This is a genomic window from Luteibacter pinisoli (assembly GCF_006385595.1).
Classification (GTDB): Bacteria; Pseudomonadota; Gammaproteobacteria; order Xanthomonadales; family Rhodanobacteraceae; genus Luteibacter; species Luteibacter pinisoli.
Genome location: NZ_CP041046.1, coordinates 973,723 through 1,088,636, shown reverse-complemented (window position 1 = coordinate 1,088,636; position 114,914 = coordinate 973,723). Strand labels below are relative to the sequence as shown.

Annotated in this window: 100 protein-coding genes (2 of these 100 only partly in view); 55 read left to right on the top strand and 45 right to left on the bottom strand. The window is 66.4% G+C overall.

The features are described from left to right. Together lolB and FIV34_RS04890 are read right to left on the bottom strand one after the other, a co-directional pair. Positions 1-416 carry the 5' portion of a lipoprotein insertase outer membrane protein LolB gene (gene lolB, locus FIV34_RS04895; RefSeq protein ID WP_281286828.1) on the bottom strand. 211 nt of this gene lie to the left of the window's left edge, so the window shows 416 of its 627 coding nt (coding positions 1-416); the start codon lies at positions 414-416; its stop codon lies off the left edge, out of view. Continuing rightward, a complete protein-coding gene (locus tag FIV34_RS04890; RefSeq protein ID WP_211352712.1) occupies positions 413-2,158 on the bottom strand; it encodes a tetratricopeptide repeat protein in 1,746 nt (581 codons plus the stop codon). The genes lolB and FIV34_RS04890 overlap by 4 nt, the downstream gene beginning before the upstream one ends. 117 nt (positions 2,159-2,275) lie before the next feature. On the opposite strand from FIV34_RS04890, the gene hemA reads away from it, so the two are divergent. The 3 genes from hemA to ppk2 all read left to right on the top strand — a co-directional run bounded on the left by hemA (position 2,276) and on the right by ppk2 (position 5,495). Beyond that, positions 2,276-3,547 carry a glutamyl-tRNA reductase gene (gene hemA, locus FIV34_RS04885; protein ID WP_139980243.1) on the top strand — a complete coding sequence of 424 codons (1,272 nt, stop codon included), beginning with the start codon at positions 2,276-2,278 and terminating at the stop codon, positions 3,545-3,547. Positions 3,548-3,579: 32 nt separating this feature from the next. Further along, positions 3,580-4,653 carry a peptide chain release factor 1 gene (prfA, locus tag FIV34_RS04880; protein ID WP_139980241.1) on the top strand — a complete coding sequence of 358 codons (1,074 nt, stop codon included), beginning with the start codon at positions 3,580-3,582 and terminating at the stop codon, positions 4,651-4,653. A 65-nt stretch (positions 4,654-4,718) separates the two neighbouring features. Further along, positions 4,719-5,495 carry a polyphosphate kinase 2 gene (gene ppk2, locus FIV34_RS04875; protein ID WP_139980239.1) on the top strand — a complete coding sequence of 259 codons (777 nt, stop codon included), beginning with the start codon at positions 4,719-4,721 and terminating at the stop codon, positions 5,493-5,495. On the opposite strand, the gene FIV34_RS04870 is transcribed toward ppk2, so the two are convergent. The 7 genes from FIV34_RS04870 to FIV34_RS04840 form a co-directional block, all read right to left on the bottom strand. After that, positions 5,458-6,333, bottom strand: a complete 876-nt coding sequence (locus FIV34_RS04870) for a cytochrome c oxidase assembly protein (RefSeq protein ID WP_139980237.1) — start codon at positions 6,331-6,333, stop codon at positions 5,458-5,460. The genes ppk2 and FIV34_RS04870 overlap by 38 nt on opposite strands. 5 nt (positions 6,334-6,338) lie before the next feature. Beyond that, entirely contained in the window at positions 6,339-8,201 is a 1,863-nt protein-coding gene (locus FIV34_RS04865) for a GldG family protein (RefSeq protein WP_139980235.1), read from the bottom strand. Beyond that, positions 8,201-8,935, bottom strand: a complete 735-nt coding sequence (locus FIV34_RS04860) for an ABC transporter permease subunit (RefSeq protein ID WP_139980233.1) — start codon at positions 8,933-8,935, stop codon at positions 8,201-8,203. The genes FIV34_RS04865 and FIV34_RS04860 overlap by 1 nt, the downstream gene beginning before the upstream one ends. Beyond that, positions 8,932-9,867: an ABC transporter ATP-binding protein gene (locus FIV34_RS04855; RefSeq protein WP_139980231.1), complete on the bottom strand. Its 936-nt coding sequence runs from the start codon at positions 9,865-9,867 to the stop codon at positions 8,932-8,934. Before FIV34_RS04855 ends, FIV34_RS04860 begins: the two co-directional genes overlap by 4 nt. An 840-nt stretch (positions 9,868-10,707) precedes the next feature. Further along, positions 10,708-12,081: an SRPBCC family protein gene (locus FIV34_RS04850; protein ID WP_139980229.1), complete on the bottom strand. Its 1,374-nt coding sequence runs from the start codon at positions 12,079-12,081 to the stop codon at positions 10,708-10,710. Between the two features lie 217 nt (positions 12,082-12,298). Further along, positions 12,299-12,940 carry a response regulator gene (locus FIV34_RS04845; RefSeq protein WP_139980227.1) on the bottom strand — a complete coding sequence of 214 codons (642 nt, stop codon included), beginning with the start codon at positions 12,938-12,940 and terminating at the stop codon, positions 12,299-12,301. Further along, the gene (locus FIV34_RS04840) at positions 12,937-14,199 is read right to left on the bottom strand and encodes a sensor histidine kinase (protein ID WP_139980225.1); all 1,263 of its coding nucleotides are present in this window, start codon (positions 14,197-14,199) and stop codon (positions 12,937-12,939) included. The genes FIV34_RS04845 and FIV34_RS04840 overlap by 4 nt, the downstream gene beginning before the upstream one ends. Before the next feature lie 194 nt (positions 14,200-14,393). On the opposite strand from FIV34_RS04840, the gene FIV34_RS04835 reads away from it, so the two are divergent. From FIV34_RS04835 to FIV34_RS04815, 5 genes are read left to right on the top strand one after another with little or no spacing between them, the layout of a single operon-like run. Continuing rightward, entirely contained in the window at positions 14,394-14,990 is a 597-nt protein-coding gene (locus FIV34_RS04835) for a GNAT family N-acetyltransferase (protein WP_139980223.1), read from the top strand. Further along, entirely contained in the window at positions 14,987-15,754 is a 768-nt protein-coding gene (gene minC, locus FIV34_RS04830) for a septum site-determining protein MinC (RefSeq protein WP_139980221.1), read from the top strand. The genes FIV34_RS04835 and minC overlap by 4 nt, the downstream gene beginning before the upstream one ends. A 34-nt stretch (positions 15,755-15,788) precedes the next feature. Beyond that, positions 15,789-16,601, top strand: coding sequence for a septum site-determining protein MinD (minD, locus tag FIV34_RS04825; RefSeq protein ID WP_139980219.1), 813 nt, complete (start codon positions 15,789-15,791; stop codon positions 16,599-16,601). Positions 16,602-16,603: 2 nt separating this feature from the next. Further along, positions 16,604-16,870, top strand: coding sequence for a cell division topological specificity factor MinE (minE, locus tag FIV34_RS04820; RefSeq protein ID WP_139980217.1), 267 nt, complete (start codon positions 16,604-16,606; stop codon positions 16,868-16,870). After that, a complete protein-coding gene (locus FIV34_RS04815; RefSeq protein WP_139980215.1) occupies positions 16,867-17,346 on the top strand; it encodes a hypothetical protein in 480 nt (159 codons plus the stop codon). The genes minE and FIV34_RS04815 overlap by 4 nt, the downstream gene beginning before the upstream one ends. Positions 17,347-18,031: 685 nt before the next feature. Here FIV34_RS04815 and FIV34_RS04810 read toward each other — a convergent pair. Beyond that, positions 18,032-19,300, bottom strand: coding sequence for a multidrug effflux MFS transporter (locus tag FIV34_RS04810; protein ID WP_139980213.1), 1,269 nt, complete (start codon positions 19,298-19,300; stop codon positions 18,032-18,034). 144 nt (positions 19,301-19,444) lie between these two features. Between FIV34_RS04810 and cfa the strand changes: the two genes are divergently transcribed. After that, on the top strand, positions 19,445-20,569 hold the full coding sequence (gene cfa / locus FIV34_RS04805) for a cyclopropane fatty acyl phospholipid synthase (protein ID WP_139980211.1): 1,125 nt from the start codon (positions 19,445-19,447) through the stop codon (positions 20,567-20,569). Positions 20,570-20,605: 36 nt separating this feature from the next. After that, a complete protein-coding gene (locus FIV34_RS04800; protein WP_139980209.1) occupies positions 20,606-22,033 on the top strand; it encodes an MFS transporter in 1,428 nt (475 codons plus the stop codon). A 28-nt stretch (positions 22,034-22,061) separates the two neighbouring features. Here FIV34_RS04800 and FIV34_RS04795 read toward each other — a convergent pair whose 3' ends face one another. Continuing rightward, entirely contained in the window at positions 22,062-23,285 is a 1,224-nt protein-coding gene (locus tag FIV34_RS04795; RefSeq protein WP_139980207.1) for a carboxylate--amine ligase, read from the bottom strand. A gap of 131 nt (positions 23,286-23,416) precedes the next feature. After that, positions 23,417-24,355 (bottom strand): PAS domain-containing protein, encoded by a 939-nt coding sequence (locus FIV34_RS04790; RefSeq protein WP_139980205.1) that lies wholly within the window; start codon positions 24,353-24,355, stop codon positions 23,417-23,419. Positions 24,356-24,479: 124 nt separating this feature from the next. Between FIV34_RS04790 and FIV34_RS04785 the strand changes: the two genes are divergently transcribed. Beyond that, complete coding sequence (locus FIV34_RS04785) at positions 24,480-24,689, top strand: hypothetical protein (protein ID WP_139980203.1); 210 nt, start codon at positions 24,480-24,482, stop codon at positions 24,687-24,689. Here FIV34_RS04785 and FIV34_RS04780 read toward each other — a convergent pair. From FIV34_RS04780 to FIV34_RS04760, 5 genes are all read right to left on the bottom strand, one after another. Beyond that, positions 24,673-25,098 carry a hypothetical protein gene (locus tag FIV34_RS04780; protein ID WP_139980201.1) on the bottom strand — a complete coding sequence of 142 codons (426 nt, stop codon included), beginning with the start codon at positions 25,096-25,098 and terminating at the stop codon, positions 24,673-24,675. The genes FIV34_RS04785 and FIV34_RS04780 overlap by 17 nt on opposite strands. Before the next feature lie 86 nt (positions 25,099-25,184). Then, complete coding sequence (locus FIV34_RS04775) at positions 25,185-27,620, bottom strand: GH92 family glycosyl hydrolase (RefSeq protein ID WP_139980199.1); 2,436 nt, start codon at positions 27,618-27,620, stop codon at positions 25,185-25,187. A gap of 26 nt (positions 27,621-27,646) precedes the next feature. Then, the gene (locus FIV34_RS04770) at positions 27,647-29,050 is read right to left on the bottom strand and encodes a glycoside hydrolase family 125 protein (RefSeq protein WP_139985695.1); all 1,404 of its coding nucleotides are present in this window, start codon (positions 29,048-29,050) and stop codon (positions 27,647-27,649) included. Between the two features lie 33 nt (positions 29,051-29,083). Then, positions 29,084-31,711: a beta-mannosidase gene (locus FIV34_RS04765; protein ID WP_139980197.1), complete on the bottom strand. Its 2,628-nt coding sequence runs from the start codon at positions 31,709-31,711 to the stop codon at positions 29,084-29,086. Continuing rightward, on the bottom strand, positions 31,711-34,356 hold the full coding sequence (locus tag FIV34_RS04760; RefSeq protein WP_139980195.1) for a TonB-dependent receptor: 2,646 nt from the start codon (positions 34,354-34,356) through the stop codon (positions 31,711-31,713). The genes FIV34_RS04765 and FIV34_RS04760 overlap by 1 nt, the downstream gene beginning before the upstream one ends. A 562-nt stretch (positions 34,357-34,918) precedes the next feature. On the opposite strand from FIV34_RS04760, the gene FIV34_RS04755 reads away from it, so the two are divergent. Further along, complete coding sequence (locus FIV34_RS04755; protein ID WP_139980193.1) at positions 34,919-36,700, top strand: DUF3300 domain-containing protein; 1,782 nt, start codon at positions 34,919-34,921, stop codon at positions 36,698-36,700. A gap of 24 nt (positions 36,701-36,724) precedes the next feature. Here FIV34_RS04755 and FIV34_RS04750 read toward each other — a convergent pair whose 3' ends face one another. Further along, a complete protein-coding gene (locus FIV34_RS04750) occupies positions 36,725-37,555 on the bottom strand; it encodes an oxidoreductase (protein WP_139980191.1) in 831 nt (276 codons plus the stop codon). A 145-nt stretch (positions 37,556-37,700) separates the two neighbouring features. On the opposite strand from FIV34_RS04750, the gene FIV34_RS04745 reads away from it, so the two are divergent. Continuing rightward, on the top strand, positions 37,701-38,600 hold the full coding sequence (locus FIV34_RS04745; protein ID WP_246058748.1) for an AraC family transcriptional regulator: 900 nt from the start codon (positions 37,701-37,703) through the stop codon (positions 38,598-38,600). Positions 38,601-38,709: 109 nt separating this feature from the next. On the opposite strand, the gene zwf is transcribed toward FIV34_RS04745, so the two are convergent. From zwf to recQ, 4 genes are all read right to left on the bottom strand, one after another. Further along, positions 38,710-40,548 (bottom strand): glucose-6-phosphate dehydrogenase, encoded by a 1,839-nt coding sequence (gene zwf / locus FIV34_RS04740; protein WP_139980187.1) that lies wholly within the window; start codon positions 40,546-40,548, stop codon positions 38,710-38,712. Next, positions 40,545-42,371: a glycoside hydrolase family 15 protein gene (locus FIV34_RS04735; protein ID WP_139980186.1), complete on the bottom strand. Its 1,827-nt coding sequence runs from the start codon at positions 42,369-42,371 to the stop codon at positions 40,545-40,547. Before FIV34_RS04735 ends, zwf begins: the two co-directional genes overlap by 4 nt. Before the next feature lie 139 nt (positions 42,372-42,510). Beyond that, positions 42,511-44,163 carry a YbaL family putative K(+) efflux transporter gene (ybaL, locus tag FIV34_RS04730; protein ID WP_139980184.1) on the bottom strand — a complete coding sequence of 551 codons (1,653 nt, stop codon included), beginning with the start codon at positions 44,161-44,163 and terminating at the stop codon, positions 42,511-42,513. A gap of 121 nt (positions 44,164-44,284) precedes the next feature. Next, positions 44,285-46,096 carry a DNA helicase RecQ gene (gene recQ, locus FIV34_RS04725; RefSeq protein ID WP_139980183.1) on the bottom strand — a complete coding sequence of 604 codons (1,812 nt, stop codon included), beginning with the start codon at positions 46,094-46,096 and terminating at the stop codon, positions 44,285-44,287. 159 nt (positions 46,097-46,255) lie between these two features. Between recQ and FIV34_RS04720 the strand changes: the two genes are divergently transcribed. Next, the gene (locus tag FIV34_RS04720) at positions 46,256-46,522 is read left to right on the top strand and encodes a hypothetical protein (RefSeq protein WP_139980181.1); all 267 of its coding nucleotides are present in this window, start codon (positions 46,256-46,258) and stop codon (positions 46,520-46,522) included. Here the strand turns inward: FIV34_RS04720 and FIV34_RS04715 are convergent. Beyond that, entirely contained in the window at positions 46,519-46,890 is a 372-nt protein-coding gene (locus FIV34_RS04715) for an MGMT family protein (protein ID WP_139980179.1), read from the bottom strand. The two genes, FIV34_RS04720 and FIV34_RS04715, sit on opposite strands and share 4 nt — an antisense overlap. A 75-nt stretch (positions 46,891-46,965) precedes the next feature. On the opposite strand from FIV34_RS04715, the gene FIV34_RS04710 reads away from it, so the two are divergent. Further along, the gene (locus FIV34_RS04710) at positions 46,966-47,370 is read left to right on the top strand and encodes a hypothetical protein (protein WP_139980177.1); all 405 of its coding nucleotides are present in this window, start codon (positions 46,966-46,968) and stop codon (positions 47,368-47,370) included. Positions 47,371-47,377: 7 nt separating this feature from the next. On the opposite strand, the gene FIV34_RS04705 is transcribed toward FIV34_RS04710, so the two are convergent. Both FIV34_RS04705 and FIV34_RS04700 read right to left on the bottom strand, forming a co-directional pair. Further along, positions 47,378-48,502 carry an inorganic phosphate transporter gene (locus tag FIV34_RS04705; protein WP_139980175.1) on the bottom strand — a complete coding sequence of 375 codons (1,125 nt, stop codon included), beginning with the start codon at positions 48,500-48,502 and terminating at the stop codon, positions 47,378-47,380. 13 nt (positions 48,503-48,515) lie between these two features. Beyond that, entirely contained in the window at positions 48,516-49,145 is a 630-nt protein-coding gene (locus FIV34_RS04700) for a DUF47 domain-containing protein (RefSeq protein WP_139980173.1), read from the bottom strand. Between the two features lie 115 nt (positions 49,146-49,260). Between FIV34_RS04700 and FIV34_RS04695 the strand changes: the two genes are divergently transcribed. Both FIV34_RS04695 and FIV34_RS04690 read left to right on the top strand, forming a co-directional pair. Then, positions 49,261-50,577, top strand: coding sequence for a hemolysin family protein (locus FIV34_RS04695; protein ID WP_139980171.1), 1,317 nt, complete (start codon positions 49,261-49,263; stop codon positions 50,575-50,577). Positions 50,578-50,622: 45 nt separating this feature from the next. Continuing rightward, entirely contained in the window at positions 50,623-51,231 is a 609-nt protein-coding gene (locus tag FIV34_RS04690; RefSeq protein ID WP_139980169.1) for an exopolysaccharide biosynthesis protein, read from the top strand. Between the two features lie 3 nt (positions 51,232-51,234). Here FIV34_RS04690 and FIV34_RS04685 read toward each other — a convergent pair whose 3' ends face one another. Continuing rightward, positions 51,235-51,999: an RNA methyltransferase gene (locus FIV34_RS04685; protein WP_139980167.1), complete on the bottom strand. Its 765-nt coding sequence runs from the start codon at positions 51,997-51,999 to the stop codon at positions 51,235-51,237. A gap of 134 nt (positions 52,000-52,133) precedes the next feature. Between FIV34_RS04685 and FIV34_RS04680 the strand changes: the two genes are divergently transcribed. Next, positions 52,134-52,943, top strand: coding sequence for an inositol monophosphatase family protein (locus tag FIV34_RS04680; protein ID WP_139980165.1), 810 nt, complete (start codon positions 52,134-52,136; stop codon positions 52,941-52,943). Here FIV34_RS04680 and hda read toward each other — a convergent pair. The 3 genes from hda to FIV34_RS04665 are packed head-to-tail and all read right to left on the bottom strand — an operon-like array spanning position 52,940 to position 55,791. After that, positions 52,940-53,638: a DnaA regulatory inactivator Hda gene (gene hda, locus FIV34_RS04675; RefSeq protein ID WP_139980163.1), complete on the bottom strand. Its 699-nt coding sequence runs from the start codon at positions 53,636-53,638 to the stop codon at positions 52,940-52,942. The genes FIV34_RS04680 and hda overlap by 4 nt on opposite strands. Next, positions 53,635-54,795 (bottom strand): AI-2E family transporter, encoded by a 1,161-nt coding sequence (locus FIV34_RS04670; RefSeq protein WP_139980161.1) that lies wholly within the window; start codon positions 54,793-54,795, stop codon positions 53,635-53,637. Before FIV34_RS04670 ends, hda begins: the two co-directional genes overlap by 4 nt. Positions 54,796-54,798: 3 nt before the next feature. Then, positions 54,799-55,791 (bottom strand): DUF2066 domain-containing protein, encoded by a 993-nt coding sequence (locus FIV34_RS04665; RefSeq protein ID WP_170207515.1) that lies wholly within the window; start codon positions 55,789-55,791, stop codon positions 54,799-54,801. A 132-nt stretch (positions 55,792-55,923) separates the two neighbouring features. On the opposite strand from FIV34_RS04665, the gene purM reads away from it, so the two are divergent. Genes purM through FIV34_RS04650 form a run of 3 tightly spaced genes read left to right on the top strand, consistent with a single transcriptional unit; the run spans position 55,924 to position 58,367 of the window. Further along, positions 55,924-56,961 (top strand): phosphoribosylformylglycinamidine cyclo-ligase, encoded by a 1,038-nt coding sequence (gene purM / locus FIV34_RS04660; RefSeq protein ID WP_139980157.1) that lies wholly within the window; start codon positions 55,924-55,926, stop codon positions 56,959-56,961. An 11-nt stretch (positions 56,962-56,972) separates the two neighbouring features. Further along, a complete protein-coding gene (gene purN, locus FIV34_RS04655; protein WP_139980155.1) occupies positions 56,973-57,608 on the top strand; it encodes a phosphoribosylglycinamide formyltransferase in 636 nt (211 codons plus the stop codon). Between the two features lie 60 nt (positions 57,609-57,668). Further along, positions 57,669-58,367 (top strand): DUF3108 domain-containing protein, encoded by a 699-nt coding sequence (locus tag FIV34_RS04650; RefSeq protein WP_139980153.1) that lies wholly within the window; start codon positions 57,669-57,671, stop codon positions 58,365-58,367. Between the two features lie 51 nt (positions 58,368-58,418). Here the strand turns inward: FIV34_RS04650 and murA are convergent, their stop codons facing one another. Further along, positions 58,419-59,678, bottom strand: a complete 1,260-nt coding sequence (gene murA / locus FIV34_RS04645) for a UDP-N-acetylglucosamine 1-carboxyvinyltransferase (RefSeq protein WP_139980151.1) — start codon at positions 59,676-59,678, stop codon at positions 58,419-58,421. 46 nt (positions 59,679-59,724) lie between these two features. Beyond that, positions 59,725-59,964 carry a BolA family protein gene (locus FIV34_RS04640; protein ID WP_139980149.1) on the bottom strand — a complete coding sequence of 80 codons (240 nt, stop codon included), beginning with the start codon at positions 59,962-59,964 and terminating at the stop codon, positions 59,725-59,727. A 178-nt stretch (positions 59,965-60,142) separates the two neighbouring features. Between FIV34_RS04640 and FIV34_RS04635 the strand changes: the two genes are divergently transcribed. The 12 genes from FIV34_RS04635 to ptsP all read left to right on the top strand — a co-directional run bounded on the left by FIV34_RS04635 (position 60,143) and on the right by ptsP (position 70,080). Next, positions 60,143-61,156 (top strand): KpsF/GutQ family sugar-phosphate isomerase, encoded by a 1,014-nt coding sequence (locus tag FIV34_RS04635; protein ID WP_139980146.1) that lies wholly within the window; start codon positions 60,143-60,145, stop codon positions 61,154-61,156. A 13-nt stretch (positions 61,157-61,169) separates the two neighbouring features. Further along, positions 61,170-61,718: a KdsC family phosphatase gene (locus tag FIV34_RS04630; protein ID WP_139980144.1), complete on the top strand. Its 549-nt coding sequence runs from the start codon at positions 61,170-61,172 to the stop codon at positions 61,716-61,718. Beyond that, complete coding sequence (gene lptC, locus FIV34_RS04625) at positions 61,715-62,314, top strand: LPS export ABC transporter periplasmic protein LptC (RefSeq protein WP_246058747.1); 600 nt, start codon at positions 61,715-61,717, stop codon at positions 62,312-62,314. Before FIV34_RS04630 ends, lptC begins: the two co-directional genes overlap by 4 nt. Further along, positions 62,277-62,876 (top strand): lipopolysaccharide transport periplasmic protein LptA, encoded by a 600-nt coding sequence (lptA, locus tag FIV34_RS04620; RefSeq protein ID WP_139980142.1) that lies wholly within the window; start codon positions 62,277-62,279, stop codon positions 62,874-62,876. The genes lptC and lptA overlap by 38 nt, the downstream gene beginning before the upstream one ends. A gap of 4 nt (positions 62,877-62,880) precedes the next feature. Further along, on the top strand, positions 62,881-63,600 hold the full coding sequence (lptB, locus tag FIV34_RS04615) for an LPS export ABC transporter ATP-binding protein (protein WP_139980140.1): 720 nt from the start codon (positions 62,881-62,883) through the stop codon (positions 63,598-63,600). Positions 63,601-63,712: 112 nt separating this feature from the next. Continuing rightward, a complete protein-coding gene (locus tag FIV34_RS04610) occupies positions 63,713-65,197 on the top strand; it encodes an RNA polymerase factor sigma-54 (RefSeq protein WP_139980138.1) in 1,485 nt (494 codons plus the stop codon). Positions 65,198-65,317: 120 nt separating this feature from the next. Continuing rightward, positions 65,318-65,665, top strand: coding sequence for a ribosome hibernation-promoting factor, HPF/YfiA family (gene hpf / locus FIV34_RS04605; RefSeq protein WP_139980136.1), 348 nt, complete (start codon positions 65,318-65,320; stop codon positions 65,663-65,665). A 129-nt stretch (positions 65,666-65,794) separates the two neighbouring features. Next, on the top strand, positions 65,795-66,697 hold the full coding sequence (gene hprK, locus FIV34_RS04600; protein ID WP_246058802.1) for an HPr(Ser) kinase/phosphatase: 903 nt from the start codon (positions 65,795-65,797) through the stop codon (positions 66,695-66,697). A 23-nt stretch (positions 66,698-66,720) separates the two neighbouring features. Then, on the top strand, positions 66,721-67,602 hold the full coding sequence (gene rapZ / locus FIV34_RS04595; protein ID WP_211352711.1) for an RNase adapter RapZ: 882 nt from the start codon (positions 66,721-66,723) through the stop codon (positions 67,600-67,602). Positions 67,603-67,639: 37 nt separating this feature from the next. Continuing rightward, a complete protein-coding gene (locus FIV34_RS04590; RefSeq protein ID WP_139980129.1) occupies positions 67,640-68,032 on the top strand; it encodes a PTS sugar transporter subunit IIA in 393 nt (130 codons plus the stop codon). Then, entirely contained in the window at positions 68,025-68,294 is a 270-nt protein-coding gene (locus FIV34_RS04585) for an HPr family phosphocarrier protein (protein ID WP_139980127.1), read from the top strand. The genes FIV34_RS04590 and FIV34_RS04585 overlap by 8 nt, the downstream gene beginning before the upstream one ends. Before the next feature lie 28 nt (positions 68,295-68,322). Then, the gene (gene ptsP, locus FIV34_RS04580; protein WP_139980125.1) at positions 68,323-70,080 is read left to right on the top strand and encodes a phosphoenolpyruvate--protein phosphotransferase; all 1,758 of its coding nucleotides are present in this window, start codon (positions 68,323-68,325) and stop codon (positions 70,078-70,080) included. A 108-nt stretch (positions 70,081-70,188) separates the two neighbouring features. Here the strand turns inward: ptsP and FIV34_RS04575 are convergent, their stop codons facing one another. From FIV34_RS04575 to FIV34_RS04555, 5 genes are all read right to left on the bottom strand, one after another. After that, a complete protein-coding gene (locus FIV34_RS04575; protein WP_139980122.1) occupies positions 70,189-71,721 on the bottom strand; it encodes an N-acetylmuramoyl-L-alanine amidase family protein in 1,533 nt (510 codons plus the stop codon). Between the two features lie 237 nt (positions 71,722-71,958). After that, a complete protein-coding gene (locus FIV34_RS04570; protein ID WP_139980120.1) occupies positions 71,959-72,357 on the bottom strand; it encodes a hypothetical protein in 399 nt (132 codons plus the stop codon). 148 nt (positions 72,358-72,505) lie between these two features. Continuing rightward, a complete protein-coding gene (locus tag FIV34_RS04565; protein ID WP_139980118.1) occupies positions 72,506-72,775 on the bottom strand; it encodes a hypothetical protein in 270 nt (89 codons plus the stop codon). Positions 72,776-73,145: 370 nt separating this feature from the next. Next, positions 73,146-75,617, bottom strand: a complete 2,472-nt coding sequence (locus FIV34_RS04560) for an acyl-CoA dehydrogenase (protein ID WP_139980115.1) — start codon at positions 75,615-75,617, stop codon at positions 73,146-73,148. Between the two features lie 41 nt (positions 75,618-75,658). After that, positions 75,659-76,534, bottom strand: a complete 876-nt coding sequence (locus tag FIV34_RS04555; protein ID WP_139980113.1) for an alpha/beta fold hydrolase — start codon at positions 76,532-76,534, stop codon at positions 75,659-75,661. 140 nt (positions 76,535-76,674) lie between these two features. Here FIV34_RS04555 and FIV34_RS04550 point away from each other — a divergent pair, with 140 nt between their 5' ends. From FIV34_RS04550 to FIV34_RS04530, 5 genes are all read left to right on the top strand, one after another. Next, complete coding sequence (locus FIV34_RS04550) at positions 76,675-77,265, top strand: TetR/AcrR family transcriptional regulator (protein WP_139980111.1); 591 nt, start codon at positions 76,675-76,677, stop codon at positions 77,263-77,265. Positions 77,266-77,360: 95 nt separating this feature from the next. Continuing rightward, a complete protein-coding gene (locus tag FIV34_RS04545; protein ID WP_139980108.1) occupies positions 77,361-79,151 on the top strand; it encodes a phosphoenolpyruvate carboxykinase (GTP) in 1,791 nt (596 codons plus the stop codon). 133 nt (positions 79,152-79,284) lie between these two features. Further along, positions 79,285-79,839 carry an RNA polymerase sigma factor gene (locus FIV34_RS04540; protein WP_139985691.1) on the top strand — a complete coding sequence of 185 codons (555 nt, stop codon included), beginning with the start codon at positions 79,285-79,287 and terminating at the stop codon, positions 79,837-79,839. After that, complete coding sequence (locus FIV34_RS04535) at positions 79,836-80,255, top strand: hypothetical protein (RefSeq protein WP_139980106.1); 420 nt, start codon at positions 79,836-79,838, stop codon at positions 80,253-80,255. Before FIV34_RS04540 ends, FIV34_RS04535 begins: the two co-directional genes overlap by 4 nt. A 29-nt stretch (positions 80,256-80,284) precedes the next feature. Next, the gene (locus tag FIV34_RS04530; RefSeq protein ID WP_139980104.1) at positions 80,285-81,196 is read left to right on the top strand and encodes a DUF4097 family beta strand repeat-containing protein; all 912 of its coding nucleotides are present in this window, start codon (positions 80,285-80,287) and stop codon (positions 81,194-81,196) included. A 48-nt stretch (positions 81,197-81,244) separates the two neighbouring features. On the opposite strand, the gene FIV34_RS04525 is transcribed toward FIV34_RS04530, so the two are convergent. Then, positions 81,245-82,204, bottom strand: a complete 960-nt coding sequence (locus FIV34_RS04525) for a hypothetical protein (RefSeq protein WP_139980102.1) — start codon at positions 82,202-82,204, stop codon at positions 81,245-81,247. Positions 82,205-82,466: 262 nt separating this feature from the next. Between FIV34_RS04525 and FIV34_RS04520 the strand changes: the two genes are divergently transcribed. Further along, complete coding sequence (locus FIV34_RS04520; RefSeq protein ID WP_139980100.1) at positions 82,467-85,361, top strand: bifunctional diguanylate cyclase/phosphodiesterase; 2,895 nt, start codon at positions 82,467-82,469, stop codon at positions 85,359-85,361. A gap of 1 nt (position 85,362) precedes the next feature. Here FIV34_RS04520 and hslO read toward each other — a convergent pair whose 3' ends face one another. Then, the gene (gene hslO / locus FIV34_RS04515) at positions 85,363-86,229 is read right to left on the bottom strand and encodes an Hsp33 family molecular chaperone HslO (protein WP_139985689.1); all 867 of its coding nucleotides are present in this window, start codon (positions 86,227-86,229) and stop codon (positions 85,363-85,365) included. Positions 86,230-86,387: 158 nt separating this feature from the next. Between hslO and mtgA the strand changes: the two genes are divergently transcribed. From mtgA to FIV34_RS04500, 3 genes are all read left to right on the top strand, one after another. Next, positions 86,388-87,128, top strand: coding sequence for a monofunctional biosynthetic peptidoglycan transglycosylase (gene mtgA / locus FIV34_RS04510; protein ID WP_139980098.1), 741 nt, complete (start codon positions 86,388-86,390; stop codon positions 87,126-87,128). Beyond that, positions 87,125-88,096: a glycosyltransferase family 2 protein gene (locus FIV34_RS04505; RefSeq protein ID WP_281286827.1), complete on the top strand. Its 972-nt coding sequence runs from the start codon at positions 87,125-87,127 to the stop codon at positions 88,094-88,096. The genes mtgA and FIV34_RS04505 overlap by 4 nt, the downstream gene beginning before the upstream one ends. Before the next feature lie 74 nt (positions 88,097-88,170). Continuing rightward, positions 88,171-88,599 carry a CBS domain-containing protein gene (locus tag FIV34_RS04500; RefSeq protein WP_139980096.1) on the top strand — a complete coding sequence of 143 codons (429 nt, stop codon included), beginning with the start codon at positions 88,171-88,173 and terminating at the stop codon, positions 88,597-88,599. On the opposite strand, the gene FIV34_RS04495 is transcribed toward FIV34_RS04500, so the two are convergent. After that, the gene (locus tag FIV34_RS04495; RefSeq protein ID WP_342777380.1) at positions 88,596-89,870 is read right to left on the bottom strand and encodes an NTP/NDP exchange transporter; all 1,275 of its coding nucleotides are present in this window, start codon (positions 89,868-89,870) and stop codon (positions 88,596-88,598) included. The genes FIV34_RS04500 and FIV34_RS04495 overlap by 4 nt on opposite strands. Positions 89,871-90,032: 162 nt before the next feature. Between FIV34_RS04495 and FIV34_RS04490 the strand changes: the two genes are divergently transcribed. Beyond that, positions 90,033-91,364 (top strand): serine hydrolase domain-containing protein, encoded by a 1,332-nt coding sequence (locus FIV34_RS04490; protein ID WP_139980094.1) that lies wholly within the window; start codon positions 90,033-90,035, stop codon positions 91,362-91,364. Positions 91,365-91,416: 52 nt separating this feature from the next. Here the strand turns inward: FIV34_RS04490 and FIV34_RS04485 are convergent, their stop codons facing one another. The 4 genes from FIV34_RS04485 to gcvT all read right to left on the bottom strand — a co-directional run bounded on the left by FIV34_RS04485 (position 91,417) and on the right by gcvT (position 95,445). After that, positions 91,417-92,427 (bottom strand): energy transducer TonB, encoded by a 1,011-nt coding sequence (locus FIV34_RS04485; protein ID WP_246058746.1) that lies wholly within the window; start codon positions 92,425-92,427, stop codon positions 91,417-91,419. A gap of 299 nt (positions 92,428-92,726) precedes the next feature. Continuing rightward, on the bottom strand, positions 92,727-93,389 hold the full coding sequence (gene metJ, locus FIV34_RS21395; protein WP_139980089.1) for a met regulon transcriptional regulator MetJ: 663 nt from the start codon (positions 93,387-93,389) through the stop codon (positions 92,727-92,729). Positions 93,390-93,823: 434 nt separating this feature from the next. After that, entirely contained in the window at positions 93,824-94,225 is a 402-nt protein-coding gene (gene gcvH / locus FIV34_RS04475; protein WP_139980087.1) for a glycine cleavage system protein GcvH, read from the bottom strand. A 113-nt stretch (positions 94,226-94,338) separates the two neighbouring features. Further along, positions 94,339-95,445, bottom strand: coding sequence for a glycine cleavage system aminomethyltransferase GcvT (gene gcvT, locus FIV34_RS04470; protein ID WP_139980085.1), 1,107 nt, complete (start codon positions 95,443-95,445; stop codon positions 94,339-94,341). A gap of 106 nt (positions 95,446-95,551) precedes the next feature. On the opposite strand from gcvT, the gene FIV34_RS04465 reads away from it, so the two are divergent. Genes FIV34_RS04465 through FIV34_RS04450 form a run of 4 tightly spaced genes read left to right on the top strand, consistent with a single transcriptional unit; the run spans position 95,552 to position 99,011 of the window. Beyond that, positions 95,552-96,694 (top strand): MlaE family ABC transporter permease, encoded by a 1,143-nt coding sequence (locus tag FIV34_RS04465; RefSeq protein WP_139980083.1) that lies wholly within the window; start codon positions 95,552-95,554, stop codon positions 96,692-96,694. Beyond that, positions 96,691-97,473, top strand: coding sequence for an ABC transporter ATP-binding protein (locus FIV34_RS04460; protein WP_139980081.1), 783 nt, complete (start codon positions 96,691-96,693; stop codon positions 97,471-97,473). Before FIV34_RS04465 ends, FIV34_RS04460 begins: the two co-directional genes overlap by 4 nt. A gap of 3 nt (positions 97,474-97,476) precedes the next feature. Further along, positions 97,477-98,415, top strand: a complete 939-nt coding sequence (locus tag FIV34_RS04455) for an MlaD family protein (protein WP_139980079.1) — start codon at positions 97,477-97,479, stop codon at positions 98,413-98,415. Further along, positions 98,412-99,011: an ABC-type transport auxiliary lipoprotein family protein gene (locus tag FIV34_RS04450; protein WP_139980076.1), complete on the top strand. Its 600-nt coding sequence runs from the start codon at positions 98,412-98,414 to the stop codon at positions 99,009-99,011. Before FIV34_RS04455 ends, FIV34_RS04450 begins: the two co-directional genes overlap by 4 nt. On the opposite strand, the gene FIV34_RS04445 is transcribed toward FIV34_RS04450, so the two are convergent. Next, positions 99,012-100,415 (bottom strand): amidase, encoded by a 1,404-nt coding sequence (locus FIV34_RS04445; RefSeq protein ID WP_139980074.1) that lies wholly within the window; start codon positions 100,413-100,415, stop codon positions 99,012-99,014. It abuts the gene before it with no gap. A 148-nt stretch (positions 100,416-100,563) separates the two neighbouring features. Here FIV34_RS04445 and FIV34_RS04440 point away from each other — a divergent pair, with 148 nt between their 5' ends. From FIV34_RS04440 to FIV34_RS04405, 8 genes are all read left to right on the top strand, one after another. Continuing rightward, on the top strand, positions 100,564-102,171 hold the full coding sequence (locus tag FIV34_RS04440) for an electron transfer flavoprotein-ubiquinone oxidoreductase (RefSeq protein ID WP_139980072.1): 1,608 nt from the start codon (positions 100,564-100,566) through the stop codon (positions 102,169-102,171). 8 nt (positions 102,172-102,179) lie between these two features. Next, entirely contained in the window at positions 102,180-104,261 is a 2,082-nt protein-coding gene (locus tag FIV34_RS04435) for a glycosyltransferase (RefSeq protein WP_246058745.1), read from the top strand. A gap of 3 nt (positions 104,262-104,264) precedes the next feature. Continuing rightward, positions 104,265-106,295 (top strand): glycoside hydrolase family 99-like domain-containing protein, encoded by a 2,031-nt coding sequence (locus tag FIV34_RS04430; protein WP_139980070.1) that lies wholly within the window; start codon positions 104,265-104,267, stop codon positions 106,293-106,295. 103 nt (positions 106,296-106,398) lie between these two features. Next, complete coding sequence (locus FIV34_RS04425) at positions 106,399-107,145, top strand: electron transfer flavoprotein subunit beta/FixA family protein (protein WP_139980068.1); 747 nt, start codon at positions 106,399-106,401, stop codon at positions 107,143-107,145. 24 nt (positions 107,146-107,169) lie between these two features. Next, entirely contained in the window at positions 107,170-108,111 is a 942-nt protein-coding gene (locus FIV34_RS04420; protein ID WP_139980066.1) for an electron transfer flavoprotein subunit alpha/FixB family protein, read from the top strand. Between the two features lie 149 nt (positions 108,112-108,260). Further along, positions 108,261-109,247, top strand: coding sequence for a glycosyltransferase family 2 protein (locus FIV34_RS04415; RefSeq protein ID WP_139980064.1), 987 nt, complete (start codon positions 108,261-108,263; stop codon positions 109,245-109,247). Further along, positions 109,244-109,585: an EamA family transporter gene (locus FIV34_RS04410; RefSeq protein WP_139980062.1), complete on the top strand. Its 342-nt coding sequence runs from the start codon at positions 109,244-109,246 to the stop codon at positions 109,583-109,585. The genes FIV34_RS04415 and FIV34_RS04410 overlap by 4 nt, the downstream gene beginning before the upstream one ends. Then, positions 109,582-111,387 carry a DUF2142 domain-containing protein gene (locus FIV34_RS04405; protein WP_139980060.1) on the top strand — a complete coding sequence of 602 codons (1,806 nt, stop codon included), beginning with the start codon at positions 109,582-109,584 and terminating at the stop codon, positions 111,385-111,387. The genes FIV34_RS04410 and FIV34_RS04405 overlap by 4 nt, the downstream gene beginning before the upstream one ends. An 18-nt stretch (positions 111,388-111,405) precedes the next feature. Here FIV34_RS04405 and FIV34_RS04400 read toward each other — a convergent pair whose 3' ends face one another. Beyond that, on the bottom strand, positions 111,406-114,914 hold the 3' portion of the coding sequence (locus tag FIV34_RS04400) for a glycosyltransferase (RefSeq protein WP_139980057.1). Its footprint extends 100 nt past the window's final position; only the last 3,509 of its 3,609 coding nucleotides appear in the window; the start codon falls outside the window, past its right edge; its stop codon occupies positions 111,406-111,408.

Genomic DNA, 114,914 nt, shown 5'->3' with positions numbered 1-114,914 from the left:
CGCTTCAACTCGGCCATGGGAATCTGCCAGCCCACTGCCTGGGCCATGAGCGTTTCGGCGTCCGGGCCATGCCGGGTACCGCCGTCGAGGCCTTCCAGGTCAGCCCCGCCAGGGCCGCCGGTGAGGCGGAAGCTGCGGCCGGTCACCGGCGCGCGCACGGTGAAGTCGTAGCGCTCGCCATCCTGGTGCCAGGTCAGCGCGCCCGAACCGGACTGGTTGCCGTCGGAGACGGAGAGCTTGCCCTGCAGGGTCCAGTGGCTGGTGTCGCCAAGCTGGCGTTCGCGTCCTTCCTGCTGCCCCATGGTGACGGCATCACCGGGGTGATAGGCGGCGGGACGGGTGGTGGCGCAGGCGGCCAACAGGAGCGGCAGCAGGGTCGCGAGGACCCTGCGCAGGGACAGGGGGGTTCGGATCACGGGGTGAACTTCTTTTCGGTTTTCTGCAGAGAGGCGTTTTTCGGGTCGATGCGGCGTACTTCGTTGAGTACCTTGCGGGCTTCGTCGCGCTCGCCGCGCTGCCAGAGCACCTCGGCCAGGTGCACGCCGATGTCGCCATCCTTCTGCTTCGCCCACGCGCCGCGCAGGGTGGATTCGGCCTGGTCGAGCTGGCCCTGGCGGAACTTCAGCCAACCCCAGGAATCGGCCACGGACGGGTCGTCCGGGCGAGCGGAGCGTGCCGCCTGCAACAGCGACTGCGCCTCGGACAGGTCGCGGTCGTTGTCGGCCAGGGTGTAACCGAGCGCATTGCTGGCCTCGATGTCGCCCGGCTTCAGCTCCAGCACGCGGCGGAAATCAGCCACGGCCTGGTCGACGCGCCCCGCCTCGGCGTAGGCCAGGCCGCGGGCGTACATCATGTCGGTGTCGTCGGGCTTCACCCGCAGCGCCTTGTCGTACGACTGGACCGCGGCGTCGAAGTGCCGCGCGTCCATGTACAGCTCGGCATCCACGGCGAACGCCTTCACCAGCAGGTCGGGGCGGTCGGCGTAGGAGGTCTGCAGGTCGGCCACCACCTGGTGCGCGTCATCGTCATTGCCCTGCAGGTGCAGGATCACCGCGCTGCGCACGGAGGCATCGAACACGCGCGGGTCGTCATCGCCCACCGCGGCGTACCAGTCGAGGGCGTCTTCCTTCTTGTCGAGCAGCTCGGCCAGCTGGCCGAGGGTGAAGGCGTTGTCCTGCTGCACGTCATCCGACTGGCGGCGGATCTCGTCGTAAAGGCGGCGCAGCGCCCCCTTGTCGGCGGCGCGCGCGGCCAGGGTCATGCGCATGCTGTAGGTGTCGACGTCCTGCTTGCCCTGGGCCAGCGTAGCCGCAGCCCCTTTTTCGTCGCCCCCCTGGGCCAGCACCGTGGCGTAGGCCAGGCGCAGGCGCGGGTTCTTCGGATCCGCGGCGACGGCCTTGGCGAACAGCTTCTTCGCGCCGTCCTTGTCGCCCGCCCGGAATTTTTGCTGGGCTGCCCACGCGTAGGTGGCGCCATCGTGGAAACGCTTCTGCGCCTCGCTGCCGATGCGCTGCGCGTAATCGTGGCGGCCGAGGTTCTCGCCGAGTTCGGCCATGGCCAGCCAGGCCGTGGAATCCTTAGGCAGGCGCTCGGGCGTAGCGATGCGCTCCAGCAGCACGCCGGCCTGGGCGGCGTCGCGGGCCTGGACCAGGGTCCGGCCAAACGCGCGCCAACCCTCCGCCCCGCCCGAGGTGACAAGGATCTCCAGCTGGCGCTGGGCTTCCGCGGTGTCACCACTGTCCAGCGCGATACGGGCCCGGCCCTCGGCCAGGTCGACCGGCGTGGCGCCCAGCACGGCCCAACGGGCCAGGGCACGGCGTGCGGCGTCCTGGTCGTGGATCGCCAGGGCCAGCTCGGCGGCGCGGCTGGCGACCTTGGGGTCGTTGCTGAGGGTGGCGGCGCGGCCGTAGGCGTCCGAGGCCTTGGTGAGATCGTTGGCGGCAATCGCGAAGTCGCCCGCCATCACCTGCGCCTCCAGGTCGTTCTCCGGCGGCACGATGGCCACGTGCAGGCGGTCCAGCGGCTGGACCCCTGTACGAACCTGCTTCGGCTGCTGCCCGGTGGACGGCGTGGTGGCACAACCGGCAACGGCCGCAACGACACCTACGAGGACCACAAAATGCCGCACTTGCTTGAACTTGGGCCAACCGGTCAGCACACTACTCTCCGTTGTTTTTCCGCTACGGACAGGCCCGTGCAAGCGCCCGAGGCCTTGTCAGCGCACAATGCGCCCTTAGCTTAGCCGACGCCACCCCTGCCGAGTGCAGCCGCCGACATGCCATTGATCGCCCTCGGGCTTAACCACCTTACCGCGCCGGTCAGCCTGCGCGAGCAGGTGGCGTTCGACGATCTGGTGGCCGGCGAGGCGCTGGGCGACCTCACCCGCCAGCCCGGCGTGGAAGAGGCGATGATCCTCTCCACCTGCAACCGCACCGAGCTCTACGTGAGCGTCGCGGACGGCTTCCAGGCGGTGCCGGGCCAATGGCTTTCCCGGCAACACCGATTGACCCCGCAGCGGTTGGATGAGTTCCTCTATCGCCACGAGGAGCACGAAGCCGTGCGCCACATGTTCCGCGTGGCGACGGGGCTGGACTCCATGGTGCTGGGCGAGCCGCAGATCCTTGGCCAGGTGAAGGACGCCTACCAGCAGGCGCGCAGTGCCAACGCGCTGAAGGCACCGATGGAGCGCCTGCTCCAGCACACGTTTGCCGTGGCCAAGCGCGTGCGCACCGATACCCGGATCGGCGCCCACACCGTTTCCGTGGCCTACACCGCCGTGCGCCTCGCCGAGCAGGTGTTCACCGACCTGCGCCAGGCCTGCGTGCTGCTGATCGGCGCCGGCGAGACCATTGAGCTGGCCGCCCGCCACCTTGCCGACAAGCAGGTGCGCCGCCTCATCGTCGCCAACCGCACGCTGGAAAACGCCCAGGAGCTGGCCGGCCGTTACAGCGGCTACGCCATCGCCCTGGCCGACCTGCCCCGGCACCTGGCGGAAGCCGACATCGTGATCAGCTCCACCGCCTCGCGCCTGCCCGTGGTAACCAAAGCGATGGTGGCCGATGCGATCGCCCAGCGCCGCCGCCGGCCGATGTTCATGGTGGACATCGCCGTCCCGCGTGACATCGAGGCGGACGTGGCCCAGCTGGACGACGTGTACCTGTACGGCATTGACGACCTGAAGCAGGTGATCGACGAGAACCGCCGCTCCCGCGAACTGGCGGCCCGCGAGGCCGATGCCATCATCGACCTGCAGGTGGAGCGCTACATGTCGTGGCGCCGCGCCCTGAACCTGCGCAACCCGGCCGTGGATATCCGCGTGGCGGCGGAGGCCCAGCGCGATGAGGTGCTGGCCAAGGCCCAGGCCATGCTGGCCAGGGGCCGCAGCGCCGACGAAGCCCTGGCCTTCCTGGCCAATACGCTGACCAACAAGCTGCTCCACGCGCCCAGCGCCCGCCTCCGCGATGCCGCCCTTTCGGGCGACCTGGACCTGCTCCACGCCGCCGGCCGGCTGTATGGACTGGACCCGGACGACGACGTTTCCGCATGATGTACGGCTCCAAGTCGTTCTTCGTGCCCTAGATGACCCCCTCGATCCGCCGCAAACTCGAAGCCCTCGCCGAGCGCCACGAAGAGGTCGGCCTGCTGCTGGCCCAGCCCGACGTGCTCGCCGACAGCAACCGCTTCCGCGAGCTCTCGCGCGAATACGCCCAGCTGGAGCCCGTGGCCGCCTCGCTGAAGGAGCACGACGACGCCGAGCGCGAGCTCGCCGACACGAAGGCCATGCTCGACGACCCGGACATGCGGGAGATGGCCGCCGACGATATCGAGAGGATTGAGCAGCGCCTCCTTTCCCTGGACGGCGAGCTTCAGATCCTCCTGCTGCCCAAGGATCCACGCGACGAGGGCAACCTGTTCCTCGAAGTGCGCGCCGGCACCGGTGGCGACGAAGCGGCGATCTTCGCCGGCGACCTGTTCCGCATGTACGCCCGCTACGCCGAACGCCAGCGCTGGCATGTGGAAATCCTCAATGCCAACGAAGGCGAGCACGGCGGCTACAAGGAAATCGTGGCGCGCGTGGAGGGACGCGGCGCCTATTCGCGGCTGAAGTTCGAGTCGGGCACGCATCGCGTGCAGCGCGTGCCGGACACGGAATCGCAGGGCCGCATCCACACCTCGGCTGCCACCGTGGCGATCCTTCCCGAACAGGACGAAGTCGGCGAGATCGAGATCCGCGATGGCGACCTGAAGGTGGACACGTTCCGTGCGTCGGGTGCCGGCGGCCAGCACGTGAACAAGACCGACTCGGCCATCCGCATCACCCACTTGCCCACCGGCACGGTGGTGGAATGCCAGGACGAGCGCAGCCAGCACAAGAACCGCGCGCGCGCCATGAGCCTGCTCAAGGCCCGCCTGCTCGACGCCGAGCGCAGCAAGCAAAGCGCGGCCCAGGCGGAATCGCGACGCCTGCAGGTGGGCTCCGGCGACCGCAGCCAGCGCATCCGCACCTACAACTTCCCGCAGGGCCGGATCACCGACCACCGCATCAACCTCACCCTCTACCGGCTTCCCGAGGTGATGCAGGGCGACCTGGACGAACTGGTCGACACCCTCACCCGCGAAAACCAGGCCGACGAGCTGCAAAGCCTCGCCTGAGTGCCAACGGCACCGTGACGCCGGCTGGGGCATGATGGCCTCCCTGTTCCCAAGGAAGCCGTGGCATGGGCAAGAAGAAGAACAAGAAGTACGAAGACGCGCTCGAAGAACTTCAGATCGAACTGGTCGGCCTCACCCGCTGGCTGCGCCGCACCGGCAAGCGCCTCGTGGTGATCCTCGAAGGCCGCGACGCCGCCGGCAAGGGCGGCACCATCAAGGCCATCACCGACAAGCTCGACACCCGCGCCGCGCGCGTCGTGGCGATGGGCAAGCCGGATTCGCGCGAAGAAACCCAGTGGTACTTCCAGCGTTACGTACCGCAGTTGCCCGCCGCCGGTGAACTCGTCCTGTTCGACCGCAGCTGGTACAACCGCGCCGTGGTCGAACCGGCCATGGGCTTCTGCACCCAGGCCCAGTACGACGCCTTCATGAAGGCCTGCCCGGCGTTCGAGAAGTTGCTCACCGACGACGGCATCATCCTGCTCAAGTACTGGCTGGCGGTGGACCAGGAAGAACAGGAGAAGCGCTTCGCCGAACGCGCGGAAGATCCGCTCAAGCGCTGGAAGCTCTCGCCGGTGGACCTGAAGGGCCGGCAGAAATACGAAGAGATGGGCGACCTGCGCGACGTCATGATCCAGCACACGGATACCGACGACGCGCCCTGGTTCGTGGCTGACTTCAACGACCAGAAGACCGGCCGCCTCGACCTGATCCGCCACCTGCTGGACCAGATCCCCGACAAGCTCTGCCCGGACGAAGAGTTCGACCTGCCCAAACTCAAGGGCAAGCCGCAGAAGGAACGGGTTACCGGGAAGGCGAAGAAGGTGCCGAAGGTCTACTGACCCGGCGCACGGACGGCGGCCGCTTGGGCAGCCGCCCGCTTCGCGACAGGCGCAGCCACTGGCGCATGGCCAGCAAGCCGCCCATCGATTCGATGATCGCCGCCGGCACCCACATGATCACGCCGCCGATGAGCTGGCCGGTGAGGACGTTCATCGTGAAGGCACGGCCGCAGATCTCGAAGATCGGATAAAGGTCCGCCTTCGAGAAGGTCACGATGGCGCCCGCCACGATCTGCGGCGTCATGGTCAACGCAGGCGACAGCACGCGGATGCCGGGCGTCATGCGTCCCGGCGGCTTCGGCCGGTGGTCGAGCACGAGCCACCAGTAGGCCAGCCCCGACAACATCATCGACCAGTTCATGAAGCGGTAGATGCGCCAGTCCAGCATCGCCAGCGTCTGCATGTCCGGAATCAGCCAGACCAGGATCAGGGCGATAAACGCGAGGGTGACGAGCGCCGGGTTGAGCAGCACCGCACTGGCGATGCGCCACGCGAGGCTGTGGCTGGCCCGGCGAAGGCGCACGCGCCAGGCCAACGGCAGGCCCGCGCGCAGCACGGTGCCCGGATACGCCGCGATCAGGAACAGCGGCGCCAGGTGGTGCAGCAGGATCTGCTGGATGCGATGCATGAAGAACTCATGCTCGAAGAAGTAATCCAGGTACGTGTGCAGCGACACGTACACGATGACCATGCCGGTCCAGAATGCGGCCTGGCGCCCCGCGGGCACGCTCAGGCGCCGCGACCCGGCGACATACAGCCATGCCGTGGCCACGAACAGCACGAGGAAGCTCCACGAGAACTCCCACGGCACGATCCACTTCAGCAGCTCCCCCAGCACGACGCCTACATCTCCCGGCGAACGCGATGCGTCCGGCGCCAGCCGAAGATCAGGCCGAGGATGGCGACCAGCGCCGGAACCAGGATGATGTTGATGAACTTCAGGCGCAGGCCCAGCGCATCGATCTCGGCATTGAGCTGGTGCTGCACGTCGCGCAGCTCCTTGCCGATGGCCAGCTTGCGTTGCAGGTACTGCTCCACTTCCCGGCGCTGCTGCGCCGACAGGGTCGTCGGCGTCGAGGCGCCCTTGGTCGGCTGCAGTTCGGCGAGGCGGCGCTGGGCGTCGTAGAGCTCGTTTTCCAGCTCGCCCTTCTTCACCAGGAACTTCCGGTCCGCCGCGGCCTGCAGGGCACGCACGCGGGTGAAGGGACGCTGCAGGTTGGCGCGGCCGCGGATCGAGAGCAGCGCCGTGGAACCGCCGAGGTTATCGACGATGTTGGCGATGAGGTCGCCATTGTTCGCAAACGGCGTGAGCTGCTGCTGGCCAAGCAAGGGCTGCACATCGATCCACAGGCGGTCCGTGAGCAGGTCGGTATCGGCGACGACAATCACCTCGCCGGGCGCAGCCGCCACGCCAAGGTGGCCGGCGTCCTTGCGCTCCGGGAACGCGCTATGGAACGTGTCGCGAACCCGCGCGGCCAGCACGAAACGATCGTGGCTGGGCTCGTAGCTCGCCAGCAGCGTGGAGGGATCGCCCGCGGCGTCACGCACGCCCTGGGCCGGCACCACCATGGCCTCGTCCGAGGTCTGCACCAGGGGCAACATGCGCGCCTTCGTCTCCGGCGCCAGCTCGAAGAAGCCGGCGGTGGAGACGTTGATCCGCTGCAGGCTCGCCGTCACCACGTCGTCGTGGTTCAGGTCCTGCGCGGAGAGGCCAAGCATGGCCGGGTGCGGCACGGTGTTGCCGTTGAGGTCGATGGTGAGCGCCTGCGAACGGTCCAGCACCACCTTGGTCGGGTCGTAAACGATGCCCCAGGCCTCGAACAACCGGCGGATGTCGGAATCGTGGTCGTCCACCGTGCCGTTGGAATCGATCAGCGGCGACGTATCCATCTCCGCGTCCGGATCCACGAACACGACAAGATGGCCGCCATGCAGCACGTACTGGTCAATCGCGTACTGCGCGTCCTCGGGGAGCTTCTTCGGGTGGATCAGCAGCAGCGCGTTCATCGACGGATCGATGTGCGTGAGGCCTTCCGGCGCCAGGTTGGTCACGTCGGCCAGCTGTTCCAGCTGGCGCATCACCGTCCACGGCTGCTCGCCGATCACCATGTTGCCGGTGACCGGCAGCGAGCTCAGCACGCCCACCTTCGGCTTGCGCGGCGCAGCGAGTTCATAAAGCAGCTTGGCGATGTCGTATTCCACGAAGGCTTCGCGGGCCGGATCAAAGAACGGGATCGACTGGGAAACCGGCGTATCGGGCGCGCCCGTCGTGCCGACCAGGCCAAAGAACACGCGCTCGCCATTGCTGCCACCGGCCGCCGGGGTCAGGCCGTAGCTTTCGGCCGCGTCTTCGTCGTCGGAGTACGGCACCGGGTCGATCACGCGGAAGCGGATGCGCCCATGCGCACGCACCGCGATCTCGCGGAGCATTTCCTGCACGCGCTGCTCATAGCTGCGCAGCTGCGGCAGCTCGCGCGTGGCGTGGTCGGAGAAATACAGGGTGAGCGTCAGCGGCCGGCCCAGGCCATCCACGATGCTCTGCGTGCCGGGGGTCAGCGTGTAGATGCGGTCTTCGGTGAGATCCACGCGTGCCGTACGCAACGACATCGAGCTGAGACCGATCACGGCCAGGAACAGCACGGCGATGGCGACCACGCCCAGGCGCAGCACATTGGCGCGCGACAACGAGAAAGAGGGCCGCTTCATCAGCGCGTCCTCTTCAGGTCGAGCACCAGCACGGCCGCACCCAGCCAGGCCACGATCATCGCGCCGAAGTAGATGAGGTCACGCAGGTCGAGCACGCCGCGCGCAATCGCGTTGGCATGGCGCACGATGGACAGCTGGCCCATCGCGCCAATGAGCTTGGGCGGCAGCGAGTCCTGGAAGAAATCCAGCACCTGCGGCTGTCCGATCAGGATCAGCACGAAGCACAGCGACGAGGTCAGGACGAAGGCAATCACCTGGCTGCGCGTCGCCGTGGACATGCACGCGCCGATGGCGAGGAACGCACCGGCCATCAGCCAGCTACCGATGTACCCCGCCATCACCACGCCGTTATCCGGCTCGCCCAGGTAGTTCACCGTGATCCACAGCGGGAACGTCAGCATCAGGCAGATGCCGATGAATCCCCACGCCGCGAGGAACTTGCCCAACACCGCCTGCGAGATGGACACCGGCAGCGAGAACAGCAGCTCCAGCGTGCCCGACGATCGCTCCTCCGCCCACATCGACATGGTCACCGCCGGCACGAGTACCAGGTAGAGCCACGGATGCATGTCAAAGAACGGCTGCAGGTCGGCCAGGCCGCGGTCGTAGAAATCGCCCGTGTAGAACGTGAGCACCCCGGCCATCACCAGGAAGATAACCATGAACACATAGGCCACGGGGGTGACGAAGTACGCGCGCAGCTCGCGCCGTGCGATGGCGGACACGGCGCTCATGCGTTACCCCCGCGCGGCGTCGTGGTGATCTGCCGGAACACTTCGTCCAGGCGGCCCTGTTCCAGCTGGATCTCGTTGATCCGCAGGTTCTGCTCACGCAGCAGCGCCTGCACCTCATCAAGGATGGGCTGGCCCGGTTTCGGAAACACGGTGACACGGCCGTCGAGCGGATCGACCTCCACCATGGAGACGCCCGGGATGCGCGCCAGCATCTCACGCGACACACCACTGCCCTGCGCACTGAACGACACGGCGCCGTGGTAGCGCGACCGCGCCTCCAGCTCCGCCGGCGTGGCATCGGCCAGCAGCTTGCCGTTGGCGATGATCGCCACGCGATTGCACAGCGCGTGCACTTCTTCGAGCAGGTGGGTGGAAATCAGGATCGTCCGTTCGCGTGCCATGGCATCGATGAGCATGCGCACGGAGTGCTTCTGGTTGGGGTCGAGGCCGTCCGTGGGCTCATCGAGCATGAGCACGGGCGGGTCATGGAGAATGGCCTGGGCCAGGCCCACGCGGCGGCGCAGGCCTTTGGACAGCGTGCCGATGGGTACGTCGAGCACTTCCTCGAGTTCGAGGCGGCTGATGACCTCGTCAAACCGGCGCAGGGCGATGTCCCGGTCGAGCTCGCGCACCCGGGCCATGAACGTGAGGAACTCGCGCACGGTCATCTCGGCGTAGCTGGGCGCACCTTCGGGCAGGTAGCCCAGGGCGCGCTTGGCGGCGAGGGGTTCCCGGCGGATGTCATGGCCACAGACGCGGGCGGTGCCGGAGGTGGGCGTGAGGAATCCGGCGATCATGCGCATGGCGGTGGATTTGCCGGCGCCGTTGGGGCCGAGCAGCCCGAGTACCTGGCCGGGCTCGGCGCGGAGGCTGAGGGAGTCGACCGCGATCAGCGGGCCGTAGCAGCGGGTGAGTCGGTCGGTTTCGATCATTGCCCTAATTAACGCACGGGGGGCGTAGCGGCATCCACCCCGGTGGGATTTCGATAGCGCTCACCTTGGGTGGGCTCGCCTTCGGCATCGCTTTAGCGCTCTGACGTGGTCGGAAAGGAGCCCTGGGTGCCCACCCTCGCTGCTCAGACAACGCTCTGCGTTCGAAAAGGAGAGCCGCTACGCGGCTGGGTTATCTATTGGCCTACGGCCGCGAACCGGTGGCTGGGCGGGGGTTTTCGACACGACATTCCCTGTCGTGGCGAAAACGGCGGGCCATCCATGGCCCACCCCCTTCGGGCCTGATCCTTCCAGCCCCCTCGCGACACTAAACTCGCCTCGAGGGTGGGCACCCAGGACTCCTTCCAGCGCTGACGTTTCGTCCCGGAAGGCAACCGCCTGCGGGTTGCGGGCCATCGCGCTAATGCGCAACGTTCACTCGGACGCTGCTGGTGTTGGCTCTCCGTCACGCAACCGCACCGATGAAAAGAGCCCTCGGTGCCCACCCTCGAGGCGAGTTCGCGGAGGCGAGGGGGTTGGAAGGATCAGGCCCGCAGGGGGACGGTCATGGATGACCGGCCGTTTTCGTCACGGCAGGACGCCGTGTCGAAAACCCCCGCCCAGCACCCGGTTCGCGGCCGTAGGCCCATAGGAAAACCGGCCGCGTAGCGGCCCTCCTTTTCGAACGCTGGAGTCGATGTCTGAGCAGCGAGGGTGGGCGCCGAGGGCTCTACTGCGACCACGTCCGAGCGCCAACGCGATGCCGAAGGCGAGCCCTTTCGCAGAACAAAAAAAACCCCGCCGTTGCCGGCGGGGTTTCTTGTGTCGCGATAAGCGTGACGCTTACTGGGCAGCGGCAGCCGTGCTGGCCGGGGCCGGGGCGGTGCCCGCGGCGGCCGGGGCCGACGAGGACGAGCTGGCCGGAGCCGAATCTTCCAGGCCCGGCTGCTTCATGCCGGCTTCCTGCTCCGGGGTCTGGTCCGGGAGGTTGTCGCCCTGCAGCGGCAGGTAGATCTCGAACTTCTGCTCGTCATAACCCTCGATGGTGCCGTGGTTATTCACCGGCGCCTTCGTCTGGATGTCATAGGCGCGGAAGCTCACGTCATCGAACTTGTAGCCATGGGTCTGCGAGTACGCCTCAAGCATCTGGCGGGTCTGCGGCAGGCCGGCACCGGTGCCGTTCCACTCGGCCTTGAGGGCCTTGCCACCGAAGGCGAGCACGGCCTTCACGTCGCCATCGACGATCACGCGGCCGAACTTGTCCTTGCTGCCCGGGGTCGTCGCGTCAGCCGGAGCGGCCGGAGCGGCGGCGGTCGAGGCGTCAGCCGGCGCGGCGGCGTCGAGCGCCGGGCGCTGGGCAGCCGTCAGTTCGACGTCCTGGCCATTGATCTTCAGCGTGGCGGAATCGATCTCGGCAGCCACGTCGAACGTGTAGTTCTGGTCACCCCAGTTGGTGGTGAACGTGATGCGCGGGCTGACGATGTTCACGCCCAGCTTCTTCGCTGCCGCCTGGATCTCGGCCATGGCCTTGTCCGACGCGGTGTCGACGTCGTCGAGGGTGCGCGGAGCCGTGGTGGAGACAAGCAGGATCGGCTTCACCGGCTGGTCGACGATCGACGGAACCATCTTGCTGTAGTCGATGTTGGGGATCGACGCCATCAGGTTCTGCAGGTTCGACAGGCTGAACTGGATCAGCGCGTCCGGATCGCCGTGGATGTAGAGGTTCGAGAAGCGATCGACCAGGTTGAAGCCGTAGCTCACGTCGTAAGCCCAGTTCACCTTCACGAGCTTCTGGCTGCGGCCAGTGCGCTCAAGGTTGATCGTGAACTTCTTGTCGTGACCACGCCAGCTGTTGGCGATGTTCCAGACCACGGTGCCCTTGCCGGCATCGCCGACCTGGGCGAAGCCCGGATCGATCGAGGCGATTTCCAGCGAGCCGTCACCGACCTTCGGATCCGACGCCTTCCAGGAGATCTTCGCGCCCGGCCCGTAAGCCTTGCCCGAAAGTTCGAACTGGATCTTCGAGTCGTAGGTGCGCAGGACGGTGTAGTCCTGGAAACGACGGAAGTTACTGAAAACGTCGTAAACCTGGCGCAGATCCTTACTGATCAGCATTTCGCGCTCGACGTGGCCCGTCGAGGGCATGGCCACGCCAACCACGACGCCGAGGACGGCGACGATGACGATAGCGACAATCAATTCTAACAGACGCGTCATTCCACGGTTCTCCGAACGTCTTTGAACAGGCAGGCCCCCGGCTGTGGAGTCCGCGCGGCCGCCCCAGAAGAATCGGCCCGTGACAAGGGTATGCCAGCGCCGAAAGAACCGATGGTAGCCGGTCATGGCGCCGAGCGCCATTGGGTCCCCTGCCCTTTTTCGCAAGCTGGCACAACCCGAAAAAGTCGGGGTGCAGGCCGCCTGCGGCGGCCCCGGCTCAGACGATGCCCAGCTCCAGGGCCTTCAGGACGGCCCGGGTGCGATCACGGACGCCCAGCTTGGAGAGGATGTTGGAAACGTGGTTCTTCACCGTCCCCTCGGCCACGCGCAGCGAATTGGCGATTTCCTTGTTGCTGTAGCCGCCCGAGAGCAGGCGGAGGATCTCGGTTTCGCGCTCGGTGAGCGGATCGGGCTGCTCCAGGCTGGAAAACTGGTTCTGGATGCGGCCCACGCCCGCCAGCAGGCGCTGGGTGACCATCGGGGCCACCAGCGAGCCGCCGGCCGAGACCGTGCGCACGGCCTCCACCAGCTGGTCGAGGGAGACGTCCTTGAGCAGGTAGCCCCGGGCGCCGGCCTTCAGGCCCGACAGGACCAGCTGGTCGTCGTCGAAGGTGGTCAGGATGATGGTCGGCGGCAGTTCATTGCGGCCGCCCAGGGCCTGGAGCACCTCCAGCCCGCTCATGTTGGGCATGCGCAGGTCCAGCAGCACCACGTCCGGGCGGACCTGCGGGATGGTCTGCACGGCCTGGGCGCCATCGGCGCACTCGGCCACCACACGGATATCGCCGGCGAGGTCAAGCAGGGAGCGGATGCCCTGGCGAACCAGGTTCTGATCGTCAACGAGGCAGACGGAGATCATGAAGGATCCTCGGAAGGAACGGCGATGGTGGCATGGGGAGGCGGCAGCGGGCTATCGGCCAGCAGCGGACGTTGGGGGGCATGGGCGAGCGCGGGCTCCTCGCCGAGCGGAAGACGGGCGGTCAGGGCGAAGCCGCCGCCGGGGGCATCCTGGAAGGCCACGCTGCCGCCGAACTCGGCCAGGCGCTCACGCATGCCGTTGAGGCCGTTGCCCAGGCGCAGCGCGCTGGACTCGCCGAGGCCACGGCCGTCGTCGCGGGCGTCGAGGCACAGCTCGTCGGGCCCGGTATGGCGGAAGGTCAGCCACAGGTTGCGGGCGTTGGCGTGGCGCACGGTATTGGTCAGGATTTCCTGCACGCAGCGCAGCAGCATCTGGGCCCGGCGCGGGTCTTCCACGCCGAAACGCGGCGGGATGGCCAGGTGCACCGACAGGCCAGGGACGCCCTCGGTCAGGCTGCGCAGGGCCTGGGTCAGGTCGATGGCATCGTCCTGGCGCAGCTCGCTGACCACCTCGCGGACATCGGACAGCAGCTGCTTGGCCGTGCTCTGGGCCTTCAGCACGTGCTCGCGCGCCGTGTCGTTGGTGAGGTGGCTGGCCACTTCGAGGTTGAGGCTGAGCGCGGTGAGATGGTGGCCCACGAGGTCGTGCAGGTCGCGGGCGATGCGCATGCGCTCGGCGATGCGGGTGGATTCGGCGAGCAGGGCCCGGGTGGCGCGCAGTTCGGAGTTGAGCTGGCGCAGTTCCTCGCGCTCGTCGGCCTGCTGGCTGGCCACCATCGAGGTGATGAACATCAGCGCCGAGAAGCCGAAGTACAGGCAGGCCTGCATGATCGAGTAAATCAGCCCGAAGGCGGGCAGCTGCATCAGCACCGGGATAAGGGCCAGGTGCGCCACCACCATCCAGACCATGCCCACCGGCAGGCTGACCAGCCAGGGCACCACCGCGGCCACGATGACCAGCAGCAGGGCCGAGAGGCCGCTCTTGCTCAGCACGCCGATGGCCAGCGCCGTCCCGGTGAGGATCACCAGCACCGCGACCCGGGTGGGGCCGTCGACGCGGGAGCCCAGGCTGCGGGTGAGCAGCCAGTAGACGAGGCCGAAGATGAGGTAGCAGCCGGTCCAGGCCAGCAGCGCCATGTCCGGGATCTGGCCATGCTGGGAGCCGGCACGCTGCAGTGACAGCGGCAGGCCCACGCACAGGAACACGAAGTACGTGGCGTACCTGAGGAGGCGGACGTGGTTGAACTGGACCTTGGACATGCCCGCATCATAGGCCTTCGCGGCCCGCGCACCACCTGACTGAAGTCATGCGAGGGCTCGCGGAAAGCGCAGGCTTTACAACGGTTTTACATCCATGCATCGCGCCCCGGAGGCGGCCCGGCCGTGCCATAATGCCGCGCATCGGGCGGCCCGGGGGTTGCCCATGGTTGAACACTTTTTTAGCGGAGCAACGAATGGCCCTTGCCATCCGCGACGTGCGCGAGCACGACCTGGATGCCGTGCTGGCGCTTAACAACGAAGCGGGCACCGGCATCCTCGCCACCGATCGCGCCCGACTGCGCCATCTGTACGAGATCGCCCACTACTTCCGCGTCGCCGAACAGGAAGGCCGCATCGTCGGCTTCCTCATCGCCATGCGGCAGGAAGCCGATTACAACAGCCCGAACTTCCGCTGGTTCCAGGCCCATTACGAATCGTTCGTGTACATCGATCGCATCGTGATCGAACAGACGATGCGTGGCCACGGCCTGGGCCGGATTTTCTATTGTGATGTGCAAAGTTATGCCGAGGTACGCGTGCCGCTCCTGACCTGCGAAGTCTTTCTTGAACCCCGTAACGACCAGACGGTGCTGTTCCACGGCACCATGGGTTTCCAGGAAGTGGGCCAGCAGACCATGGGCCAGGACGGCCCGAAGGTGAGCCTGCTCGCCCGCGAGCTGCCCAGCTTCCCCTTCGTGCGCGAACGCTATCTCGAGCAGGACGGCCTCCCCGACGTCGCCTGGCTGGCCGAACGCCAGCGCCCGGCCGACCTGCGCGGGGTGTCCGCATGAGCGCCCGCGCCGAATCCCTCGAAGCCGCCTGCGACCTGCGCTTCGGCCAGGTAGGCATCGCCTGCGTGCGCGTGCGCCGCGTCGATGCCGCCGCCCTTGCCGAAGAACTGGAGCGCCGCGTCCGCTCCGCCCCGCAGATGTTCACCCGGGCCGCCGTCGTGCTCGACCTCTCCCATCTTTCGGTCCTGCCGGACGATGGCATGGTCGACGCCCTGCTCGAAGCCATCCGCAGCGCCGGCATGCTGCCGGTCGGCCTGGCCTACGGCACCAGCGAGACCGAGGCCCTGGCCGAGCGCATGTGCCTGCCGCTGATCGCCAAGTTCCGCGCGCAGTACGAGCCCGGCCACGGCGACACCGCCGCGGCACCGACGCCGGCCCCGGCCGCGCTTCGCGCCGAATCCGCCCCGGCCGCATCCGTGGAAACCGGCAGCACGATCACCGCCCAGCACCACACGGGCAGCGCCGTGCGCTCCGGCCAGCAGGTGTACGCCCGCGAGCGCGACCTCGTCGTCGCCGCGGCCGTGGCCAATGGCGCGGAAGTGATCGCCGACGGCTCCATCCATGTGTACGGAAGCCTGCGCGGCCGTGCCATGGCTGGCGCACAGGGCGATGAGACCGCCCGCATTTTCTGCTCCGACTTCCGCGCCGAACTGGTCGCGATCGCCGGGCACTATCGCGTGTTCGAGGACATGCCCAAGGAATTCGAAGGCCAGGCCGTGCAATGCTGGCTGGATAATGGAAAACTCATGATCGCGCGCCTCTGACGCCGGTCCTAACCGTTTTACGCGGAGACATCTCTTGACTGAAATCATCGTCGTCACCTCCGGCAAGGGCGGAGTCGGCAAAACCACGTCCAGCGCCTCGCTCGCGACTGGCCTCGCCATCGTTGGCAAGAAGGTCGCTGTCATCGACTTCGACGTCGGCCTGCGCAACCTCGACCTGATCATGGGCTGTGAGCGCCGCGTGGTGTACGACTTCGTCAATGTCGTGCACGGCGAGGCGACGCTGAAGCAGGCCCTGATCAAGGACAAGCGCCACGACAGCCTGTACGTGCTGGCCGCCTCGCAGACCCGTGACAAGGACGCGCTCACCCAGGAAGGCGTCGAAAAGGTGCTCGAAGAGCTGACGAAGGAAGGCTTTGACTTCGTCGTCTGCGATTCGCCCGCCGGTATCGAAAAGGGTGCGCACCTGGCCATGTACTTCGCCGACCACGCCGTCGTCGTCGTCAACCCGGAGGTTTCCTCCGTGCGCGACTCCGACCGCATCCTCGGCCTGCTCGCCAGCAAGACGCGCCGCGCTGAAAAGGGCGAAGCCCCGATCAAGCAGCACCTCCTGCTCACCCGCTACAACCCGAATCGCGTTGAAGCCGGCGAAATGCTCAGCGTGAAGGACGTCGAGGACATCCTCGGCATCTCCGTCGTGGGCGTCATCCCGGAATCGGAAAACGTCCTCGCGGCGTCCAACGCCGGCGTCCCCGTCATCCTCGACGAGAACTCCAACGCAGGCCACGCCTACAAGGACACCGTCGCCCGCATCCTGGGTGAAGAGCGTCCGCTGCGTTTCATCGAGCCGGTGAAGAAGGGCTTCCTCAAGCGCGTGTTCGGAGGCTGAGCATGGGTATCCTCGATTTCCTGAAGCGTAAGCCCGAGCCGAGCGCTGGCGTTGCCAGGGAGCGCCTGCGCATCATCGTCGCCCAGGAGCGCTCCACGCGCGGCGGCCCCGACTACCTGCCGCTGCTGCGCAACGAGCTGCTGGAAGTCATCCGCAAGTACGTGAACGTCGACGTCGAGGCCGTGAACATCAACCTCGAGCGTGACAGCGGCCACGAAGTGCTCGAACTCTCCGTGGCCCTGCCAGACGGCAAGCCCGCCTCGGCATGAGCACACCCGATCCCGCCGACGCGGTGCTCCGCATCGGCGACATCGGCTTCGACGAACCCCGCACCCTGCTCGCCCAGCACGGCCTGGCCCTGGTCGCCGTGGCTGAAGGCGAAGCGATCCCCGGCAGTTTCTGGGGCGACACCGAGGCGGGCATCATCGGCACGACGGTCTACGCCCGCGCGGACACGCCGGTGCATTCGCTCCTCCACGAAGCCTGCCACCTTCTGGTTCTGCCGGAAGACAAGCGCGCGCTCGTGCATACGGATGCGACGGATTCGATCGAAGAGGAAGACGCGACCTGCTACCTGCAGATCGTCCTCGCCGGCCACCTGCCTTCGGTGGGTTCGATCCGCCTGATGGAGGACATGGACCGGTGGGGTTACACGTACCGGCTGGGTTCGACGCGGGCGTGGTTTGAGCAGGATGCGCCTGAGGCGAAGGCGTTTCTTGTGGAGCGCGGGCTTCCTGTCGGCTGACACGAGATACCCCGCGGCGCGCTCTTTCATCGGTTCATTCGCTGTCGCGAATGCATGTGATTAGCGGCTGACGCCGCCTCGCTCTTGTGGGCTTGGCGAGAGCGTGGACGGCAAGGCCCCTGGTGCCGCCGGACGCAGTCCTTGCGGAGCGGGCCGTAGCTTCGCCTCCACAAAACCCGGTTGGCTCGCGGCCCTCTGCTTACGTCGCCCCCAGGAGCCTTCCCGCCCCCGCAACCACCCATCCGGTTCAGTGCCGCACAAGCCTCACCGCCGCTTTGTAGGAGCGCGCTTGCGCGCGGCATCTTTCGCACAAACGCAACAGGGCCTGAGCTCTTGCGGTGGCTTTCCGTCACGACCCCTCAGTGCTGGAGAGAGCCCTCGGCGCCCACCCTCGAGGCGAGTTTAGTGGAGCGAGGGGGCTGGAAGGATTAGGCCCGCAGGGGCGCGGCCATGGAGGGCCGCGCGTTTTCGTCACGGCAGGACGCCGTGTCGAATACCCCCGCCCAGCCACCGGTTCGCGGCCGTAGGCCAATAGACAAACCAGCCGCGTAGCGGCTCTCCCTTTCGAACGCAGAGCGTTGTCTGAGCAGCGAGGGTGGGCGCCGAGGGCTCTCGCTCGATACGCCACAGGAGCTGAGCGGCGTCAGCCGCAAAAAACATGCATTCGCTTCCGCGAATGAACCGCTTAACCTGGCTCGTTGCGTTCGAGCTGGGAGACGACCTCTGACGCCGCACCCGCCGTCGCCCTCGCAAGGCGGCGACGCTCCATCGCGCCATACCACAGCCACGCCAGCAGGCCGGTCCCGCACAGCGTCGTCGCGCCCAGTGCCAGGTACAACATATTCGACGACAGCAGCGGCGACAGCACGCCCGCCACGAACGCCGTGGTGATCAGGCTGCCGAACGCCTGCACCGACGACACACCGCCACGCTGGTTCGGGAAGCGATCCAGCAACAGGATCGTGATCGTCGGGAACGCCATCTGCACGCCGCAGCCATACAGCGCCAGCGGCACCGTCGACCACGGCACGCGCGGCGTATCCAGCGCCAGCGCGAAAAACAGGCTCAGCGCGCAGCTCGACAGCATCGCCGCATAACCCCAGCCCACCGTCTTCGCCGCACTCACCCGCCCCGCCACGCGCCCGGAAATGAAGGCGCCCGTGACCATGCCGGTCACCGTTGGCACGAACAGCCAGGGGAAGCCGTCCGCGCCCAGGTGCAGCACGTCGCGGATCAGGTGCGGGGCCGAGGCGATGTAAAGAAACAGGCCGGAGAAGTTCACCGAGCTGGCGATGGCCAGCGGCCAGAACGGCAGGTCACGCGCAATCGCCAGGTAGCCACGCAGCAGGGGCCGCGGCCGGAACACCGTGCGCTTTTCCACCGGATGGGACTCAACGAGGAACCGGGTGATGCCGAGCACCAGCAACACGGTGAACGCCGTGAGCGCCCAGAAGATGCCGCGCCAGCCGTCGATGCCCAGCAGCCACGCGCCCACGATAGGGGCGATGGCCGGGGCGATGCCGAAGATCATCATCACCTTCGACATCATCCGCTGGGCTTCTTCCCCATGCATGGTGTCGCGGACGATCGCCCGGCCGACCACGATGCCCGCGCCGCCACACAGGCCCTGGACGATGCGGCAGCCCAGCAGGAAGCCGAAGCCCGGGGCCAGCGCCGCGGCGGCGGAGGCCAGCGCGTAAATGCCCATGGCCACCACGATCACCGGCTTGCGGCCGTACGCATCCGAGATGGCACCGTGGAACAGGCTCATCACCGCGTAGGCCAGCAGGTACACGCTGAGCAGCTGCTGCAGGGCGACCTCGCCCACGCCGAAGGTGTGGCCGATGTCCGGGAAGCCCGGGAAGATCGCATCGATCGAGAACGGCCCGATCATGCTGAGCGCCGCAAGCAGCAACGGGAGGTGGCCCCGCGGGTCGCGGGTCGCGGAGGTCATGGACCTTCAATCTGTACCGGGGGAAGACTTCCAGTATAGCTGTAAGTCGTGCTTGCCCTTGGCCCACGGCTGGTGCCAATAATCGTGCCGTGGAGGCAGCGCCACGCCGCGCGGGGCGGCGAGTGGGATACCCGGAACCCCTTGATGAGCCACGACACAGCTTCGTTGAAAGCACGCGCCCAGGGCCTGCTTGAACAGGCCGGCATTTCGATCAACGGCCAGCGCCCGACGGACCTCACCGTCCACGATGAACGCACGTACGCGCGGGTGTTCGCCCATGGCTCGCTCGGCCTCGGCGAGGCCTACATGGACGGCTGGTGGGACTGTCCCGACCTGCCCGGCTTCATGGCCCGGGTGCTCAGCTCCCACGTCGACGAATCCCTGCGCACGCTGGACACCTTGCTCGCCCATCTCAAGGCGCGCTTCATCAACCTGCAGCGCGGCGACCACGCATGGGACGTCGGCCGCCAGCATTACGACCTGGGCAACGACCTGTTCGAAGCCATGCTCGGCAAGCGCCTGGTGTACTCCTGTGGCTACTGGGCCGAGGCCTGGAACCTGGACGACGCCCAGGAGGCCAAGCTCGACCTCATCTGTCGCAAGCTCCAGCTGCAGCCCGGCCAGCGGATCCTGGATATCGGTTGCGGATGGGGCGAGGCGCTGAAGTTCGCCGCCGAGCGCTACGGCGTCAGCGGCGTCGGCATCACCATCTCGAAGGAACAGGCCGAGTACGCCCGTGAGCTGTGCCGGGGCCTGCCCATCGAGATCCGCCTGCAGGACTACCACGAGCTGGACGAGCGCTTCGACGCCATCCTCTCGGTAGGCATGTTCGAGCACGTGGGCGGGAAGAACTACCGCCCCTGGTTCGAGGTCGCTCGCCGATGCCTGCGCCCCGATGGCCTGGTGCTCCTGCATTGCATCGGCAGCAACGGCGCGCCAGGCCGGCCGGATCCGTGGATCGAAAAATACATCTTCCCGAACTCGATGATCCCGTCGATGGCGCAGATGGCCAGCGCCCTGGAGAACCTGTTCGTGGTCGAGGACTGGCACAACTTCGGCACCGACTACGACCGCACCCTGGTGGCATGGCTGGCGAATTTCGAAGCGGCGTGGCCACAACTCGCCGGGCGCTACGACGAACGCTTCCGGCGGATGTGGCACTACTACATCGGCTGCTCGGCCGGGGTCTTCCGCAGCCGGCGCGACCAGCTCTGGCAGCTCACGCTGTCGCCGCATGGCGTGCCGGGCGGCCTGCGCGTGCCCCGGTAGACAAAACGACGACTTCCCGACCCGTAGGGTCCGGGGATGACTGGCTCCCGCGACGCCCTCGTCGAGACCGATGTCCCCGCCCGCCTCGACCGCCTCACGTGGGGACGCTTCCACACCCTGGTGGTCGTCGCGCTGGGCATCACATGGGTGCTCGATGGGCTCGAGGTCACCATCACGGGTTCGGTCGCCGGTGCGTTGAAATCGAGCCCGGTGCTGCACCTCACCGACATGCAGGTGGGCCTGGCCGGCAGCATCTACCTGGTCGGCGCCGTCTCCGGCGCGCTGTTCTTCGGCTGGCTCACCGACAGGCTGGGCCGGAAGAAACTTTTCACGCTGACACTCGGCCTTTACCTGGCGGCCACCGCGGCCACGGCGCTATCGCCCAGCTTCGCGGTCTTCGCGCTGTTCCGCCTGCTGACAGGTGCGGGCATCGGAGGCGAGTACGCCGCCATCAACTCGGCGATCCAGGAGCTGATCCCCGCGCGCTACCGCGGCCATACCGACCTCGTCATCAACGGCAGCTTCTGGCTGGGTGCCGCGCTGGGTGCACTGGGCGCCGTCGGCCTGCTCGACAGTGGGCTGTTTTCGCCTGAACTCGGCTGGCGGCTGAGTTTCGGGATCGGCGCGATCCTTGGCCTGGGCATCCTTCTGCTGCGCCGGTGGATTCCGGAGAGCCCACGCTGGCTCATGTTGCACGGGCGCATCACGGAAGCCGAGATGATCGTCGCGAGCATCGAACAGCGGCTGGGCGCCGGCGCGCCCACGCATCCGCTCCCCCGCCTTCGCCTGCGCCCGCATGCACCAACCCTCGCCGACGTGGGGCGTACGCTGTTCCGCGACTATCCGCGACGCACCCTGCTTGGACTTGTGCTGATGGCGACGCAGGCCTTCTTCTACAACGCCATTTTCTTCACGTATGCGCTGGTGCTGGGCCGCTTCTACGGCGTAGCCGATGCCGATGTCGGGCTGTACCTGCTGCCGTTTGCCGCAGGCAACTTCCTTGGCCCCCTGCTGCTCGGCCGCCTGTTCGACACCGTGGGCCGGCGCCCGATGATCGCCATCACGTATGCGATGTCTGGCCTGCTGTTATTCGCCACGGCGTGGCTGTTCGTCCGCGGCGTGCTCGATGCGCGCACCCAGACCATGGCGTGGAGCGTGGTGTTCTTTTTCGCCTCGGCGGCCGCGAGTTCCGCCTACCTTACGGTGAGCGAGAGTTTCCCGCTGGAATTACGCGCCCTGGCCATCGCGCTGTTCTACGCGTTTGGCACGGCGCTTGGGGGCGTGGCGGGCCCATGGTTGTTCGGCACGCTGATCGGCACCGGCGGGCGCGGGCCGATCGGCTGGGGCTATGGCCTGGGGGCGACGCTGATGCTGGGCGGCGCGGCGGCGGCATGGTGGCTTGGCATCGCCGCCGAGCGGCGCTCGCTCGAGGACATCGCCACGCCACTGGGCCGCGTGGACTGATCAGCGCGTTCCCGCGGAAGGCAAGGCCCTAGGATTTGGACGCCTGGCCCGTCGTCACCGGCAAGTCCACGGGGCGGCCGAAACGCTTGCGGACGAGGCAGCGGATCGCGTGAAGGGCGGGCCTCGGATCATCCAGGCGGAACACATGCAGGTCGGCGCGCAGCCACTGCGCGATGATCGCGGCGAGCGACTCGCGACGGCGGCCGCGCGTGAGCCGCACGTTGGAAATGTCGTGGTAGAGATCCACGCATAGCTGGCCCGTCGGGTACTCGCGCGGCGCGCGCGGCACCGGCAAACCTTGCGCATCGAGCCAGGCCATCTCGCAGGTATTCACGCCGCGTCGCGAGGCGAACTCCACGTAGGTCCATGCCCGTGTGTTTACCTCGATGATGCGGTATTCGCCATCGCGCGGGTCGCGCTTGAATTCGGCGCTGAAGATGCCGCGGTAGTCGACGCCGTCGAGCACGCGGCGCACGTACGCGACGGCTTCCGGCACGGCATGCAGCGGGATGGCGCAGGAGCACGAGCTGTTACCGAAATCCGGTGGCGACATGCGCATGCGCCGGCGCGCAAAGATGCCGGCATAGGCACCGTCCGCACTGCGGAAGCCGTCGATGAAGAAGTGTTCGGTCGCCGGCCCCGGCACGTATTCCTGGGCCATCACCGAGAAGCCCTGCGCGTGGAAGCGCGCCCACGCATCACGCAGCGCCTCGCGCGAATCCACCCACACGCCCTTGGCACCGACCACGTCGCTGAAGCGCTGGGAGTTCACCGGTTTGATAAAGACGCGATCCAGCGCGTCCATGGGCACCTCGGCGACATCGGCCAGCGTGGCCAGCCGAAAGGTGCGCGGGTGCGGTACCCGTGCCGCCGCCACGTAGCCGGCGAAGACGGATTTGTCCTGCAACAGGGCCTGGGTGGCGAGCGTGGAGGTACAGGTAAGGAAGCGCTCGCCCAGGTCGGTCGCCGGCAGGTCGGCCAGCCACATCGCGGCATCGTCCGCGCCAGCGATGATCACGGCCCGCTCCAGCGGCATGGCACGGAGGGCATCCAGTGCCTGGGGGCCGGGGCGGCCATCCCAAGGGGTGCCGGGTGTGGGGCGGTACCAGCGCGATTGCGCGGCAAGGTCGTCGGCGGGGCACGCCACGTAAGCGGGAATGCCGGCCATCACCAGGCTGCGCAGGATGCCCAGGGCCGTGGGACCTCGTCCCATCACGATGGCCGGGATACGGCCCGCTTCGACGCTGTCCATGGATTCCCCCGGGATGAGCCGGCCACGCTGGTCGTCTCGCGGGAACACTATCGAGGCTTGGCGGGCAACCCGGCTAGCCAGCCTGACGGCCTATCCGTTTTGCCTTCGCGCGCCGAAAGGCACGCGAAAGCTCAGGCTTCTTCCTGCCCGCGCTGTTCGGCCAGGGCGGCGTGGATCGCGGCGTCCATGGACAACGCGCTGGCGCGCAGTGCCGCGTTATCCAGCATGTCGAGCACGCCGGCCACGGCGGCATCGTTGGCACTGGCGGAGGCGACCACCGGCGACGCGGCCGGCACCGCCTGCAGCGCCTCGGCACTCATTTCCGTGGCGTACTTCACGATCTTCACCGGCCGGCCGTCGGCGTCGAAGATCGGGTTATAGGTGGCCTGGATCCACACCACGCACTCGCCCTTCCCCAGCCGGCGGTAGAGGCCCGCGTCGTGCAGGCCCGAGCGCAGCCGGCGCCAGAAACCGATGTAGGCGTCGGAGCGGCTTTCGCGCTCGTCCACGAAGAGGCTGTGGTGCTTGCCCTGCACTTCGTCCAGCCGGTAACCCATGGTCTTGAGGAACACGGCGTTGGCCGACAGGATCATCCCGTCGAGGGAAAACTCCACGATGCCTTGGGTGTCATCGGCCTGCTGCTGGCGCTGGCCGAGGTCGGCGGCACGCCCGCGCTCGGCGGTGAGGTCCGCACCGTACACGACGATGGAAGCCAGCTGGTTGCCGCGGCCCATGCGCGGGACGTACACGGCCTGCAGCCAGCCCTCCCGGGCGGGGCCTTTCAGGCGGACGACATCGGCGACTTCCTCGCCGCGGGACAGGGCCCGCCACAGGTGTTCGGTGTCGTCCACGGCGAAGACGGCCTGGAACGACTGGCCAATCACCTGGTCGGCGGATGCGCCAAGCACGGCCAGGAACGCCTTGTTGGCCGCCCGGACGGTGCCGTCGGCGGCCAGTTCCACCGTGGCAAAGCGCCGCCCAAGGGCAGCCAGCGTCGACTGCGCCTGGCGGGCGTCACGCCCACCCCAGAAACCCATGACCATCGCCGCGCCCTGCCTGCTTGAATTCACCCAGTGTATCGGCACAGCCCTGCGGACTCTTTAGTCCGGACGAAACCCAGGTCACGCCTTTTTGGTCACGGCATGGCTAAACTTGCCACACGCCATCGTCTTTTGTCGTCAGGGGATCCACGCCGTGCAGGCACGCAATTTCGAAGTTTCCGTCGTTCAGCCGAACGGCAAGGCCGCCGTCGAGATCACGTTCAACGAAAAGGTCCATGGCCTGGCGGGCGACACGATCTGGCTGGCCCTGGACGACACCGCAAGCGTGGATGACGCCGAGGCCCTGCGCGCCCTGCTCGAGCGCGTGGGCCACCGCATCACCGTGACTAACGTGCGTTCCTGATCCCGGCCGGGCCGGCACCGTCGGCCACGGCGACCTGCAGCGGCACCATGCCGGGCGCCAGGTGGTGGTTCACGCCATGCACCTTGCCGCAACCCAGGCAGGGGCGCACGCGACCGAGGCCCCTCCCGTTCCGGGCCGGTGCCAGCAGGCAACCACACACATAACAGGAGGCGAGCGCACCGCGCTCCCACAGGCGCACGCGAAGCGCCTGGATGCCGACGATGGCGAGCCCCACGAGCACCCCGGCGGCGAGCAGCCAGCGCGGCAGGTGGATATAGAGGGAAAGGTTGCCCAGTTCGCCAGGAAATTCCTGCGCGGCCCGCATGGCCGCCGCGGCGACCGCGCCCGTGCCCAGGCCCACCAGGCCCGGCATGAACATGCGCAGATACATGCGACCCACATACGACATGGCTAATCCCCTCCCCTTGCCGGCGCACCCGGCAAGGAGAGAGGTTGTCCGGGCAAGGGTCTACCCGCCGTGAACGCGCCGCCGGGTTACGCCTTCGCCGACTCGCCAAAGCTCGGCGGACGATCCGCCGGGGCCTTGCCGAAGGCTTCGTTCGGGGTAGCGCCCATGGCGAACACGAGGGTGCCGCCGCTGGCGAGCTCCTTGTGGCTGATCCAGCTCTTCGTCCACGGCTGGCCGTTCCAGGTCACCGACTGGATGTACGGCTTGCCGTCGCCATTGCCGGTGGTCTCGATGGTGAGCACCTTGCCACCGCCGACCTGGACCTGGGCACGGTCGAGGATGGGGCTGCCGAACACGTAGTTGGCGCTGACCGGGTCCACGGCATACAGGCCCATGGCGCTCATCACGTACCACGCGCTCATCTGGCCGCAGTCTTCGTTACCCGGCAGGCCATCCGGCTGGGGCAGGTACATGGTGTCGAGCATCAGGCGGACCTTGGCGGCCGTCTTGTGGTGCGAACCGGTGTACGCATACAGGTAGGGCATGTGATGGCACGGCTCGTTGCCGAACGCGCACTGGCCCACCATGCCGGCGATATCCGGCGGCGCATTGTCGGGCAGCGTCGGGTTCGCATTGAACAGGGCATCCAGCTTCTTCTCGAAGCCATCCACGCCGCCGAACAGGTCCATGTACTGGTGCACGTCGTGCTGGTTCAGGAACGTGGCCTGCCAGGCATTCGACTCGGTGAAGTCGCGCCACTTCTTCGAATGGCCAATGGCGATCGGGTCGAACGGCTGCAGCCATTCGCCGTCCACGCCCTTCGGGCGCATGAACTGGGTGTCCTTGTCGAACACGTTGCGATAGTTGCGCGAACGCTCGCGCAGGGCCTTCGCTTCGTCCGCATGGCCCAGGTGCTCGGCCATGCTGGCCACCGCCCAGTCGTCGTAGGCGTATTCCAGCGTCTTGCTGACCGCCTCGCCTTCCTTGTCGCTGGGGATGAAGCCCTTGGCACGGTAATAGCCCAGGCCGAAGTAATCGTCCTGCATGGCGCGGCGACGGAACACCGGCCAGCCCTTCTGGTAATCGATGCCGGTGAAGCCCTTGGCCTGCGCTTCCGCCACGACCACCGCCGAGTGGTAGCCGATCATGCACACCGTCTCGATACCCTGCAGCGGCCACACCGGCGCGCCGCTGGGGCTCTCCACCGCCAGGCGGACGATGCCGTCGACGAGGTCGGGCACGCGGTCCGGCTGGTACAGCGTGTACAGCGGGTGCGCGGCGCGGTAGGTGTCCCACAGCGAATAGGTGCTGTAGTTGTGGCGGTTGGCCGGCAGCGTGTGCACGGCCTTGTCCATGCCGCGGTAACGGCCGTCGATGTCGCTGAACACCGTCGGCGCGAGCATGGTGTGGTACAGCGAGCTGTAGAACGTGCGCTTGATCTTGTCCGACGTGCTGTCGATCTGGATCTTCGCCAGCTCGCCCGCCCACTCGGCTTCGGCCGAGGCGCGCACGCCGTCGAAGTCCCACGCCGGGATTTCGCCATCGAGGTTGCGCATCGCGCCGTCGATGTCGACGCCGGAAATGCCGACCTTCACCAACAGCGGCTCGCTGCTGGCCTTGTCCAGGTGGATCGCGGCCTTGAGGTGGTTGCCCTTGGCCTCGGCCGTGCCGGCCGGAAGCGCCTTGTCTTCGTTGTACAGCGTGATCGAGGACGCCGGGCGCGACAGCTTCATCGCGAAGTAGATGACGCGGCCCGAGGCCCACTGCCATACGCGGCGGCCGCCGACGATCGTGTCATTGCCCACGACGCGCACTTCGGCATCGGTGACGCGGCAGGCTTCCTTCGGGTTGTCCTGGTAGCCATGGGCGAGGTCGAGCACGACGTGTGCGTCGCCGTCCTTGCCGAAGGTGTAGCGATGGATGCCGGCACGCAGCGTGGCCGTCAGCTCGGCCAGGATGTCGTGGTTGGTCAGCTTCACGCGGTAATAGCCCGGGTGTGCCTGCTCGCCGGTGTAGTGCGAGCGGTAACCCTTCACGTCGGTCTTGTAGCCCTTGGGGGCCTTCTCGCCGCTCACCTTCTTCGCGTCGAAGCGGGAGACGTAGTTCACGCCGTCGTAGTCGCGGTCGCCGGGCTGCAGCAGCACCGGGCCCATCGACGGCATCACCAGGAAGTCGAGCATGTCGGCGGCGCCGGTGCCCGAGAGGTGGGTGTGCGAGAAGCCCATGATCGAACCATCGCCCTGGTGGTAGCCGGACGAACCGTCCCACTCGGCGTTGTACGTATCCGGGCTGAGCTGGACCATGCCGAACGGCCGCGTCGCACCCGGGTAGGTGTGACCGTGGCCGCCGGTGCCGACAAAAACGTCGACGTAACCCAGGACGCCATCCGGGGCGGTGCCGCCGCCCGCAGCTGGCGCGTCAAGGCCGTGCTTTACGCCACTGGCCAGCGCGGTGAGGGAACCGAGCGGGCCAAGTGCCGAGGCGGCGGCCATGCCCTGGATGAAACGTCGACGGGTAACCATGGAAATAACTCCTGAAATCGGTGCGATCAGACGCGACGCAGTGCATCGGGGTGTTTGTCAGCGAGGTGGACCACCAGCTCGCCGAACAACGTATTGGCCCACGCGAACCATGCACGCGTGAAATTCTTCGGGTCGTCCTGGTCGAACGCCTCGTGCATGAAGCCGGTGCCACCGTGGGTGGTCTTCAGCATGTGGATGCACTGGCGCTGCTCGGCCACGTCGGTGGTGGTGAAGGCTTTCATCATGATCGACATGGGCCAGATGTAGCGCAGGCCCTCGTGCGGTCCACCGATGCCTTCGCCGGCCGTGCCCTTGAAGAAGTACGGATTCTTGCTGCTCCACGCCAGCTCGCGGGTGCGCGCATAACGGGCGTTGTAGGCGGTGGTCTCCAGGTATGGCAGCGCAAGCAGGCTGGGTACGTTGGCGTCGTCCATGAACAGCTGGTTGCCGTAGCCGTCCACTTCGTAGGCCCAGTATTCGTCCTGGCCGTTGCGGATCACGCCGTACTGTTCCGTCGCCGCGGCCACTTCGTCGGCCAGCGCATTGCACTCGGCGACAAAGCCCTGGTCGCCATAGAACGTGCCGTGCATCTGCGCGAGGCGGCGCAGGGTCACCACGGCAAACAGGTTGCCGGGGATATTGAACGGCAGCGTGGTGGCGTCGTCGGACGGACGGAATTCCTGGACGATCATGCCCACCGGCTTACCCGGGGGGCCGAAGCCGTGCAGCATCTGGCTGTCGGTGGGGTTCAGGGCCGGGCGCTGGAAGTGGTACGGGCCCAGGTTGTCCTTGCGCTGCTGTTCCTTGAACGTCTTGACGATGAGCTGGGTCGCGGCGCGCCAGCTGTCGTCGAACGGCTCGCGATCGCCCGTGGCCTGCCAGTAGCCGTGCGCCAGGCGCACCGGGTAGCACAGCGAGTCGATTTCCCATTTGCGCTCGGCGACGCCGGGCTTCATGTCGGTCTGGTCCTGCTGCGACCAGTCCATGTTGCTCTTGGCCTTCGGGTCGGGCATGAAGGCGTTGGCGTACGGGTCGATGCTGATGCAGCGCGCCTGGCGGCGGATGAGGCCGCGGAACAGCTTGCGCAGCGCCTCGTCCTTCGCCACCAGCGGCAGGTACGGCCACACCTGGGCGGAGGAGTCGCGCAGCCACATCGCGTCGATGTCGCCGGTGACCACGAAGGTGTCTTCGTGGCCGTCGAGGCGGCCCACTTCCACCGTGGTATCCAGCGTGTTCGGGAAGCAGTTCTCGAACAGCCATGCCAGTTCGGGGTCGGCGATCTTCTTCTTGGTCGAAGCGATCAGCTTCTCCACCGATTCACTGGTGAACTTGCGCTTGCCCACCGGCGGGCGCTTGCTTTCAAAACGCGGCGCGGCGAAGGCGGCGGTGCTGAGCCCACCGGCCACGGCAAGGCCAGGCGCCAGGGACATCCACTTGATGATATTGCGGCGGCTCGGGTTCACTTATCGGGTCTCCTTCAATGCATCAACAAGCGAGGTTACCGTCAGGGCATGACGGAGCGTCGCGGCGTCGGCCTTGCCGGCCACGGCAATATCACGGCTTTCACCGGGAAGCAGGTCAAACGCGTTATCGACGAGGCGCACGTCGACGTCGCCCGTGTCCACCCACACCGCGCGCGCCAGGCGCTTCGCGGTGACGGTGATCACCAGGCCATCGGCGGTGTCACGCACGCTGGTGGAAAGTTCGGGCTTCGCCGGCAGCGCCAGGTCCTTCGCCGCACCGAAGTACAGCAGGTGGCTGGCGACGGGCTTGCCCTGCTCCACGAGGTCGAAGGCGACCACGGTGTGCTTCGGGTCGGCACCCTTCAGCAGTGCCGCGTCGTCGGCCTTCAGCACACTGGTGCTGGACAGCGCCGCCGCGTTCACCGGCTGGCTGCTGTCACGCAGCAGCTTGCCGTCCATCGCATAGACGCGGGTGCGCAGCGTGGCATCGAAGGCCTTCACCCGATCAGACACCGCGAACACTTCCGTGTGGCCGTCACGACGGATCGGCACCACGTCCACCGGCGCGTAGAAGCGCTTCGCGTGGAACTGCAGGGCCTTCCAGCGGTTGAAGTAATCCACGCTGGCCCAGGAGGCACCCGGCCACACGTCGTTGAGCTGCCAGTACAGCGAGCCCATGCTGCGCGGGCGGGCGCTGCGCAGGTGCTCGGCGGCCAGCTCGATGCCTTCGGCCTGCATCACCTGGCTGAGGTAGACGAACGCGGGGAAGTCCTTCGGCTCGCCGTACTCGGCACGGATGTACAGCAGCAGGCGCTGGTTGCCGTCGCCGTTGGCGAACTTCTGGTGCGCGCGCATGACCTTCGACTCGGGCTGCATGTCGCCGGCTTCGGCGAAGGCCTTGATCGTGGCCATCACCGGGAACGACTGCAGGCCGTACTCGGACTGGAAGCGCGGGGTCATGTCCAGGTAATGCGAGATCGGCTCGGAACCGGACCACACTTTCCAGTAATGGAAATCACCGTCGGACTCGACGTTGGCCGGGCCTTCGTAATCGGTGCTGGGCGAGCTGGCCCAGTAGGGCACGCTGGGCGAGAGATCCTTGATCACGCCGCGCAGGGTCTTGCCGAACAGCTCGCGCATGCCGTCGTCGATCTTCTTCACTTCATCGGCGTTGACGAACTTGCGGAAGTCCTGGCGATCCGGCCAGTCGTCCCAGCCGGTCTGCACTTCGTTGTTGCCGGCCCACAGCACGATGGACGGATGGTCGCGCAGGCGGGTCACCTGCTCGATGGCCTCGATGCGGGCGTTGTCCTGGAACGCCTTGTCGTACGGGGTGATCGCGCCGCCGTACATGAAATCCTGCCAGACCATGATGCCCATGCGGTCGGCCAGGGCGTAGAAGGCGTCTGGCTGGTAGGTGCCACCGCCCCACATGCGCAGCATGTTCATGTTGGCGTCGCGCGCCGATTGCAGGATGGCTTCCATCCGCGCCGTGGTGACGCGCGTGGGGAAGCTGTCGAACGGAATCAGGTTGGCGCCCTTGGCGAAGATCGGCACGCCATTGACGACGAAGGCGAAGCCCCTGCCCCACTGATCCTTCTCGCGGCGCAGCTCGACGCTGCGCAGGCCGGTGTCCTTGTCGGCGGAGGCCACGGCGGCGCCACCAGCGGTCACATCCGCATGGAAGTGGTAGAGGTTGGCATCGCCATAGCCCACCGGCCACCAGAGCTGCGGATGCGCGATGGTGACAGGCACGGCCACGTGGTTTTCGCCCTTGGCCAGGGTGACATCGCGGGCCTCGTGGCCCTTGCTGCCGTCCGGCGCGGTCCACTCGACGTTGAGCTGGACGGGGCCGCCCTTGTCCGCTCGCACGTCGAACTGCGCCTGGAGGGTGGCGCTGTCAGCGTCGACGTGGTCCTGGGCGACATGGAAATCGGCCAGGCGCAGCGTGTCCCAGGCTTCCAGGCGCACCGGCTGCCAGATGCCGGCGGTGAGGTAACGCGGACCCCAGTCCCAGCCGTACTGGTAGTTGGCCTTGCGCACGTAGTTGGAGGTCTGCCTGCCCTTCGGCTCGTCACCGAAGGCGGAGTCAAATTCGCCCGGCAGCGAGTACGGCTGCTTCATCAGCCACGGCAGCAGCTTGCCGACGGGCGAGGCGATATGGACATCCAGGGCGTTCTTGCCCTGCTTCAGGGCGGTTTTCGCCGGGAGGCGCCACTGCCGGAACATGTTGTCCGCGGCGAGCACCTTCTTCCCGTTGAGGGAGACGTCCGCGAAGGTATCGAGGCCGTCGAAAACGAGGTCGACGTGGCCGCGCGCCAGCATGGCCGCGTCCACGTCGAAGTCCAGGTGGTAATCCCAGTCCGCCAGCCCGATCCATTGCAGGCTGGCTTCGTTGTCACGCCAGAACGGGTCCTGCACCCGTCCGAGCGCGAGCAGGTCGGTCTGGACGGCACCCGGCACGTGGGCCGGCTGCCAGTCCTTGACATCAGGGTGCGCGTCGCTGGCGGCCGCCCCGGGAGCGAGGCGGAACCGCCAGCCGGCGGAAAGGTCCTTCTCCGCCGGCGTCGCGGCACTGGCCGCTCCAGCGGCAAGCCAGAGCGCCAGGGCCAGCGACGCGCGGGGCATCACAGCTTGAAGCCCAGGGTCACGGTGTAGGTGCGACCGTTCTTGTATGCGTTCAGCGGTTCTGCCGGGGTGTTGTTGTACACGAAGTAGGTCTCGTTCAGCAGGTTGGTGGCATCCAGCGAGACACGCAGGTGGTCATTGATCTGGTAACCCAGCGACGCGTCCAGTTCACGGAAGATGCCGGTGATCTGCTGCGACTGCAACTGGGCGATCGAGGTGAAGTACGACGAACGCCAGCTGTAGGTCACGCGGGCGCTGTACGGGCCCTGCTCGTAGAACGGCGAAATGGTGAACGCGTTCTTCGAGTTGTACGGCAGCGGGAAGTCGTTGCTCGTGGTCGCGTCGGAGTACGTGTAGTTCGCCAGCATGCCGAAGCCGTAGCGGAAGTTCTGCTGGTAGCTGATCGACGCACCCTTGACCTTGGCCACGCCGGCGTTGATCGGTACCTGCATCTGGTACACGTCGTCACGCTGGTTGGTCAGGTTGTAGTGGGTCTCGGCCACGTTGGTGTTGAGGATGTAGCCGGAGATGCGGCGGAAGAAGAGCTCCGCGGCCAGCACGCTGTTCTCCGAGAAGTACCACTCGGCCGAGCCGTCGTAGTTGGTCGACTTGTACGGACCCAGGTCGGTGTTGCCACGCGACCCGGTGAGCGTGCGGTCGTCCAGCGCCACGTACGGGGTCATCTGCTGGTAGCGCGGGCGAGCCATGGTCTGGGCGGCGGCGAAGCGCAGCGTCAGGGCATCGGTGGCGTCGTAAGCGATGTTAAACGAGGGCAGCCAGTCGTGGTACGTGCTGCGCTTGTTGATCGGGTCGTACTGGTTGTCGCCGACGAACTGGTAGCCGTTCACCGTGTCACGGGTGCGGTAGTAGCGCACGCCGAGGTTGCCGCGGTAGTCGTCACCGGAGAAATCACCCTGGATGTAGAACGCGCGGTTCTGCTCGGCGACGCTGTAGGTGGCCTTCGGGTCGAGCGAGACGTGGCCGTCCTTGATGCTCTGGATGTACGCCTTCATCAGGCCCGGGTCGATCGTCGTCCAGTCGCCCATGTTGCCGGCGGCGTTCAGGCCGTTGAGGTAGCCACCCGGCGTGCCGCCATTGGCGAAGTTAGCCAGCGACAGGCCGTTGCCGTCCTGGGTGGGCAGCTGCGCCGAGTAGGCGTCCTGGCCGTCCAGGTGGTTGGTGGCCTTGATGCCGACTTCGATCTGGTTCAGCGGGCCCCAGGCCACGTCGTGCGAGAAATCCGCCTGGAAGTAACGCTCGCGATCGTAGCTGGGCGCGTAGCTGTAGCCGGCGCCGTGGGCCAGCATCGCCGACGGGTTGTCACCGGCGTTGTAGTTGATCTGCGGGTGCTGGCCGTCGAGGTTGTAGTTGAAACCACCGAAGCCCTGGAACTGCATGTTGTAGATGCCGTCCGAGCCGCCGGTGGAACCGGTGTAGCCAATCTGCGACGACGCCGTCCAACCATCACCGAACCAGTCCGCGCGCAGCTGGGCCACGCCGGTGTTCACGGTCGAGTCGCGCTCGTAGCCGTCCAGGTAGGTCGAGGTGTTGGCGTTGTAGCTGCCGCTGGTGGCGACACCGTTGTTGAAGCCCAGCGCCGTGGCGTTGGCGGCCGAACCGGACCACTCGCCGTAATGGCTCTGGTTGAAGTTGTTGAACTTCTCGGTGACGTACAGGCCGGTGAAGTTCAGCTCGAACGCTTCGTTCGGCTTCCACTGCAGGCCGGTGGACACGCCGTCACGGGTGCGGCGCTGCTGGAACCACGCGGTGTTCACCGCGGTCGGGTACACACCCTTGGCGTCCGTCGGGACGACGGCCGGGTTGAACTGGTGGTCCGGGTTGGTATCGGTCGGGTCGTTGACGCGCTGGTAACCGAAGATCTCGGTGCCCTGGCGGTCGATGATCCGGTCCGAATGCATCAGCGAGCCGATGACACCGAAGGTGCTGTCCTTGTTCTTCCAGCTGTACAGCACGGACGCGTTCGGCTTGCCCTTGTCGGCGCTGTCGTTATAGCCGTAGCTGACGCTGCCGGTGAGGGTGTTGGCCGGGAGGTCGAGCGGGCGACGGGTGTTGACGATGACGGTACCGCCGATCGAGCCCTCGTCGATGTTCGCCTGCGGGGTCTTGTAGACCTGGGCGTTACCGATGATTTCCGAGGCGAGCAGGCTGTAGTTGAACGAGCGGCTGTCCGGGTTGTTTGGGTCCGACGTCCAGTTGGTGGACGCGACGGTCTGGCCGTTGAGCATCAGGCGGTTCAGCGCCGGGTCGGTACCCAGGATGCTGACCTTGTCGCCTTCGCCGAAGTTACGGTCCACCGAAAGGCCCGGCAGGTGCGACAGCGACTCGGCCACGTTGGTGTCCGGGAACTTGCCCACGTCTTCGGCCGAGATGGCGTCGACGATCGAATCCGAGTTGCGCTTGAGGTCGAGCGACTTCTGCAGGCTGGCGCGGATACCGGTGACGGTCACGCCCTGCAGGTTGGCGGCGTCCTGGGCGTTCGCGTCCGTGGTGGCGTCGGCCTTCTTGGGGGCGTTGGCGGTGGTGGTGGCCGGGGCCGGCGTGGTGGCGTCCTGCGCCATCACGCTGCCCGTGGCGAATAGCCCGGCCATGATGGCCATGGAAAGGGCGCTGATGCGGTGGGTCATTTATCGATGTCCTTGGGGAAGGGTTTCGATAGGCGAACGCAGCCGCACGGGCTCGCGCCCGCGTTCGTCGTCGTTCGTCCGTCGGAGTTGTGGGGTCGCCCTGCTCGCTGTTGCAGCAGTGTTACTGCGGCGATTTTTAGGGGCCGGTGACAACGATGTCAACGCTTTTTTTAACTCGATCTAAAGACAACCATTACACCGTAAGTAGCTGTTTCAGAACGATATGTTGAAAAAACCACTTTCGTGCAGTGCGGAAAATCCTCAAGTCCATTTGGATCGATCCACCTGCCGTGCAACGGTCGTGCGGGGTGCGCTAAGGCCCTATGCGTAAACGATTTACCGGGGCTCACCCGGGCGCTGCCAGTGAAGGACCAGCGAGGCGCGATGCTTTGCTGCATTGCAGCGAAAAAAGACATCGTGCGACGGGCCAGCGGCGTGCCCCCGCAGGCTTTTGCGAAGTCCGACGCGCAGGTAAACGCACATGTCAAAAACGCGTTGCAGACAGCGCCGAGTCACGCGCATCGCGTGAAGCTCATCCCACGCACCCCAGGAGAGGCACCCGATGTCGCGAGCGCTTTACGACGTCTCATTCAAGACGCTGCTGGCCATGGCCATCGTCACGGCGCTTGCCGCCTGTAACCGCGAGCCACCGGCGCAGGCCGCCGACACACCGGCGCCCGCGGCCAGCGCTGCACCGGCGATCGCCGCCGCGCCCTACCAGCGTCCGACCGCGGACCAGCTCTACGCCCTCGTCGCGCCCATCGCCCTCTTCCCGGATAACCTCGTGGCGCAGACGCTCGCCGCGTCGACGCATCCGGACCAGGTCGACGACGCACGCCAGTTTGTCCAGGGCCATCGCGACCTCACTGGTGGCGCCCTGCTCGACGCCGCGGACACCCAGCCGTGGGATCCCAGCGTGAAGTCGTTGGTGGCGTTTCCCGCCGTGCTCGACCAGATGGCCAATAACGGCGAGTGGACCGACGCGCTGGGCCAGGCGTATGCCAACCAGCCGTCGGACGTGATGAACGCGATCCAGGTGATGCGCTCGCGCGCCCAGGCGCACGGCAACCTGAAGACCAACGCCAAGCAGACGGTGCAGGTGGTCGACCGCGGCGCACCGGTGTCGCAGACGGTGGTGGAAGAGGACGAGATCGTCGGGCCGCCGGCGCAGACGATTGAAATCGCCCCGGCGGATTCGGGCGTCGTCTATGTGCCGGAATACGACCCGGACCAGGTGTATGGCGGCCCGGTGTATTCCACGGTGTACGAAACCCGCTATGTCGAGCCCGACTACGGCTATCGCGACGCCGCCGTCGCGGGCGTCGTCGCTTTCGGCGCGGGCATCCTGGTCGGTGAATTGTTTGCGCACCACGAGCACCACGACCGTCCCTATGGCTGGGATAGCTGGCATACCTCGTGGGGCGGCCGTCGCGACGGTGGCCGGCCGGCGGTGGTGTACGACAACCACCCGTATGTCGTGAACCGCACGGTGGTGAACAACCGCTTCGTCGATCGCTCCGTGCACATCGACAATCGCCATGACTTCAATAACGTGAACATGCGCCCGGGTGCGCCACCGCGTGAGGCGGCTGCGCCTCGCCCTGCGCAGCCGGACTTCGCGCATATGCAGCGGCCAACCTTTGCGCCGGCGATGACCCACCCGACGGCGCCGAATGCACGGCCGGCGCTTCCGCCGCCGCAGGCCAATGACCCGCGCGCGGCCGCCTTCCAACGCGACCACGGGATGGGACGCAATCCGGCGCAGGCCGGGGCACCGGGCGTTCCTGGGGCGCCGGTGCAGGGACGACCCGAGCAAGGGCCGCGGCCGGGCATGGACATCGCCCATACCAATCCGAACGCGGCGCCGCACCCGACGCCGCACGCCCCGACGTTCTCGCGCCCTGGCGCTGATACGCCGCGCGGGCAGCCGTTCGCACCCCGTGAGTCGCAGCAGGCCCATGCCATGCCTGCGCCCGCGGCAGCGCCCGCGGTACGCAACGAGCCGCAGCGAGCCACTCCGCAGCAAGCGCAGGCGCCGCGCGCGGAACCGCAGCCGCAGCGTGCGCAGCCGCAGCGCATGGAACAGCCGCGCCCGCAGCCGCAGCGCTTCGAGCCGCGACAGCCTGAGCAGGCCCGTGTCGAGGCGCCCCAGCGCGATGCCCCGAGGCCGGAGCCGCAGCAGCACTTCCAGCAGGCGCCGCGCGAGATGCCCCGCGAGATGCCCCGTCCGCAGCCGCCGCGCGAAGAGCCGCGCCCCCAGCCACAGCAGCAGCACCACGAACAGGCGCGGCCGGCCCCGCAGCAGCAGCCCCACCACGACGATCACAAAAAGCACGACAACTGACGCCCTGGCGGGGGATGCGACGAGTCATCCATCGGTTGAGCGGGTCAGCGCTTCCCACTCGCTCACCGACGCGTCGAAGGACGCCAGGTTGTCCCGCACGAGCATCAGCGCGTCACTGCCAAGAAGCAGGTGCGCTGGCGGGTTCGCGGAAGCGATCACCTCAAGCATGGCGCGCGCGGCCTTCACCGGGTCGCCCAGTTGCTTGCCGCTCTTCTCTTCGCGCGCCTTGCGGATCGGATCGAAGACGGCATCGTAGTCGTGGATCGAGCGCTCCGTGCGGACCATCGAACGCCCCGCCCAGTCGGTACGGAACGAGCCGGGTGCCACGGCCGTGACCTTGATGCCAAGCGATGCCACCTCTTTACCCAGGGCTTCGGAGATGCCCTCGAGCGCGAACTTGCTGCCACAGTAGTAGGTGATGCCGGGCACCGTGATGTGCCCGCCCATTGAGGTGATATTGAGGATGTGACCACGGCGACGCTGGCGCATATAAGGCAACACGGCCTTCATCATGGCCACGGCCCCGAACACGTTCACATCAAACTGCCGGCGCAGGTCCGCCAGCGGCGATTCTTCCATGATGCCTTCGTGGCCATAGCCGGCGTTGTTAACCAGCACGTCGATCGGGCCAACCGTTGTCTCCACCTCGGCGACCACGCCGTCGATGGCGTCGAAGTCCGTGACGTCGAGCAGGCGCGCCGTCGCTGCCGGGTGCAGCGCCTCGAACGCCGTGCGCGCTTCCTCGCTCCGCACGGTACCCACCACGGCATGACCAGCAGAAAGGGCCTCCTGTGCCAGCGCTCGGCCAAAGCCGCTGCTGACGCCGGTGATGAGCAGGATGTTCTTCGTAGCCATCGGTGGTCTCCTTGGGAGAATGGGGATGGGTGCATAATGACTCGACCCTCACCCGGCCATAAGCCATGAATCGCTTTGATTCTTGCCTAAACCTATGAGTCCGCACCCACCCGCTCCCGTCGCCCCGAACAGGACGGTAGCCCTGTTGCACGCGCTCGGCCCGCGGGAGGGCTACAACCTCACCGCACTACCGGGCGTTCGCATCCTCCGCTCCAACCGCCCCCTCGCCCGCACGCCTGTCCTCTACGATCCCGGCATCGTCATCGTCTGCCAGGGCCGCAAACGCGGCTATTTCGGTAACCAGGTGGTCGTCTACGACGAACACCACTACCTCGCTGTATCGGTCCCCGTGCCCTTCACCATGGAAACCGACGCCACCGCCGAGCACCCGCTACTGGCCATCTACCTGCACCTCGACTTCGCGCTCGCCGCCGAACTCGCCGCGCAGATCGACCAGACTGGACACGCTACCGCTGCGCAGGCACCGCAAAGCATGATGTCCACGCCGATGAGCGACACCATGCACATCTCGGTGCAACGCTTCCTGGAAGCCTTGCAGCAGCCGCTCGATGCGGCCGTGTTGGGGCCCGGATTGTTGCGAGAGATCTATTACCGCGTACTCACGGGGCCGCAGGGTGCATCGATGCGTGAAGCGCTGGCCACGCGCGGGCAGTTCGGCAAGATCAGCCGCGCGGTCCGGATGATCCATACCGCCTACGCCTCCGCACTCGACGTCGCACGACTCGCCGAAGAAGCAGGGATGAGCGCTCCAAGCTTCTACAGCCACTTCAAGGCCATCACTCGCGTATCGCCGATGCAATACGTCAAGTCGACGCGGCTTCATCAGGCGCGCCTGCTGATGGTGCGCGAGGGTCTCACGGCGGAAAGCGCGGGCCACGCGGTGGGATACAGCAGCGCATCGCAATTCAGCAGGGAGTTCCGTCGGCTTTTTGGGGCGACGCCTGCGGCGGAAGCGCGGCGTATGCGGGAGAGCTTTGCGCTGCCGGCTGCATTTGAAGATGCGGTGTTTGTTTCGTCGCATTGAGTTGGGTGTTGTTGCGAAAGATGTCGCTCACAGGGTGAGCTCCTACAAAAAGCTCGCATAAAAAAAACCGGCCTGTGGGGGCCGGCTTTTTCGTTGCGTCGTGGAGTGATTACTTTATCGGCGAACGCTTCGCGGGGGCGGCCTTGCGTGCCGCCGCCACGCGCTTCTTCGGTGCCGCCTTCCGCGCGGGTGCCTTCTTCGCCGCCACCTTCTTCTTGGCGGCCTTCTTCACCGTCGCTTTTTTCGCCGCCGTCTTCTTAACCGGCGACGCCTTCTTCACCGAGGCCGCACGCAGCGACTTCTTCGCCGCCGCACGCTTCGCTGCCGACGGACGCGCCGGCTCCTTCGTCGCCAGGACGCCGGTGCCCGACTCCGCTTTCTGGCGAGCCGCACGGCGTGCCGGTTCCGTACCGGTATTCAGCGGACGCCACGAACGGCCACCCATGGCCAGCAACGTGTCCGACGACGCCGGGCCCGCGCTGCCGGAGGCGTAGTTCGGGAAATCCGCCGGCGTGCGCTGCGCCCAGTCATCGAGCACGGGCTGCACGGCGCGCCAGCACGCCTCGACCATGTCCGCGCGCTGGAACAGCGTCGCGTCGCCGGTCATGCAGTCGTACAGCAGCGTTTCGTAGCCCACGTTCGGCTCGGCGCGGAACCAGTCGGCGTACTTGAAGTCCATGCGCACCGGGGCAAGCTCCACCCGCGGGCCAGGACGCTTCACGTCGAACTGCAACGAGATGCCCTCGTCCGGCTGGATCTGCAGCACCAGCCAGTCGGGGCCGAACGCATCCATGCCGGTGCCACGGAACGGCGCCATGGGCGCGCTCTTGAAGCGGATGGCGATCTCGGTGGTGCGGCGGCCCATGTGCTTGCCGGTACGCAGGTAGAACGGCACGCCCGACCAGCGCCAGGTATCGATGGAGAGCTTCATGGCCACGAAGGTTTCCGTGACCGAGTCCGGCGCCACGTCCGGCTCGTCGCGGTAGGCGCGGGCCAGCTCGCTGTTCACCGCGCCCGGGCCGTACTGGCCACGCACCGCATCCTCCGGGGAAATCGGCCGGATCGCCTCGATGACTTCGGCCTTGCGCGTGCGCACGGCTTCGGCATCAAACGAGGTCGGCGGCTCCATGGCCACCATGGCCAGCAGCTGGAACAGGTGGTTGGGCACCATGTCGCGCATGGCGCCGGTCTGCTCGTAGAACGAGCCACGACGCTCCACGCCCACGGTTTCGGCCACGGTGATCTGCACGTGGTCGATGCGGTCGCGATTCCAGATCGGCTCGAACAGGCCGTTCGCGAAACGGAAGGCCATGATGTTCTGCACCGTTTCCTTACCGAGGAAGTGGTCGATGCGGTAGATCTGGTCTTCGCGCAGCACCTTCAGGATGCGCTCGTTCAGGGCATTGGCCGAGGCCAGGTCGTGGCCGAACGGCTTCTCGATGATGACGCGGCGCCAGTGGCCGCTATCTGCGCCGCCGTCCTGGGTCAGCCCGGCATCGCGCAGCTGTTCGATCACGTCGCCGAAGAAACGCTCGGGCGTGGCGAGGTAGAACAGGACGTTGCCCTGGGTGCCGCGCTTGCGGTCGATCTCCTTCAGCTTCGTCGCCAGGGCCTGGAACGACGACGCATCATCGAAATCGCCCGGGAAGTAGGTCATCTGGCTGCCGAGCCAGCCCCAGGCCTCTTCATCGAGATGCTGGCCAGCGCCGGAGACGTAGCGCTCCAGCGATTTGTGCAGGTTGTTCTTCCAGGCGTTGTCGGACATCTTGCCGTGGTTGAAACCCACGATGGCAAAGTTGTCGGACAGCAGGCCGGTACGGCGCATGTTGTATAGCGCGGGGACGACGAGGCGGCTGGTGAGGTCACCGGCGGCGCCGAAGATCACGACGGTACACGGGTCGGCCGGGTGAGCGCGGGATGTAGCGCGCTTCGGTTGGGCTGGGCTCATGCACGGACTCCTTGGGGAACGGTGGATTCGGGGGTGGCGTGGATGTCAGCCGTCGCACTGTAACCATGCGCCAGGCTAAAGGCGGCATTTACTAACGCGACGTGCGAAAAGGCTTGTGGGAAATTGCCCAACAGGCGTTTTGTCCGGGGATCGTACTCCTCCGCGAGCAGGCCGAGGTCGTTCGTGAGCCCGATGAGTCGCTCGAAAAGTGCACGGGCTTCATCCATCCGGCCCAGCATCACGTAATTCTCCACCAGCCAGAAGCTGCACGGCAGGAATTCGCCCTCGCCCGGCGGCAGCCCGTCGACACCGGAACGGGTGTCATAGCGACGAACGAAGCCGGCCACGAGCAGGTCTTCCTCGATGGCGCGCACGGTGGCCACGATGCGAGGATCATCCGGCGGCAGGAAATCGGTGAGTGTCACCAGCAACAGGCTGGCATCCAGCTCGGTGGAGCCGTACGACTGGGTGAAGCAGCCACGGACCGGGTCCACGCCCTTGGCCAGGATGTCGGCCTTGATCTCGTCGGCGATGCTGCGCCAGCGGCGGACGTAATGCGGATCCAGGCCTTCGCGCTTCTGCTCGGCGGCGCGGGCGAACGCCAGCCAGGCCATGACCTTGGAGTGGACGAAGTGGCGCGGCTCGCCACGGATCTCCCAGATGCCTTCGTCCGGGTGGCGCCAGATGTCGGCGAGATGGTCGAGGAACACGGCCTGCACATTGTCGGCCTCGGGGTGGAGCACCACGCCGTGCTTCATCGCATGCGAGAACGCGCCGATCAGCTCACCGAAGATATCCAGCTGGAACTGGCTGGAGGCGGCGTTACCGACGCGCACCGGGCGCGCCCCTTCGTAACCCTTCAACCAGGGGAGCTCGTACTCCTCGAGCCGGCGCTCACCGGCCAGGCCATACATCACCTGCAGCTGGCCGGGCGATCCGGCCACGGCGCGGCGCACCCAGTCGCGCCAGGCGCTGGCCTCATCGTGGTAACCCGCGTTTACCAGCGCAGACAGCACGAAGGTGGCATCGCGGGCCCAGCAGAAACGGTAATCCCAGTTGCGCTCGCCGCCGAACTGTTCCGGCAGGGAGGTGGTGGGCGCGGCGACGATGCCGCCGGTGGGTTCGTAGCTCAGGCCTTTCAGCACGATCAGCGAACGGCGGACGATGTCGCTCCATTCACCACTGTCATTGCAACGGTTGGACCAGGCCTCCCAATAGGCAAGCGAGTCGTCCAGCGCCCGCTTTGGATCAAGCGGCTCGGGCACCGGCAGGTGCGACGGGCCCCAGGCCATGACGAACGGGGCGGAATCGCCGGGGCCAACGCTGAAGCGGCCCACGCTCTCCATGCCCTCGCCTTCCATCTCCACGGCGGTCCGCAGCACCATCATGTCGGGGCCGGCCACCGCCGAGAGGGTGCCATCGTCGCGCGAGGTCACCCACGGCAGCGTGTTGCCGTAGTCGAAGCGGACGGTGAGCCGGCTTTCGAAGTCCACCCGCCCGCTGATGCCCTCGACGATGCGGGTGATCCCCACTTGCTCGCCGGCGAACGGCATGAAGTCAACGACGCGGGCCTTGCCGGTGGCCGTGGTCCACTCTGTTTCCAGCACAAGGCTGCCGTCGATGTACTGGCGTGTGCAGGTGGCGTCCGGGTCGGCCGGGGCCAGCGCCCAGCGTCCGTTGTTCTCATCGCCCAGCAGCGCGGCAAAACACGCGGCCGAGTCGAACCGTGGCAGGCACAGCCAGTCAATCGAGCCGTTTCGCGCGACCAGGGCGGCGCTACGGCAATTGCCGAGCATGGCGTAATCTTCGATCCGGGATGCCATCGTCTCTCCGTTTCGCTGTGGCTAACCTGATCACGTTAGCCAGCGAAACGTTAGGGCGATGTATCCGGCGGTGTCTTGGGCAGGCGTGCCGCAGAGAGTGAAACCCGCTTCAGGATCTTGCGACCCGGGCAGCCCCGGATCAGTGCCCCGCGTGCGAGGGCTTCGGTAGCGAGGCCTCGAACATGCTCCGGGCGAGCTCCTGTTCGCCATAGATCACTTCACTGGCACCCAGGCCGGCAAGATGGCTCACGCAATCCGGCGAATGCGCGCGGGCGACGATCGGCAGGTCCGGCCGCGCGGCGCGGGCGGCGCGCACCACCTGGCCGCCCTCGAAAGGATCCGGCACCGCCACGATGAGCGCACGCGCCGAGCCAAGGTTGGCCTCGGCCAGCACGGGCGCGGCCGCGGCATTGCCGATCACGATATCCGCCCCGCCCGATTCACGAAGTTCGCGTACCGCATCTTCGTCGGTCTCGATCACCAGGATCGGCGCGCCGGTGGCACGCAGCTCGGCGAACACGCGGCGACCGACGCGACCAAAGCCGACCAGCACCGTGTGCCCACGCATCTGCGGATGCTCGTCCGGGGCGTCCGCATCGTGCTTCGCCACCCATTTATCCAGCGCCACGAAGAGCAGCGGATTGACCAGGATGGAGACGATGGCCGCGGCGAGCAGGATGTCGCGCGCCTCTGCGCTGATCAGCCCCAGCGAGACACCCAGCCCGGCGAGGATGAAGGAGAACTCGCCGATCTGCGCGAGGCTGGTGGCAATGGTGAGTGCCGTCTTCGTCGGGCGGCCGAACATGCGCACGATGGCGAACGCCGCCGCGGACTTGCCGACGATGATGATCAGGCACGCCGCCAGCACCAGCCACGGCTGGGCCACGAGCACATGCGGATTGAACAGCATGCCGATGGAGACGAAGAACAGCACGGCAAACGCATCGCGCAATGGCAGCGTTTCTTCCGCGGCCTGCTGGGAGAGCTTCGACTCACCCATCATCATGCCGGCGAAGAACGCGCCCAACTCGAAGGACACATCGAACAGGTGCGCGGCGCCGAAGGCGACGCCCAGCGCGATGGCGAGCACGGCCAGGCGGAACAGTTCACGTGAACCGGTGCCGGACACGGCCTGGAGCATCCAGGGGATGGCGCGCTTGCCGATGATCAGCATCACCGCGACGAACAACACCACCTTGCCGATGGTGATGGCGACGGTCTGCACCAGCTCACCCATGCCCGGCGTGGGGCCGGATTTGCCTTCGCCGAGGAACCCCGCCAGCGCCGGTAGCAGCACCAGCGCCAGCACCATCGCAAGGTCTTCGACAATCAGCCAGCCGACCGCGATGCGGCCGCGGTCGCTGTCGAGCAGTCGGCGCTCTTCCATCGCGCGCAGCAGGACCACCGTGCTGGCCACGGACAACGCCAGGCCAAAGACGAAGCCCTGCACCATGGGCCAGCCGAGGCCCCAGCCCAGCAGCATGCCCAGTCCCGTTGCCACGCCCATCTGCACGGCGGCACCGGGAATGGAAATGTTCTTTACCGAGAGGAGGTCTTTCAGGGAGAAGTGCAGGCCCACGCCGAACATCAGCAGGATGACGCCGAGGTCGGCGAGCTCCTGTGCGATATGCGCATCGGCGACGTAGCCCGGGGTGAACGGCCCGGCCACCACGCCGGCGACCAGGTACCCGGCAATGACCGGCAGGCGGATGCGGTTCGCGATGGCGCCGAAGATGAAGGCCAGGACGAGTCCACCGACAATGGTGGCGATGAGTGGCGTAGCGTCGTGCATGGGCGGCTCCCTGGGTCAGCCCCTAAGGGTTGGGGACGCGTCCCGTCCGATGCAAGCGCGACGGCACGATTTTTTCAATAGCGGCGCGGACTTGAGAATAACCTCATATCGATCGAGGGCACTACCCGGCCGCGGTCAACACCGCCAGGAAATCCTTGCCGTAACGCTTGAGCTTGCTCTCGCCGACGCCGCTGATCGCCGACAGTTCGTCTTCATCCTGCGGGAGTCCGCGCAGCATCGCCAGCAGCGTCGCGTCATGGAAGATGACATACGCGGGCACGCCCTGGGCCTTCGCCAGTTCGGCACGCACGCGGCGCAGGTCGTTCCACAACGGCTCTTCCGTCGCCTCGATGCCGAGGGAGGCGCCCGCGGCCGGTGCGCTGCTGCGCGTGCGCCGGCCCTTGGCCGGGCGGGCGTCCTCGCGCAGTTCCACCTTGCGCTCGCCCTTCAGTACGGGGCCGCTCTGCGATGACAGGCGCAACGTGCCGTAGCCTTCCGGGTCGGCTTCGACCAGTCCTGCGGCCAGCAACTGGCGGAACACCGAACGCCACTGGGTGGCGTCCATGTCCGCGCCGACACCAAACACGCTGAGCTTGTCGTGGCCCAGTTCGCGCACGCGCTCCGCCACGTCACCGCGGAGGATGTCGATGAGGTGGCCGGCACCGTAGCGCTGGCCACTGCGGTAGATGGCCGACATCGCCTTTTGCGCGGCCAGCGTCGCGTCCCAGGTTTTCGGCGGCACCAGGCAGTTGTCGCAATTGGCGCAGTTTCCTGCATGTGGCTCGGCAAACGCCTCGAGCAGCAGCTGCCGGCGGCACCGGGTCGCTTCCGCGTAGCCGAGCAGGCTATCGAGCTTGGCGCGCTCGATGCGTTTGCGATCGTCGCCGGATTCGGACTGCGCGATCATCTGGCTCATGGTCACGACATCGCCCAGGCCGTAGACCATCCACGCTTCCGCGGGCAGGCCATCGCGGCCGGCGCGGCCGGTTTCCTGGTAATAGCCTTCCATGCTGCGCGGCAGGTCGAGATGCGCCACGAAGCGCACGTCGGGTTTGTCGATGCCCATGCCAAACGCGACGGTGGCCACCATGACGATGCCGTCTTCGCGCAGGAAGCGCTGCTGGTGGCGCGTACGCGTTTCCGGGTCGAGGCCCGCGTGGTACGGCAGCGCATCCACGCCCGCCTCGGCGAGCCACGCGGCGGTTTCGTCCACCTTGCGTCGGCTCAGGCAATACACGATGCCCGCATCGCCACGGTGCGCATCGAGGAAATCCAGCAGCTGCCGGCGCGCGTTCTGCCGCGGCGCGACGCGGTAGCGGATGTTCGGGCGATCGAAGCTGGAAACGAAACGGCGGGCCTCGGTGAGGCGGAGGCGCTCGACGATTTCCTCGCGCGTGCGGTCGTCCGCCGTGGCGGTCAGCGCGATGCGTGGCACTTCCGGGAAGCGCTCGTGCAGCAGGGTGAGTTCGCGGTATTCCGGGCGGAAATCGTGGCCCCACTGCGAGACGCAGTGCGCCTCGTCGATGGCGAACAGCGCGATGGGGATGCGGTCGAGCAACGCGAGGAAGCGCGGGGTGAGCAGGCGTTCGGGCGCCACGTAGAGCATGTCCAGGTCGCCGGCGAGCAATTGCTCTTCCACCTCGCGCTGGGTGAGCGCATCCAGGCTGGAATTGAGGTAGCGCGCCTTCACGCCGGCTTCGACCAGCGCGTCAACCTGGTCCTGCATCAGGGCGATCAGCGGCGACACGACGATGCCGGTGCCGTAACGCATGAGCGCGGGGATCTGGAAACACAATGACTTGCCGCCGCCGGTGGGCATGAGCACCAGGGCGTCACCGCCCGCGGCGACTTCCTCGACGATGGCCTGCTGTTGGCCCCGGAACGCGGGATAGCCGAAAACGGAATGAAGGAGGTCGATCGCGGAAGACTGCATGCGCCCATGCTACCAAACCGGGGTCTCGGGCCTGAACGGCGGGACACCCAAATCGGCGTAGGCCTACACCATGTTCAGCCGCCAGCGCTTGTCCCCCAAACGGCCGCAGGAGCGTAATGAGCTCGGGCTACCGGCCCGCCAACCAAGGGGGTTACCGCCATGCGCAATGCGTTCGTACTGCTGCCCTTCGTCGCCTTCATCGGCGCCGCTCCGGTCCTCGCCGCCGACGGTGCGATCACCTTCAGCGGCGTCATTCGCGAGCCGACGTGCCTGATGGCGGGCACCCAGCCCGCCTGCCTACGACCTGCGCCCGCCGAAACGCGCCCGGCCCGGCTCGACGTCATGGCCCGCGTGCCGCTGTTCGCCTACGCGCTGACACGTGACCGCGCCGCCCGCTGGCGGGTGGTGGACATCATCTACCGCTAAGCCCCGGGCATGCCCCAGATCGCCCGGTCCAGGTCATGGTCGAGGCCGAACGCGCTCATCGGCACGCGGCCGTCCTTCACGGTCACGCCCTCGGCCTTCAGGCGCTTGCATTGCTCGCGGTAGCTCGCGGTGCCGGCAGGGATGCCAATCCGCCCGTCGGCCCGCAGGACGCGGTGCCACGGCAGTTTCAGCCGGTCGGGAGCGTCGCCGAGCACCCGGCCGATCAGCCGGGCGCGGCCCGGGTAGCCGGCGCGCGCGGCGATGGCGCCATAGCTGGCTACCCGGCCACGCGGTATCGCGGCTACGGCCTCGATAATCCGCTGCGCCCGCAGGGCACGGGCTTCATCGTCATCCAGTTCATCAGTCATGGGCGCTTCTTGCATGCCAAACGAAACACGGTGAGCGTACCATCGGGGGTCTGCTATCGAGCCCAGGGCAAGCCCATGCGTCACTTCGAAGCGATCCGCTCCCACGTCGGGGCTATCCACAAGCTCCGACAGAACGAGCCCTACCTGATCAGCTTCGACCTGGAGCTGCCGGATGGCCGGCACCAGGGCATTTACCTGGCTGAGCTGGAAGACGGCGAGGGGCAGCGCTTCCTGCGTCTCTCCACGCCCATCGGCCCGCTGGCCGGCGTGGACGCCCGCCGCTGCCTGCGCTTCAACTGGGAGCAGCGCACGGGCTACCTGGCCGAGGCCGACCTGGATGGCTCGCCGTTCCTGCACCTGTGTGAGAACCGGCCCTACGACTACCTTGACGAGCGCGAGCTGGCCCGGCTGATCGAGGAACTTGGCCTCACTGGAGACCAGCTGGAACAGGTGGTCAACGGCGAAGCCGACGCGCTGTAGGCGCCGCTCAGAAGAACAGGCGGCCCAGCTTCACCAGGGCATAGCCCAACGCCGCCGTCACCGGCAAGGTAAGGATCCACGCCCACACCATCCGCTCCACCACCGACCAGCGGATGGCGTTGAAACGCTTGGCCGCGCCCACGCCCATGATCGAGGCGGAGACGTTATGGGTGGTGGACACGGGGATGCCCATCATCGAGGCGGTGAGGATCACCGCGGCCGAGCTGCCTTCGGCGGCAAAGCCGTTGATCGGGTGCAGCTTGACCATCTTGTGGCCCAGCGTCTTGATGATGCGCCAGCCACCGCCCGCGGTGCCGCCGGCCATGGTCAGCGCGCAGACCACCTTCACCCAAACCGGGATCGGGAAACCGCCGGCCGCGGCCGGGTCATGCGGGATGCGCAGGAAGGACAGGAACGCCGGCAGGTGGTCGAACTGGCCCGCCGCCGTGGCGCCGGCCAGGGCCAGCGCGATGATGCCCATGCTCTTCTGCGCATCGTTCATGCCGTGCGACAGGCCCATGGCGCTGGCCGAGACGATCTGCGCCTTGCCGAAGAAGCTGTTGACGAACGGCGTGCGGCCGAAACGGTGCAGGTAGCCCTTCTGCCCGGAGAAGAAGCCCAGCAGCGCGTAGAGCGCGCCCATCAGCAGGAAGCCGAGGACGAAGCCCAGCAGCGGCGAGATGATCATCGGCACGATGACCTTGGGCACCACGCCCTTGCCCAGCCACCAGTGCGCGCCCGCCTGCCACCAGATGATCGAGTGGAGGTTTTCCTGAGAGGCGGCCAGGGCGGCACCGCACAGGCCGCCGACCAGGGCGTGGCTGGAGCTGGACGGCAGGCCCAGCCACCAGGTGATCAGGTTCCAGATCGTCGCGCCGAGCAAGGCGCTGATCAGCAACTGCGACCCCACCTCGACCACGCCGGTATCAATCAGGCCCGAGGCAATCGTGGCCGCCACGGCCGTGCCCCAGAGGGCGCCCGCCAGGTTGGTCACTGCCGCCAGCAGGACGGCCTGGCCCGGCGTAAGCACCTTGGTCGCCACGACGGTGGCAATCGAGTTCGCCGTGTCGTGGAAGCCATTGATGTAGGTAAACGCGAGGGCGATCAGGACGACCGCGATAACCATGCTCATGGGAAACCCGCCGTCAGGAGTTCTTGAGCACGATGGCGTAGACGACGTTGCCGACGTCGCGGCACTTGTCCACGGCCTTCTCGATCAGCTCGAAGAGGTCCTTGGCGAGGATGGCGCGCAGCGGGTCCGAGGCCTCCGCGTAGAGCGTGCGGTAGGGATCCAGCAGCAGGCGGTCGGCCTCGGCTTCCAGCGCGTGCAGCTGGTCACGCAGCTTCTTCACCGGGCCGATCTTCAGGCCCTGGCGGAGCTGGGCGATCATCTGGACGACGACATCCGCCGACTGCTGGAGCAGCACGGCGCGCTGGGCAAAGTCGACGCCGGCAAGGCGATCAGCGACGATGACGTAGCGTTCGGCGAATTTCTCGATGGTTTTGGGGATCTTGTACAGCGCGGAGTTCAGCGCCTCGATGTCTTCACGATCCAGGGCCGTCACGAAGGTGTTGACCAGTTCCTCGCCGATCTGGGCGTGCAGCGCCTTCTCGCGCGCCCGGGTGGTGGTGAAGGCGGCCATGACCGGCGAGCGGTCGGCGCGGGTCACCAGGTCGTGCATGGCCTTGGCGCTCTCGCGGGCGGCTTCGGCGCTCTCTTCGAGCAGGCCGTAGAACTTGTCGCCCTTACCGAACATCGTCTGGAGTGAAAACATGGAGTTGCCTGGGGGATCGTCGGGGATATGACGCTTATGTTACCGGACCTTACCCTCCCCTTGCTGCACACGGGCCGCAAGACCTTCGCTGCCGTGTCTGGTATATAGCCCGCACATGCTCACCGAACTACTTCTCGTTTTCGTCCTCTCGCTGGCCAACGCGTTCTTTGCCCTGTCCGAAATGTCGGTGGTGGCCTCGCGGAAAAGTCGCCTGAAGCAGATGGCCCGCGACAGTCGCCGGGCCCGTGTCGCCCTGCAGCTGGCCGAGGCCCCGGAGCAGTTCCTGTCCACCGTCCAGGTGGGCATGACCCTGATCATCCTGGTCACCGGCGCCCTGGCCGGCGACAAGCTCGCCGAGCATTTTGCCGAGCTGATCCACGGCGACGGCCCGGCGTGGCTGGAGCCCTACATGCGGGTGCTGGGCTGGCTGGCCGGCTTCCTGCTGATGTCGCTGGTGCAGATCATCGTCGGTGAGCTGGTGCCCAAGCGCGCCGCCCTCACCGCGCCGGAAAAGATCGCCAGCCAGATCGCCGTGCCCATGCTGGTGATCTCGCGGATCACGCTGCCACTGGTCTGGCTGCTCAACCATGTTTCCACCGGCATCCTCAGGGTGCTGCAGCTGCATCGCAAGGGCGCCAGCGCGGCGACGGAAGAAGAGATCCGCATGCTGGTGGCCGAGAGTGCCGAGCAGGGAATCCTCGACAGCGACGAGCGCAACATGGTGAACCGGGTGCTGCGCCTGGGCGACCGGGCGGTGGGCTCGGTGATGACCCCGCGCATGAAGATCGCCTGGCTGGATATCGCCGCGCCCCGCGAGGACAACCTCGAGGTACTCCGGCAGACGCCGTTCTCGCGCTACCCGGTGTATCGCCGGGACGAGAGCGAGGTGATCGGTACGGTCGAGGTGAAGACCCTGATCCGTTCGCTCGAAAGCGGCGAAGTGGACCTGTTCGCCCACGTGGCCCGGCCGCTGTTCGTGCCGGCCGCGGCCCGCGCCCTGGACCTGCTGGAAGCCTTCCGCGACGCAGATACCCAGCTCGCCCTGGCCGTGGACGAGTACGGCGACATCGAAGGCCTGGTGACCTTGAACGACCTCCTCTCGGCCGTCGTTGGTGCCACCGCGCCCGCGTCGGACGACACGACCCAGGCCGGCCCCATCGTGCGCCGGGAGGATGGCAGCTGGCTGGTGGATGGCTCGTTGCCGGCCGACGACCTGCGCGAACTGCTCCAGCTGGACCGCCTGCCCAACGAGGAAGAGCACGATTTCCGCACGGTGGCCGGCATGGTCACCACCGGCTTCGGGCATATCCCACATGCCGGCGAGGCCTTCACCTGGCAGGGCATCCGCTTCGAGGTGATGGACATGGACGGCGCCCGCATCGACAAGGTGCTGATCACCGTCGAACCCCGCCCCGGCGACGATGAGGCCTGAGCGGCGCTCATCATCGGTTCAAGGCCGGCTGGTGACGCTGGCTGCATGACTGCCGCCGAGCCCCGCGAAGAGAAGACAGCCGCCCTGCTCCGGGCCGCCGCCACGGCCGCGCCGGACGAGCGGATGACGGTGGAACAGCTGCTGGAGCCGCTGAAGCGACGCGCGTTCGGCTTCCTGCTGCTATTACTGGCCATTCCCAACTTCATCCCGGTACCGGTAGGCATCGGCGGGGTGATGGGCGTGCTGGTGGTGGCACTGGGCCTTGAGATGCTCATCGGGCTGGAACATCCATGGATCCCCGGCTTCCTGAAGCGCCGGACCCTGTCGCGCGCGGGCCTGCTGCGCTTCCTCGACCGCATCGAACCGATGACGCGGCGGCTGGAGAAGGCCTGCAAACCACGCCTGCAGCGACTCACCCAGCGCCCCTTCACCCTGGCCTCGGGGCTGATCATGATCCTCATCGGCATCCTGCTGGCCCTGCCGATTCCCTTCACCAACTACCTGTTCGGCGGGATGCTGATCGTCTTTGCCTTCGCGCTGGTGGAGCGCGATGGCGCCCTGTTGCTGGCCGTATGGGGCACGACGGTGGCCATCACGGCCCTGTCCGCGACCTTCAGCCACGCCCTGGTCGCTTTCGTCCGCGACCTTTTTTGAGGGTCAGTCGCGCTTTTTGGCGATCTCGGCCATGCGCTGGGCATCCGCCAGGATCCCGTGGAGGATGCGCAGTTCGCGCAGCTCAGGCCGGGCGCGCAGGAACAGCTTGCGCAGCTTGAGCATGATCGTCACGGGCGAGCGGCCCTTGTGGAACTCGATGTCGTCGAGCGTTTCGCCCAAGTGGGTGAAGAAGCGCTCCACTTGCTCGGCATCCGCGGGCACTTCGTCCGGGTCGACGGCCTCGGTCTCCACCGGCTTCGCCTCGTCGCCCAGCAGGGCCATGCGGATCTCGTAGGCCACCACCTGGACGGCCTGCGAGAGGTTGAGCGAGCTGAAATCGTCGACGCTGGGGATGCGGACCATGGCGTGGCAGCGCGAGAGCTCGTCGTTCTCCAGCCCGGTGCGCTCGTTGCCGAACACGAGGGCCACCTGCTCGCCGCGGCGGACGGCGGCGATGGCCTGGGCGGCGCCTTCGCGCGGGTCCAGTTCGGGGATGTTCACCCCGCGGCGGCGGGCCGAGAGGCCGAGGGCGAAGGTGGTGCCGGCCAGCCCGGCCACGAGGTCATCCGCGATGACCGCGTTGCCGAGCACGTCGTCGGCACCGGCGGCGAGGGCCGTGGCCTCCGGGTCCGGGAAGCGGTGCGGGGCGACCAGGGTCAGCCGCTCGAAGCCCATGGTGCGGATCGCCCGGGCGGCGGAGCCGATGTTGCCCGAGTGCGAGGTACGGACGAGGACGAAGCGGAAGGCATCTAGGGGCGGCAGGGCCATGGGCGACAGCACGAATTCTTCAGGACCGGAAAGTCTACACCGGCCATAGACTTGGGCGGGCGCGCCCCGGGTGCTAAACTGCCCGACCGACGCGGCCCCGACCGCTTCCCCTGTTCTTTTGACAAGTCGATCCCATGCCAAGACCCGCCGTCAACGTCGCGGCGCGCGCCGCGCGCTCCGCAGGAAACATCATCCTGCGCTACATGAATCGCATCGAAGGCCTCGCGGTCGTCGAAAAGCAGCGGATGGATTTCGCCTCCGAGGTGGACCGCCTCGCCGAAGCCGAGATCATCAAAGAGCTGCGCCGTGCCTACCCCACCCACGCCATCGTGGGCGAGGAATCGGGCCAGATCGGCAAAGGCACCCTGGTCTGGGTGATCGATCCGCTGGACGGCACGCACAACTACCTGCGCGGCATCCCGCACTTCTCCGTCTCCATTGCGCTGCTCGACAAGGGCGAGCCGGTGTACGGCGTGGTGTTCGACCCCCTGCGCGATGAGCTGTTCACCGCCAGCAAGGGCGACGGCGCGTACCTCAACGACCGCCGCATCCGCGTGGGCAAGCGCGACAACCTCACCGGTGCGCTGCTCGGCACGGGCTACCCCTACCGCGTGCGCAACCACCTCGAATCGCAGCTTGCCATCACCAGCGCCCTGCTCCAGGAAGCGGAAGACATCCGCCGCATGGGCTCGGCCGCGCTCGACCTGGCGTACGTCGCCGCCGGCCGTCTCGATGGGTACTTCGAGCCGGGCCTGCAGCCGTGGGACATGGCCGCGGGCGCCCTGCTGGTGCGCGAGGCCGGTGGGGTCTACAACGATTTCTCGGGCCGCGAAGGCCTGCCGGAGAGCGGCAACATCATCGCCGGCAACCACAAGGTGGCCGCCGCGATGACCGCCGTGGTCACCGCCAATGCCACCCCGCGCCTGCTGGGCGTAACGATCTAATCGTTCTTCAGCAGGTTCCGCAGGAACGGCACGGTCACGCGACGCTGGGCAGCCAGCGTCGCGCGGTCCAGCGTATCGAGCAGGTCCAGCAGCGCGCCCAGGTCGCGCGCGTGATGCGCGAACAGCCAGTCCAGCACGATCTCGTCCAGTTCAATGCCCCGCCCCGCCGCCTGCTCGCGCAGCACCTGCCGGCGCTCGGCATCCGCCAGCGGCTTCAGCACGGCCTGGGTGAGCGAGCCAAGGCGAGAACGCAGGTCCGGCAACCCCAGTTCCAGCGATAGCGGGCCCACGTTGCCCGCGAACAGCAGCGTGCCGCCGTCCGCCTTGAAGCTGTTGAAGGTGTCGAACAGCGCGTGTTCGCTGTCGGCATCACCCGTGATGGAATCCACGTCATCGATGGCCAGCAGGTCGCCGCCGGCGGCCATGCCGCGGATCGCCGCGGCGCGCGTGCCACGCAGGCCGGCCAGCGGCAGGTACTGCGCACTGCGCCCCGCGTCGATCGCCTCCTGGCAGGCCGCGATCAACAGATGCGTGCGGCCACTGCCCAGAGGGCCGGAAACGAACACCCAGGGCGCCGAGGCATCCACGGCCGCCGCGCGGACGGCCTCCACGGCGACGGCGTTCTCACCGGCGTGGAAATGTTCAAAGCGCTGGCCACGGGGCCAGCGCAGGGCAAGGGGAAGCTGACTGCTCATGAACCGTCGTCGGGGAGGCGCGGCTTGCTGGGATGCGTATCGACGCGGACATCGACGTCCACATCGACATCCACCGCCTCGCGCTCATCCGGGGCCGCGGGCTCCATATAAAGATTGCTCTCACGGTAACGGGCGAACACATAGCGCAGCAACACCACGACCACCGAGGCGGCCGGAAGCGCCAGCAGCACGCCAAGGAAGCCAAACAGGTGACCACCGGCGAGCACGGCGAAAATCACCGCCACCGGATGCAGGCCGATCTTTCCGCCCACCAGGCGCGGCACGAGCACATACCCTTCGAGCAACTGGCCGATCGTGAACACCACGCCGACCAGGATCACGTGGTTCCAGTCGCCATACTGGACCAGCGCCGCCACCAGGGCCGCGACGAAACCGATCATGAAGCCGAGGTAGGGCACGAAGCTGAGCAGGCCGGCGACCATGCCGATCAGCGGGCCGATCGAAATGCCGACCAGGGTGAGCCCCAGGCCGTAAAACACGCCCAGGGCGAGCATCACCAGCAGCTGGCCGCGCACGAAGGCGCCGAGCACCTGGTCGGATTCGCGCGAGAGGCGGACCACGGTGGGCTCGACCGAGCGGGGAATGAGGCGCTGGATGTGCGCGATCATGGTGTCCCAGTCACGCAGCAGGTAGAACGCCACCACCGGGATCAGCACGGCGTTGGTCATCCAGGTGATGACCCCCATGCCGGACTGCGTCACCTTGGCGAGCGTGCTGGCGGCGATGCTGCCGATGGAGCCGATGTGCTCCTTGATGGCCGTGAGCACCTTGTCGCTGTCGAACGTGTCGGCTTCCAGGTGCAGGCGCTGCTGCACCCACGGCAAGGCGACGCTGCGCAGCCATTCCACGTAATGCGGCAGGTTGTCGATCAGGTTGGTGACCTGGCGCTGGATCAGCGGCACCAGCAACAGCAGCACGCCGATGAAGATGATGATGATGACGGTAAAGACGATGCTCACCGCCAGCGTGCGGCCCATGCCCAGCCGCTGCAGGCGGTCGGCAAGCGGGTCACCCAGGTAGGCGAGCATGGCGGCGAGGGCAAACGGCATCAGCACCGGTGCCAGCAACCAGATCAGGAAAACGATAATCCCGATCAGTGCCAGCATCTGCCAGCGACGCGAGGTGTCTTGAGTCATGCGTCAGGGGACCCAGCGGACGGCAAGGTCAGCGCCCGCGTGGGCGTCCGTCGCGAGCACATGGCCACCGGTGGCATAGCCCGCCACCAGGCGTGCCAGCGGCGCGCTGGCGTTGACACTGAAGAGGACGCCATCGGCCGTGGCGCCCACCGGCACGATGGTCTTCACCGTCGGGTCGTTCTGGAACGTGGCCAGCAGGCCGGCGTAATCCACCGCCGAATGCAGGCCGGCCACCCACACCTTGCCGCTGGTGCTGCCGCCGGCGGCGGCGGTATACGAGCGATCCAGCTTGTCGGCCATGGCGTTCGCGGCATTGCTCAGCAGGGCCGCGCGGGCTTCGCCGCTGTCCTGCCAGCTGGCCACGCGCCCGGCGTTCACCAGCGTCCACTCGGTGCCGTCATCGCGCACCGTGCCGACCAGCACCGTGGCGGTGTTGTACTGGCGGGCGGCGCCGGCCACGGCTGAGGTATCGCCGGCGGCCAGCGCCTTGGCGTCGACAGGCGTATCGGCCTTCGGAGTGACGATCTGGTAGCCGCGGGCATCGGCCATCTGCGCCAGGGGCGCGAGATCCTGCATGCCCAGCGCCTTGCCCGCAGGGTCGTGGGCGATGACCAGCACCGGCGGCTTGGGCGCCGCGGCGGCCGCGTCGCCCACCGCCAGCACGCGGCGGATGGCGCCCGGGTCAAAGGTGATTTCCAGGGCCAGCGGGGCGCCGTTGGCACCCCCCGTGCGCTGGTACTGGTACTGCTGCACCAGGCCGCCCGGCTGCTTCATGGCGTCGGCGTAGCCCGCCTTGGCGCGGGGATCCGCACCGTTGGTGGCACGGGCCAGCACCTGGGTGAGACCGTTGGCGAAGGCCTGGTCGCGGACGGCCGCACTGGTGTCAGCGACCGGTACGGATACCGTATACATGGCCGTCTGGGCGAGCGCCGGCCCGATGGCTGCCAGCAGCAGAAGCATCAGGAAAGCGAGGGGGCGGGCTGCGCGCATAGTCATGGCATCGCTGCTGGGGAGGCGGGAAGTCTGCCCAAACCTTGGCATGGCGTCCATCCAGAGCGCGTGCACGACCGGGCCCGGGGGCCGGCTTGCTGCTATCATTGCGCGTTTCCATCAGCGCCGGAATCCGTTATGTCCTCCGACCAGGGCTCACTTACCTACCGCGACGCGGGTGTCGATATCGACGCCGGCAATGCCCTTGTCGAGCGCATCAAGCCGATGGTCAAGCGCACCTTCCGCCCCGAAGTCATGGGCGGGCTGGGCGGCTTTGGCGGCCTGTTTGACCTTTCCGGCCGTTACAAGGAGCCGGTGCTGGTCTCGGGGACCGACGGCGTCGGCACCAAGCTGAAGCTGGCCCAGCAGCTCGGCCGCCACGACACCATCGGCATCGACCTGGTCGGCATGTGCGTCAACGACGTGCTGGTGCAGGGCGCCGAGCCGCTGTTCTTCCTCGATTACTTCGCCACCGGCAAGCTCGATGTCGACACCGCGGCCTCGGTCGTCGGCGGCATCGCCCGCGGTTGCGAACTGGCGGGCTGTGCCCTCATCGGTGGCGAAACCGCCGAAATGCCCGACATGTACCCGCCGGGCGAGTACGACCTGGCCGGTTTCACCGTGGGTGCCGTCGAAAAGTCGCAGATGAACGACGGCTCGAAGCTGGTGGCCGGTGACGTGATCCTCGGCGTCGCTTCGTCGGGCCCGCATTCGAACGGCTACTCGCTGATCCGCCGCATCCTCGAGCGCGCGGGCTCGCCGCTGGAGAGCGAGATCGGCGGCGTGAAGCTGGTCGATGCCCTGATGGCGCCCACCACCATCTACGTGAAGCCCATCCTCGAGCTGATCCAGAAAGTGGACGTGCACGGCATGGCGCACATCACCGGTGGTGGCCTCACCGAAAACATCATCCGCGTGGTTCCCGATGGCCTGGGGCTCACCATCGACGCTTCGTCGTGGGAGCTGCCGCCGGTGTTCCAGTGGCTGCAGCGCGAAGGCAACGTGGCCCGCGAAGAAATGTGGCGCACCTTCAACTGCGGCATCGGCTTCACCGTGCTGCTCGACAAGAGCCAGGTGGACGCGGCCAAGGCCGCCCTCGCCGCCCATGGCCTGCAGAGCTGGGTCATCGGCTCGGTCGTTGCCGCCAGCGGCGACGAGCGCGTCCACATCGGCTGAGTAAAACCGTAGTGGATCGCCCCCTGCGCGTGGCCGCGCTCGCCTCCGGGCGCGGCAGCAACCTCGCTGCGCTGTTCGCCGCGCACCTGCCGGTGGAGTACGTGCTTGTCGGCAGTGACAAGGCGAAAGCCGGTGCGCTGCAGGTAGCGCGTGATGCCGGCATCCCCACGGTGGCGATGAGCCCGAAGGACTTCCCGGACCGCGTGGCGTTTGATCGCGCGCTGTTCGGCACCGTTGCCGCGGCGAAGCCGGACTTGCTGGTGCTCGCCGGCTACATGCGCATCATCGATGCCTCGGTGGTCGCCGACTGGGAAGGCCGCGCGATCAACATCCACCCTTCCCTGCTGCCCAAGTACCAGGGCCTGCATACGCATCGCCGCTGCCTGGAAGCCTGCGATAGCGAACACGGCGCAAGCGTGCACTTCGTGACCGCCGAGCTGGATGGTGGTCCGGTGGTGGCGCAGGCGCGTATCGCCGTCGGCCCCTCGGACACCGAAGCCACGCTGGCCGAACGACTCCTGGTCGAAGAGCACAAGCTCCTCCCCGCCGTCGTGCGCGCCATCGCCGATGGGCGTCTTACCTGGCGGGGTGAGCCCCTGTTCCAGGGCGCACCGCTCAGCGCACCGGTCGATCTCAACCAGCTGTAGGGTCGCGGTGTCTCGGGGCGCGGTGATCCGTCATTCAGCCGCCGGGTTTAGACTTGGCGCATGAAGACCACTCTCCTCCGCGCCGGCCTTGGCCTGGCCCTCGCCCTGCCCGCCGCCGCGTTTGCCGCGGACGTGCCGCAGTCCTTCACCGCCACCTATAACGTCCTGCAGGGCGGCTCGCCGCTGGGCAACGCCACGCTCACGCTGAAGCCGGCGGGCAATGGCCAGTTCGAGTACACGAATACCTCGAAGGGCACCGCGGGGCTTGCCGCCGCGCTGGGTGCCAACAGCTCGGAAGTGTCGCGATTCGCCTGGGCCGGCAAGGTGCCGCAGGCCGTCTCCTACAAGCTCGACCAGCAGACGTTCAAGAGCAAGACCCGCGTCCTGACCGTCGCGGGCAACACCGCCACCGTCGTCGACAACGGCAGCAAGACGTACACCTACGCGGCACCGGCCGGCATGGTCGAGCGCAACACCCTGCCGCTGGCCCTCGGCGTCGCACTCAGCGGCGGCGCGAAGGAAGCAACGTTCCCCGTCGGCGTGAAGCAGTCGGTGGAGACGCAGTCCTTCAAGGTGGCCGCCAATGAAAAGGTCACCGTCCCGGCAGGCACCTTCCAGGCGACGCGCGTGGATCGTACCGACCAGGACCGCGGCTTCAGCGCTTGGTACGTGCCCGCCAAATACCCGGTACCGGTGAAGCTCGCCCAGAAAGACGGCGGCGACCTTACCCTCGAACTGGTGAAGTTCGAAGGCAAGTAAGCCGCCCAGAAAAAGGCAAAAAAAACCCGCCTGCGAAGGCGGGTTTTTTGTTTAGCCCGGCAGGCGCCGGATGCGTGCGCCAAGCACGCCGAGTTTCTCTTCGATGTTCTCGTAGCCACGATCGATGTGGTACACGCGATCTACCGTGGTGTCGCCCTCGGCCACGAGGCCAGCCAGCACCAGGCACGCCGAGGCGCGCAGGTCCGTGGCCATGATCGGCGCACCGCTCATCTTCGCCACGCCGGTGATGATGGCCGTGTTGCCTTCCAGGCGAATATCCGCACCCAGGCGCTGCAGTTCCAGCGCGTGCATGAAGCGATTCTCGAACACCGTCTCAGTGATGACGCCCACGCCTTCGGCCACGCAGTTCAGCGCGGTGAACTGCGCCTGCATGTCGGTGGGGAACGCCGGGTACGGCGCGGTCACCAGGTTCACGGCCTTCGGCCGGCGGCCCTGCATGTCCAACTCGATCCAGTCCTTGCCGGTGCTGATGTGCGCGCCAGCCTCTTCGAGCTTCTGCAGCACGGCGTCCAGCGTGTCGGCACGGGCGCCGCGCGCACGCACCTTGCCGCCGGTCATCGCCGCGCCGACCAGGAAGGTGCCGGTCTCGATGCGGTCCGGCAGCACTTCGTAGTGCGCGCCGTGCAGGCGCTCCACGCCTTCGACGATCAGCGTGGAGGTGCCGATACCGTCGATCTTCGCGCCCATGGCCATGAGGCAGTGGGCGAGATCGACCACCTCCGGCTCCTGGGCGGCGTTTTCGATAATGGTGGTGCCCGAGGCCAGCGTGGCCGCCATCAGGATGTTTTCGGTACCGGTGACGGTGACCATATCCATGACGATGCGGGCGCCTTTCAGGCGGTTGGCCTTGGCCTTGATGAAGCCGTTCTCGACGGTGATCTCGGCACCCAGGGCCTGCAGGCCGCGGATGTGCTGGTCGACCGGACGCGAACCGATGGCGCAGCCACCGGGCAGCGACACTTCGGCCTTGCCGTAGCGGGCGACCAGCGGGCCGAGCACGAGGATGGACGCGCGCATGGTGCGCACCAGCTCGTACGGCGCGACGCAGGAGTTTTCCGGCCTCGGGTCGATGTGCATCTTCATGCGATCGTCGAGGACGACACGCACACCCATGCGGCCGAGCAGTTCAATAAAGGTGGTGACATCGTGCAGGTGCGGCACGTTGCCAATGCTTACCGGCTCGTCGGCGAGCAGGCAGGAAGCAAGGATGGGGAGCACGGCGTTCTTGGCGCCGCTGATGCTCACCTCACCGTTGAGCGGCTGGCCGCCGCTGATAAGGATCTTGGCCATGGGGTTCGTTTTTACCTTCGAAAAGCGGAATGGGTCGCGGCGCGGGTCAGGGGCGGCCGGCGGCTTCTTCCGGGGTAAGGGTTTTCAGGCCCAGCGCGTGGATGGCGCCGCCCATCAGGTCGCCAAGGGTGGCGTAGACGAGGCGGTGGCGGGCGAGCGGCAGCTTGCCGGCGAACTGTGCCGAAACGACCTCGGCTTCAAAATGAACGCCGTCGTCACCGTGCACGTTCACCCGGGCGCCGGGCAAACCGGCTTCGATCAATGCCTGGATGCGGGCAGCGTCCATGGGGTCTCCGTAGGGAAGGGGGTCGCCGCGGGCCGGGGGTTCCGAAACGGACCCTGAATCACCGGTCGATGGCAGCGACGATAAAATGAGAATATGTAATGGTAATGGAAATCCGGTGTCGCAGAAATGGACATTCCGGGTTGCCCAGGGACAGCCCTCCGCCCGGACCCAAGGCCGCATGAACGCCCGCACCGCTCCGCCTGCCACCCCCCTGCTCATCGACGCGGACACCGTCGTGCGTAGCGCGCGTACCGTCATCGCCACCGAAGCGGCCGCCATTCGTGGGCTGGAACGGCGCGTGGACGCCACTTTCGTCCGTGCCTGCCAGATGATCCTTGCCTGCAAGGGGCGCGTCGTGGTCTCGGGCATGGGCAAGTCCGGGCATATCGCCCGGAAGATCGCGGCCACCCTCGCCTCCACCGGCACCCCGTCGTTCTTCGTCCATCCAGGCGAGGCCAGCCATGGCGACCTGGGCATGATCCAGCCGGACGACATCGTCCTGGCCATCTCCTATTCGGGCGAAACCGACGAGCTGCTGTTCATCCTGCCGGCGATCAAGCGCCAGGGCATCGCCCTGATCTCGATCACCGGCAACCCGAACTCGTCGCTGGCCGGCCAGGCCGACGTCAATATCGACGGCAACGTGGCCACGGAGGCCTGCCCCCACGGGCTGGCCCCCACCGCCAGCACCACCGCGGCCCTGGTCCTGGGCGATGCCCTGGCCGTGGCCCTGCTGGAAGCCCGCGGTTTCACTTCCGACGACTTCGCCCGCTCGCATCCGGCCGGCAGCCTCGGCCGCCGCCTGCTCCTGCATATCGGTGACGTCATGCACAGCGGCGACGACGTGCCCCGCGTGCTGGTAACCGCCACGCTCAGCGAGGCGCTGGTGGAAATGACCCGCAAGCACCTGGGCATGACCGCCGTGGTCGAGCCGGATGGCCGCCTCGTCGGCGTGTTCACCGACGGCGACCTGCGCCGCGCGCTGGACGACGATGGCGTGGATCTCCGCGGCGCCACCGTGGCCCAGCTGATGACCCGTGGGCCGAAAACCATTGGCTCGGACAAGCTGGCCGTCGAAGCCGCCCAGATCATGGAAAAGCACCAGATCCACGCGCTCCTGGTCACTGACGCCGACGGTTGCGTGGTCGGCGCCCTCAACATCCACGACCTGCTTCGCGCGCGCGTCGTCTGAACCCCGGCGAATCATGGCCTACACGCATTACTCCGAGATCCCCGCCGACGTCCTCGAGCGCGCCGCACGCATCCGCGTCATCGTGTTCGACGTGGACGGCACGCTCACCGATGGCCGCCTGTGGTATGCCGAAGACGGCCGCGAGACCAAGGTCTTCCACGTGCATGACGGCCTGGGCCTGAAGCGGCTGCAGGAAAACGGCATCAAGGTGGCCATCATCACCGCGCGGATCAGCCACCCGGTGTCGCTGCGCGCCGAGGAACTGGGCATCCAGCACGTCTACCAGGGCCAGAAAGACAAGCGCGCCACGCTGAATGCGCTGCTCGACGCCCTGAACCTGGCGCCCGAACAGGCCGCCTTCGTCGGCGACGACCTGCCCGACCTGCCGGCCATGGGCATCAGCGGCCTGGCCGTGGCCGTGGCCAACGCCCACCCGTGGGTGGCCGAGCGTGCCCACTGGCGCACGCGCCTGGGTGGCGGCTACGGCGCGGCGCGCGAAGTGGCGGACATGATCCTCGCCGCCCAGGGCAAGGCCGAAGCCGAGCGGGACCGCTGGCTGTGAGCGCACTGAACCTGTTCAAGGACCGCAGCTCGGCAAGCATGGCGGGCATCCTGCTCGCCGCCCTCGGCGCCAGCGTCCTGCTCTATTACTGGGTGGCTCCCGAGAAGAAGGTGGACGACTTCATCGGGCCGCCGCGCTCGGGCTACGTGCTCACCACGTTCGACCTCGATTCGTACAACGAGGAAGGCAAGCCCGCGTTCAAGCTCATCGCGCCCCACCTGGAGCGCCGCGAGGGTGACGAATCGCTGTACATCAATGCGCCCAACTTCGTGCTGCCCTCCACCAAGGAAACCGACGTGCCCCCGTGGACGGGACACTCGCAGTACGGATGGGTGAACAAGGACGGCACCATGCTCAAGCTCCAGGGCCTGGTGCACATGGACCGCATCGCCTTCCAGACCAATCCGCCCGCCAGCATCGACACCTCCGAGGTCACCGCGTGGCCGAAAGAGAACCGCCTGGAGACCGCCGAGGCGGCGCGGATCGTTCAGGGAACCTCTACAATGGACGGCGTAGGCATGCGCGCCAACCTCGACACCAAGCACCTGGAGCTCCTCGATGCAGTCCACACCACGTACCAGCCACGCAAGCGCTAAGGCACTGATCGCGGCCTGCGGCGTGGCGCTGCTCGCCGCCGCGTCGCCTGCCATGGCCAAGCAGTCCGACCGCCAGCAGGTGGTCGACGTCAAGGCAAAATCCTTCGATGGCAGCCAGCAGCCGCAAGGCATCGCCATCTATACGACGGGCGTGGTCATCACGCAGGGCACGCTGAAGGTCACCGGCGTCAAGGCCACCATCTATTTCGACGACCAGAACCAGGTGACGCGCGCCGTCATCGTCGGCAGCCCGGCCACGATCGAGCAGCAGGACGACGACGGCAACTGGATGCACGGCCACGCGGCCAATGTCGATTATCACAACGATACCGGCATCGCGATCCTCACCGGCAACGCGCATATCGACCAGCCGACCAAGGGCACGGCCGATGGCGACAAGCTCACCTACAACACGAACGACAGCACGATGACCGGCGAGAGCAATGGCGCCTCCACCGTGCACATGACCTTCCAGCCGAAGACGCAGCCCGGGGCTGCGCCGGCCAAGCCTGCCGCACCGGCGACCCCCGCCGCTCCGGCACCCAACACGAAGAAGCCCTGACCCAATGCTTTCAGCCCAAGGCCTGCAGAAGCGGTTCCGCGCCCGCCAGGTGGTTCGCGATTTCGCTTTCTCCATCCGCGAAGGTGAGGTGGTTGGCCTGCTCGGCCCCAACGGCGCCGGCAAGACCACCTGCTTCTACATGGTGGTTGGCCTGATCCAGGCCGATGCGGGCCAGATCAAGCTCGACCAGCAGGACATCACCGGCCTGCCGATGCATGCGCGCGCCAAGCTCGGCATCGGCTACCTGCCGCAGGAAGCCTCGGTATTCCGCCGCCTCAGCGTCTCCGACAACATCCTCGCGGTGCTGGAACTGCGCGAGAACATGACGCAGAAGGAGCGCGAGGTCGAACTGGAAAGCCTGCTGGACGAACTGAAGATCTCGCACATCGCCGAGCAGAAGGGCATCAGCCTTTCCGGTGGTGAGCGTCGCCGCGTGGAAATCGCGCGCGCCCTCGCCGCCCGCCCGCGCTACATGCTGCTCGACGAGCCGTTCGCTGGCGTGGATCCCATCTCGGTGGGCGAGATCCAGCGCATCGTCCGCCACCTGAAGGAACGCGGCATCGGCGTGCTCATCACCGACCATAACGTCCGCGAAACGCTCGGCATCTGCGACCGCGCGTACATTCTCAACGACGGCGAAGTGCTCGCCCGCGGCACGCCGCAGCACATCCTGGCCGACGAGAAGGTCCGTGAGGTGTATCTGGGCCGTGAATTCCGCATCTGATCTGCCACTTAGGCACATGCGAAATCGGCCAGCTGGCCTAGCTGGCCGGGCGGCTGGTTTAGCGGGGCCGCGAAGGGTTACGATGCGTTCGTAACCCGATCCTGCGAAGGTAATGAAACCCGGACTTCAGTTTCGCCTGCATCAGCAGCTCACGCTGACGCCACAGCTCCAGCAGGCCATCCGCCTGCTCCAGCTGTCGCAGCTGGAGCTTGAGGCCGAGCTTCGCCAGATAGCGGAGAGCAACCCGCTGCTCGAGTTCGCCGAAGACGCTGAATCGGAAGCCGAGGCGACCGAGGAAACGGCCACCTTTGACGAAACGATGGATTTCCGGACCCGCGACGAAGTGCCGGCCAAGGCCGCCCGCGAGGACGAAGAGTCCACCGCCTCCCCCTCCGAGGAGCTCGCCCCCGACTGGGACGACGACCGCTTCCACGGCGAGGCGGGCGATTACGCCGGCGCCCCGTCACGTAACGGGGGCGGCGACGAAGACGGCTTCGAACCCCAGAATGCGGCGCCGGAAAGCCTCCAGCAGCATCTGGAGTGGCAGCTCAACCTGTCCCAGTTCACCCCGCGTGACCACGCCATCGCCACGGCGATCATCCACGCCCTGGACGAAGACGGTTACCTCCGCGACGGCATCGAGGCCGTCCTACCGGCGCTGCACGACCTCCATGCCGGGCTGGAAGAGATCGAGGCGGTGCGCCAGCGGGTCCAGCGCTTCGACCCGACCGGGATTGCCAGCCTGGACCTGCGCGACTGCCTGCTTTGCCAGCTGGGCCAGTTTGCCGAGACCACGCCGCACCGCGACCTGGCCATCCGCATCGTTTCCGAAGAAATCGAGCTGCTGGCCCGCAATGACACCGCCAAGATCGCCCGCCGCCTCAAGGCCGGCGAGGCCGACGTGGCCACGGCAGCCGCGCTCATCCGCAGCCTGGACCCCCGTCCCGGCGCCGCGCTGGACGCCACCCCGGTGGAATACGTGGCGCCCGACGTCTACGCCCGCCGTGAGAATGGCCGCTGGCGGGTGAGCCTGAACGCCGACGCCCAGCCCCGGCTGGGCCTCAACCAGCATTACTGCAACCTGATAGCCCGCGCCCGGGGCGACGACGCCACGTGGATGAAGGGCCAGCTGCAGGAGGCCCGCTGGCTCCTGAAGAGCCTTCAGTCGCGCGCCGAGACACTCACCAAGGTAGCCGAGGTGATCGTCCGCCGGCAGAGCGCCTTCCTCGACTACGGCCCCGAAGCCATGCACCCGCTGGTGCTGCGCGAGGTGGCCGAAGAGGTGGGTATGCATGAATCGACCATTTCCAGGGTTACCACGCGCAAGTACATGCACACGCCGCGCGGTACCTTCGAGCTGAAACATTTCTTTTCCAGCGGCGTGGCCACGGAAGACGGCGGCAGCGCGTCCGCAACGGCCATCCAGGCCATGCTACGCAAGCTGATCACGGCGGAAGACCCGCGTCGCCCGCTGTCCGACCAGGCTCTCGCGGAGGAGCTTCATCGACGCGGCATTCAGGTGGCCCGACGTACGGTGGCCAAGTACCGGGAAGCGATGCGCATCCCAAGTTCCAGTGAACGCGTGCGCGCCAACTAACCGCACGCGGAACCCTCGCGGAGGATCACGGTCCCACGGTTTCAAGGTTCAGGAGTGGCAACCGGCCATTCCCATCTCGCCGCCCCTCATCGGCGGCACCCTCAGTAAGAAGGAGGCGTCATGCAAATCCAGATCAGCGGCCAGCACATTGCCATTACCCCTGCCCTGCGCGAGCGCGTGGAACAGCAAATCGGCCGCTTCGAACGCCTTTTCGACAACATAACTGCGTTAGACGTCGTGCTTTCGGTGGATAAGGCCGAGCACAAGGCCAGCGGCACCCTCCATTGTTCAGGCACCCGGTTGCACGCCGACAGCAATATCCGCGTGCAGGACGACAGCAAGAACGACCGGATGTACGCCGCGGTGGATGACATGATCGCCAAACTGGCCGACCAGCTGCGCAAGCATAAGGAAAAGCTCAAGGATCACCATAATGCCGAGGTCCGTGAGGCCCGCGCGGCGATCTAAAGCGCCAAAGCGCCCCTGTGGCACAATATAAGCAAGCCGGCACACCCGTGTGCCGGCTTTTTTCTTGACAGGGACCCTCTCGTGGATCGGCTTACCGCCAGACAACTCTTCGACGGCGTTCATGAACGCATGGCCCTGCGCTGGGTAGCGGGCATGCGTGGCGAAGCCCGCGTCCTGGAACCGAACACCAAGCAGAGCCGCCGCCCGTCCCTGGTCGGCTACCTCAACGTGATCTACCCCAACAAGGTGCAGATCATCGGTACGGAGGAACTCAACTTCCTGGACGGCCTGGAATCGCGCCAGCGCTGGGAGGCCATCCACAAGATTGCCGCCTACCAGCCGGCCGCGCTCATCGTCACGAAGGACCAGGCGATCCCGCCGGACCTTCGCGAGGTGGCCGAGGAAACCGACACCCCCCTCTGGCAGAGCACCAAGCGCGGCCACGAGCTGCTCACCTACCTGCAGTACCACCTGGCGCGCACCCTGGCGCCGCGGGTGACCTTGCACGGCGTGTTCCTCGAGGTGTTCTCCATCGGCGTGCTGATCACCGGCGAGCCGGGCTCGGGCAAGAGCGAGCTGGCCCTGGAACTGATCAGCCGCGGGCACCGCCTGGTGGCCGACGACGCCACGGAATTCACCCTGATCGCGCCGGATGTCATCGACGGCGCCTGCCCGGAACTGCTGCAGGACCTGCTCGAAGTCCGCGGCCTGGGCGTCCTCAACATCCGTGAGATGTTCGGCCACACGGCCGTGAAGCCCTCGAAGTACCTTCGCCTGGTGATCCACCTCAAGCCGATGCGCGAGGGCGAGGAAACCGACGCCATGACCCGTCTCACCGGCGATGTCAGCCGGCGCAACGTGCTGGACGTCGACGTGCCCAAGATCACCATCCCCGTCGCCCCCGGCCGCAACCTGGCGGTGCTTGTGGAGGCGGCGGTGCGCAACCACGTACTGAAGAGCAAGGGCATCGACCCTGCCCAGACCTTCATCGACCGCCAGGCGCACCAGATGCGCCGGTTCTCCCCGTGGTGACCCAGGTGAACGACGAATCCCTCATGAGCCCCATTGTCGAAGCCGACGCCCTCCACCTGGTGGTACTCACCGGCATGTCCGGGGGCGGCAAGACGGTGGCCCTGCGCGCGCTGGAAGACCTCGAGTTCTACTGCGTCGACAACATGCCGTCGGAACTGATCCCGCAGCTGGTCGCCGCCGTGAGCCAGGGCGAGCACGGCCCGCGCCGGCGCATCGCCGTGGGCGTGGACGTGCGCAACCGCCGCTCGGACCTGGAGCGCATGCCGCACGTGCTGTCGGAGCTCTCCAGCGCCGGGGTCCACGTGCACCTGGTGTTCCTGGACAGCCGCGACGACGTCCTGATCAAGCGCTACTCGGAAACGCGCCGCCGCCACCCGCTGGCCATCGAGCGCCGTTCCCTCGCCGACTCCATCGCCGAGGAGCGCCGCCTGCTGCGCCCGCTGGTGGCCATCGCCGAGAAGGTGATCGACACCTCCGAGCTCAACGTGCACCAGCTGCGCCGCCTGTTCGCCACCGGCTACGCCGCGGCCAGTGACGGCACCACCCTGCTGTTCGAGTCGTTCGCCTACCGCCGCGGCCTGCCCTCGGACGCGGACTTCGTCTTCGACGCGCGCTGCCTGCCCAACCCCCATTGGGACCCGCGCCTGCGCCCGTTCTCCGGCCGCGACCAGGCCGTGCGCGAGTACCTGGACGCGCAGCCCATCGTGGGCGAGTACTATGCCGACGTGGCGCGCTGGCTGGACACCTGGCTTCCGCGCTTCGAAGGCGAGGACCGCAGCTACGTCACGGTCTCCATCGGTTGCACGGGCGGTCGCCACCGCTCGGTGTACCTGGTGGAGCGCCTGGCGCAGCATTTCCGCACGGAGCGCGGCAACGTCCTTACTTTCCACCGCGAGCTCGAATGAGCACCCTATGCACCCTCTCACACAGCAGGAGCCGGCCATGAGCGTTGGCGTGCTCCTCATGACGCACGAAGCCGTCGGCAAGGCGCTGGTGTCGGCTGCGCGCCACGTCATGCCGAAGCTGCCGCTGACGGTGGATGCCGTGGAAGTGCCGCCCGGTGCCGACCCGGACGTGATGCGCCAGCTCACCGCCAAGCACGCGCGCGACCTCGACACGGGCGCCGGCGTGCTGATCCTGGCCGACCTTTACGGTGCCACGCCGTGCAACATCGGCCTTTCGCTGGCTGAGCTTGGCGTGCACATTCGCTGCGTCTCGGGCCTCAACCTGCCGATGCTGCTGCGCGTTCTCAATTATTCGGAAAAATCGTTGTCCGAGCTGGCGGAAATCGCCGCCAGCGGGGGCCGCGGAGGGATCTTCATCGATCATGCTTGAACAGGAAATCACGGTATCCAACCGGCTTGGGCTGCACGCCCGCGCGTCCGCCAAGCTGGTGCAGCTGGTATCCACCTTCAAATCCACGGTGCACCTGCTAAGCAAGGGGCGCGAGGTCAACGCACAGAGCATCATGGGCGTCATGATGCTGGCGGCCGGCATGGGCACCACGCTCGTGATCCGCGCCGAGGGCGACGACCAGGAAGCGGCCCTGGCCGCGGTCATCGCACTGTTCAACAACAAGTTCGACGAAGGCCAATAAGCATGGGCGCCAGGGGGGCGAGACACGCATGAGGCACCAGCTGACCGGCACACCCGCATCCCGGGGCATGGCCCTCGGGCGGGCGCGCATGGTCCAGCCCAGCCTCTTCACCGTGGACATGCGCATGCTCGAGGACGCCGAAGTCGGCCCCGAGATCGCACGCCTGCACAAGGCCATCGACCATGCCCGCGCCGAGCTGCGCGAACTGCGCAGCAAGCTGCACGGCGCCCTTGCCCGCGAAGTTGGCGACTTCATCGATGCGCACAGCCTGCTGCTCGATGACGAAGAGCTGCTGCGTGGCCTCGACGAACTCGTCTCCGTCGGTCACTACACCGCCAGTGCCGCGCTGAAAATGCAGCGCGACCGCCTGGCGGCCGTGTTCGACGCCATGAACGACCCCTACCTGAAGAGCCGCGGCGAAGACATCGACCAGGTCATCGGCCGGGTCATGTCCGCCCTCTTCCAGAGCTCCAGCCGCGAAGAGCGCAAGCTCGCCGCCCGCGTCGGCGAAATCATTGTCAGCGACACCGTCGCCCCAGCCGACCTGGCGAGCATGGCCGGCCAGGGCATGCTCGGCGTGGTCACCACCGCCGGCAGCGTGTATTCGCACAGCGCCATCCTCGCCCGCAGCTTCAACCTGCCGATGCTGGTGGGCACGAAGGACGCCCTCGCAACGATCAACGACGGCGACCTCGTCCTGATCGACGCCGAGAACGGTGACGTCGTCGTCCACCCCACCGCGCAGGACCTCGCCCGCTACCGCCAGTGGCAGCGTCAGGCCGCCGCCGAAGGGCGCCGCCTCGCCGCCCTCGCCTCCGCCCCGACGCTGACCCGCGATGGCGCCCATGTGCGCCTGTTCGCCAACGCGGAGCTCGCCGGCGATGTCACGCTGGCGCGTGCGCGCGGCGCGGATGGCGTGGGCCTGTACCGATCCGAATTCCTGTTCCTGCGCCAGCGTGGCCTGCCCAGCGAAGACGAGCAGTTCGCGGCGTATCGCGATGTCGTCCTCGGCATGGGCGGCCTGCCGGTCACCATCCGCACGCTGGACCTTGGCGCCGACAAGGCCGACTCGGCCGGGCTGGCCATCCGCGGCGAAGAAAACCCGGCACTCGGCGTCCGCGGCATCCGCCTGTCGCTGCGCTACCCGGACATTTTCCTCGTGCAGCTCCGCGCCATCCTGCGCGCCGCCTGCTACGGCCCGGTGCGCGTGCTGGTGCCGATGATCACGCACCTCGGCGAACTGACCGAAGTACGCCGCCTGCTGAAGAAGGCGCGTGAGCAGCTCTCCCTCGAGGGGCATGAACTGCCCGAGCGGCTGGACGTCGGCGCGATGATCGAAGTACCCGCCGCCGCCATCGGCGTCGCCTCGATCCTGCAAAAGGCCGACTTCCTCGCCATCGGTACCAACGATCTCGCCCAGTACACCCTGGCCGCCGACCGTAACAACGATGCGCTGGAAGGTATTTACGACCCGCTACAGCCGGCCTTCCTGCGCCTCATCGCCCACGTCATCGCCGCCGCCCGCCGTGCCAAGAAGCCGGTGAGCCTCTGCGGCGAAATCGCCGGCGACATCCAGTTCACCGCGCTGCTGCTCGCCATGGGCCTGGAAGAATTCTCCATGCACCCCGGCCAGCTGCTCCAGGTCCGCGACCGCCTGACCACCCTCGACTGCGCCGCCCTGCGCCGCGCCGCGCCGCACCTGTTCCGTGCGCATACGCGCGACGAGGTCGAGCAGCGCTTGCTGGCGGTGGTGGCTAAGCAGGACGGTTGCGCGGGCGCGGCTTAGCGTTTCGTCCGGCTGCTGATCGCGCACAAGCGTACTCCTACAACAAGCAACACGCCCTTGTAGGAACGCGCTTGCGCGCGATCCCCGTCGAAGCCAAACCAAACACCATCACCCAGCTTTACAAACCACCTTGAGAGTGGCCGGCGCAGCGCGCACCCCGTCAAAATCCTTCGCGCCGACCGTCACCTCAATAGGCGGCCGCTCGAGATCTTCGCGCTTGCACAAATACTTCAGCTTGAACTTCTCAAGATCGCTCGGGCCAGACAGCGTCTTGTCGACGTTATGGCATCCCCGGTACGTGCACTTCTTATCCCGCGACCAGACCCTGATCGGGTAAACCGGGTTGCCCTTGAAGCTAAATGGCATTTGCACATCAATGCCCACTCGACCCACAACTTCCTCTCCCGGATTGATGACGAATTCCTCGCAGGGTCGTTTGTTACGGTACAGGCGGTAGCCTTTGGCGACGCCACGCATCGAGAGTGTCTGGAAGGCTCTGTCCTGTAGGAACTGGGCGTCCTGAGGATTGGTGTGGAAACCGACCTCGACGATGACGGACGGCATCGTTGCCGAGTTATTCTCCGCCTTCTTGGTGTGTTCGTGGGGCGAAGGCGCAACCTTGAATGAGTCAAACTTCGGGTTCGTCCGAAGAAGCTCTTCCGCGCTGCAAAGAATGCGCGAAGCGAGAACCCGATCCTCGGCCCTGTCTGTCACGTAGGCACGAAGTCCATTCACTTCAGGAGATTCCGCATTTGTGTGAATGTGTATAAGCGCGTCGGCCCCAACATGATTCGCATACAACGGCCGGCTTCGTATGTCTTCGTCGCGTTCCTCGAGCCCCTTCTTGTCTGCGGTCACGGGTTTGGTCGGCAACGATTGCCAGACGCCCTTAAGATCTGGAAATCGCCTTTCCAACTGGTACCGCACAGCAAGCCGCCACCAAGGCTGCTCGCTCGCGTCGTGAACGCCAGTAGGCGCTCCTGGGCGCAACTTATCGACACGTAAGCCATCCCGAAGCAGTGCGGACTCGAGATGACCCGAGAGGACGGTGGTCATATCGTCTTCCAAAACCCCGTTAACAGGCTCCCGTTGAGCGCGCCAGTCCTTGAATTTTCTATGGAAGTAGACGCCGTGCCCCGGTGCCACGACGACCAGCGGCCGGTCATCGGCGTTACGCTTCTTGCGCCCTGAAGTCGTGCGCGGCATCGCGTCGATCCCAGGCTTCCCCGACCAGTATTCTTCCTCGTGACCTCCGTACAAGAACCGGACACCCGTGGACCCATCAATCCGCTCTAGAAACGGCCAAAGCCGATTGAAGATGTAGTCACCCATGTCCTCACTCTCGGACAGCGACGTGTAGTCAAGAATTCGCCGATCCAGATCAACGACGATGACGTTGTCGGCGTCACTCAGATTTACCGTGGCGACAATCGGCCACGGATAGTCTTCGATGAGCTGCTTTCCCGAAAGCGCCTCGTCCAGCGTGACTTGCATCTGTGCCACCATCACCTGGCGCTCGTCAGGCGTCATCAACGCGACGGTCTTCGGCCTAACATCCTCGCAGCTTGCAACCTCGGTGAACGCGAGCAAGGTGCCAAACACCGCTATGGACAGGCATCGTCTATGTTGCTTCCGCTTCATTAGTACATTCCATAAACGTCGCAGATCGCGACGAAGGAATGATCAGGTCTCGAAACACCCCCGCGAATTGGACGGAGCCCAGAGGTTCACGACGGCCAGTTCAATCAACGTGCGTAGGCGAAGCCCTACCTAAGTCTTCACGAGACGGTTGATTGCGTGCGAGCTCATAAGCTTCCACTTGATCGTACGGTCTCCATTGCGCCGCGCAGGAACCGTCGCCTCTCCTAGAACTCGCGTTCACGTCCTCCAAAAAGACATCGCACCCCCCGCAGTCGCATCCATCACCTCGAGGACCGTGAATATCTCGTCATGTGCGTAATGACATACGCCCGTGTCATCGGGCATGTCGTATTCGGCCAGACGGCTGTCGAAGTCGACGACAATCTCGTTCTCCGCTTCAACCATGCTCAGTTCTGCGACGATGGGCCATGGGTAGTCCTCGACGCGATGCGTAGCCAGCGCGGCATCCACGTGCTGCCGCATAGCTTCGAGCGTGACTTGACGCTCTACGGGCGCCATCATGGCGAGCGTCCTGAGAGGCGTCTCTTCGGCTAAGACAGGGTTAGCCAGGACGAAGCATGTGACTGCGACGATTGAAGACACGCTCTTTTTCCAACAGTTAAGCATTTCGTCCATCGCTGGCTCCTCTTGCGAGCGCACACGATAGACGCTTGTGAGGGCGCGCGTGGCGTGAACTACGAACGTTGCGGCAATCACCTACGACTCGCAGCGGCGAACAGAGGATCTGAAACCACGCGCCCGTGTCTCGCGCGCAAACGCGCTCCTACAAGAAGCGTGCATGCCATTCCCCGTGCGCCTCGGCGACGCGGTCGGCGCCCAGTCGCGTCATGGCGGCGATCGCTTCCATCGACAGAGCCACCTGCTTGCAGTCCACCGCATCGGCTTCGTGGATCAGGTCGGCCAGCAAGCGGGTTACGCCACGCGCGTACTGAAGCCATTGCGTCGCCTCGTTCAGCAGATCGTGGACCGACGGATCGCACGTTGCGCTATCGCCCGCATGCCGCATGGGCCAGGTATCGTTTTCCAGATTCATCACTCGCTCCCTTGTTCATTCCCGCACAAGGCGGTGGTTGCCCGCGCGCTTTACGTCAGCGCGTGTGCGGGCAACGGAAGCGACCGTATCAAGGTGATCCGCCGATGTCTGTAAGTGGAAGAGACATCGTGTGTAGGTGGTCAGAGAGGACGGACACTGGCGTGGCGAGACCGCCCTGTTGGCTGGTCGCGCGCAAGCGCGCTCTTACAAAGAGACGGGCTTGGATACTCCGGCTTGTGCGGCACGAAACGTGCCGTGTGGACTCGGGGGCGGGCAGGCCCTTGCCCGCCCCCGACCTCGACATCCCACAAGCCCAAGAAAAAAGGGCCGGCGATAAGGCCGGCCCTTCTCATTCAGCAGCGCGAACCGATCAAGCCGCCCGCGATGCTTCCATCTTCTCCGCCTTCGCGGCGACGCCAGCCTTCAGCTCGTCGCTATCGAAGTCGTCCACCGAGATGAACTCGGCGACGGCATCACGCACACGCTGCAGGAGCTCGCTCTCGGCCGCGGTGATCGCGCCCAGCTTCTCGGCTTCCGCCAGCTGCTCGTTGTACGTGTGCGCCTTCAGCTGGCCGCCCTTGAACGCCTTGAGGAACTTGCGCTCCACCGGCTCGGCGGCGATGACGTCCGGCAGCACCGCGTTCATCTGGCCAACGACGTTGTTCGGGGTCGGGGTCAGGTACGTCCACGTGGTCAGGCGATCGCGGGCCTCGCTCGGCGCCGTGATCAGCGCGGCGACGCGACGACCGAGGCGATCCGACGGCGGCACTTCGCGGCGGCCGAACGGGAACACGAGGAAACGCAGCAGCCATGCCACCGGACGGACCGGGAAGTTACGGATCACGCCATCGAGCGCCATCTGCATGTTCCACACGCACTGGTGGAACGCCCAGGCCAGCAGCGGACGGTCCGCTTCCGGACGGCCGGTGTCTTCGTAACGCTTCAGCATGGCGCTGGCGATGTACAGGAACGACAGGGTATCGCCCAGGCGCGCCGACAGCTTTTCCTTGAACTTCAGCTTGCCGCCCAGCACGCCCATCGAGACGTCGGCGCAGAGCGCCAGCGCGGCCGAGTAGCGGTTGAGCTTACGGTAGTAGCGGCGGGTATAGGCGTCGCCCGGGGCGTCACCGATACGGGCGGCCGTGAGGCCCAGCACGAAACTGCGCACGGCGTTGGAGAAGCCGAAGCCGATATGGCCGAACAGCGCCGAATCGAAGGTCTTCAGGCGCTCGCGGTAATCGGCGATGCCCAGGGCCTGCATTTCCTTCAGCACATAAGGATGGCAGCGGATCGCACCCTGGCCGAAGATCATCAGGCTGCGCGTCATGATGTTCGCGCCTTCCACCGTGATCGCGATGGGCACGCTCTGCCAGCCGCGGCCCATGTAATTCTTCGGGCCGAGGATCACGCCCTTGCCGCCGTGCACGTCCATCGCGTCCGAGGCGATCTGGCGGCACCATTCGGTGGCGTGGTACTTCGCGATCGCCGAGGGCACGGCCGGCTTCTCACCGCGGTCCACGGCGGCGGCGGTCGAGCGCGACAGCGCCTGCATGGCGTAAGTCAGGCCGCCGATGCGGGCCAGCGCTTCTTCCACGCCCTCGAAGCGGCCGATGGCCAGGCCGAACTGCTTGCGCATGCGGGCATAGGCACCCGTGGCGGCGACGGCCATGCGCGAGGCGCCAGTGGCGTTTGACGGCAGCGAGATGGCACGACCCACCGACAGGCATTCGACCAGCATGCGCCAGCCCTGGCCGGCCATGTGCGGGCCACCGATCAGCACGGACAGCGGAACGAACATGTCCTTCGCGTGGATCGGGCCGTTCTGGAACGGCGTATTCAGCGGGAAGTGGCGACGGCCGATTTCCATCCCCGGGGTTTCGCGCGGCAGCAGCGCCAGCGTGATGCCCAGGTCTTCCTTGTCACCCAGCAGCTTGTCCGGGTCGTACATGCGGAACGCGAGGCCGACGATCGTGGCGACCGGGGCCAGGGTGATGTAGCGCTTGTCGAAGGTCAGGCGGATACCGACGGTTTCTTCGCCATTCCACGTGCCCTTGGTGACGATGCCGAAATCCGGGATCGAGGTGGCGTCCGAACCCGCGTAGGGGCCGGTCAGCGCGAAGCACGGCACTTCACGGCCATCGGCCAGGCGCGGCAGGAAGTGGTTCTTCTGCTCGTCGCTGCCGTAGTGCATCAGCAACTCGCCCGGTCCGAGCGAGTTGGGCACGGCCACGGTGGAGGCCAGCGTCTGCGACATGCTGGAGAGCTTCTGCAGCACGGCCGAGTGGGCCAGCGCGGAGAAGCCGAGGCCGCCGTAGCTCTTCGGGATGATCATGCCGAAGAACTTGTTCTTCTTGATGAACTCCCACACGTTCGGCGGCAGGTCCGCCAGCTCGTGGGTGATCTGCCAGTCGTCGACCATGGCGCAGAGTTCTTCCACGGGGCCGTCAAGGAACGCCTGCTCCTCCACCGACAGTTCCGGCTTCGGCTGCTTGAGCAGCACGGACCAGCGCGGCATGCCCGAGAACAGCTCGCCTTCGAAACCGACGGTGCCGGCTTCCAGGGCGGTTTGCTCGGTTTCCGACAGCTTCGGCGTCACCTTGGCAAACATCGACAGCAGCGGCGCGCTGATCTTCTTGCGGCGGAAATCCACCATCAGCAGCGGCACGGCGACCGCGGCCAGCAGGATCAGCACGATAACCGTGGTCACCGGCGCACGGGCGAGGAGCCCGACGACGAAGGTGGTGGCCGCCGTGGCGATGGCCCACGTCTTCAGGGACGTGCGGTGGTAAGCACATGCACCAGAGGCAATCAGTGCCGCCAGTACAACCAGGATCGCAGACATGGATATCACCTCGTAACGTCGTAGTGCTTAAGGGGTGTTGCTCAAAGGGTTTGCATGAACGCTGCGATTTCTCGCGTGAATGCGTCGTTGGCATCGCCGGCCACCATGTGCGTGGCATCGGCAAGCGATACGTGGCGCGCATGTGGGACCAGGCGGAGGAATTCGTCGACGGTATGGCTGGAGACCACGTCGCTGCGGGCGCCGGAAAGCAGCAGCACCGGCACCTGCACCTTCGCCGCGGCGGCGAACAGGCGCGGCTGGTAGCGCTCGCTTTCTTCGACCAGGCCATCGAGCAGGGCCGGATCCCAGTGCCAGCGGAGGCGGCCGTCGTCGCCCTGGCGAAGCAGCGGCTTCAGCTGGCTTTCCGTCTTGCGCTCACGGCGCTGCGGCAGGTAGGCCTCGATGGCGGAGGCGGCCTCGTCGTAGCTGGCGAATCCGTGCGGGTGGGCGCGCATGAAGCCGAGGATACGTTCCACGCCGCGGGTTTCCCACCGCGGGGTGATGTCGACCAGCACGAGTGCCGAGAACGGGCACTCGCCGTCCGCCTCGCCGGCCGCGACGAGCGCCAGCAGGCCGCCCATCGAGGCGCCGACCACGACCGGACGCGGGCCGTCCGCCGGGGTCGCGGCGTCGGCCACGGTGCCCAGGTCGGCCACGAACTGTTCCATGTGGTATTCGCCGCGCGGCACGTGTTCGCTTTCGCCATGGCCGCGGGCGTCGAAGGTCACCACCGGGTAACCCTGGCCGGCGAGGGCGCGGGCACTGCCCGACCAGGCGTTGCGGGTCTGGCCAAAGCCATGGGCAAACACGAGGCCGGGCTGGCGGGCGCCTTCCCAGCGCTCGCCGGCAAGCAGCAGGCCATCCAGCGCGGTGAGGCGCAGGGGCGACGACAGGACGGTGGTGGGTTCGGCAACCATACGGCCGAGTATGTAGGGCCGGAAACGCCGCGTCAATACGGATGCGTACGGTCACGTAACGCACGGAAAGTCAAGGTCTTACGCAGCACGTACGGAAGCGAATGCATTGCAAACGGGGCCATTCCGGCTACCATGCGCGGATGAACGATGGTGCCAAGACCGAACGAGTCCGCCTTTCCGCCGAAGACTGGGAAGACGGCGCCCTGGCGTTGATCGCCGAGCAAGGCGTGGGCGCGCTTGCCGTAGAAGCCCTCGCCCGCCGCCTCGGCGTGACGAAAGGTAGCTTTTACTGGCATTTCCGCACCCGCGAGGCGCTGCTCCAGGCCGCGCTGGAACGCTGGGAAGAATACGGCGAGCGCGAAGTGCTGGCCGAGATCGAGCGCATTGCGGATCCGCGCAAGCGCCTGCCCGAGCTGTTCCGCCGCGTGGCGCACGAGCTGCAGCCGCACCGGGTGTATGCCGCCCTGCTGAAAGCCCTCGACCATCCGCAGGTGGTCCCGGTGATGTCGCGCGTGTCCCAGCGGCGCATGGATTTCCTGACGCGCATGTATAGCGAGGCGGGACTGGAGCCAGTGGTGGCCCTGCACCGCGCACGCCTAACCTATGCGGCGTACGTCGGCTTCCTCCAGCTGAACTTCACTCTGGGCCTGCCGCGGCTTTCCCACGACGAATTCGATGCGTACGTGGAGCACGTGATCACCACGCTGACGCCGGACAAGCCCGAGTCCTGACTGAACGGCGCCGCGAAATTGCTGCGCCGTGCCTTGTAAATACCACGATCCGCAAACTACTGTCTCTACAGGCATTTACCTGGAGACCACACCGGATGGGTTCGCAAGGCAGTTCGTTGGAAGCATTGAATCGATGGGTTGACGATGTCGCCCGCCTGACGGAGCCCGCCTCCGTCGTGTGGTGCGACGGGTCGGACGCGGAATATGCGCGGCTCGTGGAAACCATGCTGGCCAGCGGTGATCTTCTCCCGCTCAACGAGAAGACCAACCCCCGCAGCTACCTGCACCGCTCGCATCCGTCGGATGTGGCTCGCGTGGAACATCTCACCTTCGTGTGCACGCCGGAGCAGGACGACGCCGGCCCGAACAACCACTGGATGGCGCCGGCCGAGGCCCACGCCAAGATCGATGCCCTGTTCGAGGGTGCGATGCGTGGCCGCACCATGTACGTGATTCCCTACTGCATGGGCCCGATCGATTCGCCGATCGCCCGTTGCGGCGTCGAAATCACCGACAGCCCGTACGTCGTGGCCAACATGCGCATCATGACCCGCATGGGTGCGCCCGCCCTGGCGCGCATCGAGCGCGAGGGCCGCTTCGTGAAGGGCCTGCACTCCACGGGCGACCTGGACCCGGAACGCCGCTTCATCATGCATTTCCCCGACGAGCTCGCGATCAAGTCGATCGGCTCGGGCTACGGCGGCAACGCGCTGCTCGGCAAGAAGTGCCACGCCCTGCGCATCGCCAGCCACCAGGCGCGTCGCGAAGGCTGGCTGGCCGAGCACATGCTCATCGTCGGCATCGAAAATCCGAAAGGCGAGAAGCACTACATCGCCGCCGCGTTCCCGTCCGCCTGCGGCAAGACCAACCTGGCCATGCTCATCCCCACCGAGGGCTACCGCGAAGCGGGCTGGAAGGTGTGGACGGTCGGCGACGACATCTGCTGGATGACCCCGGGTGAGGATGGCCGCCTGTGGGCGATCAATCCGGAAGCCGGCTACTTCGGCGTGGCACCGGGCACCGGTGCGAACACCAACCCGGCTGCGCTGGAAACGCTGGGGCACGATGCCATTTTCACCAACACGGCGGTCACCGCGGACGGCCGTCCATGGTGGGAAGGCCTGGGCGAAGGCGAGCCGAAGACCGACTGGCAGGGCCGTCCGTTCGACGCTGCCAACGGCCCCGCCGCGCATCCGAACTCGCGCTTCACCGTCTCGGCAAGGCAGTGCCCGAGCTGGGCGCCGGAATCCGAAGACGCCGCGGGCGTACCGATCTCGGCCATCGTCTTCGGCGGTCGTCGTCCGTCGCTCGTGCCGCTGGTATTCGAGGCGAAGGACTGGGCGCATGGCGTGCTGGTTGGCGCGGCCATGGGCTCGGAAACCACGGCCGCGGCCACGGGTGCCGTCGGCGTCCTGCGCCGCGATTCCATGGCGATGAAGCCGTTCTGCGGCTACAACTTCGCCGACTACTTCGCCCACTGGCTGTCGTTCGACAAGCCCGGCGCGAAACTGCCGCGGATCTTCCACGTCAACTGGTTCCGCAAGGATGCCGACGGCCGCTTCATGTGGCCGGGCTACGGCGAAAACCTGCGCGTGCTCGACTGGATGATCCAGCGCGTGGAAGGCCTGGCCAAGGGTGAGGACACCCCAATCGGCATCGTGCCTGCCGCGGGTGAGCTCAACACCGACGGCTTGGCCATCGCACCCGCCACGGTGGACGACCTGCTTCACGTCGATATCGACGGCTGGGTGGAAGAGCTCAACCACATCGGCCTGTACCTCGACACCTACGGCCCGCGCATGCCCGAACGGCTGAAGGCCGAACGCCAGCGCGTCAGCGACGCCCTTGAAGCCGCCATCGAGCGGCGCGAGGCACGGGTCGCCTGACCCACCCGGACAAGCCCGGCCATCTGGCCGGGCTGCCACTCCGCAAAGGCTGCGATGGCGGTTAAACCGTTTCTCCCTTGCCGGCATCCAAGCTGGCAAGATGAACGCCCTATGCCTCGCCGCCACTTCCTTCATGCAGCCTGAGCTGCCCGTCACGACGTCGGACGACGACATCGTGCGAGCCGCCGCCGCCGGCGACCGCAAGGCGTTCGAGACCCTTTACCGCCGCCATGCCGACCGCGTGTACGGTGCCGTCCTGCGCCTGGCCGCCTTCGACCATGCACGGGCGGAAGACCTCACCCAGGAAGCCTTTGTTCGCGCCTGGCAGAAGCTGGACAGCTTCCGCTTCGAGAGCGCCTTCGGTACCTGGGTATACCGCCTCGCGGTGAACGTGGCGCTGATGTCCATACGCGCCCGCAACGCCGACCCGGTCAGCATCGTGGACGACGAACACCTGCCTGACATCGCGGATATCGACAATCCCGTGCGCGCCATCGAGCGCGACGAACTGGAAAAGGCCATCGGGGGCTTACCTCCGCGGGCCCGGGCCGTCCTCGTGCTGCATGACGTGGAAGGCTGGAAACACGAGGAGATCGCCATCGAACTCGGCATGGCGGTCGGCTCATCGAAAGCGCAGTTACACCGTGCCCGCGGCCTGCTCCGCCGCGTGCTGGGAGAAAGGTCATGAACGAACTCGATTACCTGCGCCAGACGCGCGCACTCAACCGCCCGGTAGCCCCGCGGCGCGACCTGTGGGCCGGCATTGAAGCCCGCCTGGATGTCGTGCCCGCCGCGCAGCCCTCACGTCATCGACGCGCCCAGCCCTGGCTGATGGCGGCCGCCATCGCCGCCGTGGCCGTCATCAGCGGCGGCATCGGCCTGCACCTGGCGCCGGGCGGAAGCGATGCGGTGGCCGAAGCGCACACGAACTGGAAGCCGGCCGACCCGCGCCTCACCGGTGCCGCGGTGGAACTGGATGCCGCCCGCATGGAACTCACCCAGGCGATGCAGGATTCCCCGCAGTCCCCTGCCCTTCAACGCTTACTGCAGAAGACCGAACGCCAGCGCGACCGCCTGCGCACCTTCGACAAGCAGGCCGGCTAAAACCGCGACAACCGCCAGGATCCATCCCCATGAAAACGCTCTATGTCACCCCCCTGCTGCTGGCGCTGTCGATCGGTCAGGCGTACGCCTCGACACCGATCAACCTGTCGAAAGACATCCGGCCCACGGCAAAGATCACCATCGACAACACCAAGGGTGAAGTCACGGTCACGGCCTGGGACAAGAACCAGGTACAGGTCACCGGCACCCTCGGCGACGGCGTGAAGCCGCTCGAACTCGACGGCGATGCCGACAACGTCGACATCCATGTCGAAGCCGGTGGCGGCAAGAACGGCTGGTTCGGTAACTGGAACAACGACACCCGCATGCAGCCCACGGTGCTCAACGTCCGCGTGCCGAAGACGGTCAAGGTCGAGGTCAACGTGGTGAGCGCGCCGGTGAGCATCGACGGCCTGGACGGCGGCAAGGTGGAGGTGGATTCGGTCAGCGGCCGCATCCGCGCCAATGTCCGCGCCCCGGAAGTCAGCATGCAAACGGTGAGCGGTACCATCGACCTGGCTGGCAGCGCCGGCAAGGCCGACCTGCAGACCGTCTCCGGTGATATCACCGCGCCGACCATCCGTGACCGGGTGGAAGCGCAGACGGTGTCGGGCCGCATGACCATCGGTGGCGGCCCGTGGAAGGAAGCGAACTTCAGCACCGTGTCCGGCGATACGCAGATCCGTGGCGGCATCACCGGCGACGGCAAGCTCACCGTGGATTCGATGAGCGGCGACGTGGAACTCGGCCTGCCGGCCGACACCTCGGCCCGCCTGGAAGCATCCACCTTCAGCGGCGACCTGCGCACTGACTTCGGCAGCCCGACCAAGGGTGATGACGGCCCGGGCAAGGAACTGAAGACCACCATCGGCAGTGGCAGCGGCCACATCCACGTGGAAGCGTTCAGCGGCGACGTGAAGATCCGGCGCGGCGGCAACTAGGCCGTCCCTCCGGGAACAAAAAAGGCCGCGAATGTCGCGGCCTTTTTTTTACAGATCCTGGTGGTACTGCACGTACGGCGTACGCGACTGATCCGGCTCGGGGATGCTCGGCCCACCGGAGGGGCCCGTGCCCGACGACCACACGTTCTGTGCGCCGACGGAAAGCTCGCCACGCCACGGCAGGCGCCAGGTGACGCCCAGGTCGATGGCGTTCCAGCGACGGTCGCCATTGAGTGCGTTCACCGCGCCGGCTTCCGGCTGCATGCTGCGACCCGTGATCGCACCGTACAGCGGACCGCGATCAACACCCAGGCTAAGGGACTTCTGATCCACCGCACCGATCCCCAGCAGGTTGCCCGGCTGCAGGCGGACCCGGCCGACGCTGGCACCCAGGTCGATGCCGCTGCGGGCACCCAGGTCGAGGCGGCCATGCGCGTTCAGTTCGGTGCTGGAGGACAGTGCGCTGTACGGCAGGCCGGAGGCCGTCGTCAGGCCCGGCAGCACGCGCGGCAGCGCCGCACCCGAACCGGTCGGACGCGACGAACCCACGCCGATGCCCAGGCTGTAGCCCGAACCACGGTAGGTGGCGCCTACTTCACTGCCGACGATGCGCGGCGGCGCACCGGGGGTGTTGCAACGATCGCCACTGACGGCGGCCGCCGAAGCCGAACCACACGATTCAGCCGAATTGATCCAGGACTGGCCGCTGACGTTGGCGTGCGCGGAAACGCGCGGACCGAGGTCATACTGCAGGCCACTGGAGAGGAACGGGCCCGACTGCACCGGCCGGACGGCCAGGGCACGGGTGGGATCGGCACGGTCGTCGGCGGTGGCCGACAGCGTGCGGCCATCTTCGGTACGCCACAGCGGCACGGAACTCTGGCCACCGTCACCTTCGGCGGGCGCCGCCAGCAGGCGGGCCGGCGACATATCCGCACCCACCGGCACAACCTGCCCGGCCGCTGCAAGCGGCATAAGCAAAAGCGTGGTGAGTAAGGACTTACGCATGGTGACCGTTATCGTCAGGTGGCTGGCTTTCCCCGTCCCCCGCACCAGCCCTGGCGGGATGTGCCGAGCATACCCCATTTTACTTTTTACTAACACCCCAGCGGGGCCACCTTAAGAAAAAAGATTACCTGCCGTTTATGACCGTAGGGGGAGGTCCAGCGACCACAGGCGCAGCCGGCATGAGACCGGTGGCGGGCGGCCGTCGCACCTCGGCTTGAACGCAGATAGACTGAACCGACCACGACCGGAAACCATGCAGGCGATGACCATCGCTCCATCCCAAAGCCCCGCGTTGCAGGCACCCGGTCAGTATCCGATCGAGACGCTGCACGATGCCGTGGAGCGCCTGCTGAGGGCGGCCGACGCCGAAAGCGTTCGCAACGAATGCGAGGCTTTCGCCCGTTGCCTGCTGCCTGAGGCGCGCATCACGTGGCGCGAGGCCCTGGCCGAGCCGACGCATGCCGGCCATGTGGTGGAGCTGGGCAACGACCCGCAGACCGAGCGCATCCTGGAACTGCACACCACGGAGCAGGACGCCGCGCCGTGGGCGGACATGACCGGATGGCTGACCCGGCTGGCCTCGGCGCGCCTGCGCCAGCTCGCTGAAACCGCCAACCTTTACGAGGCGATCTCGCGCCTCGCGCTGGCCGAACGGCTGCAGCGTGCGCTCTACGCCATTGCCGAGCAGGCCGGCGCCGAGCACAACATGAATGACATGATGAGCGCGCTCCACGCCATCGTGGGCAGCCTCATGTACGCCGAGAACTTCTTCATCGTGCTGTACGACGCACAGAACCGCACGGTGCGCTTCCCGTACTTCGTCGATTCGGTGGATCCGGACATCCCGGACCCGGAAGGCATCCGCCCCATCGAGGCCATTGAGAACACGCTGACCTGGCATGTGCTCAAGAGCGGCAAGTCGATGATGGGTGCCAGTTCGGATCTCGAAAAGAACCTGCCTGGCCCACGCGTGCCGATTGGCCCGCCCAGCGACGACTGGCTCGGCGTGCCCATGAAGCGCGGCGACGACATGGTGGGCGCGCTGGTGGTGCAGAGCTACCGTCCGGACACCCGCTACACCCAGAACGATCGCGAACTGCTGACCTACGTGGCGCAGCACGTGCAGACCGCTCTGGAACGCCGCCAGGCGCACGAGGAACTCGAGCGCCGCGTCACCACGCGTACCGCCGCGTTGCGCGAAGCCAACCGCGTGCTGCGCCAGCAGGTATTGCAGCGTCAGCGTGGCGAGCGCCTGCAGGCCGCGCTGTTCCGCATCGCCGAACTGGCCAACACGTCCGACAGCATCGAAAATTTCTACGCCGCCGTGCATCGCGTCATCGGCGGCCTGCTCTACGCGCGCAATTTCTATATCGCGCTGCTAACCGAAGACCAGAACAAGCTTACCTTCCCGTATTCGGTGGACGAACTGGACGGCGTGCGCGAACCGCGCGAGCTCGGCCGCGGCCTCACCGAGTACGTGCTGCGCAATGGCAAGGCCCTCCTTGCCGACCGCGAGGAAATCGACCGGCTCAACCGCGACCAGGTGCTCTCCACCAGCGGCGCACGTTCCCTGCACTGGCTGGGCGTGCCGCTGATCTGGAACGAGAAATCGATGGGCGTCCTGGCGGTGCAGAGCTACACGCCGGAACACACGTACAGCGCGCGCGACCAGGAACTGCTCACCTTCGTGAGCTACCACATCGCCAACGCGTTGCAGCGCAAATACACCACCGAGTCGCTGAAACAGGCCTATGCGAGCCTGGAGCGCCGGGTGACCGAACGCACGCGCGCGCTGGCCCTGGCCAACCGCGACCTGCGTGAACAGATCGCCGAACGCGAGCGCGTCGAGCGCCGCCTGAAGTACGAAACGCTGCACGATTCGCTCACCGGCCTGCCTAACCGCACGCTGCTGCTGCAGCGCCTCGAGCAGGCGTTGAACCACTATCGCGAGAGCCCCACGGACCTCTTCGCGGTGCTGTTCATCGACCTCGACCGCTTCAAGGTGATCAACGATTCCGTCGGCCACCTGGTCGGCGACGACCTGCTGTTCCAGGTCGGCGGCCGCGTGCGCGCCTGCCTGAAGACCCGCGACGTCGTGGCCCGCCTTGGCGGCGACGAATTCGCCGTGCTGGTCGAAGGCATCACGGACCCGCAGGCGGCGACGCACATTGCCGAGCGCATCATCGCGCAGTTGCAAACCCCGTTCCGCCTGGGCGCGAAGGAAATCTTCACCTCCGCCTCCATCGGTATCGCGTTGCCGACGCTCGATTACACCCGGCCGGAGGAACTGCTGCGTGATGCGGATTCGGCCATGTACCGGGCCAAGGCCGAAGGCCGGCATCGCGCCGCGGTGTTCGATGACCGCCTGCGCCGCGAAGCCCTGCTCCTGCTGGAGCTGGAAGGCGACCTGCGCCGCGCCATTGCGCGCAACGAATTCGTACCGTTCTTCCAGCCCATCGTGGACCTGGAAGACCTGCGCGTGGTCGGCTACGAAGCCCTGCTGCGCTGGCGCCATCCGGAACGCGGCCTGCTCCCGCCGGCCGAATTCCTGGTCGTGGCCGAGGACACCGGCTGCGCCGAAGCCATCGACTGGCAGATCTTCGAACAGGTGGCCCGCCAGGCTCGCGCGCTGACGCGCGACGAAGGCTTTATCAGCATCAACGTCTCGGGCAGCCATTTCCGCTCACCGGACCTGGACCAGCGCCTGCTGGACCTGTTCGCCGAACACGAAGTGCCCGCGCGCTGCATCCGCGTGGAAGTCACCGAGCGTGCGCTGCTCGAGAACCCGGCGCAGGTGAAGCGGATCCTCGAAAACCTCCGCCACCATGGCGTGGGCGTGGCGCTGGATGACTTCGGCACCGGCTACTCGTCGCTGAGCTACCTGCACCAGTACCCGATCGAGACGCTGAAGATCGACCGCTCGTTCATCATCGAGCTGCCGGCCGAGGAAAGCGAAGGGCACAGCACGGCGGTGGTGCGCGCGATCCAGGCGCTGGCCAACTCGCTGCGCATGCAGGTGATCGCGGAAGGCATCGAAACCGAGTCGCAGATGCGCGCCCTGCGCCGCATCGGCTGCCGCTTCGGCCAGGGCTTCCTGTTTGCCCAGCCGGCGCCGGCCAGCAAGTGGCTCGGCGCACCGCTTTCGCTGGACGCGTGAGTTACTGCAAGGTGCTGGGCGCGGGCGGGGTATCCGGCCCGGCCAGCGCCTGCTCCGCGTCCACGCGGTCGAACGTGTAGCGCGTGGCGCAGAACTCGCAGATCACCTCGATCTCGCCCGCGCGGTCTTCCAGCGCCGCTTCCACTTCCTCGCGGCCCAGCGCCCGCAGCATGCCCTCGACGCGTTCACGCGAGCAGGTGCAGCCGAACGCCAGTGGGCGCGGGTCATAAAGGCGCACCGATTCCTCGTGGTACAGGCGGTACAGCAGCTCCTCCGGCGACGTGGCCAGCATCTCGGTGTCGCTCAGCGTTTCCGTGAGCATGCCCACCCGGTTCCACGCGTCATCGTCGGCCTCGGCCGCGCTGTGGCCGCCTTCACCGGGGATGGCCTGCAGCATCAGGCCCACCGCGTGCGTACCGTTCGCAGCCAGCAGGATGCGTGCCGGCAGCTGCTCGGAGCGCTCGAAGTAACCCTCCAGGCCCTTGCTGATCGACATGCTGCCGTCGAGGTCCACCGCGCTCTGGTAGCGCCCCTTCTCGACATGGCCCACGGTAATCGCCAGCACGGCCTCGTCGAGCGCGCCCAGGTCCACCTTGCTGCCGACGGCGTCCGCGTCGAAACGGGCCAGCCCGCGCACGCGGCCCTGGTCGGTGCATTCGGCGAAGAGCAGGCGCACGGCGCCTTCGCTCTTGAATTCCAGCGAGAGCGAGCCTTCGAACTTGATGTTGCCGGTGAGCATCGCACTGGCCGCCACGGCCTGGCCGAGGGTATTTCTCAGGGCCTCCGGGTATTCGACGCGCGAAGCGATGTCCTGCCAGCTGTGGCCCAGGCGCACGAGCACGCCGCGCACGCCGGCTTTTTCCAGCATGAAGCGGTGCAGTACGTCGTCGGCAACGAGGGTTTCGACTAAGGAATCGGTCACAGTGGTCTCCTGGTGATCCGACGAAAGATGGGGGCAGCGCCGCGGGGCGACAAGCCCGGCGCCATTGGCCCTTATACTGCGCCATCCTTTGTCATCGCGCCCCCATGCCCCCGACGCCCCGCTCGCTGCCCCGCCGCATCGTCCGCCTCGTCGCCATCCTGGCCGTGGCGTGGCTGGCCCTCTCCGTGCTCGTGGTGCTCGTGCTGCGCTTCGTGCCGCCGTGGACCAGCGCCTTCATGATGGAGCGCCATGTGGAAGCCGTCGTCACCGGCGAAAAGGATTTCACGCTGCGCCATCGCTGGGTGCCGTGGGACGAGATATCGCCCCAGGTCGGCATCGCCATGGTGGCCGGGGAAGATCAGAAATTCCCCTACCACCATGGTTTCGATGTTGACGCGATCCAGGACGCGATCGACGCGGCGGACGAGGGCAAGCGCCTGCGCGGCGCGAGCACGATCAGCCAGCAGACCGCGAAGAACCTCTTCCTGTGGAATGGCCGCAGTTTCGTCCGCAAGGGCCTTGAAGCGTATTTCACGGTGCTGATCGAGGCGCTCTGGCCGAAGCAGCGCATCCTCGAGGTGTACATGAACACCGTCGAGCTCGGCGACGGTGTCTACGGCGTCGGCGCGGCCAGCGATACCTTCTTCCACGTGCCGCCGTCGCGCCTTGGCGTCACCCAGGCGGCCCGCCTGGCCGCCGTGCTGCCCAACCCGCGGCGTTTCCGCGTCGATGCGCCCAGCGCCTATGTGCAGCGCCGCACCGCGTGGATTGCGCAGCAGATGGGCCAGCTCGGCGGCCCCGCCTACCTCACCCGCCCCGCGCCCGCCCGAGGCCGCGTCCGATGAGTACCGCCATGCCCTATTCGCTCGCCGTCATCGTCCCCGCCTATAACGAAACCGAGGTGCTGGAACGCTTCCATGCACGGCTTGGCGCCGTCCTGGACACCATGGACACCATGGACGCCGGGGCAACGGTGATCTACGTGGACGACGGCAGCGCCGACGATACGTGGCAGATCATCGACCGGCTGGCCCAGGCGGATGCCCGCGTGGCCGGCCTGCGGCTGTCGCGCAACTTCGGCAAGGAAGCCGCGATGACGGCCGGCCTCGACGCCGCCGATGCCGACGCGGTCGTGCTGATCGATGCGGACCTGCAGGACCCGCCCGAGCTGATTCCCGAGCTGGTCGCGCGCCTGCGCGAAGGCAACGACGTGGTGTACGCCACCCGCGCCGACCGCGCCGGCGAGACCCGTTTCAAGAAATTCACGTCCGCGGCGTTCTATCGCGTCATGGAGCGCGTGTCGGACAACCCGATGCCGCGTGACACCGGCGATTTCCGCGTGCTCTCGCGCCGCGCCGTGGCCGCCCTGCGCGAACTGCGCGAGCGCCAGCGCTTCATGAAGGGGCTGTTCGCGTGGATCGGCTACCGCCAGGTATCGCTGCGCTACCAGCGCGATGCGCGCCTGGCCGGCGACACCAAGTGGAACTACTGGCGCCTCACCAACCTCGCCATTGAAGGCATCACGTCGTTTTCGGTGGCGCCGCTGCGCGTGGCCACCTGGCTCGGCCTTTCCGCCGCGTCGCTCGCCTTCCTGTACGGCCTGTGGGTGATCCTGAAGGTAGCCGTGTGGGGCGATCCGGTACGCGGCTATCCCACCCTGCTCGTCGTGATCCTGTTCATGGGCGGCGCACAACTCATGGGCCTGGGCGTCATCGGCGAGTACGTCGGGCGTACGTACGCCGAGACCAAGCGGCGCCCCCTGTATTTCGTCGAGGACCGCCGCGGCGCAACGCGCCCCTTCACTGAGCCGTGACCCCCATCCGCCCCCGGCCGGCGTAAACTCGTACGCAGCGGCGATGCGCGCCGCGTCCAGCCAGGGAGTCGAGCATGCAGCAGGTCAAGCATCTCCTGGGAGCGAAGGGCAAGGACGTATATGCCGTGGCACCCGATGCCTCCGTCTACGAGGCGGTGCAGCAGATGGCCGAGAAGAACGTCGGCGCACTGGTGGTCATGAAAGGCAGCGAACTGGTCGGCATCATTTCCGAACGCGACTACGCACGAAAGGTGATCCTGAAGGATCGCTCGTCGCGTGACACGCCCGTCGCCGACATCATGACGGTGAGCCTCGTCACCGTCGCCACCGATGCGACGGTCGATGAGTGCATGCGGCTGTGCACCGACGGGCGGCTCCGCCACCTGCCGGTGCTGGACGGCGGCCGGGTGGTCGGCGTGGTCTCCATCGGTGACCTGGTGAAAGCCACGATCTCCGAGCAGCGGGAAACCATCAACCAGCTCGAAACCTACATCACGAGCTAGTCGTCGCGCTGTTCCGGCAGCAGGTCTGGCGAGGTGGCGGCGCGACGCGCCACCTCGGTCGCCACCGCGGCCAGGCCCGCACAGACCAGGCCGATGGTGGCGATGCCTACGCCCGCACCTTTCGCGGCGCTGAGCGAGGTCGTGACCACCAGGTCGCCGAAGCGCCACACGGCGGTTTCGATGAAGTTCTTGCCCTTGTAGCGCGCCTCGCGAGGTATCCGCGTATACAGCGAATCCGAGGCGGGCTTGGTCATCCCGTAGGTCATGCTGCGGCTGCCGATCATCACCAGCGCGATCAGCGGGACGGCGTGGCCGACGAGGGAGAAATCCACCGGCCCGAAGTACGCCAGCAGGGCCAGCAGCACGAAATTGGCCAGGGTGGGCAACACCATGGCCCATACCGCGCCCAGGCCACGCAGGATCAGCGGCGTCAGGGTGAGCTGCAACGCGGCGCCGATGCCGTTCACCCACAGGTCGAGGTCGGCATAGAACGCGGTACGCGCGGCGTTATCGAGGAAGTGCAGCTTGGCGTAATCCGCCACCAGCGCGTACGCCAGGGTGGCGATGCCGTCGCTGAGCAGCATCAGCACCGTCATGTAGCGCAGGAAGGGCTGTGAGAAGGCTGACTTGGCGCCCTCAAGGATGGAGCCGCCCACGGGCTCCCCCGAGGACGCGGCGTTGTCCCCGGGCCGCGCAGACAGCGCCAGCAACGCGCCCAGCGCCAGCAGCAGGCCCACCGCGGAAATCACCAGCATCGACGGGACACCGACGCGCTGCACGAGCAGGCGCGTCACCAGCGGCCCCAGCAGGGCGCCACCCATGCCGCCGAAGGCGATGAACGGAAACACCAGGCGGGCCTGCCGGCTCTGGTAGATGTCCGCCATGAAGCTCCAGAACAGCGAGACCACGAACAGGTTGAACACGCTGACCCAGACGAAAAACACCGTGCCCAGCGCCACCGCCCCGATCCGGTCCTGGGCGACGAACGCCGGCACGAAGCCGACCAGGCAGGCGATGAAAAACAGATAGCTGACGCCGATGAGGCGCTTGCGGGGGAAGCGCGCGACGAGCCAGCCGAACACGGGGGTCAGCCCCAGCATCACGCCGAAGACGATGGCGTAGAAGCCAGGCAGGGACGACGAGCCCGCCGCGCCCACGAGCTGGTCGCGAACGGGCCGGAGGACGTAGTACGAGGTCATCACGAAGAAAAAGGCGATGACCGAAAGGGCGAGGGTCAGGCCTTCACCCATGGCGGGTCGGCGTGCGTTCACGTTGGCCGGCATTTCCGGTGGAGGCACGTAAAGCCTAGCACGGCTTTTCCGGCAAACCCGCTGTTCTTGCGGGCCGCACGCCCGCGTTGTGGATGCCGGGCAAGTACACGACAATGACAGGGAAGTTGCCCGCAGTACGATTCACCAAGCCGCGAGATCAGCATGCCGTTCCGTCTCACCTCCCTGCTCGCGTGCGCCCTTGCCGCCGCCCTCTCCGCCCCGCTCGCCTACGCGGCGCCGCCGCCGAAACCGCCCGTGGTCCACGTGGACCCGGAAGCCGCGAAGCTCCCCGCGGAGCGGGTGAAGCAGACGGTGGAGGACTACAAGCGCTGGCTGGATGCCGCCGAGGCGCGCGACGCCGCCCCCGCGATCGTCACCGCGATCATCGTGGACGACAAGGTGGTGTACGAGCGCGCCATCGGCTACGCCAACGCGAAGACGAAGGAAGCGGCGACGCCCGACACGGTCTTCCGCCTGGCCTCGCTGTCCAAGGCGTTCGCCACCGGCGTCACCGCCGTGCTCGTGCGCGATGGCTTCCTGAACTGGGATACCAAGCTCACCGACACCCTGCCCTACTTCAAGCTCAAGGACGTCCAGGCGGCCCAGCAGGCCACCGTGCGTGACATCCTGGGCCAGCGCCTGGGCCTGCCGCGCAACACCTACGACGCGATGCTGGAAGCCGACGCGCCCTACGAGGAGCTGGTGCGCAAGCTCGATGAGGTAGACCTCTCCTGCAAGGTCGGCGCCTGCTACGGCTACCAGAACGTCGCCTTCAGCATGATCGGCGACGTGATCTACGCCACCACGGGCGATTACTTTTTTCGCCAGGTGGAGCGACGCATCTTCGCCCCGCTCGGCATGGTCGACGCCAGCTACGGGCGCGACGCCCTGGAAGCCAGCAAGAGCTGGGCGCGCCCGCACCGCGGCGGCCCGCACAACTGGATTCCGTACGAGCCGAACGACGCCTACTACCGCGTGGCGCCGGCGGCCGGCGTCAACGCCAGCCTGCGCGACATGGAGCAGTGGCTGATGGCGCAGATGGGCGGGCGGCCGGACGTGCTGCCGACGCCGCTGCTCGACGTCCTGCACGCCCCGGGCGTGGCCACGCCGTCCGAAGAGCATTCGCAGCCCTGGCGCCGTGCCCGCGTGACGGATGCGCACTACGCCCTGGGCTGGCGCGTCTTCACCTACGCAAACGAAGACCTCGTCTATCACGCCGGCGCCGTGTCGGGGTACCGGACGATGATCGGCTTCTTCCCGAAGTACCACGCAGGCGTGGTGACGATGTGGAACGCCGCTGCGCCCATCCCGGCCGGCCTGATGCCCATGGTGTTCGACGACCTGCTCGGCCTGCCGCACGTGGACTGGGCGGGCGTGGAAGGCAGCGTGCACGCCGCACCGGCGCCCAAGGCCGCACCGGTGAAGGCCAGGACGAAGTCCAAGGCCGCGCCCGCCCCGGCAAAGAAGAAGCCGGCGGCGAAGAAGAAGAAATAACGCCAAGGAAAAACGGCACAAAAAAAATCGGCCCCGCGAGGGGCCGATTTCGTTAGCGTCCGAGGTTGAACTGCAACCGTCGGCGCAGGGTCACCGTCATGGGCTCGCCGTTGCGCATCGCCGGCTTGAACTCCCACTTGCTCACCGCATCGACCGCCGAGCGATCGAAGATGTGCTTGGGCTGCGCGTCCACGACGTTCACATTGCTGACGACACCGTCGGCACCCACGGTCAGTTCCACGTCCACCCAGCCTTCCTGGTTCGCACGCATGGCGGCGGTCGGGTAACGCGGGTTCACCTGGCGCACGAGCACCGCCTCGGTAATCGCCTCGTCGGCGGCCGAGCGTGCCGGCGCGGCGGCACGCGGTGCCTGCGGCTGGGCCGCGGCAGGCTGCTGCTGGGCGACACGGGCGGCCTGGTCACGCGCCGCCTGCTGGCGTTGCGCCTCAGCCGCTGCGGCGGCCGCCTGCTGCTCCGCCTGCGCCTTCGCCGTGGCCGCGGCGTTCTGCTGGGCCAGCTGCGCCTTCTGCGCGTCCTGGGCCTGCTGCTGCTCGCGGTCGAGGGTCTTGCGCTGCGCGTCCAGCTTCGAGCGCAGGATGGTCAGCGTGTAGTTCGCCGGATCGGCCTTGGCGAGCAGGTCGATTTCACGCTGCGCTTCGTTGAAGTCACGCGCGTTGATCGTCTGCTCGGTGGCGGCCGCGCCGTAGGAGAACGTCTCGCGCAGCGCATCGGCGGCGACGGCGTTGCCCGGCTGCTTCTGCAGCACCTTCATATAGAACTCAAAGGCGTTGTTACCGGCCGGCGCCACCAGGCGCTGGTCGTTCATCGCGGTGCGTGCCTCGGCCAGCAGCTGGTCGACGCTGAGCGCGTCCACGTTCGCCGGGGGCGCCTCACGCGATGCGCCCGGCTTGGCTGCCGTGGTCGCACCCTGCTGCACCAGGCCCTCGTTGGCGTCGTGATAGGGCTTGATGATGAGGAAATACGCAGCCACAGCCAGCACGACCACGATAATGAGGACGGCGAGCGTGACGGGATTGATGGCACCACGCATGCGGCGGCGCATCGGGAATCGATGACGGGTATCCATGGCGGCGGGACTGGACTCCGGAATGAACGCGCGCCCCCTGATGGCTTGACGCGCAGGACCCCCCGTCCTACGCAGCGCGTGGCTGGAAAGGTAACCGCAATGCGGGCATGAATCCAGTCTGCCGGCCTAGGACCTTTTCCGGGGCAGGAACGTACGGGCCCTGGAAATGAATAACCCCGGACAGGCCGGGGTCAAGTTTCGAAGTGGCTCCCCGCGCTGGGCACCGCGGGGAGCTAATTCGCAAACAGCTTTCTTATTAGAAGGTAACGCTGGGTTTAAGCCTTCGGAGCCTTGGGCGCCTTGGGGGCCTTCGGAGCCTTGGCGGCCTTGGTCGCGCGAACGACCTTGGCGGCAGCTACCTTCTTGGCAGCAGCCTTACGCGGAGCGGCCTTGCGGGCAACCTTCTTAACGGCTGCCTTGCGAGCGGTCTTCTTTACTGCAGCCTTCTTCGGCGCAGCCTTGCGGACGGCCTTCTTGACGGCCTTCTTGGCAGCGACCTTACGGGTCGAAGCCTTCTTCGCAACCTTACGGGTTGCAGCCTTCTTCGCCGGCGACTTGCGGGCGGTGGTCTTCTTGGCGGCCGACTTGCGGGTGGCCGTCTTCTTCGCCGGTGCCTTGCGGGCAGCCGTGCGCTTCACGGTGGATTTCTTGGTCGCCTTTTTGGCGGCCGACTTCTTGGCAGTGGCTTTCTTGGCAGTGGCCATGGTTCGTCTCAGCTCCTCATCAGTTGGCAGTGGTTGCCCAGTAAAAGCATGTAGGAACGCTTCAACCAGCAAATCGCTGTTCGTCGCGTGCCTTAAATTGTTGACCTGTCGGCGGGTGCGTTCATCAGACAGCAGGCGGAGGATGTGCAGCGGAATCGATACCGTGATCTTGCGTACCGCTCCCGCTTTTGAACCGTGCTCCACATACGGTCGGATGAAGTTATCAGTTTCCATTTCCGGGTTCCCCGTCAATTGACGCAAAAGCTATTCCTGAACAAATCCGCTGTCAATAATTTTTAGCTCTAAATTGAAGACGTTGCGGACACATCCCCCGGCGACCGAGGTCCATCGGACATAACCGGGGCGAGGGTTATCGACCCACTCAAATCATTTTCCCGATTGCTCGCCAAACGATTTACTGCAATCACCCCATTAACAAAACATCATAAAAAAAGGCATTTCGTGAACGGTTTTTCGATTTGCGTTTAGCGACGCGTCGCGCCGATGCGTCGCCGCGCCACGCTCCGTCGAGCGGTCTCGAGGGGCGTTCGCGGGGATGAACGGAAGGCGACTGGGGGCGAAAAAAAAATTTCCCCAAAGGGGCGTCGCGGACAAAAAAATGCCGGTCGAGGACGACCGGCACCAGGTTGAAGCACGACGAACGACCGTTAGTGGTCGTCGCTCTCGGCCACTTCGCTGTACTCATCGGGGGTAAGGAGATCGTCCTTTTCGCCCAGGTTGGAGTACTTGATCTTGAAGATCCAACCGTCGCCGTAGGCGTCGCTGTTGATCGTCTCCGGCGCATCCGAGAGTTTCTCGTTCACCTCGACCACTTCGCCCGAGAGCGGGGAGTAGATGTCGGACGCGGCCTTCACGGACTCGACCACGGCAACACCCTTGCCTTCGCCCGCTTCAACGGTGCTACCCACTTCCGGCAACTCGACATAGACGAGGTCGCCGAGCGCTTCCTGTGCGTGGTCGGAAATGCCGACCGTGGCGGTGCCGTCATCGTTGATGCGAACCCACTCGTGGGACTTAAGGAAAAGCAGATCGCCGGGGATATCGCTCATGGGGGTTAGCCTCGCTAGGGAGTGGGCGGTGGTGACCGGGTAATTGTACCCATCCACGCGAGACACGGAAGCATGCCGTCCTCGCCCTATATATAAGTATGTGTCGCCGACGATCAGCCGGCGATGCCTTCCATCGGCTTGCCGTCACGCACGAAGGGGAACTTCACCACGCGCACCGGGATGTCGCGGCCGCGGATCTCGACGCGGACATCGCCCGGCTCACCCGCCGGGATGCGCGCGAAGGCGATGGACTTGCCCAGCGTCGGCGCGAAGCCGCCGGAAAGGATCTCGCCCTCGCCGTTCGCGGTCAGCACCTTCTGGCCGTGGCGCAGCACGCCCTTCTCGTCCATCACCAGGCCCACCATGACGCGCTTCACGCCGTCGGCCTTGTGCTGCTCCAGCGCGGCGCGGCCGATGAAGTCGCGGCCTTCGTCCAGGGAGATGGTCCAGGCCAGCGCGGCTTCCCACGGCGACACACTCTCGTCCATGTCCTGGCCGTACAGGTTCATGCCCGCTTCCAGGCGCAGGGTGTCACGCGCGCCCAGGCCCGCCGGCGCGACGCCCGCGGCGTGCAGGTGCTTCCACAGTTCCACCACGCGCGTGTTCGGGACCACCACCTCGAAGCCGTCTTCACCGGTGTAGCCGGTGCGGGCGAGGAACAGCGGCATGCCATCGGGGCCTTCGGTTTCCAGCGCGGCGAACTTGCCGAGCTTGCGCGCCTTCTCCTGGACATCCGCCGGGAGCAGGCCGATCAGCTTCTCGCGGGCGTTCGGGCCCTGCACCGCGATCATCCCGAATTCCGGGCGCTCGCGAACGCTGACGCCGAAGGCGGCGGCCTGCTTTTCGATCCAGGCCAGGTCCTTCACGCGGGTGGCGGCGTTCACCACCAGGCGGAAGAAATCCTCACGCAGGAAGTAGACGATCAGGTCGTCGATGACGCCGCCGGTTTCGTCCAGCATGCAGGTGTAGAGCGCCTTGCCCGGCTTGGCCAGCTTGTCGACGTTGTTGGCCACCAGCTTGCGCAGGAACTCGCGGGTGGAGGGGCCGGTCAGGTCGACCACGGTCATGTGCGAGACGTCGAACATGCCGGCGTCGTTGCGCACCGCATGGTGCTCTTCGATCTGCGAGCCGTAGGCGATGGGCATGTCCCAGCCACCGAAGTCGACCATGCGGGCACCGAGCTCGCGGTGGGTGGCGTTGAGTTCGGTCTTGTCGGTCATCGTCTTACCTTTCGGGGGATGGGCCATGGGGGCAGCCCGTCATTATCCCGGCAGCGAGCGCCAAGTCCAAGCGCGCCGCAACATGTTCCTGCTAGCCTTCCGCTCCATGGCCACTTCCTCCCTGCCAGGTACCGTGACCCTCAGCCGCGACGCGGGCGGCGAGCGTCTCGTCCTGCGCGGCGACTGGACCCTGCCCCACTACGTGGCCTTGCAGGCCCGGGCCAACGAGCTGGCCGGTTCCGTCGGCAACGGGGTCATCATCGACCTCCACGACGTGGCCGCGATGGATACCTCGGGCGCGTTCGTGGTCGCCGAGCTGCTCGGCAGCACGCGCACCCAGGCGCTGGCCCAGGACGAAGCCCTGCCCGCCCCGCGCCGCGCGCTGCTGAAGACGGTAGGGGATGCAATCGACACCTACTGCAAGGGCGTACCGCGCAAGCGCGACGCCGGCTTCGTCGTGATGCTGGAGCGCATCGGCCGGGCCGTGTCGGCGTTCTGGCGGCAGACCCTCAAGCTGCTGGGCTTCATGGGCATCACCCTGCAGGGTTTCGCCAGCACGGCGCTCGTGCCCCGCCGCTGGCGCGTGACCTCGCTGGTGTCCCATCTGGAGCAGACCGGGCTCGATGCCGTACCGATCCTGGCCCTGCTCTCCTTCATGGTCGGCGCCGTCGTCGCCTTCCTGGGCTCGACCGCCCTGGAGGCCTACGGCGCCAGCATCTTCACGGTGGACCTGATCGGCTTCGCCTTCCTGCGCGAGTTCGGCGTGCTGCTCACCGCCATCCTCCTGGCCGGGCGCACCGCGAGCGCCTTCACTGCGCAGATCGGTTCGATGAAGGCGCGCGAGGAAATCGACGCCATTCGTACCCTGGGCCTGGACCCGATCGAACTGCTGGTGCTGCCGCGCGTGCTCGCCCTGCTGATCGCGCTGCCCATGCTTACCTTCGTCGCCATGATCGCCGGCATCGTCGGCGGCGGCGTGGTCTGCCTGGCGGTACTCAAGATGTCGCCGTCCATGTTCCTCACCATGTTCCAGGCGGACATGCAGCTGCGTCAGTTCCTGGTGGGCATCGCGAAGGCGCCGGTATTCGCCTTCATGATCTCGGTGATCGGCTGCATGGAAGGCTTCAAGGTGTCCGGCAGCGCCCAGTCCGTCGGCGAGCACACCACCTCGGCGGTGGTGCAGTGCATCTTCGTGGTCATCCTCCTGGATGCCGTGGCCGCCCTCTTCTATATGGAGATGGGCTGGTGACCGCCGAGACCGTGATCGAAGTGCGCGGGCTGGTGAACCGTTTCGGCAGCCAGACCGTGCACGAAAACCTCGACCTCGACGTGCGCCGTGGCGAGATCATCGGCATCGTCGGCGGCTCCGGTACCGGCAAGTCGGTGCTGCTGCGGACCATCATCGGCCTGGTCCGGCCGGTGGCCGGCGAAGTGCGGGTGTTCGGGGAGAACCTGCTCTCGCTGCCGGAAGAAAAGCGCTCGCTGGTGGAGCGTCGCTTCGGCGTCCTGTTCCAGAGCGGCGCCTTGTTCTCGTCGCTTACCGTGGCGGAGAACGTCGCCCTGCCGATGGTGGAACACGCCAAGCTCGACCGGGCCGACGCCACCCGCCTGGCCGGCGTGAAGCTCGCGCTTTCCGGCCTGCCCGTGGATGCGGGGCGCAAGTCGCCGTCGCAGCTTTCCGGCGGCATGATCAAGCGTGCGGCATTGGCACGCGCGCTGGCGCTGGACCCGGAAATCCTTTTCCTCGACGAACCCACCGCCGGCCTCGACCCGATCAGCGCCGCCGCGTTCGACAGCCTGATCGTCACCCTGCGCGATGCGCTGGGTCTCACGGTGTTCCTGGTCACCCACGACCTGGACACGCTCTATTCCACCTGCGACCGCGTGGCGGTGCTGTCCCAGCGCCGCGTCCTGGCCGTAGGCCCGATCGATGAAGTGGCCCGCACCGACGACCCCTGGGTGCAGGCGTACTTCAACGGACCGCGCGGCCGCGCGGCCACCTTCGCCGCCCGCCAAGGCAAGGACTGACCCATGGAAACCCGAGCACACCACATCCTCATCGGCCTGTTCACCGTCATCATCGTCATCGGCGGCCTGCTCTTCGGCGTGTGGCTGGCCAAGGCCCACTCCGATCAGGAGTGGAACTACTACGACGTGGTGTTCAACGAGGCGGTGACCGGCCTCTCGCGCGGCTCGGCGGTGCAGTACAACGGCATTCGCCTGGGTGACGTCAACCAGCTGCGGCTGGACCCGAACGACCCGCGCCGCGTGCTGGCACGCATCCGCGTGAGTGGCGACACGCCGCTGCGCAAGGACACCCACGCCAAGCTCGCGCTCACCGGCGTGACCGGCGTCGCGATCATCCAGCTCTCCGGTGGCTCGCCCGGCAGCCCGCTGCTGGTAGGGCACGACGGCGAAGTGCCGATCATCAATGCGGATACATCGCAACTAGCCAAGCTGTTATCCAACAGCGAAGACCTGATCACCAACATCAACCAGGCGGCGGCCCACGCCAGCGAACTGCTTTCGCCCGAGAACGTGGACCGCATCGAGCGGACGCTGGATCATCTGGATAAAACCACGGGCGTGATCGCGGATGAGCGCGAGGACATCCGCTCGCTGATCAAACAGCTCGCCGTGGCAACGCAGCAGGCCAACGACACGCTGGCCGAGAGCAAGGCGCTGGTGCACAACGCCAACGGGCTGGTCGAGGGCCAGGGCAAGGCGACGCTGGAAAGCGCGCAACGCGCCATGGCGTCGCTGGAGCATTCCATGGCCTCGGTGGACCGCCTGATCAGCGACAACAGCGATGCACTGAACGGCGGCGCCGCCAGCCTGGGCGACCTCGCCCCGGCGCTGCGCGAACTGCGCGACACGCTGTCGTCGCTGCGCTCGATTACGCGACGCCTCGACGAAAACCCCAGCGGCTACCTGTTCGGGCGCGAGAAAACCAAGGAGTTCACCCCATGAGCCGTGCACGGTTCGCCCTTCCCTTTGCCTTCATGGCGCTCGCCGGCTGCTCGATCCTGCCGAAGGCGGAGCAGCCCAGCGTCTATACGCTTCCCGCCGCACCGGGCGCCCGCCCCCGCGCCGCGACGCCGGTGCCCTGGGCGCTACGCGTGGCCACGCCGAACGCGGCCCGCGCCCTGGATAACGCACGGATCGCCGTGGTGCCGGCGAACAACACGATTTCCGTCTACTCGGGGGCCCGCTGGAGCGACAGCTCGCCGCATCTGTTCCGCGACCGCCTGGCCGATGCCTTCCGCGACAGCGGACGGATTACCGGCCTGAGCACGGACGACAGCAACCTGGCCGCCGACTACGAGCTCGGCGGCAACCTTGCCGACTTCCAGACCGAATACGCCGACGGCAAGCCCGAAGTGGTGATTCGCTTCGACGCGATGCTGGCGAACTCCCGCAAGCACCAGATCGTCGCCAGCCAGCGCTTTGAAGTGCGCGAGCCGGTCGACGGGAAAGAGGTGCCGCAGGTGGTCCAGGCGTTTGGCCGGGCGATGGACAAGCTCTCGCGCGACGTCGTCACCTGGACCTACGACGCCGCCCACTGACTACAGGGGCGGCTCGACGGGGTACGCCGGCTCGGCGTCCAGGGAAGAGGCACAGACCGCCGCCAGTTCCAGCAGGCGCAGGTCGGAACCACGCGCGCCCACCAGCTGCATGCCGATGGGCATGCCGTTGGCCAGCGTACCCATCGGGATGCTGACCGCGGGGCAGCCGGCCAGGCTCGCGAAGCTGCACAGGTCCGCCTGCGACGCGGGCGCGGGCTGGTCCAGCGGGAACGCGCCCTGCGAGGTCGTCGGCAACACCATCACGTCCACCTGCGCGAACAGGCGGCGCATCTTCAGCGTGGCGGCATCCAGCACGAGGTCCGCGGCCACGTAGTCGGCCGCCGACTTCTTCGCGGCGAAATCCACCATCTGGCGGAAGCCAGGCGATACCGGATAGGCCTCGTCCGCCAGTTCATCGGCGAAGGTATTCAGCATCTCCGCCTCCATCAGCAGCAAACCGGCGCGGCGGGTGCGGGCGAAATCCCAATCGGAGAAATCGACGGCACGGCGTTCGCCGAGCTCGCCCTTGAGCAGCGACAGGGCGTTGTTGAACACATCGATGACGTCCGGCTCGACGCCGACCGCGGCAAGATCCGGCAGGAATCCGGTGCGCAGGTTGCCCGGCTCCCAGTCCGGCGGCTGGAACGCCACGCGGCGGCGGCGCGAACGCGCGTCGTCGGCGTCGTATCCGGCCAGGGTCTGCAGGAGCACCGTCAGGTCGTCCACCCCACGCGCCAGCAGGCCCACGGCATCCAGGCGCCGCGCGGCGGGTACCAGGCCGCGCGCGGAAATTTCGCCGTGGGTGGGCTTCAGGGCGTAGACGCCGCAGTAGCTCGCTGGCACGCGGATGGAACCCAGCGTGTCCGAACCGATCGCGGCGACCGCCATGCCGGCGGCCACCGCCGCGGCCGCGCCGCCCGACGATCCGCCGGCGGTGTAGCCGAGGCGATGCGGGTTGTGCGTTGCGCCATAAAACGGATTATTCGTGACGAGGCCCAGCGCGCCTTCGTCCATGTTGGTCTTGCCCAGCAGCACCGCGCCTGACGCGCGCAACCTCGCCACGGCATGGGCATCGCCTTCGGGCACCACGGTGCGCCGCCGCATGCCGGCGCGCGTCGGCACGCCGGCGACGTCGAAATTATCCTTGATCGCGATCGGCAGGCCGTCGAGGCGGCCCATCACACCGTCACGCCGACGACGATCCGCGGCCAGCGCCTGCTCCTGGATAAGGGATACGCTGACGTCGGTGTAAGCGTTGAGGGCCGGATTCAGGCGCTCGATGGCGTCCTGGTACACATCCGACAGGGCCTGCGGTTGCGCCCGGCCGATAGCCAGCCAGTGCATGATCTGCAACAGCGTGGCCCGGCGCATGTCCTGGGCGGAGACAGGCAACATCGTATTCATGGAATCTCCTTGCGCGTGGAGACGACTATAAACCCCGTTTGTGAAGACCGTGCAACTCCGTGGCCCGTTTGAAACGGCGATTTGCCCGGTCTCGGGGGAAACGTGACAATAGCCGACTGATCCAGCCAGCCTTATTCGAGAGCCAGCGATGAGCGAACGCGAAACCATGGAATACGACCTCGTCGTCGTCGGGGCAGGCCCCGCCGGCCTCGCGTTCGCGATTCGTACGAAACAGCTCAATCCGGACATCACCGTCTGCGTGATCGAGAAGGCCTCCACCATTGGTGCGCAGATCCTGTCGGGCGCCGTGATTGAAACGGCACCGCTCGATCGGCTCCTGCCGGATTGGCGCAGCGCGCCGCCGCCGATCTGCGTGCCAGTGACGAAGGACGAGTTCTGGTGGCTGCGTGACCACCAGTCGGGCATCAAGGCGCCGATCGCCCCGCCGCAAATGAACAACCACGGCAATGTCATCGTCAGCCTGGGCGCGCTGTGCGCGTGGCTGGCCCCGCAGGCCGAGGCGCTGGGCGTGGACGTGTTCCCGGGCTATGCCGCCGCCGAAGCCCTGTTTGACGAGGCAGGCGCCGTGAATGGCGTGCGCATCGGCGACATGGGCATCGCGCGCGACGGCACGCACAAGCCTGGCTACACCGAAGGCATCGATATCCGTGCAAAGGTGACCGTGCTGGCCGAAGGCTGCCGCGGGCACATCAGCAAGACGCTGATCAAGGCGTTCGACCTCGATGCCGCCAGCGATCCGCAGACCTATGGCATCGGCATCAAGGAGCTCTGGCAGCTTCCGCCGGGCCGTGGCGAAGCCGGCAAGGTGGTGCACACCACCGGCTGGCCGCTGGCCAACGACACCTACGGCGGCAGCTTCCTCTATCACCTGGATAACGACCGCGTGGCCGTGGGCTTTGTCGTCGGCCTCGATTACCCGGACCCGAACTTCTCGCCGTTCGAAGCGTTCCAGCAGTTCAAGCACCACCCGAATGTGAAGGGCTTGCTCGAAGGCGGCACCATCGTGTCCGCCGGCGCGCGCGCCATTATCGAAGGCGGCCTGCAGTCGCTGCCGAAGGTGGAGATGCCCGGCGCGATCCTTATCGGCGACTCCGCCGGTCTCGTCAACGTGCCGAAGATCAAGGGCACGCACCAGGCCATCGCCTCCGGCATGCTCGCCGCCGAGCACCTCGTGGCGACGCAGCTGAACCCCGCCGGCTGGGATGCCGCCCTGCGTGCCTCCCCCGTGGTCGCCGAGCTGAAGAAGGTGCGCAACATCCGCCCGGGCTTCAACAAGGGGCTATGGCGCGGGCTGATCAACGCCGCGTGGGAAACCGTTACCCGTGGCGCGTCGCCGTGGACCCTGAAGAACCACGCCGACTGGTCGTCGCTGGAGAAGCTGGGCCAGTACGAAGCGCCGAAGAAGGATTACGTCGACCGCACCCTCGCCCCGCGCGATCGCCTGGCCAGCGTGTATTTCGCCGCCACCGAGCACGATGAAGACCAGCCGGTTCATTTGAAGGTGGCTGATACGTCAATCTGTATTGATCGTTGCACCACGGAGTACGGCAACCCGTGCCAGCGATTCTGCCCGGCGGGCGTGTACGAAATCGTGCAGGACGAGGCCGGCAAGCGGTTGCAGATCAATGCGGCCAACTGCGTGCATTGCAAGACGTGCGATATCAAGGATCCGTACCAGATCATTACCTGGGTCACGCCTGAGGGCGGGTCTGGGCCGAATTACCAGAACCTCTAAAGTACATCGTGGCGAATCATCTTTCCTGGCGGTATCGACGGCTCCAAACGCTGGCGCAGCGGATGCGGACGAGCATTGCGTTGCGCGGCTGGCGCGGGACGCTCTCACGAATCAGCCAGGGGTTGGCGAAGCGTCCTGCCGAAGATGATTCGCTGCAACTGCTGCCGCAGGAAGCGGTGTATTCACACTTCACGTTGCCGACGTCGGCATCGCCATACCTGTCGGTGATCATCCCGGTCTACGGCAAGGTCGAATACACCCTCGCGTGTCTGCGTTCCATCGCGGAGGCACCGCCGCAATCGCCCTTCGAAGTGATCGTTGTCGATGACGCATCTCCCGACAACACAACCACCGTGCTGGCCCAGGTCAAAGGCCTGCGGTTGTTGCGGAATGTACAGAATCTGGGCTTCGTCGGCTCTTGCAATGCCGGTGCAGCGGCCGCCACAGGCTCTCTTTTGATCTTCCTGAACAACGACACGCAAGTGACGCGCGGCTGGGCCGATGCCTTGCAGCGCAGCTTCGAGCTATTCCCCGACACCGGCATCGCCGGCAGCCAGCTGGTATACCCGGATGGTCGTCTCCAGGAAGCGGGGGCATGGGTATTCGCCGATGCGTCGGCATGGAACATCGGCCGGTTTGCATCACGCAAGGACCCGGCTTTCCGCTATTCGCGGACGGTGGATTACGTGTCAGGCGCTTCGCTGGCTATTCCCCGGTCGCTCTTCACGGCGGTGGGTGGATTCGACAGCCGGTACGCGCCGGGCTATTACGAGGATACGGACCTCGCCTTTGGCGTGCGCGCAGTCGGACGACAGGTGCGATACGTACCGGATAGCGTGGTGGTACACACCGAGGGCGTCAGCTCGGCACTCGCCGAAGACGACGGCATGAAGCGTTTCCAGGCCGTCAATCGGCACAAACTGGCCGAGCGTTGGGCCGATGCGCTGTCGCGCCAGCCGTCCACCGGTACGCCCCTGGTCACGATAGATCAGGATCGACGCCGCGGCACCGTGCTGGTTGCCGATGTATCGACCCCGGATGAATCACGGGATTCCGGGTCGCTGCGCCTGATTTCGATGATGCGCCTTCTCATTGCCGACGGCTGGCACGTGGCCTTTGCGCCTGACGACGGGTATGCGGACGACGACGCTATACAGCGGCTTGGCGCCCTGGGCATCGAAGTACTCGCGAAGCCGTGGACGCCTGGCATTCCGGGTTGGCTAGCTGCGCACGGCGGCAGCCTGACGGCCGCGATCCTGTGCCGACACACCGTGGCATCGCAGTACGCGCCGCTCGTACGCCGGCATGCGCCACAGGCAAAACTTGTCTTCGATACGGTGGACCTGCACTTTCTCCGCGAGGAGCGGGCGGCCCAGCAAGCGGGCAGCGCCGCCCTTGCCCGTCACGCCCAGGCAACGATGAAGCAGGAGCTTGCACTCATCGCGCGGGCAGATACCACGTTTGTCGTGAGCCCCTTCGAGCAGGAGATGCTCGGGCGGCTGGTGCCGGACGCACGGGTCGATATTGTTTCGAATATCCACGAAGTGCACGGCCGTACCCGGGATGCCGAAGGGCGGTCGGATGTGCTGTTCGTCGGCGGATTCGGCCATCCGCCGAATGCCGATGCGATGCGCTGGATGGCGTCGGATATCCTGCCGGCCATGCGAAGGAGTCGCCCTGGCGTTCGCATCCTCGTCGCCGGCGACGTACCCGATGCCGACCGCCAGGCACTATCCGACGCAGGGCTCACCATGCTGGGCAGGGTCGAAGACCTTACCCCGCTCATGGCATCGTGCCTCGCATCCATTGCGCCCCTGCGCTTCGGCGCGGGCGTCAAGGGCAAGGTGAACATGGCCATGAGCCACGGCCTCCCGGTCATCGGCACCTCCGTCGCCGTGGAAGGCATGCATCTTTCTGACGGCCACGACGTGCTTGTGGCCGACACGCCAGATGGTTTCGCCACGGCCTACGAGCGCCTGGCAAACGACCCGGCGCTCTGGATGACCCTGTCTGAGAACGCGTTAGGCAACGTGCGCAGGCACTTTTCAGCGGATGCCGCGCGCGATCCCTTGCGGCGGGCGCTATCCTGAATCATGGCCAGCGAGCTCATCAGGACACTCCTTTTCCGCACCCTCAGGCTCGGTTTCCGTCTCGCCCCACTGCCTACAGGCACCCGCGACCGGCTGCGCCAGAGGTTTCTCTCCCGCCACGCGGACCTTGTACCGACGGGGCCGCGTGGCCGCGTGGGACACACCACCGCACACCGTCCGCTTGACCACGCGGGGCATCGCGCCGTCGATTGGTTGCCGCCTTCCGACAAAGGCATGGCGGGGCCGCCGGCCGCCAGGCTTATCGCCTTCTATCTTCCGCAGTTCCACGCGTTTCCCGAGAATGACGCGTGGTGGGGCAAGGGCTTTACCGAATGGCGCAACGTAGCGCGCGCAGTGCCGCAATTTGAAGGGCACATGCAACCCAGGCTCCCCGCCGACCTGGGCTTCTATGACCTGCGAACACCCGGCGTCATGGGTGAGCAGATGGCGTTGGCGAAGCACTACGGAATCGCAGCGTTCTGCACTTATTTCTACTGGTTCGCCGGCAAGACGCTGATGGAAGATCCATTGCGCGGATGGCTCAACGATGCCTCGCTCGATCTTCCGATCTGCCTCTGCTGGGCCAATGAAAACTGGTCGCGCCGATGGGACGGGCGCGAGGATCATGTGTTGATTGCGCAAGCCCACAGCCCTGAAGACGATATCGCCTTCATCGCCCATGTTGCGCCCTACCTGCGTGACGAGCGGTACCTCCGCGTGGAAGGCAAGCCCATGCTGCTTGTCTACCGGCCCGGCCTGCTGCCCGATCCGGCGGCGACGGCTGCGCGTTGGCGGCGCTGGTGCCATGAGCAGGGGATCGGCGACATCCACCTTGCCTACGTGCAGAGCTTCGATAACGTGGACCCGCGGGATATCGGCTTCGATGCCGCCGTGTCATTCCCACCGAACAACACTTCCCTGGAACCTGTCACGTCCCGGCGAACCCTGCTCAACCCCGGATACCGTGGGCAGATATTCGACTGGCGCCAACTGGCCACGCCGCCCGCGCGGGAACCGATTTACCGGCTCTACCCCGCCGTGAATCCCGGCTGGGACAACGAGGCGCGCCGGAGCGGCGCAGGCCGCACTTACGTAAACGCCAGCCCGGCTGGCTACGCCTCGTGGTTGCGGGACGCCATTGGCCTCGCCCACCGGTGCACACCGGACGCGCCGATCGTCTTTGTAAATGCATGGAACGAGTGGGCTGAAGGTGCCGTGCTCGAGCCCGATGCCCTCCGCGGCCACGCCTGGCTCGAAGCGACACGCTCAGCGCTGACCCCACTTCCGGCGACACCCGCGCCGTGCGCCGTCATCCATGCCTGGCATCCGGAGCTTATCGAGGACATCGTCAATGCACTGAGGGCCACCCTGATCCCGTGGCGACTCGTCGTGACCACGGCGCCGGAACGCGCCGACGCGGTGAGCTCAGAGCTCGCCCGGCTTGGCGTGTCCGCCGACGTGATGATCTTCGCCAACCAGGGTCGGGACATCCTGCCCTTCCTGAAGGTGCTGGCGAGGCTTTCGCTGGATGGCACGCAACTCATCCTGAAACTGCATACGAAGAAAACCGAGCACCGTGCCGATGGCGACGACTGGCGACGCGTCCTGCTGGATACGCTCTTGGCAGACGGGCGCGCCGGGCGCTTGCTGGCTGCGTTCGCCACGGACCCGACCCTCGGGGCGATCGCCCCGGACGGTCACGCAGTGGCCAGAAGCGATTTCATGGGGGCCAACGGTCCCGCCGTCGCCGCTTTGGCGGACCGAATGGGGACGGACGCCTCCCATGAGCCTCGATTTATAGCGGGCAGCATGTTCTGGGCGCGCGTCGACGCTTTACGCCCCTTGCTTGAGATGGACCTCTGCGACTGGGAGTTTGAACCAGAGGCGGGTCAGGTCGACGGGACCCTTGCCCACGCGGTGGAGCGGATGGTGGCAATGGCCGTGACCCATCGCGGCCTGCGCACCCGCGAAGCGCACGAGGTATTAGGCGAATCCGCTCGCGGCGACTTCCGATACGCCGCACGGGGGCACTAGCCCCCTCCCAACGGGCGGCCCATGGTGCGCCGCGACATGGGCCGCCGCAGCCTGACCGGCTACAATGGACGGTCGCGATACCCCATTCCCTAGAGGACCTTCGATGAAGATTCTGGTCGGCTACAAGCGCGTCGTGGACTACAACGTCCGCATCCAGGTCAAACCTGACGGCACGGGCGTCGTCACGGACGGCGTGAAGCTCTCCGCCAACCCGTTCGACGATATCGCCCTGGAAGAGGCCCTGCGCCTCCGTGAAAAGGGTGTGGCAGAGGAAGTCATCGTGGTCGGCATCGGCCCGGCGGACCTCACCGCCCACCTGCGCAACGGCCTGGCCATGGGCGCCAACCGCGCCATCCACGTGCAGACCGCCGAGGCCGTGTCGGCCCTGACCGCCGCGCGCACCTTCCTCAAGCTGGTCGAAAAGGAGCAGCCGGGCCTGGTGATCCTCGGCAAGCAGGCGATCGACGACGATGCCAACCAGACCGGCCAGATGCTGGCCGCGCTGTGGGATCGTCCGCAGGCCACCTTTGCCAGCAAGGTAGAGATTGCAGACGGCAAGGCCACGGTGACCCGCGAAGTGGACGCCGGCCTGGAAACCATTGAAGCCGACCTGCCTGCGGTCATCACCACCGACCTGCGCCTGAACGAGCCGCGCTTCATCAAGCTGCCGGACATCATGAAGGCCAAGGCCAAGCCGATCGACGTGATCGAGCTGGGCTCGCTGGGCGTCGACGCCGCGGACCACGTCAAGACCACGCACTACGCGGCCCCGGCCAAGCGCAGCAAGGGCGTGATGGTGAATGATGCCGCTGAACTCGTCGCGGCCCTCAAGCAGAAGGGCCTGCTGTAAGGCAGCCGCACAGGAGCACACACCATGAGCAAGATCCTCGTTATTGCAGAACACCTCGACGGCAAGCTCAATGCTTCCACCGCGCGCGCTGTCAGCGCGGCCGCTGCCGTGAAGCCGGACGCGATTGACGTCATCGTCCTGTCCGACGCCCCGGATGCCGTGGCTGCCGAAGCGGCGAAGATCGACGGCGTCAGCAAGGTGCTGACCGTCGCCCGCGCCGAGAACGCCCACGCCCTGGCGGCCATCTATGCGCCGCAGGTGGCCAAGGCCGCGGCCGGCTACAGCCATGTCTTCGCACCGTCCACCACGTTCGGCAAGGACATCGCACCGCGCGTCGCCGCCCTCCTGGGCGTGTCGCAGGTGAGCGACGTCATGACCGTGGAAGGCGCGCACAGCTTCAAGCGCCCGATCTATGCCGGCAACGCCATCGTCACCGTGGAAGTGGATGGCGGTTCGCCGGTGGTCGCCACCATCCGTACGGCCTCCTGGCCAGCGGCGGGCAGCACCGGCAATGCACCCGTCGAAGCCCTGTCGCTCGACGTCGCCCTGCCCTCCCACACCCGCTTCGTGAAGCTGCAGCAGGGCAAGAGCGATCGCCCGGACCTGCAGGGCGCCGGCAAGGTGGTGTCCGGTGGCCGAGGCGTCGGCTCGAAGGAGAACTTCGAGGTCATCTATAAGTTCGCCGACAAGATCGGTGCGGCGGTGGGCGCCTCGCGCGCTGCCGTCGACGCCGGTTACGTCCCGAACGAAATGCAGGTGGGCCAGACGGGCAAGATCATCGCGCCCGAGCTCTACATTGCCGTGGGTATCTCGGGCGCCATCCAGCATCTGACCGGCATCAAGGACGCGGGTACCATCGTGGCGATCAACAAGGACGGCGAGGCGCCGATCTTTGAGATTGCTGATATTGGCCTGGTGGGAGATCTGTTTAAGATCCTGCCGGAGCTCGAGGCTGCACTCGGCTAATTCACATTAGCGCGACGATTATTAGCCTGCGGCGTCGCCGCAGGCTTTTTTTTTGGCCCAAGGCTGCATACCGGCCTGCGCCGCCTATGCGATCATGTCGCAAATTCTCAAGGGGCGACTACGGGCATGGCCCGAGACGGAAAATCGCAATGAATAATCGCATTGGGGTCGTCATCCCCAGCTATAAGGTACGCAGTCATATCCTCCAGGTCGTCGCCGGCATTGGCCCGGAGGTGGAGCGCATATATGTTGTGGACGACTGCTGCCCCGACAAAAGCGGCGATTTCGTGGAAAGTGAATGCCGGGATCCTCGTGTCGTGGTCCTACGGCACGAGCAGAACCAGGGCGTAGGCGGCGCCGTCCTCACGGGGTACCGTGCCGCCATCGCCGAAGGCATCGATATCATTGTGAAGGTGGACGGTGACGGCCAGATGGAGCCGGCCCTGATCCCGCAATTCGTGGCGCCCATCCTGGCCGGCGAGGCGGACTACACCAAAGGTAACCGGTTCTTCGACCTCGAAGAAATTCATGCCATGCCGAAGGCGCGCCTGGTGGGCAATGCGGGCCTGTCATTCCTCACCAAGATCTCATCCGGGTATTGGGACCTTTTCGATCCCACCAACGGATTCACGGCGATCCATCGCGACGTGGCATCGCATCTCCCATTCGACAAGATCAGCAAGCGCTATTTCTTCGAAACCGACATGCTGTTCCGCCTCGGGACATTGCGTGCCGTAGCGGTCGACGTACCGATGCACGCAAAGTATGCCGATGAGGTAAGCAACCTCAAGATTACCAAGGTGTTCAGCGAGTTTCTTGGGAAGAATCTGGCGAATTTCGTAAAGCGCATTTTCTATAACTATTATCTGCGCGACATGTCACTGGCGTCGTTCGAACTCCCGCTGGGCTTGTTGCTCCTGCTCTTCGGCGTCATTTACGGCGGCATACACTGGGCCTCCTCCGCCGAACATGGCGTTGTCGCCAGCAGCGGTACGGTCATGCTTGCAGCCATGCCGGTCATCGTCGGTGTGCAGTTGGTGCTTGCGTTCATTGGCTACGATGTGAGCTCGACACCCCGCCGCGCCGTCCACTCCCAGCTGGGTCGCTCCGCACTGAACAAGGCTGCCAAATCGTGACCTACATCGTCGCTCTTATCTGTGTGATCGGCATCGCCTGCGGCCAGATCCTTTTCAAGCTCAGCGCCAGCTCGCTGCAGAAGACCGGCAGCTTCTTCGATCCGTCGACCATGCTGCTGCTGTTCTGCTCGTTCGCCCTCTACGGAGTCATGACCATCGCGTGGATCTGGGTGCTGCAGAAGGCAGACCTCGGTAAGGTGTATCCACTGATGGCCCTGGCCTTCGTGATCGTCCCACTGGGCAGCCACCTGATCTTTGGTGAGCGGTTCCAGCCGCAGTACTTCGTGGGCGTGGCCCTCATCATGGCCGGCATTGTTGTCGCCGTGAGGTCTGCATGACGATCACAACGCTGAGCGCGCGCCCGGCTCCGCGCATCTGGCCGGCATTTCTTCTGGTCACATTCATCGTGTCACTGATCCTTGGCGCGCTGATGCCTCCTTTCAGCGCACCGGACGAGTTCGATCACATCAAGCGCGCCTACATGTTCGGGCAAGGGCAACTGCTGCTGCATTCGCAATCGGGCTCACCCTCGGGCGGCTATGTGGACAGCGGCCTCGTGGATTTCATGGACGCGTTCGGAGCACTTCCTGGCCATAACGCACAGAAAATCTCCGGCGCCGAACTCGACCACGCGGGGGCGATTGCCTGGACCGGCACGGATCGCTTCGTTACGCCGGTGGGTACGTCGTACTACTTCCCCGCCCTGTATGCGCCGCAAGCGATCGGCCTGTCGACCGGTAAGGCCCTTGGGCTTTCCGTCAACAAGTCGTACCGCCTGGCACGCCTGTTCGCGCTGGTAACGTGCCTGCTCCTGCTGGCCTTTGCGTGCCGTATCTTCCCGCCGCCACCGGCCGTGATGGCGGTGCTCGTGCTGCCGATGAACCTGTTCCTGTTTGCCTCCCCGTCACTGGATGGCATGACCACGGCAACGGCGGCCGTGGCCCTGGCGGCCTTCATGCGACTGGCGACGGAACGGCAGGCCTCGCCGTCCTGGGTGTTCTGGGTGTTTGCCGTCGCGCTGCTGCTCGTTGGCGCCTGCCGCGCCAACGCCGCACCGTTCCTGCTGCTGCCGTTCGTCGTGTGGTGGTTCATGCGTGACCGTCGCAGCCTCGCCGTGGCCGTCGCACTGGGCGTGGCCGTGGTCGGCTGGACGCTGTTCACCATGAAATACACGGTGTATCCGCCAGGGGCGCGGCACATCGACCACACCGCCAGGCTGGCTTCTTACATCATCCATCCCGGCAGATTCTTCAGCATCCTGTATGCAACACTCGCGGATCCGGGCGTCCGCGGCTACTACATCAGCTCGTTCATCGGCGCGCTCGGGTGGCTTGACACCTCGTTGCCCGTCGCGAGTTACAGGATCTTCGGCATCCTCTTCCTGATCGCCTTCGCGTTCTCGTTCTCGCGCGACGCCATCGTCGAGCATCGCCTCGCGCGCGGGGTGCTGGTGCTCTGCGCCATTGCCACCCTGCTGATGACGTACCTCGCCATGCTGGTGCAGTGGACGATCGGCGATTCGCCCATCATCCAGGGCGTGCAGGGCCGCTATTTCATGATTCCGGCCCTGGCCATCGCCTTTGCCTTCGGCGGTGACTACCTCCCGCGCGCCAGCGTGCCGCACCGGATTGGCATCGCTGCGGCGGGCCTGATCCTGCTGCTGGCGGCCTACCTGACGCCGCAAACCGTCGCGATGCGCTACTTCGCCGAGAACGACCCCGTTGCCAGCCGCATCCAGACGACGCTGGTGCCGACGGCGGTCCTCACTCGCGATCACGCGCTGGGGGTGTCACTCAACCCGTCGCAGGTCGCTGAACCGGCCGCGCTGTCGTCCATGGACGTCATGTTCGGCACCTATAACCGGAGCAACCCAGGCGATGCCGAGCTCCGGGTGTGGACGCGTGACGGCGATACCACCATCGTCCCGTTCCAGCTAGCTTCGCTCACGGATAACGGCTACCACCGTTTCCCGCTTGGCGGGAAACGCTACATCGGCGCTGAGATCGTATCGCGCGGGGGTGAAGGCGTCAGTGTCTGGACGGTACGTATTGGCGACTCGGTGCAGTTGAGCTGCGTTGGAACCCTCGACGACGCAGGCCACGTGCTGACGACGCTGGGCTGCCCCGCCCCAGCGCCCTGATGTCACCTTCGGGGCGCCTCAGGCGCCCCGAAGGTCCAACGGCACCCGTTCCACGAGGGGATCGTGGTCCACTGGATTGCGCGCGGCCACGTCTTTCAACATGGCGGAGAGCTCCGCCGCCTGCTCATCAAACACGCGGATCATGTCGACGTGCTGGTTACGGTAACCGTCCAGCCTTGCCGGATCATCCAGAAGACGCCGCAGCGCTTCCTTGAAGCGTGCGCCGTCATCCTCGAGGGGCACCACGTCACCGTTCTCCCCCGGCACGATGTCCTCAACGGCACCACCTGCGTCCGTGGCGATAACCCAGACATCCCGGATCATCGCTTCACGGACGGACAAGCCAAAGCTTTCCTTGCACTGCGTGGGAAATAGCAGCACGTCCACGCCTTCGAAGAAGTCATCGATCGTATCCTGCGTATAGGCGGGAACGATGCGGAGCGTACCGGGGATACTCCAGGTGGATTCGAAGATCACCCGGCGCCCAAGATTGAGCGCGCCGTCGACGACGAGCAACTCGTAGTTGGTGTGTTCGGGCATCTCGCGGAGTACCTGCTTGATCAGCTCGCTGCCCTTCGCCGGCCCCTCGCCGCCCACGAAACCGAGCCGCAGTGGCCGCCCGCTGGGCGCGCTTCGCTCGGCGCGGCGCCGCGGGGCGACCACGCCGTTCTTGTTCACCACGGTCGTTGCCGGATTGAACCCGTTGTCAACGTACAGCCCACGGAAGAACTGGCTGGGTACGATCAGGCGATCGGCGCCGGACAGCACCTCGTGGAGACGAAACTGCCGATAGGGATTGAGCGCGGGGTGCACCACGCACTTGGCGCACACGTTGAGGTCCACCTTGCGCTGGTGGCAGTACTTGCCTTCACGCGTGATCATGAACTGGCGTGCACAGATCCACCAGGCGTCGTGGGCCGTCACGACGAAGGGAATGCCTTCGGCCTGGCAGACCTCCGCCAACTGCACACCGAAACCCTGGATCGAATGCAGGTGCACCACGTCCGGCTGCCATGCACGAAGGATTTCGCGGAAGGCGATCGTCGGGTACGGGTTATCGAAATCGAATGCCGGATTCCCTTCAAACGGCAGGCCCATCGCAAACACTTCGGCGGCCGACGACTGGTAACGCACCACCTTGTACGGGTGCACGTCCGACGTTGGCAGCGACGTCAGCATGGCGTAGTCGATGTCGTTGCCCGCGTTGATCCGTCGGGCCACCTGCTCTGCCACGATCGTGGCGCCGCCGAAGCTGCGCGGCTCGAAGAAGATATTGACGCCAAGCACGCGCAGGCGGTCTTTCTGGAAGCGGCGGAAAGGCGCAAGGATAGGCTCCACGCGCTCGCGCGCCATCGTCTCCGGCGTGTAGTGCGCTGCGACGTGATCATGAGCCTTCTGGCCAATCTGGCGGCGAAGCTCGGCATCTTCCACGAGACGGAACAGCGCCTCTTCCCACTCAGCGGGAGTGGACGCGAGAAAGCCCGTCTGGCCATGCTCGATGGTTCGCGCGAACTCGGCGGTCGACGAACAGATCGAGGGAAGCTTCAGTATCGCGGCCTCGAGGTACTTGATATTCGACTTGGCGTCATTGAACACGCTCGGCTCAAGCGGGGCGATGTTCACATGGCAGTTGCCGAGACGCTTCATATACGTCGCGTAATCGGACGGAGGAAGCCGTTCGATCTGCGTGTCGAATGCGCTGAACGCTTCCGGAAGGTTAAGGGAGCCGATGATGGTCAGGCGCACGTCGTATCGGGCGCGCAGGAGGTTCAGGATGGCAGGTGCCGCCTGGCGGAAATCCGTGTCGTGCGACGCGGAGCCTGACCCGTAGACGATGCGTATCAGGCCGTCGGCCTTCTTCGGTGACACATTGATTTCTTCCGCCACGCGGATGGTTTCACCATCCAGGGCATTTTCAACAATGTGCACCGTCGCGACACCTGCCGAACGCATCACGTCTGCCAGCGAGGCGGTCGACGTGATGCATGCGTCGCACGCGAGCATGGCGGCCCGATAAAGGGGCACGCCGCGCATGATGCCTTCGCGCACCTTCTTGTGCAGGTCATCAAGGTTTGAGTTGGTCTTGTACAGCTCGGCGTCGAAGATCAGGTCGTCGACTTCCCAGAACGTGGGCATGCCCAGTTCCTTCGCCATCCGGATGGTTTCCAACTGAGGTGGGAAGCCCGGAACCCGGTAGAAGATAACCATGGTGTGGGTCTGGAGGAAGTCGCGCGCCGAGGCGACGTCCTGCCACGGTACGACGGTGCAGTCGACACCCAGGTCCTGGATCATGTGCTGCTTTTGCAGCACGCGATATTTCAGGCACTGCGCAAGACTCATCTCCGCGACGATAAGGACACGCTGGCGCAGCCGCGTCGTCGCCGGCGGGGGCGGCGACAATGTGTAGACCGGCTTCTCGCCCGCCAAGGTGGTGTCGCCCCTCAGGCGCTTAAGCGCACTACGCGGATGAGTCAGCGATTGCGCAGCATCACGCATGGTCTGTCGCCAGCCACGTGCGGCGATCCGGCGGGGGCCGGAGAGTGCGACCCTGAGACTGCCCTTCACCACGTCCCGGGTGAATCGAATCGCCGTCGTTACGCCACGCAACGGCGCCGTGATCGTCCACGAACGCGACCCAAGGAGTTCGTCGACCTTGGCCCGGGCTTCGCGCAGGTTGACCAGCGTGGCTTGAGACGCGATGTCCGCGTTCTCCAGCGCTCTCGTCAGTGCCTTGATTTTCCGCTCGTACGACATGCGCGAGTCTTCCACCTGGCGGAGCAGATGCTCTTTTTCCGCCAAGGCGCGTCGCGCGTCGTCCAGTTCGGACGACTGCGCGGACAAGCGGCGCGCCACGGTTTCCATCTGCCGGCCCGCGTCATCGGTATCCTGGGTGTCTCCTTCGTTCTCGTAGGATCGCAGGCTGGTGGCGATCGCACGGCCCTGGTCCTGCGTACCGAAGATGTCGTGGATGCGCGCAGGAGCGTCGGCACCGACGAGGAGTAGACGATGGCGACCCTCGTCCCCTTCGGTCGAGGGATACCGGTCGCGCATCGTGTCCCACGCGTCTCGCGTGGATCCTTCACCCAGGGGCCCACGGATCATCACGACCGCACTGGAGGACAGCTTGGGCATCCAGGCATCAAGGAGACTCGCCGGCGTGTGTGCACCGGTCGCTGGCACGATGAGCAGATCGATCGAACCCTCGGGAAACACTTCGAGCGCCTGGTCCAGCGGCAGCTGCATGGCGTGCGAGAACGCAGCGTAGAGCATCTCGTGCTCGGCGGTGGCGTGCTCGGACGCCGCGCCCGTCCCGTCAATATCGAGCGAGTACACGTGCGTCGGCAGGCCAAGCAGCTGTACAGCGCGACACCACGCGAGGTACGCACTGCCGAGCGGCTCGCCCACGTCCACGATCAGCGCCGGCTTGACGCGATCTACAAGCCACATGGGAAAAGGATGAGCCCCCCCGTCCATGGCCAACTTCAAAGAATCCCTGTCACTCGGAAACATATGCGTACCCCCTGCTG

Bases quoted from the DNA above. Each gene is read 5' to 3' on its own strand.
- cfa (WP_139980211.1), top strand. From the start codon at position 19,445: ATGAGCCACGACACAGCTTCGTTGAAAGCACGCGCCCAGGGCCTGCTT.
- FIV34_RS04415 (WP_139980064.1), top strand. From the start codon at position 108,261: ATGAATAATCGCATTGGGGTCGTCATCCCCAGCTATAAGGTACGCAGT.
- FIV34_RS04760 (WP_139980195.1), bottom strand. From the start codon at position 34,356: ATGACCCACCGCATCAGCGCCCTTTCCATGGCCATCATGGCCGGGCTA.
- FIV34_RS04715 (WP_139980179.1), bottom strand. From the start codon at position 46,890: ATGACTGATGAACTGGATGACGATGAAGCCCGTGCCCTGCGGGCGCAG.
- prfA (WP_139980241.1), top strand. From the start codon at position 3,580: ATGACCCCCTCGATCCGCCGCAAACTCGAAGCCCTCGCCGAGCGCCAC.
- FIV34_RS04700 (WP_139980173.1), bottom strand. From the start codon at position 49,145: ATGTTTTCACTCCAGACGATGTTCGGTAAGGGCGACAAGTTCTACGGC.
- FIV34_RS04795 (WP_139980207.1), bottom strand. From the start codon at position 23,285: ATGGACAGCGTCGAAGCGGGCCGTATCCCGGCCATCGTGATGGGACGA.
- FIV34_RS04465 (WP_139980083.1), top strand. From the start codon at position 95,552: ATGGCCACTTCCTCCCTGCCAGGTACCGTGACCCTCAGCCGCGACGCG.
- FIV34_RS04520 (WP_139980100.1), top strand. From the start codon at position 82,467: ATGACCATCGCTCCATCCCAAAGCCCCGCGTTGCAGGCACCCGGTCAG.
- FIV34_RS04590 (WP_139980129.1), top strand. From the start codon at position 67,640: ATGAGCGTTGGCGTGCTCCTCATGACGCACGAAGCCGTCGGCAAGGCG.
- FIV34_RS04710 (WP_139980177.1), top strand. From the start codon at position 46,966: ATGCGTCACTTCGAAGCGATCCGCTCCCACGTCGGGGCTATCCACAAG.
- gcvH (WP_139980087.1), bottom strand. From the start codon at position 94,225: ATGAGCGATATCCCCGGCGATCTGCTTTTCCTTAAGTCCCACGAGTGG.
- FIV34_RS04685 (WP_139980167.1), bottom strand. From the start codon at position 51,999: ATGGCCCTGCCGCCCCTAGATGCCTTCCGCTTCGTCCTCGTCCGTACC.
- FIV34_RS04780 (WP_139980201.1), bottom strand. From the start codon at position 25,098: ATGTCGTATGTGGGTCGCATGTATCTGCGCATGTTCATGCCGGGCCTG.
- FIV34_RS04550 (WP_139980111.1), top strand. From the start codon at position 76,675: ATGAACGATGGTGCCAAGACCGAACGAGTCCGCCTTTCCGCCGAAGAC.
- zwf (WP_139980187.1), bottom strand. From the start codon at position 40,548: ATGAGCCCAGCCCAACCGAAGCGCGCTACATCCCGCGCTCACCCGGCC.
- FIV34_RS04800 (WP_139980209.1), top strand. From the start codon at position 20,606: ATGACTGGCTCCCGCGACGCCCTCGTCGAGACCGATGTCCCCGCCCGC.
- metJ (WP_139980089.1), bottom strand. From the start codon at position 93,389: ATGGAAACTGATAACTTCATCCGACCGTATGTGGAGCACGGTTCAAAA.
- hprK (WP_246058802.1), top strand. From the start codon at position 65,795: ATGGCCCTGCGCTGGGTAGCGGGCATGCGTGGCGAAGCCCGCGTCCTG.
- FIV34_RS04720 (WP_139980181.1), top strand. From the start codon at position 46,256: ATGCGCAATGCGTTCGTACTGCTGCCCTTCGTCGCCTTCATCGGCGCC.
- FIV34_RS04505 (WP_281286827.1), top strand. From the start codon at position 87,125: ATGAGTACCGCCATGCCCTATTCGCTCGCCGTCATCGTCCCCGCCTAT.
- FIV34_RS04840 (WP_139980225.1), bottom strand. From the start codon at position 14,199: ATGTCCAAGGTCCAGTTCAACCACGTCCGCCTCCTCAGGTACGCCACG.
- FIV34_RS04855 (WP_139980231.1), bottom strand. From the start codon at position 9,867: ATGATCGAAACCGACCGACTCACCCGCTGCTACGGCCCGCTGATCGCG.
- lptA (WP_139980142.1), top strand. From the start codon at position 62,277: ATGCAGTCCACACCACGTACCAGCCACGCAAGCGCTAAGGCACTGATC.
- FIV34_RS04650 (WP_139980153.1), top strand. From the start codon at position 57,669: ATGAAGACCACTCTCCTCCGCGCCGGCCTTGGCCTGGCCCTCGCCCTG.
- FIV34_RS04815 (WP_139980215.1), top strand. From the start codon at position 16,867: ATGAGCACACCCGATCCCGCCGACGCGGTGCTCCGCATCGGCGACATC.
- FIV34_RS04755 (WP_139980193.1), top strand. From the start codon at position 34,919: ATGTCGCGAGCGCTTTACGACGTCTCATTCAAGACGCTGCTGGCCATG.
- FIV34_RS04640 (WP_139980149.1), bottom strand. From the start codon at position 59,964: ATGGACGCTGCCCGCATCCAGGCATTGATCGAAGCCGGTTTGCCCGGC.
- minE (WP_139980217.1), top strand. From the start codon at position 16,604: ATGGGTATCCTCGATTTCCTGAAGCGTAAGCCCGAGCCGAGCGCTGGC.
- FIV34_RS04775 (WP_139980199.1), bottom strand. From the start codon at position 27,620: ATGGTTACCCGTCGACGTTTCATCCAGGGCATGGCCGCCGCCTCGGCA.
- FIV34_RS04585 (WP_139980127.1), top strand. From the start codon at position 68,025: ATGCTTGAACAGGAAATCACGGTATCCAACCGGCTTGGGCTGCACGCC.
- FIV34_RS04770 (WP_139985695.1), bottom strand. From the start codon at position 29,050: ATGTCCCTGGCGCCTGGCCTTGCCGTGGCCGGTGGGCTCAGCACCGCC.
- FIV34_RS04670 (WP_139980161.1), bottom strand. From the start codon at position 54,795: ATGACTCAAGACACCTCGCGTCGCTGGCAGATGCTGGCACTGATCGGG.
- FIV34_RS04405 (WP_139980060.1), top strand. From the start codon at position 109,582: ATGACGATCACAACGCTGAGCGCGCGCCCGGCTCCGCGCATCTGGCCG.
- FIV34_RS04610 (WP_139980138.1), top strand. From the start codon at position 63,713: ATGAAACCCGGACTTCAGTTTCGCCTGCATCAGCAGCTCACGCTGACG.
- FIV34_RS04490 (WP_139980094.1), top strand. From the start codon at position 90,033: ATGCCGTTCCGTCTCACCTCCCTGCTCGCGTGCGCCCTTGCCGCCGCC.
- FIV34_RS04575 (WP_139980122.1), bottom strand. From the start codon at position 71,721: ATGAAGCGGAAGCAACATAGACGATGCCTGTCCATAGCGGTGTTTGGC.
- FIV34_RS04540 (WP_139985691.1), top strand. From the start codon at position 79,285: ATGCAGCCTGAGCTGCCCGTCACGACGTCGGACGACGACATCGTGCGA.
- FIV34_RS04535 (WP_139980106.1), top strand. From the start codon at position 79,836: ATGAACGAACTCGATTACCTGCGCCAGACGCGCGCACTCAACCGCCCG.
- hslO (WP_139985689.1), bottom strand. From the start codon at position 86,229: ATGCTGGAAAAAGCCGGCGTGCGCGGCGTGCTCGTGCGCCTGGGCCAC.
- FIV34_RS04555 (WP_139980113.1), bottom strand. From the start codon at position 76,534: ATGGTTGCCGAACCCACCACCGTCCTGTCGTCGCCCCTGCGCCTCACC.
- FIV34_RS04430 (WP_139980070.1), top strand. From the start codon at position 104,265: ATGGCCAGCGAGCTCATCAGGACACTCCTTTTCCGCACCCTCAGGCTC.
- lptB (WP_139980140.1), top strand. From the start codon at position 62,881: ATGCTTTCAGCCCAAGGCCTGCAGAAGCGGTTCCGCGCCCGCCAGGTG.
- FIV34_RS04765 (WP_139980197.1), bottom strand. From the start codon at position 31,711: ATGCCCCGCGCGTCGCTGGCCCTGGCGCTCTGGCTTGCCGCTGGAGCG.
- FIV34_RS04630 (WP_139980144.1), top strand. From the start codon at position 61,170: ATGGCCTACACGCATTACTCCGAGATCCCCGCCGACGTCCTCGAGCGC.
- FIV34_RS04665 (WP_170207515.1), bottom strand. From the start codon at position 55,791: ATGACTATGCGCGCAGCCCGCCCCCTCGCTTTCCTGATGCTTCTGCTG.
- FIV34_RS04690 (WP_139980169.1), top strand. From the start codon at position 50,623: ATGACTGCCGCCGAGCCCCGCGAAGAGAAGACAGCCGCCCTGCTCCGG.
- FIV34_RS04445 (WP_139980074.1), bottom strand. From the start codon at position 100,415: ATGAATACGATGTTGCCTGTCTCCGCCCAGGACATGCGCCGGGCCACG.
- FIV34_RS04845 (WP_139980227.1), bottom strand. From the start codon at position 12,940: ATGATCTCCGTCTGCCTCGTTGACGATCAGAACCTGGTTCGCCAGGGC.
- FIV34_RS04735 (WP_139980186.1), bottom strand. From the start codon at position 42,371: ATGGCATCCCGGATCGAAGATTACGCCATGCTCGGCAATTGCCGTAGC.
- FIV34_RS04695 (WP_139980171.1), top strand. From the start codon at position 49,261: ATGCTCACCGAACTACTTCTCGTTTTCGTCCTCTCGCTGGCCAACGCG.
- ptsP (WP_139980125.1), top strand. From the start codon at position 68,323: ATGAGGCACCAGCTGACCGGCACACCCGCATCCCGGGGCATGGCCCTC.
- FIV34_RS04425 (WP_139980068.1), top strand. From the start codon at position 106,399: ATGAAGATTCTGGTCGGCTACAAGCGCGTCGTGGACTACAACGTCCGC.
- ppk2 (WP_139980239.1), top strand. From the start codon at position 4,719: ATGGGCAAGAAGAAGAACAAGAAGTACGAAGACGCGCTCGAAGAACTT.
- FIV34_RS04565 (WP_139980118.1), bottom strand. From the start codon at position 72,775: ATGAATCTGGAAAACGATACCTGGCCCATGCGGCATGCGGGCGATAGC.
- FIV34_RS04705 (WP_139980175.1), bottom strand. From the start codon at position 48,502: ATGAGCATGGTTATCGCGGTCGTCCTGATCGCCCTCGCGTTTACCTAC.
- hda (WP_139980163.1), bottom strand. From the start codon at position 53,638: ATGAGCAGTCAGCTTCCCCTTGCCCTGCGCTGGCCCCGTGGCCAGCGC.
- recQ (WP_139980183.1), bottom strand. From the start codon at position 46,096: ATGCAGTCTTCCGCGATCGACCTCCTTCATTCCGTTTTCGGCTATCCC.
- FIV34_RS04810 (WP_139980213.1), bottom strand. From the start codon at position 19,300: ATGACCTCCGCGACCCGCGACCCGCGGGGCCACCTCCCGTTGCTGCTT.
- FIV34_RS04450 (WP_139980076.1), top strand. From the start codon at position 98,412: ATGAGCCGTGCACGGTTCGCCCTTCCCTTTGCCTTCATGGCGCTCGCC.
- FIV34_RS04750 (WP_139980191.1), bottom strand. From the start codon at position 37,555: ATGGCTACGAAGAACATCCTGCTCATCACCGGCGTCAGCAGCGGCTTT.
- FIV34_RS04545 (WP_139980108.1), top strand. From the start codon at position 77,361: ATGGGTTCGCAAGGCAGTTCGTTGGAAGCATTGAATCGATGGGTTGAC.
- FIV34_RS04570 (WP_139980120.1), bottom strand. From the start codon at position 72,357: ATGGACGAAATGCTTAACTGTTGGAAAAAGAGCGTGTCTTCAATCGTC.
- FIV34_RS04835 (WP_139980223.1), top strand. From the start codon at position 14,394: ATGGCCCTTGCCATCCGCGACGTGCGCGAGCACGACCTGGATGCCGTG.
- ybaL (WP_139980184.1), bottom strand. From the start codon at position 44,163: ATGCACGACGCTACGCCACTCATCGCCACCATTGTCGGTGGACTCGTC.
- gcvT (WP_139980085.1), bottom strand. From the start codon at position 95,445: ATGACCGACAAGACCGAACTCAACGCCACCCACCGCGAGCTCGGTGCC.
- FIV34_RS04560 (WP_139980115.1), bottom strand. From the start codon at position 75,617: ATGTCTGCGATCCTGGTTGTACTGGCGGCACTGATTGCCTCTGGTGCA.
- FIV34_RS04420 (WP_139980066.1), top strand. From the start codon at position 107,170: ATGAGCAAGATCCTCGTTATTGCAGAACACCTCGACGGCAAGCTCAAT.
- FIV34_RS04525 (WP_139980102.1), bottom strand. From the start codon at position 82,204: ATGCGTAAGTCCTTACTCACCACGCTTTTGCTTATGCCGCTTGCAGCG.
- minC (WP_139980221.1), top strand. From the start codon at position 14,987: ATGAGCGCCCGCGCCGAATCCCTCGAAGCCGCCTGCGACCTGCGCTTC.
- FIV34_RS04860 (WP_139980233.1), bottom strand. From the start codon at position 8,935: ATGAGCGCCGTGTCCGCCATCGCACGGCGCGAGCTGCGCGCGTACTTC.
- purM (WP_139980157.1), top strand. From the start codon at position 55,924: ATGTCCTCCGACCAGGGCTCACTTACCTACCGCGACGCGGGTGTCGAT.
- FIV34_RS04530 (WP_139980104.1), top strand. From the start codon at position 80,285: ATGAAAACGCTCTATGTCACCCCCCTGCTGCTGGCGCTGTCGATCGGT.
- FIV34_RS04455 (WP_139980079.1), top strand. From the start codon at position 97,477: ATGGAAACCCGAGCACACCACATCCTCATCGGCCTGTTCACCGTCATC.
- FIV34_RS04680 (WP_139980165.1), top strand. From the start codon at position 52,134: ATGCCAAGACCCGCCGTCAACGTCGCGGCGCGCGCCGCGCGCTCCGCA.
- FIV34_RS04485 (WP_246058746.1), bottom strand. From the start codon at position 92,427: ATGCGCCGCCGCATGCGTGGTGCCATCAATCCCGTCACGCTCGCCGTC.
- FIV34_RS04440 (WP_139980072.1), top strand. From the start codon at position 100,564: ATGAGCGAACGCGAAACCATGGAATACGACCTCGTCGTCGTCGGGGCA.
- FIV34_RS04865 (WP_139980235.1), bottom strand. From the start codon at position 8,201: ATGAAGCGGCCCTCTTTCTCGTTGTCGCGCGCCAATGTGCTGCGCCTG.
- mtgA (WP_139980098.1), top strand. From the start codon at position 86,388: ATGCCCCCGACGCCCCGCTCGCTGCCCCGCCGCATCGTCCGCCTCGTC.
- murA (WP_139980151.1), bottom strand. From the start codon at position 59,678: ATGGCCAAGATCCTTATCAGCGGCGGCCAGCCGCTCAACGGTGAGGTG.
- FIV34_RS04500 (WP_139980096.1), top strand. From the start codon at position 88,171: ATGCAGCAGGTCAAGCATCTCCTGGGAGCGAAGGGCAAGGACGTATAT.
- hemA (WP_139980243.1), top strand. From the start codon at position 2,276: ATGCCATTGATCGCCCTCGGGCTTAACCACCTTACCGCGCCGGTCAGC.
- rapZ (WP_211352711.1), top strand. From the start codon at position 66,721: ATGAGCCCCATTGTCGAAGCCGACGCCCTCCACCTGGTGGTACTCACC.
- FIV34_RS04635 (WP_139980146.1), top strand. From the start codon at position 60,143: ATGAACGCCCGCACCGCTCCGCCTGCCACCCCCCTGCTCATCGACGCG.
- hpf (WP_139980136.1), top strand. From the start codon at position 65,318: ATGCAAATCCAGATCAGCGGCCAGCACATTGCCATTACCCCTGCCCTG.
- FIV34_RS04850 (WP_139980229.1), bottom strand. From the start codon at position 12,081: ATGACGCGTCTGTTAGAATTGATTGTCGCTATCGTCATCGTCGCCGTC.